72 protein-coding genes, 2 pseudogenes and 1 CRISPR repeat array are annotated in these 85,468 nt (G+C 63.8%); of the genes and pseudogenes, 39 read left to right on the top strand and 35 right to left on the bottom strand.

The genetic code is table 11. From position 1 onward, the window contains the following. Window positions 1–138: 138 nt before the first annotated feature. On the bottom strand, window positions 139–525 hold the full coding sequence (gene cpdR / locus ASE85_RS07305; RefSeq protein ID WP_056686097.1) for a cell cycle two-component system response regulator CpdR: 387 nt from the start codon (window positions 523–525) through the stop codon (window positions 139–141). 142 nt (window positions 526–667) lie between these two features. Between cpdR and ASE85_RS07310 the strand changes: the two genes are divergently transcribed. Continuing rightward, window positions 668–1,561, top strand: a complete 894-nt coding sequence (locus ASE85_RS07310; protein ID WP_056685937.1) for an N-formylglutamate amidohydrolase — start codon at window positions 668–670, stop codon at window positions 1,559–1,561. Window positions 1,562–1,564: 3 nt separating this feature from the next. On the opposite strand, the gene ASE85_RS07315 is transcribed toward ASE85_RS07310, so the two are convergent. From ASE85_RS07315 to ASE85_RS07325, 3 genes are all read right to left on the bottom strand, one after another. Further along, window positions 1,565–3,439 carry an acyltransferase family protein gene (locus tag ASE85_RS07315; protein ID WP_235523369.1) on the bottom strand — a complete coding sequence of 625 codons (1,875 nt, stop codon included), beginning with the start codon at window positions 3,437–3,439 and terminating at the stop codon, window positions 1,565–1,567. Window positions 3,440–3,807: 368 nt separating this feature from the next. After that, a complete protein-coding gene (locus ASE85_RS07320) occupies window positions 3,808–4,827 on the bottom strand; it encodes a class 1 fructose-bisphosphatase (RefSeq protein ID WP_056685943.1) in 1,020 nt (339 codons plus the stop codon). Between the two features lie 104 nt (window positions 4,828–4,931). Beyond that, window positions 4,932–5,828 carry a hypothetical protein gene (locus ASE85_RS07325; RefSeq protein ID WP_156358250.1) on the bottom strand — a complete coding sequence of 299 codons (897 nt, stop codon included), beginning with the start codon at window positions 5,826–5,828 and terminating at the stop codon, window positions 4,932–4,934. A 141-nt stretch (window positions 5,829–5,969) separates the two neighbouring features. Between ASE85_RS07325 and ASE85_RS07330 the strand changes: the two genes are divergently transcribed. Beyond that, entirely contained in the window at window positions 5,970–6,755 is a 786-nt protein-coding gene (locus ASE85_RS07330; protein WP_056685949.1) for a TerC family protein, read from the top strand. Between the two features lie 7 nt (window positions 6,756–6,762). On the opposite strand, the gene ASE85_RS07335 is transcribed toward ASE85_RS07330, so the two are convergent. The 7 genes from ASE85_RS07335 to ASE85_RS07365 all read right to left on the bottom strand — a co-directional run bounded on the left by ASE85_RS07335 (window position 6,763) and on the right by ASE85_RS07365 (window position 13,250). Then, on the bottom strand, window positions 6,763–7,464 hold the full coding sequence (locus ASE85_RS07335; protein ID WP_056685952.1) for a YoaK family protein: 702 nt from the start codon (window positions 7,462–7,464) through the stop codon (window positions 6,763–6,765). Between the two features lie 99 nt (window positions 7,465–7,563). Beyond that, window positions 7,564–8,922, bottom strand: coding sequence for an alginate export family protein (locus ASE85_RS07340; protein WP_056686100.1), 1,359 nt, complete (start codon window positions 8,920–8,922; stop codon window positions 7,564–7,566). Then, the gene (locus ASE85_RS07345; protein WP_056685955.1) at window positions 8,915–9,337 is read right to left on the bottom strand and encodes a DoxX family protein; all 423 of its coding nucleotides are present in this window, start codon (window positions 9,335–9,337) and stop codon (window positions 8,915–8,917) included. Before ASE85_RS07345 ends, ASE85_RS07340 begins: the two co-directional genes overlap by 8 nt. A gap of 5 nt (window positions 9,338–9,342) precedes the next feature. Then, the gene (locus ASE85_RS07350; RefSeq protein ID WP_056685958.1) at window positions 9,343–10,242 is read right to left on the bottom strand and encodes a hypothetical protein; all 900 of its coding nucleotides are present in this window, start codon (window positions 10,240–10,242) and stop codon (window positions 9,343–9,345) included. A 165-nt stretch (window positions 10,243–10,407) separates the two neighbouring features. Continuing rightward, window positions 10,408–12,333, bottom strand: a complete 1,926-nt coding sequence (locus ASE85_RS07355; RefSeq protein ID WP_056685961.1) for an amidohydrolase — start codon at window positions 12,331–12,333, stop codon at window positions 10,408–10,410. Next, window positions 12,330–12,530, bottom strand: a complete 201-nt coding sequence (locus ASE85_RS07360) for a DUF1427 family protein (protein WP_056685964.1) — start codon at window positions 12,528–12,530, stop codon at window positions 12,330–12,332. The genes ASE85_RS07355 and ASE85_RS07360 overlap by 4 nt, the downstream gene beginning before the upstream one ends. 60 nt (window positions 12,531–12,590) lie before the next feature. Further along, window positions 12,591–13,250 carry a hydrolase gene (locus tag ASE85_RS07365; protein WP_056685967.1) on the bottom strand — a complete coding sequence of 220 codons (660 nt, stop codon included), beginning with the start codon at window positions 13,248–13,250 and terminating at the stop codon, window positions 12,591–12,593. Between the two features lie 330 nt (window positions 13,251–13,580). Here ASE85_RS07365 and ASE85_RS07370 point away from each other — a divergent pair, with 330 nt between their 5' ends. Further along, window positions 13,581–13,946 (top strand): bleomycin resistance protein, encoded by a 366-nt coding sequence (locus ASE85_RS07370; protein ID WP_056686103.1) that lies wholly within the window; start codon window positions 13,581–13,583, stop codon window positions 13,944–13,946. 61 nt (window positions 13,947–14,007) lie between these two features. Next, window positions 14,008–15,336 carry an MFS transporter gene (locus ASE85_RS07375; protein ID WP_056685970.1) on the top strand — a complete coding sequence of 443 codons (1,329 nt, stop codon included), beginning with the start codon at window positions 14,008–14,010 and terminating at the stop codon, window positions 15,334–15,336. Here ASE85_RS07375 and ASE85_RS07380 read toward each other — a convergent pair. Next, the gene (locus tag ASE85_RS07380) at window positions 15,297–17,594 is read right to left on the bottom strand and encodes a glycoside hydrolase family 3 N-terminal domain-containing protein (protein ID WP_056685972.1); all 2,298 of its coding nucleotides are present in this window, start codon (window positions 17,592–17,594) and stop codon (window positions 15,297–15,299) included. The two genes, ASE85_RS07375 and ASE85_RS07380, sit on opposite strands and share 40 nt — an antisense overlap. A 145-nt stretch (window positions 17,595–17,739) precedes the next feature. On the opposite strand from ASE85_RS07380, the gene ASE85_RS07385 reads away from it, so the two are divergent. The 3 genes from ASE85_RS07385 (at window position 17,740) to ASE85_RS07395 (ending at window position 23,321) form a co-directional block, all read left to right on the top strand. Further along, window positions 17,740–18,750, top strand: coding sequence for a LacI family DNA-binding transcriptional regulator (locus ASE85_RS07385; RefSeq protein WP_200928321.1), 1,011 nt, complete (start codon window positions 17,740–17,742; stop codon window positions 18,748–18,750). 44 nt (window positions 18,751–18,794) lie between these two features. After that, entirely contained in the window at window positions 18,795–21,770 is a 2,976-nt protein-coding gene (locus ASE85_RS07390; RefSeq protein WP_056685975.1) for a TonB-dependent receptor, read from the top strand. Window positions 21,771–21,842: 72 nt separating this feature from the next. Then, entirely contained in the window at window positions 21,843–23,321 is a 1,479-nt protein-coding gene (locus tag ASE85_RS07395) for a glucoamylase family protein (RefSeq protein ID WP_056685978.1), read from the top strand. A gap of 37 nt (window positions 23,322–23,358) precedes the next feature. Here the strand turns inward: ASE85_RS07395 and ASE85_RS07400 are convergent, their stop codons facing one another. Then, window positions 23,359–24,714 (bottom strand): carboxylesterase/lipase family protein, encoded by a 1,356-nt coding sequence (locus ASE85_RS07400; protein ID WP_082462718.1) that lies wholly within the window; start codon window positions 24,712–24,714, stop codon window positions 23,359–23,361. Between the two features lie 186 nt (window positions 24,715–24,900). Here ASE85_RS07400 and ASE85_RS22915 point away from each other — a divergent pair, with 186 nt between their 5' ends. The 5 genes from ASE85_RS22915 (at window position 24,901) to ASE85_RS07420 (ending at window position 29,446) form a co-directional block, all read left to right on the top strand. Continuing rightward, a complete protein-coding gene (locus ASE85_RS22915; protein ID WP_156358251.1) occupies window positions 24,901–25,230 on the top strand; it encodes a hypothetical protein in 330 nt (109 codons plus the stop codon). A 154-nt stretch (window positions 25,231–25,384) separates the two neighbouring features. Beyond that, entirely contained in the window at window positions 25,385–25,882 is a 498-nt protein-coding gene (locus tag ASE85_RS07405) for a Csu type fimbrial protein (RefSeq protein WP_056685984.1), read from the top strand. 27 nt (window positions 25,883–25,909) lie between these two features. Beyond that, complete coding sequence (locus ASE85_RS07410) at window positions 25,910–26,653, top strand: fimbrial biogenesis chaperone (protein ID WP_235523370.1); 744 nt, start codon at window positions 25,910–25,912, stop codon at window positions 26,651–26,653. A 13-nt stretch (window positions 26,654–26,666) separates the two neighbouring features. After that, window positions 26,667–28,940, top strand: a complete 2,274-nt coding sequence (locus tag ASE85_RS07415; RefSeq protein WP_235523383.1) for a fimbria/pilus outer membrane usher protein — start codon at window positions 26,667–26,669, stop codon at window positions 28,938–28,940. Window positions 28,941–28,951: 11 nt separating this feature from the next. Further along, window positions 28,952–29,446, top strand: coding sequence for a Csu type fimbrial protein (locus tag ASE85_RS07420; RefSeq protein WP_056685986.1), 495 nt, complete (start codon window positions 28,952–28,954; stop codon window positions 29,444–29,446). A 73-nt stretch (window positions 29,447–29,519) separates the two neighbouring features. Here the strand turns inward: ASE85_RS07420 and ASE85_RS07425 are convergent, their stop codons facing one another. Beyond that, complete coding sequence (locus tag ASE85_RS07425; protein WP_235523384.1) at window positions 29,520–31,727, bottom strand: TonB-dependent siderophore receptor; 2,208 nt, start codon at window positions 31,725–31,727, stop codon at window positions 29,520–29,522. Between the two features lie 223 nt (window positions 31,728–31,950). On the opposite strand from ASE85_RS07425, the gene ASE85_RS07430 reads away from it, so the two are divergent. Beyond that, on the top strand, window positions 31,951–32,280 hold the full coding sequence (locus tag ASE85_RS07430) for a hypothetical protein (RefSeq protein ID WP_235523386.1): 330 nt from the start codon (window positions 31,951–31,953) through the stop codon (window positions 32,278–32,280). A 69-nt stretch (window positions 32,281–32,349) separates the two neighbouring features. Here the strand turns inward: ASE85_RS07430 and ASE85_RS07435 are convergent, their stop codons facing one another. Beyond that, on the bottom strand, window positions 32,350–34,431 hold the full coding sequence (locus ASE85_RS07435; protein ID WP_235523388.1) for a TonB-dependent siderophore receptor: 2,082 nt from the start codon (window positions 34,429–34,431) through the stop codon (window positions 32,350–32,352). Between the two features lie 127 nt (window positions 34,432–34,558). On the opposite strand from ASE85_RS07435, the gene ASE85_RS07440 reads away from it, so the two are divergent. Further along, window positions 34,559–37,093: a PepSY domain-containing protein gene (locus ASE85_RS07440; protein ID WP_056685998.1), complete on the top strand. Its 2,535-nt coding sequence runs from the start codon at window positions 34,559–34,561 to the stop codon at window positions 37,091–37,093. A gap of 677 nt (window positions 37,094–37,770) precedes the next feature. On the opposite strand, the gene ASE85_RS07445 is transcribed toward ASE85_RS07440, so the two are convergent. Further along, a complete protein-coding gene (locus ASE85_RS07445; RefSeq protein WP_082462720.1) occupies window positions 37,771–38,943 on the bottom strand; it encodes an IS701 family transposase in 1,173 nt (390 codons plus the stop codon). 52 nt (window positions 38,944–38,995) lie between these two features. On the opposite strand from ASE85_RS07445, the gene ASE85_RS07450 reads away from it, so the two are divergent. After that, window positions 38,996–39,274 carry a hypothetical protein gene (locus ASE85_RS07450; protein ID WP_056686001.1) on the top strand — a complete coding sequence of 93 codons (279 nt, stop codon included), beginning with the start codon at window positions 38,996–38,998 and terminating at the stop codon, window positions 39,272–39,274. 72 nt (window positions 39,275–39,346) lie between these two features. Next, a CRISPR array of direct repeats spans window positions 39,347–39,844; the repeat unit is 36 nt; unit sequence GTTGCCGCTGGACCGCGATCTCTGAGCGGCTATGAT. A gap of 72 nt (window positions 39,845–39,916) precedes the next feature. Here ASE85_RS07450 and cas2 read toward each other — a convergent pair. From cas2 to cas9, 3 genes and pseudogenes are all read right to left on the bottom strand, one after another. Beyond that, window positions 39,917–40,255, bottom strand: a complete 339-nt coding sequence (cas2, locus tag ASE85_RS07455) for a CRISPR-associated endonuclease Cas2 (RefSeq protein WP_082462721.1) — start codon at window positions 40,253–40,255, stop codon at window positions 39,917–39,919. After that, window positions 40,252–41,175: a type II CRISPR-associated endonuclease Cas1 gene (gene cas1 / locus ASE85_RS07460; RefSeq protein ID WP_056686007.1), complete on the bottom strand. Its 924-nt coding sequence runs from the start codon at window positions 41,173–41,175 to the stop codon at window positions 40,252–40,254. Before cas1 ends, cas2 begins: the two co-directional genes overlap by 4 nt. Before the next feature lie 20 nt (window positions 41,176–41,195). Continuing rightward, window positions 41,196–44,516 (bottom strand): annotated as a pseudogene (gene cas9, locus ASE85_RS07465) (type II CRISPR RNA-guided endonuclease Cas9). Between the two features lie 357 nt (window positions 44,517–44,873). On the opposite strand from cas9, the gene ASE85_RS07470 reads away from it, so the two are divergent. Next, window positions 44,874–45,437, top strand: coding sequence for a DUF1993 domain-containing protein (locus ASE85_RS07470; protein WP_056686010.1), 564 nt, complete (start codon window positions 44,874–44,876; stop codon window positions 45,435–45,437). A gap of 243 nt (window positions 45,438–45,680) precedes the next feature. Further along, on the top strand, window positions 45,681–48,221 hold the full coding sequence (locus ASE85_RS07475; RefSeq protein ID WP_056686114.1) for a TonB-dependent receptor: 2,541 nt from the start codon (window positions 45,681–45,683) through the stop codon (window positions 48,219–48,221). A gap of 66 nt (window positions 48,222–48,287) precedes the next feature. Here the strand turns inward: ASE85_RS07475 and ASE85_RS07480 are convergent, their stop codons facing one another. Together ASE85_RS07480 and ASE85_RS07485 are read right to left on the bottom strand one after the other, a co-directional pair. After that, complete coding sequence (locus ASE85_RS07480; protein ID WP_056686013.1) at window positions 48,288–49,628, bottom strand: HAMP domain-containing sensor histidine kinase; 1,341 nt, start codon at window positions 49,626–49,628, stop codon at window positions 48,288–48,290. Further along, window positions 49,625–50,302 (bottom strand): response regulator transcription factor, encoded by a 678-nt coding sequence (locus ASE85_RS07485; RefSeq protein WP_200928322.1) that lies wholly within the window; start codon window positions 50,300–50,302, stop codon window positions 49,625–49,627. The genes ASE85_RS07480 and ASE85_RS07485 overlap by 4 nt, the downstream gene beginning before the upstream one ends. Before the next feature lie 264 nt (window positions 50,303–50,566). On the opposite strand from ASE85_RS07485, the gene ASE85_RS23475 reads away from it, so the two are divergent. The 7 genes from ASE85_RS23475 (at window position 50,567) to ASE85_RS07515 (ending at window position 57,180) form a co-directional block, all read left to right on the top strand. Further along, complete coding sequence (locus tag ASE85_RS23475) at window positions 50,567–52,858, top strand: TonB-dependent receptor (protein WP_056686016.1); 2,292 nt, start codon at window positions 50,567–50,569, stop codon at window positions 52,856–52,858. A gap of 190 nt (window positions 52,859–53,048) precedes the next feature. Continuing rightward, complete coding sequence (locus ASE85_RS23480) at window positions 53,049–53,225, top strand: hypothetical protein (RefSeq protein WP_200928323.1); 177 nt, start codon at window positions 53,049–53,051, stop codon at window positions 53,223–53,225. Between the two features lie 68 nt (window positions 53,226–53,293). Further along, a complete protein-coding gene (locus tag ASE85_RS07495; RefSeq protein WP_056686019.1) occupies window positions 53,294–53,887 on the top strand; it encodes a nitroreductase family protein in 594 nt (197 codons plus the stop codon). A gap of 108 nt (window positions 53,888–53,995) precedes the next feature. Then, the gene (locus ASE85_RS07500; RefSeq protein WP_056686022.1) at window positions 53,996–54,574 is read left to right on the top strand and encodes a LuxR C-terminal-related transcriptional regulator; all 579 of its coding nucleotides are present in this window, start codon (window positions 53,996–53,998) and stop codon (window positions 54,572–54,574) included. A 19-nt stretch (window positions 54,575–54,593) separates the two neighbouring features. Then, window positions 54,594–55,265, top strand: coding sequence for a DUF969 domain-containing protein (locus ASE85_RS07505; protein WP_056686025.1), 672 nt, complete (start codon window positions 54,594–54,596; stop codon window positions 55,263–55,265). Beyond that, window positions 55,262–56,197, top strand: coding sequence for a DUF979 domain-containing protein (locus ASE85_RS07510; protein WP_056686028.1), 936 nt, complete (start codon window positions 55,262–55,264; stop codon window positions 56,195–56,197). The genes ASE85_RS07505 and ASE85_RS07510 overlap by 4 nt, the downstream gene beginning before the upstream one ends. Next, the gene (locus tag ASE85_RS07515; protein WP_056686031.1) at window positions 56,194–57,180 is read left to right on the top strand and encodes a DUF2891 domain-containing protein; all 987 of its coding nucleotides are present in this window, start codon (window positions 56,194–56,196) and stop codon (window positions 57,178–57,180) included. Before ASE85_RS07510 ends, ASE85_RS07515 begins: the two co-directional genes overlap by 4 nt. Before the next feature lie 3 nt (window positions 57,181–57,183). On the opposite strand, the gene ASE85_RS07520 is transcribed toward ASE85_RS07515, so the two are convergent. The 8 genes from ASE85_RS07520 to ASE85_RS07555 all read right to left on the bottom strand — a co-directional run bounded on the left by ASE85_RS07520 (window position 57,184) and on the right by ASE85_RS07555 (window position 64,744). Continuing rightward, window positions 57,184–57,897 (bottom strand): winged helix-turn-helix domain-containing protein, encoded by a 714-nt coding sequence (locus ASE85_RS07520; protein ID WP_056686120.1) that lies wholly within the window; start codon window positions 57,895–57,897, stop codon window positions 57,184–57,186. Continuing rightward, the gene (locus ASE85_RS07525; RefSeq protein ID WP_235523397.1) at window positions 57,872–58,861 is read right to left on the bottom strand and encodes a sulfotransferase; all 990 of its coding nucleotides are present in this window, start codon (window positions 58,859–58,861) and stop codon (window positions 57,872–57,874) included. The genes ASE85_RS07520 and ASE85_RS07525 overlap by 26 nt, the downstream gene beginning before the upstream one ends. After that, window positions 58,861–60,039 carry a glycosyltransferase family 4 protein gene (locus tag ASE85_RS07530; RefSeq protein ID WP_056686034.1) on the bottom strand — a complete coding sequence of 393 codons (1,179 nt, stop codon included), beginning with the start codon at window positions 60,037–60,039 and terminating at the stop codon, window positions 58,861–58,863. The genes ASE85_RS07525 and ASE85_RS07530 overlap by 1 nt, the downstream gene beginning before the upstream one ends. Beyond that, on the bottom strand, window positions 60,032–61,264 hold the full coding sequence (locus tag ASE85_RS07535; RefSeq protein WP_056686123.1) for a hypothetical protein: 1,233 nt from the start codon (window positions 61,262–61,264) through the stop codon (window positions 60,032–60,034). Before ASE85_RS07535 ends, ASE85_RS07530 begins: the two co-directional genes overlap by 8 nt. Before the next feature lie 151 nt (window positions 61,265–61,415). Beyond that, window positions 61,416–62,255, bottom strand: coding sequence for a 2,3,4,5-tetrahydropyridine-2,6-dicarboxylate N-succinyltransferase (dapD, locus tag ASE85_RS07540; RefSeq protein ID WP_056686037.1), 840 nt, complete (start codon window positions 62,253–62,255; stop codon window positions 61,416–61,418). Further along, window positions 62,252–62,923, bottom strand: coding sequence for a pyrimidine 5'-nucleotidase (locus ASE85_RS07545; RefSeq protein WP_056686041.1), 672 nt, complete (start codon window positions 62,921–62,923; stop codon window positions 62,252–62,254). The genes dapD and ASE85_RS07545 overlap by 4 nt, the downstream gene beginning before the upstream one ends. A 42-nt stretch (window positions 62,924–62,965) precedes the next feature. After that, window positions 62,966–63,841 (bottom strand): TIGR00730 family Rossman fold protein, encoded by an 876-nt coding sequence (locus ASE85_RS07550; RefSeq protein WP_056686043.1) that lies wholly within the window; start codon window positions 63,839–63,841, stop codon window positions 62,966–62,968. A gap of 216 nt (window positions 63,842–64,057) precedes the next feature. Further along, window positions 64,058–64,744 (bottom strand): extensin-like domain-containing protein, encoded by a 687-nt coding sequence (locus tag ASE85_RS07555; protein WP_056686046.1) that lies wholly within the window; start codon window positions 64,742–64,744, stop codon window positions 64,058–64,060. A 158-nt stretch (window positions 64,745–64,902) separates the two neighbouring features. On the opposite strand from ASE85_RS07555, the gene ASE85_RS07560 reads away from it, so the two are divergent. From ASE85_RS07560 to ASE85_RS07590, 7 genes are all read left to right on the top strand, one after another. Further along, window positions 64,903–66,066 (top strand): phosphoserine transaminase, encoded by a 1,164-nt coding sequence (locus tag ASE85_RS07560; protein ID WP_056686049.1) that lies wholly within the window; start codon window positions 64,903–64,905, stop codon window positions 66,064–66,066. Window positions 66,067–66,194: 128 nt separating this feature from the next. Further along, window positions 66,195–67,775 (top strand): phosphoglycerate dehydrogenase, encoded by a 1,581-nt coding sequence (gene serA, locus ASE85_RS07565; protein ID WP_056686052.1) that lies wholly within the window; start codon window positions 66,195–66,197, stop codon window positions 67,773–67,775. Window positions 67,776–67,831: 56 nt separating this feature from the next. Continuing rightward, window positions 67,832–68,218, top strand: a complete 387-nt coding sequence (locus ASE85_RS07570; protein ID WP_268795122.1) for an endonuclease domain-containing protein — start codon at window positions 67,832–67,834, stop codon at window positions 68,216–68,218. 10 nt (window positions 68,219–68,228) lie between these two features. Further along, a complete protein-coding gene (locus tag ASE85_RS07575; protein WP_056686058.1) occupies window positions 68,229–69,353 on the top strand; it encodes an ATP phosphoribosyltransferase regulatory subunit in 1,125 nt (374 codons plus the stop codon). Between the two features lie 135 nt (window positions 69,354–69,488). Beyond that, the gene (locus tag ASE85_RS07580; RefSeq protein WP_056686061.1) at window positions 69,489–70,778 is read left to right on the top strand and encodes an adenylosuccinate synthase; all 1,290 of its coding nucleotides are present in this window, start codon (window positions 69,489–69,491) and stop codon (window positions 70,776–70,778) included. A 5-nt stretch (window positions 70,779–70,783) separates the two neighbouring features. Next, entirely contained in the window at window positions 70,784–70,966 is a 183-nt protein-coding gene (locus ASE85_RS07585; protein ID WP_056686064.1) for a hypothetical protein, read from the top strand. 61 nt (window positions 70,967–71,027) lie between these two features. After that, the gene (locus ASE85_RS07590; RefSeq protein ID WP_056686067.1) at window positions 71,028–71,597 is read left to right on the top strand and encodes an NADPH-dependent FMN reductase; all 570 of its coding nucleotides are present in this window, start codon (window positions 71,028–71,030) and stop codon (window positions 71,595–71,597) included. Here the strand turns inward: ASE85_RS07590 and ASE85_RS07595 are convergent. Beyond that, window positions 71,560–72,186 carry a Pr6Pr family membrane protein gene (locus ASE85_RS07595; RefSeq protein ID WP_056686070.1) on the bottom strand — a complete coding sequence of 209 codons (627 nt, stop codon included), beginning with the start codon at window positions 72,184–72,186 and terminating at the stop codon, window positions 71,560–71,562. The genes ASE85_RS07590 and ASE85_RS07595 overlap by 38 nt on opposite strands. A gap of 232 nt (window positions 72,187–72,418) precedes the next feature. On the opposite strand from ASE85_RS07595, the gene ASE85_RS07600 reads away from it, so the two are divergent. Further along, window positions 72,419–73,303 carry a bestrophin family protein gene (locus ASE85_RS07600; protein ID WP_056686073.1) on the top strand — a complete coding sequence of 295 codons (885 nt, stop codon included), beginning with the start codon at window positions 72,419–72,421 and terminating at the stop codon, window positions 73,301–73,303. Between the two features lie 96 nt (window positions 73,304–73,399). On the opposite strand, the gene ASE85_RS07605 is transcribed toward ASE85_RS07600, so the two are convergent. The 4 genes from ASE85_RS07605 to ASE85_RS07620 all read right to left on the bottom strand — a co-directional run bounded on the left by ASE85_RS07605 (window position 73,400) and on the right by ASE85_RS07620 (window position 78,857). Beyond that, the gene (locus ASE85_RS07605) at window positions 73,400–74,293 is read right to left on the bottom strand and encodes a CorA family divalent cation transporter (protein WP_082462724.1); all 894 of its coding nucleotides are present in this window, start codon (window positions 74,291–74,293) and stop codon (window positions 73,400–73,402) included. A 63-nt stretch (window positions 74,294–74,356) separates the two neighbouring features. Continuing rightward, entirely contained in the window at window positions 74,357–75,973 is a 1,617-nt protein-coding gene (locus ASE85_RS07610) for an inorganic phosphate transporter (protein WP_056686076.1), read from the bottom strand. 145 nt (window positions 75,974–76,118) lie between these two features. Then, window positions 76,119–77,489, bottom strand: coding sequence for a class II 3-deoxy-7-phosphoheptulonate synthase (locus tag ASE85_RS07615; RefSeq protein ID WP_056686079.1), 1,371 nt, complete (start codon window positions 77,487–77,489; stop codon window positions 76,119–76,121). A 129-nt stretch (window positions 77,490–77,618) separates the two neighbouring features. Further along, window positions 77,619–78,857, bottom strand: a complete 1,239-nt coding sequence (locus tag ASE85_RS07620) for a YceI family protein (protein ID WP_056686127.1) — start codon at window positions 78,855–78,857, stop codon at window positions 77,619–77,621. Window positions 78,858–79,185: 328 nt separating this feature from the next. Here ASE85_RS07620 and ASE85_RS07625 point away from each other — a divergent pair, with 328 nt between their 5' ends. Continuing rightward, window positions 79,186–79,623 carry an acyl-CoA thioesterase gene (locus ASE85_RS07625; protein WP_056686130.1) on the top strand — a complete coding sequence of 146 codons (438 nt, stop codon included), beginning with the start codon at window positions 79,186–79,188 and terminating at the stop codon, window positions 79,621–79,623. 14 nt (window positions 79,624–79,637) lie between these two features. Here the strand turns inward: ASE85_RS07625 and ASE85_RS07630 are convergent, their stop codons facing one another. Next, window positions 79,638–80,027 carry a DUF983 domain-containing protein gene (locus ASE85_RS07630; protein WP_056686082.1) on the bottom strand — a complete coding sequence of 130 codons (390 nt, stop codon included), beginning with the start codon at window positions 80,025–80,027 and terminating at the stop codon, window positions 79,638–79,640. Between the two features lie 92 nt (window positions 80,028–80,119). On the opposite strand from ASE85_RS07630, the gene pabB reads away from it, so the two are divergent. The 6 genes and pseudogenes from pabB to ASE85_RS07655 form a co-directional block, all read left to right on the top strand. Continuing rightward, window positions 80,120–81,286 (top strand): aminodeoxychorismate synthase component I, encoded by a 1,167-nt coding sequence (gene pabB, locus ASE85_RS07635; protein WP_056686085.1) that lies wholly within the window; start codon window positions 80,120–80,122, stop codon window positions 81,284–81,286. Window positions 81,287–81,333: 47 nt separating this feature from the next. Next, window positions 81,334–81,957 carry an aminotransferase class IV gene (locus ASE85_RS07640; RefSeq protein ID WP_056686088.1) on the top strand — a complete coding sequence of 208 codons (624 nt, stop codon included), beginning with the start codon at window positions 81,334–81,336 and terminating at the stop codon, window positions 81,955–81,957. A gap of 189 nt (window positions 81,958–82,146) precedes the next feature. After that, window positions 82,147–83,349 (top strand): pyridoxal phosphate-dependent aminotransferase, encoded by a 1,203-nt coding sequence (locus tag ASE85_RS07645; protein WP_056686091.1) that lies wholly within the window; start codon window positions 82,147–82,149, stop codon window positions 83,347–83,349. Window positions 83,350–83,650: 301 nt separating this feature from the next. Further along, complete coding sequence (locus tag ASE85_RS23485) at window positions 83,651–83,815, top strand: hypothetical protein (RefSeq protein WP_200928324.1); 165 nt, start codon at window positions 83,651–83,653, stop codon at window positions 83,813–83,815. Further along, window positions 83,802–84,473, top strand: a complete 672-nt coding sequence (gene msrA / locus ASE85_RS07650; protein WP_056686094.1) for a peptide-methionine (S)-S-oxide reductase MsrA — start codon at window positions 83,802–83,804, stop codon at window positions 84,471–84,473. Before ASE85_RS23485 ends, msrA begins: the two co-directional genes overlap by 14 nt. Before the next feature lie 58 nt (window positions 84,474–84,531). Beyond that, window positions 84,532–85,353 (top strand): annotated as a pseudogene (locus tag ASE85_RS07655) (alcohol dehydrogenase catalytic domain-containing protein); the annotation flags it as partial. Window positions 85,354–85,468 lie beyond the last annotated feature (115 nt).

The following is an 85,468-nucleotide window of genomic DNA, read 5'->3' on the forward strand; positions in this document are numbered from 1 at the left end:
GCTGCACCCGCTGCACCCATGGCCATGCCCTCCAATCGGCACCCATAGAGTCAGAAATTTGCCGCTTTGGGAATCCCCACGTGAGTCAGTATCATGGGAGGTTGGTATAAGGCCGGGCACCGCTAAATCGCACCATGATCAGGGATTGTCGGTCGAGGCCGGCACGCTTTCGCTGCCGAACATCCGTTCGACCTCCAGCACCAGGTCGCGCAGGTGGAAGGGCTTGGACAGCACCTTGGCCTGCGGTACTGCCTTGCCTGCCTTCAATGTAACGGCGGCAAAGCCGGTGATGAACATGATCCGCATGTCCGGCGCGACCGAGGCCGCATGTTGTGCCAGTTCGATGCCGTCCATCTCAGGCATCACGATATCGGTCAGCAGCAGGTCGAACCGGTCCGATTCGATGTGCGGCACGGCCTCCCGCCCTGTCGATACCGACACGACGTCATAACCCGACCGTTCCAGCGCACGGGCGAGATAGACCCGCATGCTCTCGTCATCTTCGGCCAATAAAATACGAACCATTGCCCCCGACATTCCCACTCGGCCGTCCCACGGCGCTTGGCGCCGATCCGACAGGGTGGCGCGAAGCCCGCTTATATGCGACAAGGTTTAAATATTTGCCAGCCGGGTAACCTTTTTTGGCGCGCCGGTGAAAGGAGCCGCATTGGATCATCCCGCGCCGTGTTGCCCGACGCTTGGCGAGACCGCTTTCGACCTTTATGGCCCGGCTTTGCCCGACCGGCCGATCATCCTGTCGGTCCCTCATGCCGGGCGGGTCTATGGTGAGGATCTGCTTGCCGCCGCCCGCGTTCAGCCGACCATATTGCGCCGGCTGGAGGATCGCTGGGTCGACCTGCTCGCCCATCCGCTGATCGCGCGTGGCTTTTCTGTCCTCATTGCCCGTACGCCGCGCGCCATGATCGACCTCAACCGGCATGAGCGCGAGATCGACCCCGGCATGATCGCCGACCTGCCGCGCGACGCCACATTGCAGAGCAGTGCCAAACTGCGCGGTGGCCTTGGCCTCTTTCCGCGCCGTTTGCCGGGCGCACATGAATTGTGGCGCGGTCCGATGCGCTGGGCTGAGGCGCGGCGCCGGATCGAGACGCTGCACCGCCCCTATCATGCCAGGCTTGCCGACATGCTGGCCGCCGCGCGGCAGGCGCACGGACATGCGATCCTGATCGACCTCCATTCCATGCCGCCTTTGGCACCACCCGCCGCAGGCCAGCCGGCCCCGGACATTGTGCTGGGCGACCGGTTCGGGCGCAGCGCCTCGACCCGGCTGATGACGTTGGCGGCCGATGTCGCGACGGGCCATGGACTGATCGTCGCGCAAAATCATCCTTATGCCGGCGACCATATGGTGGATCGCCACGGGCGACCGGAACAGGGTATCCATGCGCTTCAGGTGGAGATCGACCGTGCGCTTTATCTGGACATCACGCTGGATAGACCGGGGCCGGGCGTCGCGCGGATGCAGGCGGTGGTCACGCGCATGGTCGAGGCGCTTGCTACGGAACTGCCGCGCGCTGGCTATGCGCTGGCCGCCGAATAGAGGTCAGCGCACCCCTGTCACCAATTGCGCACCCGCTACGCTCAGATGGTGGGAATCGAAATAGAGCGGATGGCCATTCTGTTCGAGCAGGCATTGTCCGCTGGAACAGAGCGCTTTGATCGGATTGATCAGCCGGACGCCCCGTGCCTGCCAGCGGGCGAACAAAATACCCAGATTCACCGTCCGCGCCTCTACCCAGGCGCGTTCCACGCCCCGCGCTTCCGACAGATGTCCGGCTTGCGCCAGATGGGCGAGGTGGCGCGGCACATCGAAGGGTTGCGGCGGCACCGGACCGATCAGTACGACCTCCCGCCCTTGGGCACGGATGTCGGCAATGGTGCGGTCAAGCCTGGCCACGAAGCCGGGATCATCGAAATCGCCATTGGCCCAGAAGGCAGAAAGATAGATGCGCCTGATGGCTGGATCGGTGCGGATCGCATCGAAGGCGGCACGGTTTGCGGTGGCGCAGCGCGGATCTTTCGCGTCATAGCCCAGCACTGGCGGGCAGCTTGATGTCGTCCGCTCGACCAGAGAGCGATTTTCTGCGCGTGCCTCCAGCGACAGCGCATAGGCCAGTTCCACGCCATGACTGTCCCCCCATAGCATCGCGTCGGGCGGTACGTCCGCGCCCAGTGTGCAGGGCTGGGCGCCGCGCATATAAGTGTCATGGCATCGTTTGCGCGTAGGCGCGAAATCCGCCTGCCCAGCCATCTGCGCCAGCACCTGCGGCGCGAAGCGGGAGGGCCAGCCGCCCATCGCCATCAGCGCCAGCGACAGCAGGCAGAGGATGGCCATAGCTGCGCCGGTGAAACGGAAAATGACCTTTGCCGGCATGTGTTGCGTATCCCGGAAGGGGCGTTCGACAAAGCGCCAGGAGGCCATTCCAGCCAGCAGCGCCGCGCAGATCACCATGAGCCGCGTTCCGCCGGATAGCGGCAGGTCGGTTGCATATTCGGTCAAGACGATCAGCGGCCAGTGCCACAGATAAAGCGAGTAGGAGATGAGACCGACACCCACCATCGGTCCCCAGCCAAGGAGTCGGCCGACGGATGTTCCCGGTGCGGCATGGATCAGCGCGGCGGCACCCAGCACCGGCGCGAGGGCTGTGACGCCGGGAAAGACGGTGTTGCGATCATAAAGTGCGACAGCGAGTAAGACGGTTGTTACGCCCGTCCACGCCGTCCATTCGCGCAGCCAGCGTGGCCGGATGGCTGGCACCGCGCCCAGTGCCAGCAGCGCGCCGGCAAATAATTCCCAGGCGCGGGTCGGTAGCAGGTAGAAGGTAAAGCCGCTGGTGTCGCGCTGCATCGCGATGGCGATCGCGAGCGAAAGCGCCGCGATCCCTGCGACCACCGCCGTGCGCCGGCGCGGGGCGAGGCGGGCAAGCAGCATCAGCAGCATCGGGAAGCCGATATAATATTGCTCCTCGACCGCCAGCGACCATGTGTGGAGCAACGGCTTCACATCCGCGCCGCCGGAGAAATAGCCGGTGTCGGTGAAGAACCAGAGGTTGGAAGCGAACAGCGTCGCGGCCAGTGCGGATCGCGGCACGCCCTCCAGGTCACCGGGCAGATAGAGCCAGGCCGCTACAGCCAATACCGTCAGGATCATCAGCGCCAGCGCGGGCATGATGCGGCGGAAGCGGCGTTCGTAGAAGCGGACGAGCGAAAAGCGCCCTTCATCCACTTCGCGGGCGATGATGCCGGTGATGAGGAATCCGGAAATGACGAAGAAGATGTCGACCCCGACATAGCCGCCTGAAAAACCCGGCACATGCGCATGGAACAGCAGCACGGGCAGGATGGCGAGCGCGCGCAGACCGTCGATGTCGCGGCGATAGCGAATCATGTTGGTCGTTTGCGGAACTGGGCCGTGCATCAGTGCGGCCTAGCAGCCAAGCCCTGACATTTGCTTAGCGCCGCGAATCGGGCATGAACGCAAGCTGACGGGCGGATCGGCAATGGATTGCGTTTGATGCAACCATGGTTTCGTCCTTCGCATTTGCGAAAATCCGACCGGCAGGACAAAAGGACTGTGCCTTTCAGGCATCCTCTCCTAAAAACTTTCAGGCTGGTCTCACGATCAGCCTTTTTTTTGTCATCGCGCTGGGCTAGAGCGACATCGCTGTTCGGCGCGCTACATAAAAAGTTTCTGGAGAGGAGCCGCCGGTTAAAACCGGCACGGCGAGCCGAAGCAAGGGGGATCGAGCGGTAACGCTCTCCCCCTTTTTTCTTGCCCCGACCCGTTCAGGCGGCGACCACTGTTTCGGCACCATAAGCGACAACTGCGGCCACTTCCGCCGTATCGCCCAATACCACGCCGATGCGCTGGTGCAGGGCGGTGGCGGGCACGTCCATGATTGGCATGAAGCCGTCGCTCGCAGCGCCGCCGGCCTGTTCGATCAGGTAGCTCATCGGATTGGCTTCATACATCAGGCGCAGCTTCGCCTTGCCGGGCGCGCGGTGGTCATAGGGATACATGAAGATGCCACCACGCTTCAGAATGCGATGCACGTCCGCCACCATCGAGGCAGTCCAGCGCATATTATAGTCCTTGCCGCACGGACCCGCTTCGCCAGCGACGCGCTCGTCCACATAGCGGGTGATGGCCGGGGACCATTGGCGGCGGTTCGACATGTTGATCGCGAATTCGCACTTGCCCTGCGGCATCTTCATGTCCGGGTCGGTCATGACCCAGCTACCGACTTCGCGGTCGAGGGTGAATTCATAGACGCCGGTGCCGACGCTGAGCACCAGGATCGTCTGCGGCCCGTAGATGGCGTAGCCTGCGGCAACCTGGCTGCGGCCGTTTTGCAGGAAATCCTCTTCGGTCACGGCGCGACCGGCGCAGCCTTCCGGCGCCTTCAGCACTGAAAAGATGGTGCCGACCGACAGGTCGACGTCGATATTGCTGGACCCGTCGATCGGATCGAACAGCATCAGATATTCGCCCTTGGGATAGCGATTGGGGATGGGATAGAGCGTCTCCATCTCCTCAGAGGCCATCGCGGCCAGATGCCCGCCCCATTCATTGGCGTCGAGCAACAGTTCGTTGGCGATGACGTCCAACTTCTTCTGCACTTCGCCCTGCACATTCTCGCTGGTCAGGCTGCCCAGCACTTCGCCCAGCGCACCCTTGCCGACTGCATGGCTGATCGTCTTGCAGGCGCGTGCGACCGTTTCGATCAACAGGCGCAGTTCGGCCGGCAGCGCGTTCGCCTCCCGTTGCTGTTCGATCAGGAAACGGGTCAGGGTGGTCCGGGACATATGCCGCCTTTCGCAAGTGATGGGATTTGCGGCTGCACGCCGCGGCAATGGTGGAAGAACGGCCCGTCGCTACGGCACCCGCCCGGTCAAGTCCAGTCGAAGCGTCAACCGCCTGCCGCGCGCCGTTTCGCATCGTCGCGACCGATGGCGAGGCCGCGCACCCGTGCGACATCATCCTGCGTGGCGCCGGCACGGCCATAGGCGCGTTCGGCGGCGACATAATCGCCGGCCTGTTCCGCACAGAGGCCGAGGTTGAACAGCAGGGATGGATGACCCGACAGGGTCCGGTCCATGTCCGCCCATGTCGTACAGGCCGCGATCGGGTCGCGCTGCGAAAGGCGGATACTGTCCTTGAACGCCTGTCCCATCGCCTTGTCCATGCCTTCGCGCCCCTCGCGCAGACGGATGCGATATTCCTCATGTCGCGGCATGATATCGTCGACGAAGCGGTCGGCGGCGGTTCGCACCATTTTTGCTATCCGGTCCTTCGGGCTGGGCTCGCCCTTGTCGTCGGGGCAGGTAGTGATGCTGTCCGTCTGCGGCCGGGTCTGGGTATAGAGGATGCGTCCATCGTCGCTGCCCGCGACCCGCAGGGTGGAGGAAAAGCTGATCATTTCCTGAAGGCAGGTTGCTTCCACCTTCTCCTTGCGCACGCATTTGTCGCCTTGCTTTTCGGCGCATCGCTCGACCTTGCGCTTGACGTCGCTTTCCCGGACCGATGCGTCGGCCATGCCCGACACCAGTATGTCGGCCTCCGGCCCGCGCCGCGACACGGCGATCAGGTCATAATAGGGCCGTCCGTCCGGTCCGCGCTGGCTGAGTTCCGCCTCGATCGCCAGCCCCAGCGCCATGCCGTCGCGCCCGGCGATCCGGTCGATGCCGATGCTGCGGGCCAGGCTCACCTCCCGATTAGGAGCGGGGAAATGGCCGTTCATTACGAAGACTTCAGCATGAACGGGCGTGGCGAGAGCCAACGCCATAAGGCAAAGGATGATGCGCATTGATGATCCCCAATATTCAACATGGCAGCATTAGAAACTGCGCCGTTGGGCATCAAGCAGCAACAAAGGAACGCTAGTCCTTTTACGCCGTTTCGGTACGCTGTCGGACAGTGCTGGCGACCGGATGCAACAGAGGATGATATGGACAGTCTGATTACCGCCTTCACCGACCCCACAGCCTTGGCCGCGCTGATCGCGCTGGTGGTGATGGAGGTGGTGCTGGGCATAGACAATCTGGTCTTCATTTCCATCCTGACCAACAAACTGCCCGAAGCGCAGCGGCCCAAGGCGCGCAAGATCGGTATCGGACTGGCGCTTGTCATGCGGCTGGTCCTGCTGTCGATGATCGCCTGGATCGTCGGCCTGACGCAGCCGGTGTTCAATCTGGGTTTCAATGGCCCGCTGGATCAGCATGGCGTGCCGACATTTGAAACCGACTTTTCCTGGCGCGACCTGATCCTGATTGCGGGCGGACTGTTCCTGATCTGGAAGGCGACCAAGGAAATCCATCACAGCGTCGATCCCGATCCGGCCGATGGCGTGCTGGACAAGAAGGGCGTGGCGACCATGACATTCGGCGCGGCGATCGCGCAGATCATCGTGCTGGACATGATCTTCTCGCTCGATTCCATCCTGACGGCGGTGGGCATGACGGACAATCTGGCGGTCATGTATATCGCCGTGATCGTCGCGGTGACGGTGATGTTGATCGCGGCCGATCCGCTCGCCAACTTCATCGCGCGCAACCCGACGGTGGTGATGCTGGCGCTGGGCTTCCTGCTGATGATCGGTGCGGTGCTGATAGCCGATGGCTTCGGTGTGCATGTGCCCAAGGGTTATATCTATGCGGCCATGGCCTTTTCGACGCTGGTAGAGGTGCTCAATATCTTCGCCCGCCGCGCCAAGACGCGGTCGGACGACGCATGACGCTGCGTTAGCCAGCGACGGTTTGGGCGGCGGCCGGATGGGCCATGCAGGCGAGCGTGCCGCCCAGGATCAGCGCGCCGGCCAGCACCAGCGGCACGACCAGGCCACTCTGGGTGACGAGCAGCGCCCCGATCGCGGCACCCAGGAGGATGGCGAGGACGCTGCCGATCCGGCGCACCCAATTGGGATTGCCACCGCCCGCGAGCGATGAGTCCGCGGCCAGCCCCGTCATGGTCAGCGTCAGCACCGTAGTCGTCAGGTCGGGCACCTTGAGTTGCCGGATGGTGGCGTTGCGGAAGCCCATGGCAAGGCCGGTAAGGGCGATGATCGCGTAGAGGGCGGAACCGGCCGACTGGCTGGCCATGTCGAACCCGGTCGCGACCCCGGCGGCAATCCAGAGCAGGCTCGCCTCCACCAGAGCCGCGATCAGCAGCCAGCGACGCAGTGGCAGACCGGCATGCCCCTTGCCTACGCGGCCCGCAACCAGCGCGCCGATCAGGAAGCTGGCGATCGCGACCAGATAGGATGCCGCATGAAAGCCCGGTGTGCCCACGGCGGCAAAGCCCAGAAAGACGATATTGCCGGTCATGTTGGCGGTGAACACCTTGCCCAGTCCCAGCACGCTGATCGCGTCCACCAGACCGGTCGTGACAGACAGGAGCAGCAGGAGCCAGGGCAGGGGCGAGGGGCTTTTGGCGGGCGCGGTCATGGTTGGTCTCCGGATGGAATGTGCGGCTGATCCTATGGAGGGGCAGGATTCGCAGGTAGTCGAATAATATGGGCCGGTTCGTTCTATAATATCGAATGATCAGAAGCGGAAATTGCTCTCCAGCCCCAACATGGTGATCGTCTTCGCCGGGCCGGTATCGCGGATGAAGGCACCCGGCGCGAAGGCAGAGAAGGAGGTCGACAGCTCCCATTCGGGCGTGGCTTGCCAGGCGATCGCCACCTCCGCCTCCTTGCCGATGAAGCGGGGCGCGCCGTTACCGGGCGCGCGGATCAGATTACCCGGAATGTCATACACGCCATCGCCTTTGCTGGCGCGCCAATAGGCCATGGCGGTGAGGCTGGCGGACAGGCCGCCGCCCAGCGTAGCGCTGACGCGCGGGTTGACGCTGATGATGTTGGTCGGGCCGACGGGCGATAATTCACCGAAATATTTGCCCTTGGGAAAGAGGGCGTTGAAGGTGCCAAGCCGACCGTCGCCGGCTTTCTTGTCGCCGCTGACGACGTTTAAGCGCAGCATTGCGTCGGGCGCCAGCGGCAGGGTGGGGAAAGTGTGGCCGACTTCGGTGCCCAGCGTCCAGGCGGCGATGCGCTGGCCCCCGAAATGGCCGAACTGATAGACGCCCTCGACATTCCAGTGCCAGTTGTCGCGCACTCCGTGTGACCGGAAGCCGAGGCTGTGGCGTATCTCTCGCCCGTCGACGCCGCCGAAACGGGCGGCGCGGTTGCGATAGCCCAGATAATAGATGTCGAGCTCGGGCAGTGCGGCATAGGCACCCCAGAGCGCTTTCGTATCGGACGTGGCATCGTCGAAGCTGCCGGAGCCGGGCTGGACCGGCTTCATCGCGAGCAGGCTGACCACCGCTTTGCCGACCCTCATGTCCGCGCGCGCGCCATCGAAGGCGAGCGGCACATTGCGACCATAGCGGGTGCCGATCAGCCTTTCGGTGCCGAGCGACAGCATCTGTCGTCCGGCGCGCAGGGTGACGGGGCCAAGATCGACCTCGCCAAAGGCCTGAAGCAGGTCGACGCGCGTCTGGTCGATCGGACTGGCGGAGGGGGCCACGCCCACGGCATAGGCGGCGATCGGCTGAACGAAGGCGCGGGCCTTGCCGACATGCAGGTCGACATAGGGCATGGCTCGCAACCAGAGATAGGCGTCGTCCGGCGCATCCGCCCCACCCCAGAGATTGTCGCCGTAACGTTCGCTGCGCGCCCGTACTTCAATGCCGGTGGACAGCCAGGCGTCGTCGCCGATCGGGATATATTTGAGCGGGCCGGTCCAGTGATGGGCACGCTTGTCGGCATCGGAGAGGTCGGACCAGTCCTCGTCATAGCGGGTGATGCTGAGCGTCGGCGCCTGCCATGCCTCGCGCTGCTGGGCAGCGGCCGGGACCGGCAGCGCCAGCAGCGCGAGGCATGGCAGGAGGCACTTACGCATCGACATGCTTCCGGTCCGCGATCATCGCCACGAGGATGAAGCCGCCGATCAGGCCGATATGCTCGAAAAAGGCATTGGTCGCCATGAAACGCTCCTGGCCCGCCGGCATCGCCCAGAAAGCGTTGGCGGTGAAGGCGGCGAGCAGGGTGAAGACGCCCAGCATGCCCGCGCCCAGCCAGACCAGCCGGCCGGTCAGGATCAACAGCGGGCCGACCAGTTCCAGCGCGATCGTCAGCACCGCCCACAAGGCGGGCGGACTCATGCCGAAATGCGCCTGCTCGGCGACGGCGCCCTGCCAGTCGGTCAGCTTGACGATCCCGCCAAGAACATAGGCACCGGTCAGCATCAGTCGGGCGAGGAACCATGTGGGTCGCCATGCGAGCAAGGCGGAGACGAAGCTGGGGGTGGCGATCATGACGCTTACGCCCCGACGTCGCTGTGCATTTCGGCGATATAGCCGCCGGGGAAACGGACGATCGCCGACTGGCGGCCGCCTTCTTCATGGGCTGGGACCAGCGTTTCGACACCGGCGGCGCCGGCCTTGTCCAAAGTGGCGCCAAGGTCCGCGACGGAATAGCCGGTCATGTCGCGGCCATAGGGCCAGGGTAGTTGTCCGTCCGAGACGATGACGCTCATCTTGCCATAGCCCGACGTCAGGCGAATGCGGCGGTAGGTCTTGCCCGGCTGGCCGATCTCCGCGCCGGGCGCTGCCTTCTCGTCGAACGTTACCTTCGCATGGGCAAAGCCGGTCCATTGCTTGACGAACAGGTCGGCGGCGTCCGCGGTCAGGTAGATGCGGTTTTCCGGCACGGTCGTCAGCGCCGGATAGTCGGGCTTGGCCGTGTGCCAGTATAGCTGCATGTTCACGCCGCCCGCCCATTGCACCACCACATCGCGCCCGATCGGATCGGGGAAGCTGGTGATGAGGCGGGTCGCGCCATGCTTGACGGCCGAAGCCGCTGCCCCGTCGATGTCGCGCACCAGATAGCCGGTCCGCTCCGCGCCGAAGGGATAGGGTATGGGCGTCAGGAAACCGAAGACGGAAATGGTGCCGGCGGGCGTCAGGGCAAGTTGCGATTTGGTCCGGCTGGTGGTCGGCGTGACCTGAAACTCGCCTTGCTTGCTGGTGGTGCCGCCGAAGGTCGCGGTGAAGCTGGCGACGAAGCGGTCGAAATCCTCCGTCGTGACATAGACATGCGTGGTGTCATATTGCGGGCCGACGGCATAGTCGGGGCTGGCGGCAGGCGCAGCCTTTGCAGGCGCGGGGGCGGGGCTGATGGCGACCAGTGCGGTCGCCACCATCAGGGTGATGCGGTTCATGTAATTGTCTCCGGCTGGAGAGGACGAGTGCCTCTCGGTCGATGTAGCAAGACCTGTCTAGGCGGCGATTGGGCCACTAACGATCCGAATAATATCGACCGTAATGTTCTACATTATAGAATGAAAGATGGCTGACCCCTCCTTACCTGGAGGGGCCAGCCGGGATCAGACGGCCCAGCAGCCGCAGCCCAACGCACCCCAGAAGCTCTGGACATCGGCGGCTGGCACATGGGCGCCCAGCGCGGCAGCATGGTCATGGCCATGGACGCCGCAGGATGAGGCGCAGCCACAGGCTGATGCCAGCTTGTTCGCGGTTTCATCCTTACGATAATGGCCGCCGAAGGTCGCGACCGGCGACCAGTCGGGCATCGCCTTGGGCGCGACCGGTGCGAGCGAGCCATAGTCGCCTTCGCCATAGACGATCTTGCCGCCCAGCACGGTCAGGACCGATCGGAGAAGGGCGATCTCATCCTCCGGCACGGAGAAATAATCGTCCGACAGCAAGGCCAGGTCGGCGAGTTGCCCCTTTTTGATCTGGCCTTTCTTGCCCACCTCGTTCGAGAACCATGTGTTCCTTTCGGTCCAAAGCCGCAGCGCCGTTTCGCGATCCAGGCGGTTGCGCACCGGATAGAGGGCCAGGCCGCCGACCGTTTTCGACGTGACCAGCCAGCTCAGGGACACCCAGGGGTTATAGCTGGCGACGCGGGTGGCGTCCGTGCCGGCGCCTACGGGCACGCCGGCCGCCATCATCCGCCTGATCGGCGGCGTGGCCTCGGCCGCTTTGGCGCCATAGCGTTCGACGAAATATTCGCCTTGGAACGCCATGCGATGCTGCACGGCGATGCCACCGCCTAGCGCGGCGATCCGGTCGATATTGCGCTCGCTGATGGTTTCGGCATGGTCGAAGAACCAGTTCAGCCCCTGCAACGGAATGTCGCGATTGACCTTTTCGAACACATCCAGTGCACGGCCGATCGTCTGGTCATAGGTGGCGTGCATTCGCCAGGGCCAGCGGCGTTCGGCGAGCAGGCGGATGACCGGCTCCAGATCGCCTTCCATCTCCGGCATCATGTCGGGGCGCGCGACGCGAAAATCCTCGAAGTCGGCGGCGGAATAGACCAGCATCTCGCCCGCGCCGTTGTGGCGATATGTGTCGTCGCCATCGCCGGGCTTCACCTTGGTCGACCAGTTGGCGAAATCCTTCAGCTCTTCCTTGGGCTTCTGCGTGAAGAGGTTGTAGGCGACGCGCAACGTCAGTTCGCCATCCTTGTGCAGCGTGTCGATGACCTCATAGTCGTCGGGATAATTTTGCGATCCGCCACCCGCGTCGATCACGCTGGTGACGCCGAGCGAATTGAGTTCGCGCATGAAATGCTTCGTCGAATTGACCTGATAGTCCTGCGGCAGCTTCGGTCCCTTCGCCAGCGTCGCATAGAGGATCGTCGCATTGGGCTGGGCCAGCAGCAGGCCGGTCGGGTTGCCCTGCGCATCGCGGACGATTTCACCACCGGGCGGGTTGGGCGTGTTCTTGTCATAGCCCACCGCCCGAAGCGCGGCGGCATTCAGCAGTGCGCGGTCATAGAGGTGCAGGATGAAGACCGGGGTATCGGGTGCCGCAGCGTTGATCTCGGCGATCGTGGGGAGGCGCTTTTCGGCGAACTGATGTTCGGTAAAGCCGCCGACCACGCGCACCCATTGCGGCGGCGGGGTGTTTTCCGCTTGGCGTTTGAGCATCGCCATGGCTTCCGACAGGCTCGGCACACCTTCCCAGCGCAATTCCATATTATAGTTGAGGCCGCCGCGAATGACATGGATGTGGCTGTCGATCAGGCCGGGGATCAGGCGGCGACCCTTGGCGTCGATCGTCTGCGCGTCGGGGCTGGCGGCGGCGCGAACGTCCTGCTCGCTGCCCACGGCCAGAAACTTGCCGTTCCGGATCGCCACCGCCTGTGCCGCCGGATTTTCCCGGTCCAGCGTCGTGACCCTGGCATTGGTGATGATGAGGTCTTTCCGGCTCATGGCGAAACTTTCCGAAGCGGTGAGAAGGGCGGTGGTGGCGGCGCTGGCCAGCGCCTGACGGCGGGTCATCATGCGTCATGCTCCGTAGATGCGATAGGGGGCGAAGGGGCAGTCAGCCAGTGGGCGATCGGCAGCAGTTGCTCGCCCAGCAAAATGCCTGCCAGCCCGATCAGGGCGATGACGGGCGGGGCAGGCGATCGCACACCGATCAGGCTGTAGACGATACCGACCAGCAGTCCCGCGCCAAGCGAAAGGAGATAGGCTTTCATGGGCTTGTCCTTCGGCAGCGATAGAGGGGAGCCATGCTCAGACAGCTCCCCCGTTGAGACTTAGTGGGCGCCTTCGGACGCATTGAACATCGCCTTGGCATAGGTGATGCCCAGGCCATAGGCGCCACCCCATTTGCGGGCGATGCCGGTGGTCATGTCGTAAGTTTCGGTGCGTGCCCAGTCGCGTTGCAGTTCGAGCAGATATTGCAGGGAAGTGATGGGCTTGGCGCCGGCGGCGATCATGCGTTCCACGGCGCGCTCATGAGCTTCCTCGCTGATGTCGCCGCTGGCGTCGGTGATGACATAGGCCTCAAAACCCTGTTCGATCGCCGAAAGGACCGGGCCGACGATGCAGACGCTGGTCCACAGGCCAGCAAAGACGATGCGATCCTTGCCGATGCGGTTCACGTCATCGATGACGGCGGCGTCTTCCCAGCTATTCATCGACGTGCGGTCAAGCATCGGCTGATTGTCGAAGGCTTCGGTGATCTCGCTGAACATCGGGCCGGAGAAGCTCTTTTCGGCGACGGTGGTCAGGATGGTGGGGACATTGAAGCCGGCGGCGGCGTTGGACACCAGCGCGGCATTGTTGCGCAGCAGTTCGGGCGCGATCGACTTGGTAGCGAAGGCCATTTGCGACTGAAAGTCGATGAGGACCAGCGCATGATTGGTGGGCGACAGCAGGGCCTTGGCGGGGGTCGGGGTGGCGGTGATCGACATGGGTGAAGTCCTTCCTGAGAATGTTCTGCGCCCGTCCGTTCGGGCTGATGTCGGTCTACCGCCCGGCTTAATTATGAAACAGGCTGATAAATTACGCTCTATCGTTCGATATTCTAGAAATGATGATGTTGGGTCTGGGAAGGGTCGGATCGGGTCGATCTCGCCTTCCGCAAGATGATCGCCTGGTCCGATGCTCATTTGACGCTGCTTGAGGCACTGGTGGTATAGGGCCGCAGCAAGCTCCGGGTGGCGATAAGATAGCTGACCTGTGAGTTGTGGCACCATATGGCCGCATGCGGTATGAGGAGGCCGATCCATGGAGGTATGGCCATGACTGACCTTGCGACGCCCAACCTGCCGTCTCGCGATTTCGGCGCGACATCGGCCTTCTATGCCCGGTTCGGCTTTGTCGAGAGCTGGCGCGATCCCCATTGGATGATCCTGCGCCGTGGCAGCATCATCCTGGAATTCTTTCCCTATCCCGATATGGACCCTGCCACTAGTTCCTTCGGTTGCTGTTTCAGGATGGACGACGTGAACGGTTTCTTTGCCCAGGTCATCGCGGCTGGCATAGTCGAAACCACCATCGGCTGGCCGCGCGCGCATCGCCCGAAGAAGGAGCCATGGGGCGGTACCGTGGGGGCGCTGATCGATCCCGACGGCACGTTGATCCGGTTGGTGCAGGCGCCCGATTGATCCGCAGATCAGGGATAGGGCGGACCTGACAAACTCCGGCCGATCCTCTATCCGCTGCGCTATGCCCGGCTCCTCCCTCCTGCCGCATGGCGGCCCGGATGGGCCGCACCGCATCCGCGCCATCGGCTTTGGCGCGGGCGACTATGCGTTCAATCTCTACTGGCAGACGGTCAGTTTATACCTGCTGTTCTTCTACACCGACAGTCTGGGCCTGACTCCCGACAGGGCAGGTATCATCATGGTGGTCGGCGCCTTTGCCGATGGGCTGGCCGATCTGGCCATCGGCTTCGCGGCGGACCGCTGGCGACTGCGCTACCGCCGCATCGTGGCGTGGGGAACCGTGCCGCTGGCTATCCTGTTCATGCTCCTGTTCATCCAGCCGGCCATGTCCGGCGAATATACGTTCGCGCTTGTCCTGACCGTGCATCTGTCCTTCCGCATCCTTTATGCGCTGGTCAATCTTCCCTATGCCGCCTGGTCCACGCGGGTCAGCGATCACGCGACCGACCGGACGCTGATGTCGGGATCGCGCATGACCTTCGGTGCCTTGGGTGCCGTCACCGTCGCCTTCGCGATGCCGGCACGGGGCGAAGGTTATGGCGGGATGGCGCTCTTGCTTGCGCTGGTCGCAACCTGCGTTCTGGCGGCCGTCGTCTGGCGCGTGCCGGAACAGGTGTCGGATGATGGGCCACAGGCCGTTGCGCGCAGCATCCGGCGGGATCTGGGGGCCTTGTCGCACAATCGCCCTTTCCTGATGCTGGGGGCGGCGACGCTGTGCGTGACCGTGGCCGGAGCGATCATCGGCCATTCGGTCCTCTATTACTTCACCTATATCCTGTCCGCCCCGGTGGGCGGGAAACAGGCGCTGGCTATCATGGGCGTGGCCGGGGCCGTGGCGGTACCATTATGGACGGCGGTGGCGATGGTCATCGGCGCACGCGCGAGCTGGCTGATCGCGGCCGGTGTCGGGATGCTTGCGCTTGCCGGCCTTGTCCTGTGGCCAGCCGTGCCGGGCGTCATCCTCTCCATCATCGTCCTCGCCATGGTGCAGGCGGCGATGAGCGGATTTCACCTCGCCGCCTGGGCTATGTTGCCGAGCGCCGTCGATCATGGCGAAAGCATCGCCGGCTTTCGCGTGGAAGCGACCGCCTTCAGCCTGTTCATGCTGGTGCAGAAGGTCGGACTGGGTCTGGCCGCGCTGCTGCTGGGCCTCTCCTATGCGCATTGGGGCTATGAAGGCGGCACGCCCGACGCCGCCGGTCGTGCCGCCATCTATTGGCTCATGGTTGCCGGACCTTTTGCGACCATCGCGGTCGGCGCGGCCATCATGGGGCTGTCACCGCGCCCCGATCAGGCCAGCACGAACATATCCGACACCCCCTCCGCCTGAGCCGAGGGCGCGACCCAGAGCCGGAATTTGCCCGGCTCGACGGTCGGCTGCATATCCTGCCCCAGGAAGGTCAGGTCGTCGCGCTTCAGCGTGAAGCGGACCTCCTGCGTTTCGCCGGGCTTGAGGGGGATCCGCTGAAAGCCTTTCAATTCGCGCACCGGCCGGGTGATGCTGGCGGTGATATCCTGCACGTAAAGCTGCGCGACCTCGATCGCCGCATGCCGGCCGCTGTTGCGGATGCTGGCCACGACCGTCAACTCGCCCCCCGCCGTCAACCGGCCGCCGCCCATGTCGAGCGTCGTATAGACGATCTCTCCATAGGTCAGGCCGTGGCCGAAGGGGTAGAGCGCCGCATTGGGTGCCTCGCGATAATGGGCCTTATAGTCCTGACGCGGACCGGGCGGGTTGGGGCGACCGGTATTCTTGTGCGCATAATAAAGCGGCTCCTGCCCGCTTTCATAAGGGAAGGAGCATGGTAGGCGCGCCGACGGGCTGGCCAGGCCGAACAGAATGTCGGCGATCGCCATGCCGGACATGGACCCCAGGAACCATGTCGCCAGAATGGCCGGCGCGTCTTTCACCGCGCCATGCAGCGCCAGCGCGCGGCCGTGGCGCAGCAGTATGACGATCGGCTTGCCGGTCTGCGCGACCGCTTCTGCCAGCGCCATCTGGGCGGCGGGAATGGTGATGTCGGTGCGGGATTGCGCCTCGCCCGACATTTTCTGGCTTTCGCCGATAGCCAGTATGACGATGTCGGCGGCCTGGGCGGCGGCGACCGCAGCCTCGATCCCGCCCGCAATCGGCTTTTCGATGCCGGACCCGTCGACCGCCACAATGGATTGCGGGTCGGCGGCCACCGCGCGCATGCCGCTCAGCAGGTCGATGGCATCGGCGTCCGTGCCATAGACATTCCATGGGCCGATCAGTTCGCGTTGCCCCTGCACGAAGGGACCGATCAGCGCGATCCGCTTGCCGGAGCGGGGCAGGGGCAGAAGATCCTTCTCATTCTTGAGCAGGACGATCGACCGACGGGCCGCATCGCGCGCGACGTCCAGATGCTCGGGTGTCCGTACCCGCGCCTTCTCCCGCTTCGGGTCGATCCGGCGGAAGGGATCGTCGAACAGGCCAAGTTTGGTTTTCAGTGCCAGGACGCGGCGAACGGCCTCATCCAGCCGTGCTATCGGCACTTCACCCGCCTTCACCAGGCCGGGCAGATGCCGGATGTAGAAACCCGACTGCATCGACATGTCCACGCCGGCAAGGAAGGCGAGTTTCGCCGCCTCCCGCTCGTCGGCGGCGAAGCCATGGTCGATCAGTTCGAAGTCGCCCGTATAGTCGGAAACGACCAGGCCATCGAATTGCCATTGCCGGCGCAGCACGTCGGTCAAAAGCCAGTGGTTGGCGGTCGCCGGCACACCGGACAGTTCGTTGAAGGACGCCATCACTGTCGCCGCCTGCGCCTCCAGTGCGGCCTGGAACGGCGGGAAATAGATTTCCCGCAGCGTGCGTTCCGACACGTCCACGCTATTATAGTCAAGCCCGCCTTCGGCCGCGCCATAGGCGGCGAAATGCTTGGCGCAGGCGGCCATGGCGTCGTCCGCCGTCAGGCCCGATCGCCCCTGAAAGCCGCGCACGCGCGCGTCCGCCATGATCCGGCCGAGCAGCACATCCTCGCCCGCGCCCTCGATTCCCCGGCCCCAGCGCTGATCGCGGGCGATGTCCACCATCGGCGCGAAATTCCAGTCTATGCCGGCCGCCGTCGCCTCGATCGCGGCGATCCGTGCTGTCTGCTCGGCCAGCGCCGGGTCGAAGCTGCCCGCTTCGGCGAGCGGCATGGGGAAGACGGTGCGGAAGCCATGGATGACGTCGGCGGCGAAGATGAGCGGGATTTTGAGGCGGGATTGCTTCGTCGCCATGACCTGCATCTGGCGTGCCATTTCCGCGCCATTGCCATTGAAGACGCCGCCGATTCGTCCGCGCCGCACCTCTTCCATCTGCTGCCGGAAACTGGATTTGGAAGGGGACGTCGGGTTGAGTGCATTGGCGGCGCCACCGGCCCAGGCTGCCGCCATCAGCGTGATCTGTCCTGCTTTCTCCTCGACCGTCATCTTTGCGATCAAGGCGTCGAGGTCAGCCGAAGCCGCGCCATTGGAGCCTGCCTGCGCCAATAGCGCGCGTGCCGGGGAAGCAGCCCAGGCCACCACCGCACCAACGCCCAGGAGAGTCGCGCGACGCGAGATGGAGGAGCCGGGCTGCATGTCTTTCTCCTAAATTTCGAGGCGTTTGCGGTGCCATCCTGCACCGTTTCGCCATCCTATTGCACTGCTGTCCGGTTTCTTGTAACCGGTTACAAGACGGATCGGCAAGGCATGCCGACAAAAAAGCGAATGACAAGGGCAGAGGATGAACGGCAAGGCCATCGGACAGGCGACGATCAGGGATGTGGCGCGGGAAGCCGGCGCGTCCGTCGCTTCGGTGTCGCGCGTGTTCAATCGCCTGCCCAATGTTCGCCCGGAGCTCAAGGAGCGGGTCGAGGCCGCCGCCTGCAAGCTCAACTATGTCCCCCACGCCGGCGCGCGCAATCTGAGCCTGGCGCGCACCGGCGTCATCGGCGTCGTGCTGCCCGACCTGCATGGTGAATTCTTCTCCGAAATATTGCGCGGCATGGAGCGGGAAGCGGCCATGCGCGGACGCCACCTGCTGCTGTCGAACATGCACATGGGGCTGGGCGATGGGGTCGAGGCGCTGCGCAACATGCGCGGGCGGGTGGACGGCCTGATCGTCATGGCGCCGCATATCGACCCGGATCTGCTGTTCGCGCATCTGCCAGCCAGCATCCCGGCCATTTTGCTGAACGGTCCCGAAAATCGGCAGGGCCGGCCGGAACTGCGGATCGACAATGCGGCGGGTGCCCGCACCATGGTCGAGCATCTGGTCGCGGCCGGCCGCCGGGCCATCATCCACATTGCCGGGTCGCAGGGCAATATCGAGGCTGCGGAACGCGCGCGTGGCTATCGCGAAGCGATGGCTGCGGCCGGGCTTGTCCCCGTCATCCTGCCCGGCAATTTCGACGAGGAATCCGGCCATCTCGCCGTCCAGCGGTTGCAGATGCAGCAGATGGAGGTCGATGCGATCTTTGCCGCCAACGACATGATGGCCATCGGTGCGCTGGTCGCGCTGCGCGACATGGGCGTCGATGTGCCCGGCCAGGTCGCCGTCGCGGGCTTCGACAATATCCCGCTTGCGCGCCTCATCAGCCCCGGCCTGACCACGATGGCGGTCGACATCGCCGATCTTGGTGCGCGGGCGATTAACCGGCTTTCCGCCGTCATCGACGGAGAAAACGTTCCGCAGACGGAACTTAGATATCCCAGCCTCATTGTGCGCAACAGCACGACGCAGACAATCGCGTAACGATCACCCCGAAGGAAACGGGGATATACAGGGGAATAGATGCCATGAACAAGACGAACGCCCTTCGCCTCCTCCTTGCCAGTGCGACCGCGCTGAGCGGGATCGTCGTCATGACGGCGCCGGCCAGCGCGCAGACGACGGTCTCCTCCATTCGTGGGCGGGTGACCGATTCCGCCGGAGCGCCCGTGCCCGGTGCGACCGTGACGCTGAGCAGCGCCGGCACCGGCCGCACCCAGACGGCGACGAGCGGCGCCAACGGCACCTATATCCTGAACGGCGTGCGCGCGGGCACTTATCACATCTCTGTAACCGGTTCCGACAAGGGGGTGTTCGAGCAGGATATCGCGGTCGGCGTGGGGCAGGCTGCTACGGTCGATGCCCGGTTGGGCACCCCGGCCACCGACGCGGCAGCTGCAACGCCGGATGACGGCGCCGGCAGCCAGATCGTCGTCACCGGCAGCCGCCTGCGCGAAACCCGGACCAGCGAAATCGCAACCAACATCAGCCAGGAACAGATTCGCGTCCTGCCGCAGACCGATCGCAATTTCCTCAGTTTCGCCGCGCTGGCGCCGGGCGTCCGCTACAATGACTCCGAAACCGACAAGAGCTTCTCGTCCGGCGCATCGCCGGCCAGTCAGGTCAACGTGTTCATCGACGGCGTCAGCCTGAAGAACAAGCTGCGCGAGGGCGGTGTCGCTGGGCAGCAGAACAGCCGCGGCAATCCCTTCGGCCAGCTTGCCGTGCAGGAATTCCGCGTCATCACGCAGAATTACAAGGCCGAATATGAGCAGGCGGGTGCCGCCGTCATCACCGCCGTTACCAAATCCGGCACGAACGAGTTTCATGGCGAGGTATTCGGCCAATATACCGACCGGTCGCTGACCGAGAAAAGCTTTATCGACAAGCGCGACGGCAACGCCAAGCCTGCGTTCGAGCGCAAGCAATATGGCGCATCGCTGGGCGGTCCGATCATCAAGGACAAGCTGTTCTTCTTCATGGCCTATGAAGGCAATGACCAGGATCGCGCCTTCAACGTCCGTTCCAACGGCGCCGACGATGCGATCGCCGAGTTCGAACAATTTTCAGGCCGCCGGATCAGCGATTTCGAAGGGGCCTTCGTCAGTCCGTTCCGCAGCGACTTCTACTTCGGCAAGCTGACATTGACCCCGAACGAGAACCAGACGTTCGACGTGTCGTTCAGCCGGCGTGAGGAAACCGACATTCAGGGCTTCGGCGATAACGTCGCCTATGACTATGCCGAAAACAAGGTCAATGTCGTCGATACATACCAGTTCAAATGGACCTATGACGACGATACAGTCGTCAATGAATTCAGCGCCAATTATCTGAGCTACAAGTTCAATCCGACCTCGCTGAACCCGGATCTGCCTGCCTATGACTATCAGGGCGTGATCCTGTTCGGTGGCAAGGATTCGACCCGGCGCGAGGTTCAGGAAAATTATAATTTCCGCAACGATCTGACCTATACCGGCTTTTCCGGTCACGCGATCAAGTTCGGTGCGCGGATCGAGTTCACCGACATATTGTTCGACAATCAGGCCTATATCCAGCCGCGCTACTATTTCCGGCGTGAACCCAACAACAACCTCAACTTCGCTTTCCCGGCAGAGGCGCGGCTGGGCCTTGGATCGGGCCTGATCAATGCGTCCAACACCCAGCTTGGCCTTTATATTCAGGACGACTGGGACGTCACCGACAAGTTGCAGCTCAACGTTGGTCTGCGCTGGGACTATGAAAGCAACGGCTTCAACAACCGCTACAAGACGCCGGCCGCCGCCGCCGCCGCCCTGCGCGCGCTGCCGACGACGGACTATTTCAACCCGGAAAACTATATCAGCGACGGCAATGATCGCAGCCCGTTCAAGGGCGCCTTCGCGCCGCGCATCGGCTTTTCCTGGGATGTGAAGGGCGATCGCAGCACGGTCGTCTTCGGTGGCGCCGGTCGCTATTATGACCGCAACAATTTCAACAATACGGTCGATGAACTGTCGCGAACGATCAACCCGATCGGCCTGTTCCGCTTTTCGGCCGACGGCCTGCCGCGCGATGGCCAGCCGACCGTCGCCTGGGACCCGGCCTATCTGACGCGCGAAGGGTTGCTTGCGCTGGTCAATGCCAATCCCGAAGTCGGCCTGCCGGAACTGTTCGCGGTCAAGAATAACGCCAAACCGCCGGTGAACGACCAGTTCTCGCTCGGTGTGCGCCAGCGCATCGGCATCTTCGAAACATCGGTAACCGCCTCCTACCAGCGCGGTCGCAACGGCTACACCAACCTGTTCGCCACCCGGAACAATGCCGGCTTCGGCACTTGCTGCGACGGCGCTTTGTTGGACGCGGTCCGGGCTGCCGGCTATTCCAACGTGTTGATCGGCTATGACGGGCTGGATACCCGGTACAAGGCGCTCTATTTCACGCTCGACAAAAATTACACAAAACAGTCCGGCTGGGGCCTTAACGTCGCCTATACGCTTAGCAAGTCGGAGAAGAATGGCGGCGACCTGTTCAGTCTGGATGCACCGACCCCCGATTCCTATGGCTGGCGCAATTCGCCGGGTGACGAACGCCATCGCCTTGTGATTTCGGGCATCGTGGATCTGCCGCTGGGCTTCCAGTTCTCGACCCTGACGACGCTCGGTTCCGGTCAGGCCTATCAGGTGACGGACGGCACCAACGGTGCTTCGTCGGGCTTCAACGACTTCACTGCCCGTTATCCCAAGAAGAATTGCATCAAGGGCGTGTTCGCCTTCTGCGAAATCAACGTGACGCTTGCCAAGAATTTCGCGCTCTTCGGCAAGGACGATCAGGTCAATTTCGCGGTCGATGTGCTGAACATCTTCAACAGCAAGAATTTCAGCGGTTTCGACGGCTTCTTCAACAACACCATCAACCCCGCGACCGGTCAGGTCACCGATCCGTTGCTGCCGGCGAACGGCGCCAATGCGTCGAATATGTTGACCCTGCCGCGGCGCGTTCAATTCCGCGTGGGCTATCGCTTCTGATGACCCCGCATCCCGCAGCGGACCGGTGCTGCACGATCCGGCCCGTTGCGGTATTGCAACTGGAGTAGACTATTGCTGGACAGACGGACGTTCGTTGGCACGGCGGGAATGGGCCTTGCCGGGCTGCTGTCAGGTTGCGCCACGCGCAAACCGGAAGTGCCGCTATCCACCGGACCGATCGCGGTGGATGGCTGGACCAAGCTGGATCATCGGCCCGCGCTGGATGTGGAAGTCAGCCCGCTGATCGACGACATCCAGAAACTGGCCTTTCGCTATTTCTGGGAAGTCACCGACGCAAAGACCGGCATGGCGCCCGATCGCTGGCCCACGCCGTCCTTCGTGTCGATCGCCGCCGTCGGCTTTGCGCTGACCGCTTATCCGATCGGCGTGACCCATGGTTGGATCACGCGGGATGAGGCGCGGCAGCGGACGTTGACGACGCTGCAATTCCTGGTCGCTGCGCCGATGGGCGACAAGCGCACCCAGGTCAGCGGCAATCACGGCTTCTTCTATCATTTCCTCGGCTCGACCAAGGGCTATCGTTTCGCCCTCTCGGAACTGTCCACGATCGACACGGCGCTGCTGATGGCGGGCGTGCTGTTCGCGCAGAGCTGGTTCGACGATCCGCTCCATCCTGATGAAGTGAAGATCCGCGAGCTGGCGGAGAGGCTGTATCGCGCGGTCGAGTGGACCTGGATCACCCCGCGTGCGCCGTTCGTGTCGATGGGCTGGCATCCCGAAAGCGGCTTCATCCGCTCCGACTGGGAAATCTATAATGAAGGCATGATCCTCTATATATTGGGGATGGGTTCACCCACTTTCCCGCTGCGCGACGACACATGGAACGTCTGGAGTACGCAGTTCGAAACCAGTTGGTCGTCGCGTTGGGGCGATCCGCATCTGCATTTTGCGCCGATGTTCGGCCATCAATATAGCCATGTCTGGGTCGATTTCCGCGACATCCGCGATCGCTACATGGCCGGCAAGGGCATCGACTATTTCGAGAATAGCCGCCGGGCCACCTATGCCCAGCGCAACTATGCGATGGAAAATCCGGGCGGTTGGGCCGGCTATGGCGCGGACTGCTGGGGGCTGACCGCTTGCGACGGGCCGGGCGATTTCAAGATGACGCTGGCTGGCAGGGAAAGGGAATTCTACAGCTATTCCGCGCGGGGACCGGGCGAACGCGATGACGGCACGTTGGCGCCGACGGCGCTGCTTGGCTCGCTGCCCTTCGCGCCGGAAATCGTCGAGCCGACCATCCAGGCCATGTATTTCCGCTATGGCGAGCAGCTTTACGACAAATATGGTTTCCTCGACAGTTTCAACCCGACGATCATCCGTCGCCCGTCCCAACCTTTCCGCCATGGCGAGTTTCGCTTGGGCGTCGGCTGGGTCGACAAGGATTATCTGGGCATCGACCAGGGACCGATCGTGGCGATGATCGAAAATTATCGGTCGGGCCTGGTGTGGAACACGATGAAGAAGAATCCGCACGTCAGGCGCGGCCTGCAACGGGCCGGCTTCACCGGGGGATGGCTAGGGCAATAGAGCTTGCTGGCGGACATGGAGCAATGACGACGCCCGCTCAGTCGACCGCTGCTGTTCCATCCAGCGTGAAATCCATCAGTCGCTGCCCCTTGTCGTGGCGCGGCCAGTCGGTCAGCCCCCGGCCATTGGGGTCGCCCGTCTTGACGAAATTGACCAGATAGGCGCTGATCGTCCGGCCCATCTGATTGTCGCGCGGGCTGGTCTGCGGCCCATATTTGATCGCCTGCGTATCGAAGAAGAAGGGGATGTCCGTGGCATGATAGGCCTGCGTCCCGCCGATCGCGGTCGCCACGTAGGAGAAGCGATAGGCATAGACCGGCTGGCCCTTCGCCGCGAACAGGGACGCCAGATTGCGCGCGCCCGCGATCATCCGCCCGTCCGGGCCGCCGATATCCGCACTGGTTGCGCCGATCATGACCGGCATCGGCCTGAACCGGCCCGCGCGATAGGCGTCGGCCGCTTCGACCGCGCTCCTGCCGTCGATGACAGGGCTGAAGAAGGCGGGCTTTTCCGGCGTGCCCATATGGGCAAGGTTGAGATCGCCCGTCACCTGCGCCGCCGTCAGGGCACGCAACTGCTCCGCCGCATCGGGCGCCTCCGGCTTGATCCCCCGGCTCCGCCCGAAAGCGACGGCCAGTTCCTGGGCATCGGCAGGCGTCGATAGGGGGCCGGACAGCCCGTCGCTGCCGGACATGATGACGGCGCGCTGGAACAGGCCCTGCGACAGCGGCGACGTCAGCAGCGCATGCACCGACCGTCCGCCTGCGCTTTCACCGACCAGCGTGACCTGCGCCGGGTCGCCACCGAAGGCAGCGACATTGCGGCGCACCCATTGCAAGGCGGCAATCTGGTCCATCAGGCCATAATTGACCACCTGATCCGTGCCTAACGCCGGATGACGGAAGGTGCCGAAGCGGCCCAGCCGATAGTTGAAGCTCACCACCAGCACGCCCTGCCTCGCCAGCTTTGCGCCGCTATAGGTGGGCGGGGACGATCCGCCATTGACGAAGCCGCCGCCGTAAACCCAAACCATCACGGGCAGCTTGCCGTGCGCCTTGGCCGGCTTCCAGATATTGAGATAGAGGCAATCCTCCGCCGGTGCGGTCCCCAATGGGGCAGCGTCGCTGGGGAAAGGCGCCTGCATGCAATCGTTGCGATAGGCCGTGGTGTCGCGGATGCCGGTCCAGCGTGGCGCAGGCTGTGGCGGGTGCCAGCGGAGCGAGCCTGTGGGCGAGGCGGCGAAGGCGATGCCTTTCCAATGCACCCCGTCCGCGTCGATCGCGCCACGCACCCGGCCAGCCTCGGTCCGCACGACCGGTGCAGATGTTTGCGCCGGGGCATGGGAAGGCGCCACCATCGCCAGTGCCGAAATGACGCACCAAACCTGTCTCATGACGCACCCAACTCCTGATGTCTGCCTTCGGAAATGGCATATTTTCATCCATGTAACAGCTTCGGCAGGGTCATGCACGCCAGGCTGCGGCAAGTGGGCCGGCGCACAGGATGGTCGCACCGCTTAACGATTAATCGACTTTTCAACGGCAGGGCGCTGCGATAATATTTGCCAAGGAGTGGTTGGATGGCCAGCGGGGCGTTGTCATCCGATCATGCGTTTCGCCACTGCGGGGATATGATCGTGTCGTTTCGCTTTATGCAGGCAATGTGCTGCCTGTCACTCACCCTGCCGGCGGCTGCCGCATGGGCGCAGGCTCCTGCAAAATCGGACATGATTGTGGGCGCTATAGTCGTGAAACCATGTCTGGTTTCGAGTTCTGGCAGTAAAAATCTCTGTAATATGAATATTCGTAAGACGAAATCGGATGTCATGGCTCAGATTATTGTAGCGGATTCAGCTAGTACCGGCGCTATGTCCAAATTTCATGCTTCATTCGTAGAGTATGAATTCTGAAATTGCATGTAAATTTCGGGTAGATGTATCATAATATTTCGCGTTTGAATCCGTAATGGACGATTCGACTAAAGTCTAAAACGAAAAGTAAGACTCCGTTAACGATCTGGGGCGATACTTTCCGCAGCAAAACATGCTCAGCTCGGAGAGTAAGATGTTCGGTTCCCGACTAGTTGCAGCGCTCATGGCCGCTCCGCTGATGATCGCGACCGGTAGCAATGCCCAGGCCGCTACCGCCACTACGACCTTCCCGGTGACCGCCACCGTCATCAAGGCGTGCATCGTATCGGCCACGCCACTCGCGTTCGGCAATTATGATCCGACAGCCTCCGCGCCCAACGATGCGACTTCAACCCTGTCGGTGCTTTGCACGGTGGGTACATCCTATACGGTGGGTCTGACCCAGGGCACGGCATCCGGTGCGACCGTCACCACGCGCAAGATGGCGAACGGGGCCAATCTGCTCAACTATGCACTGTATCAGGAAACCGGTCGTACCACCAACTGGGGCAATAGTGCCGGCACCGACACCGTCGCCGCGACGGCACCGGTGGGGGCGACCACATTGACCGTCTATGGCCGCATCACCGCCGGCCAGAATGTGCCGATCGGCGCCTATAGCGACACGATCACCGTCAACGTCGTCTATTGACGCGACGGCTATTCGGGGAGTTTTGGCGTGCGACGTTTTTTCCTGAACGGCGCGATCGCGGCGCTGATGGCCCTGGCGGTGCCGGTTACGGCGCATGCCACGACGCTGAAAATCTATCCGGTGCTGATTCAACTGGACGGCAAGACGCCGGTCCAGACGATGACGATCGAAAATAGCAGCGATGCGCTGGCCCGCATGCAGGTGCGTGTCGTGGCCTGGCGGCAGGATGATGGCCGCGACCTGTTCGAAGATACGCGCGATATCCTGGCCAATCCGCCCCTGTTCGAGGTCGCGGCCGGCGCACAGCAGATCGCCCGGTTCGGTTTGCGCACCACGGCCGGCACGACCGAGAAAAGCTATCGCATCTTCCTGGAGGAAATTCCGACCGAGCGTCCACTGGCGCCCGGAGAGGTGCGTACCCTGCTGCGTGTCAGCATCCCCATTTTCGTGCCAGCGCCCGGTGCCCAGCCCTTGCTCGACTGGCAACTGTCTGGCGCAGGTGACAGGCAGGTCGCCGTCACCGTGCGCAATAGCGGCGGCGCGCATATCCATCTCAACCGGATCGACATCCGGCGGGCGGATGGATCGGCCCTGACGACGCGGCAGGAATCCATCTATATCCTGCCGGGCGCGACCCGAAACCTCCTGCTCGACACCTCCGCCATGGTCCGGGCGGGGGAGAAACTGACGCTCGACGCCACCAGCGATACGCAGCGGCTTTCCGTCAATCTCGTCAGTCAGACGGGATCCCATGGCGTCGGGGATCATTAGGGCAGCCCTGCTGTTGACTGGCATCCTTGGCGCGGGCGGCATTGCCCGGTCCAAGGAGCCTGCACCCGCTGGCATGCCCGCCGTTTTGGACCCGGCGCCGGCGATGCTGCTGGTATCGGTCAGCATCAATGGCCAGCCCCAGCCCGACACCTATCTTGTCGCCCGGCGCGGCGATGGATTTTTCGTGCGGGTCGACGATCTGACGGCCTGGCGCCTCCGATTGCCCCCGATCGACCCAACCCTGCTGGATGACGAATGGTTCGTGCCGCTGTCGGCGATCGGCGGCGTGACGGCGGTGTTCAACGAACTGCAACAGGCGCTCAAACTCACCGTGCCGTCCGCCGCTTTCCTCGCCAACCGGGTGTCTGCGGCGCCGACCTTGCCGCAGCCGACGGACAGCGCCTTCGCGGCCTTTTTCAACTATAATCTGTCGTTCGAATATGCTGACAAGGCGCAGGTCGGCGCCTTTGTCGAAACAGGCATGTCGGATGACTGGGGTGTCGTGTCGAACAGCATGTTGCTGGGCAATGGCACCGTCTATGGTCGGGCGACGCGGCTGGACAGCTATTATATGCGCGACGACCCGGTGAGCCTGACGCGGCTGGTGGTCGGCGACAGCGTGACCGATGCTCGCGACTGGTCGCGACAGGTCCGTTTCGGCGGCATACGCATCGGCACGGAGTTCGCCCTACAGCCCAGCCTGCTGACCTTTCCCACGCCCTCGCTGGCGGGCAGCGCGGCCGTGCCATCCAATGTCGAACTGCTGGTCAACGGCACGCAACGGTTCCAGACCGATGTCGATCAGGGGCCGTTTTCGATCAATCAGGTGCCGCTCGTCACCGGCGCGGGGGAGGTGACGCTGGTGGTCCGCGATCCTCTGGGCGTCGAGCGGCGGATCAAATCCTCTTATTATGTCAGCAGCCGCTTGCTGCGCGCGGGTCTTTCCGCCTGGTCGGCCGAAGCGGGAGCGGAGCGCCGCGACTATGGCCTGCGCAGCTTTCGCTATGCGGCCCCCTTCGTCGCCGGCACCTATCGCCGGGGTCTGACCGACTGGATCACGGTCGAAAGTCGCGCGGAAGCGAGCAGCGACACCCAAATGGCGGGCGGGGGCATCACCATGGTGATGGTGCCGCTGGGCGAATTCGGCCTGGCGGCTGCCGGCTCCAACGGGAAGGAAGGGCAGGGGTTGCTTTATCGGGCCGCTTTCAACCGCAATGCCCCGACCTGGAATGTCGCGCTCAGCTATCAGCGGGCCAGCCGTGCCTATCGGGAAATCGGCGTGGAGCGCGACTCCGAACGCATCATCGAACAGATACAGGCGGCCGGTGGCCTGACCTTCGGCCGGATGGGTACGGCCGGCGTCTCCTATACCAGCCTGACCTATGCGGACGGACAGAAAGCGCAGGTGCTGTCCGGCAATTACAGCCTGTCGGTGCGCGACCGGGCCTTCGTCAGCCTCTATGCGATCCACAGCCGTTTTTCGGAAACGGGTCGAGACACCAGCCTGGGCTTCAATCTGACCGTCCCCTTCGGTCCGCGCAGCAGCGTATATCTTCAGGCGGGAACGGATGGCACTCGTGCAGAGGTGCGCAGCACGCCGCCGGTCAGCGGCGGTTGGGGCTATCGCCTCGCCAATTCCACCGGCAATAACGGGCGGCAGCAGGCGGAAGCGCAATGGCGCGGCGATGTGGGGGAGATGACCGCCCAGATCGACCATGCCGGCGGACAGACCGGCATGCGCGTCACCGGTCGGGGCGGATTGTTGATGGCGGACGGCGCGCTCTTCCCGACACGGCAGATGGAAAGCGGCTTCGCGGTCGTGCGCGTACCCGATCAGGCGGATGTGCGCGTCTATCAGGAAAACCGCCTCGTCGGCCGCACCAATGCGCGGGGGACCGCGATCATCCCGGACCTGCGCCCCTATGAGGTCAATCGCCTCAGCATTTCTGCGGCGGACATACCGATCGACGTGCGCATGCCGCAGGATCAGTTGCTGGTCGTACCGCGCTATCGCGGCGCTGTCAGCGCCCATTTCGTGGCGATCAGGGAACGGCCCGGCACGATCATCGTCGTCATGCCGGACGGCAAGCCGGTGGAAGCTGGAAGCGGCGTGTCGGCCGGCGAAGAACTATCCTTCGTCGGTAATGGGGGGGAGGTCTTCCTGCAAAATATCCATGCCGGCATGGTCCTGACCGTGGATGCGGCTGGCGGTGCCTGTGATGTCAGGCTCGACGTCCTGCCCGATCAGGTGTTACCCACAATCGGGCCGTTGCGGTGCGTGCGGTGAGGAGGGACAGGATGGGCTTGCGCTTCTATCTCGGCATGATCGTGCTGCCGCTCTCGGCGGTCGCCATGCCTGCCCCGGCGCAGGCGGCCTGCGACATATTGGCGCTCTGCACCTGCACCGTATCGGCCACCGGTGTCGATTTCGGCACTTACAATCCGATCAGTGTCGCGGACAACGACAGTTCGGGCACGGTCCGCGTGCGTTGCAGCCTGGTGCTGGCCCTGGCCGGAAGCTACACGATTCAGTTGAGCCGGGGATCGTCCGCCACCTATGCCCAGCGGAGCATGACCAGCGGCGCGTCGACGCTGCATTATAATCTCTACACCAGCAATGCGCGCAACCAGATCTGGGGCGACGGGACCGGCGGATCGCTGTCCGTGACCAAAAATTTCACAGCCTTGCTGGGGGTCGACCAGACCACGACCGTCTATGGCCGGGTACCGGCAGGCCAGAATGTGGCGCCCGGTGGTTATAGCGATACGATCCTGGTCACGATCATATTCTGACAGACTGTAAGATGGAATTGGACGCTTGCCGCCCCGCCGCCGTCAGCGTAGCGGGGCGGCAAGTCGCTGCCGATCAGGGATAGGCGAAGCGCAGCGTCGCGAACATGGTGCGCGGGCTGCCATAGAAATTGCCGCGCCCGGTCGAGGATATGCGCGCATAGTAGCTGCGATCGAACAGGTTGTTGACATTGACCGACAGCGACAGCCGCTCGTTCACCTTATAACCGGCGCGCAGGTCCGCGATCACATAGGCGCCCTGCCGCACGATGGTCGATCGCGTCCGCAATGTCCCGTCCGCATTCCAGACTGCCGCATTGCCGCCGAAGGTGGAACTCAGCCAGGTCAGGCCACCGCCGATGCTGAACCCGTCCAGCAGGCCGCCGGTCGGCGCATAATTGGTGAAGACCTTCGCCGAATGTCTGGGGATCACCGGCACGACCGAAATCCCTTCGTACAAGGCGTTGCTGTCACGCAGATATTTGTTCTTGTTGTAGCTGTAGCCACCATTGATCCGCCAGCCCGGCGTGATTTCCCCGCCCGCGTCGAACTCGATCCCGCGCGATCGCACCTTGCCGATCTGAAGCACCACATCGGGCAGGTCCGGGTCGCTGAACAGCCGGTTCGACTGGGTGATCTGGTACGCGGCCAGGGACAGCAGCAACTTGTCCTGGAACAGGGACAGTTTGGTGCCGGCTTCATATTGATCGCCGATCAACGGCTCGATCTGCCCGCCATCGACCCGCGGCAGCGTCGATGTCTGCGGCGTGAAGCTGTCGGCATAGCTGCCATAGATATTCAGGCTGGACGTCACGTCCCATACGATGCCGCCATAGGGCGTGAACTGGGCATCCATGCTGTATCCGGTCGGCGCCAGCCTGTTGGGCAGCAATGTCTGCGAATCCGTCGACCACCAGGTCATGCGACCGCCGCCGACCAGCGACAGCCCCTCGACCGGGCTGATCCGCATCTGGCCGTACATGCCATATTGCTCGACTTGTGTATCGCTCGCGCCATAGACTTGGGTGACGTCGCCATAGGGGCCGCTATAGGCCGGCAACGGACCATAGGGGTCGAGCGGCGGCTCAGCCGGCGACACCGGATTATAGACGTCGATCTGCGCATAGCGGCTGAGGCGGGTAAAATAGGTGCGGGCGGAACTGGCTTGATAGTCCATGCCCAGGATCAGGGTCTGGTCGCGCCCGAACAGCGGGAAGTTGCCCACGCCATTGAAATCGAAGGACCGCGTACTGTACGTGTTATCGCCGCGATAGGCGATGTGCGACGTTACCCCGTTCGTCTCCGTCACCGGCGCGCTGCCGATATAGCTATAGACGTCGATGCGATCGACTTCGGTGTAGAGGCCGGTTGCGCGCAGCGTCCAGCGATCGCTGATGCGATGGGTCAACTCCGCAAAGGCCGACCAGCTTTCCGACCGGAAACGGTTCCAGTCGGCGCCGACATAGGTGGAGCGCGGCACGTCCAGCAACTGGCCGTCGCTGCCGTCCGCGCCGCCGATCACGCCGGGCAGGCCGGTCTGGATCGAAGGCTTGAACCGCTCCCATGTGCCGCCCACGGTGAAGGTGGTGCGGTCGCCAATGTCGATCTTGCCCACGCCGAACGCGCCGACGCGGTTGCGATGGGCGATGTCGTAAAACTGGTCCTGATCTTGTACCATCGCGCCGAAGCGGACGGCGACGCCCTGCGTCAGCGGCGCGGACAGATCGATCTCGCCGCGCTTGTTCTGGTAACTGCCGTAGCCGGCAGAGCCTTGGAGATTGAACTCGTCCAGCGGCCGCTTGCGTACCAGATTGATGCTGCCCGCCGGATTGCCCGATCCGCTGAACAGGCCCGCCGGGCCACGCAGCACCTCCAGCCGTTCGTAGAAGAACAGGTCGGGGATGACGGCGGGGGAATCATAGGCGCGCGTCGGTGTCCCATCGACCAGATAATTGTTGATGGCGAAACCGCGCGAATAGAAGGTCGCGCCTTCGCTGCCCACGCCGTTGACGGTGATGCCGTTGGTTGCGGTCAGCGCGTCTTCCAGCGTGAAGAGATTCTGCGCATCGATCTGCACGCGGTCGATGACGGTGACCGTATTGGGCACGTCTTTCAGCGGCGTGATCGTCTTGCCGACTTCCTGACCGTAGCTTTTGCCGAGGACGATGATGTCGGCGCGGTCGGCGCTATCGCCCTCTTCGGCGGCCATGGCGACGGGACCGATGGCCAGGCTGGCAAGGGCCAGCCCGGTCATGCCGACGGCGGATCTGAATATATGGTTCAATGGAGACCTCCCTGTAGACGGGGTGCCTCTAGACATTTAGCTATTGCAAGTCACTATCAAAATAGATTTTTCCTCGTCTATCCATGGGATTGTGCGAACCGGCGGCTTGCATCTCTTTTGCGAAAGCGGAAGGCTGGCATGGCATCGGTCCTGGCTTGCCGGAATAAATGTCGCTTCGAGTGCTGGCGGGCCTGTCCAGCGGCGGGCCAGATAGGCTATGTGCGTGGCAGACGTCGCAGGCGGAACCCGGCGCATCGAGAAGGTTTTAATGTACATGCCCAAACCGACATCGCTTTCCCTGACCTTTGATTGCTGGAGCCTGGGGCTGGAGGCCTGCTCGGTCATCGGCATGCGGCTGCCCCGTTTGATGACCGGCAATGCGGCGGCGCTGGCCGAAGCGCAACTGATGGTTAGCGAGAAAATGGAAGCGGTCGCTACGCTGCAATGGAAGATGATGACGGGCGGGCTGGGTACCTCGGGACCGGCCATGCTGGATGCGTCGCTGGCCCATTACCGCAAGGCGGTTCGTAAGAACAAACATCGCCTGGCCTGAGTGGTGCGCCGCCGGCAAGGCGGTCAGGGCGCGACCTTCTTCTGAAAAAGCCCGCGCCCGCCGGTTGCGTTAAAAGTCCATGCTGGCGGAAAAACGCACCTGCCGCGCCAGTCCGACATAGAAGATCGTACCGCCGGTCGACCAATAGCGCTTATTGGTGATGTTGTCCCCATTGACCCTGAGCGTCAACGCCCGGTCGCCGGCCATCTTCACCCTGTAATTCGCGCCCAGGCTGTAGGTGGTATAGGCCGGCATCCGATAGCTGTTCAGCGCGTCGGCATAGCGCAATCCGGTATAATAGGCGCCCGCATTGACCCCCAAATCAGGCAGGGTGGCGGGCCGATATTCCGCAAACAGCGACGCCGACCAGCGCGGCGTATTATCGACCCGCTTACCATTCTGTGCCGCTACGCCGGTTTCGCGCTGCGTCGCTTTCAGATATTGGCCCCCCAGTGCGACCGACAGTTGCGGGGTCAGATTGCCCTGCAACGATCCCTCCACACCCTCATGGATAGCCCGTCCGTCGACGACATAGCTATTGGTCGTGTCGATATAGCCCAGCCCCCGGTCGATATGGAAATAGGCGATGCTCGCCAGCGCACCCGCTACCTGGATTCGCCCGCCAGCCTCGATCTGCTTGCTCAGCACCGGACGCAATATATCGCCTTCATTGGTCGTGCCCGTGGGCGCGGTACCCGCGCTTTCCAGCCCTTCGATATAGGTGAAGTAAAGGCTCGACCGGGGCGTCGGCTTGAACACGATCCCGCCGGTCGGGGTCCACGCCTTCATGCGGAAATCGTCGCCGCTTTCCCTGGTGTCGTAGAGCACCCGCCGCACACCGCAGATCAGCAATATCTTGTCGCCGACATGGGCGATGTCGAGCATGTAGAATCCGGTATCGATATTGACGCTGCCCGGCAGCAGCCGCGTCGTGGTGAAGGCCAGGTCGTCAAAGACGATGCGGCGGGGATCGTAGAAATTCTGCGCGACCGCCGTGTAACTGCGCTGATGCTGGTCTTCCTGCACCTGCCTGTTGCGGGCGACGCCGAACAGCAGTTCATGGTCGATGCCGAAGGTCGGCAGCTTGCCGGCAATTTCGGTACGGACATATTCGTTCCGATATTCCTGGTCGGGCGTGTAATTGCCCGCGATCCGGCCTGCGCCGCTTTCAACCGTCGCCGCGCTGATGAAGCTGAAATCCGCCCGGCTGCGTTGCCTCCGCGATTGCGCCAGCCCCGCTTCCGCCCGGATCGACCAGGCATCACTCAACATATAATCGGCCCGCCCCAGTATATTGGTCGACCAGGTGCGATAGGGCGCATTGTTGGGGGCGTAGCGGCTGTGTGGGTCCGGCACATGGTCGATCAACTGGAACGCCGCGAGCGAGATGCCGCCCGGTTCGTCGGTCGCGCGGCGATAATGTTCGACATCCAGCTTCAGCGACAATTTTTCCGACATCTGCCAGTCGAACGCGCCACTGGCAAGGTAGCGATAGCCATTCACCCCGTCGATCGGCGTTTCCACATGCGACGAATAGCCGTTGATGCGCAGGCCGAACTGGTCGTCGCCACCGAACCTGCGCCCGATGTCGAAGCCCGCGCCGACGCTGCCTTCGACATCGCCGTTCATATAGACATTGTCGACCGGCCTGTCGCCGGCCCGCTTCGTCACCACATTGACGATGCCGGACGGCGTGGCGAGGCCATAATAAAGCGCCGACACGCCCTTGAGCAGTTCGACGCGCTGCTTGTTCTCGATCGGCACGGGGCTGAGGTTGATGATCTGCAACGCACCATTCAGGCGATAGTTGGTCCGCGCATTCATCAGTACGCCGCGCGACACGAAATTATTGCTGGTCGTCGGGCTGGTGGCCTGCTGCGTCACGCCGGGCGCGTTGCGCAGCGCGTCCTCCAGCCCGGTCGCGCCCTGCGCATCCAGCAGGGCTTTGGGAATGACGGCGATGCTGGCCGGTGTGTCCAGGATCGACTGGTTGCGGAAGGCGCCGACCTGCACCACGTCGGTCCTGAAGGTCGGGCGCTGGCCGGTGACGACGATATCCTCGTCCAGCCTGCGCTCGACCTGCGGTTGCTGATCCGGCAGCGGCGCCTGCGTATTGCCGGCCGCCAGCGCGGCGATCATCCAGATAGTCATATGCCCCCACGAATAAGCCCTATGCAGTCGGCGCATAGCGATACTGCGAATTTGTCGCAATTGCATTCGCGCTGCATATGCGCGATAGCGACGAAATCAGCCTATCGGATCAGCCATCGGAGTCCGGGTGACCAAACGCGTCTTCTTCCAAATTCACTGGTTCCTGGGCATCACCGCCGGGGTCGTGCTGGCGCTCATGGGTGTCACCGGCGCGACGATGAGCTTCGAAGACGAGATTAGCGAAGCGCTCTCCCCACGCCTGTTCGTGCCGGGAGTGCCGGTCGCGGCGGACCTGTCACCCGACCGGCTGATCGCCCGGATCGAGGCCGACCATCCCGGCTATTATGTCGCCCGCCTCGATTGGGAGGCCGCGCGCGACCGCACCCATGCGGTCCGACTGCTCGCCAGCGAAGGGCGCGGCCGGATGCAGGGGCAGGTCGATCGCGCCACCGGGCATTGGCTCGGCGAGCCGACGGGAGCCGGCTTCTTCCACCTGATGGACGAACTGCATCGCTGGCTTGCTTTGCCCGGCGGCGGCAACGGCATCGGTCGTCAGATTACGGCGTTCAGCGCGATTGCCCTGATCTTCTTCGCCTTGTCCGGCCTGTATCTGCGCTGGCCGCGTCAGGCACTGGACTGGCGCGCCTGGATAGTGCTGGACCTGCGCAAGACCGGTCGCAACCTGTGGCGCGCGCTGCATGTCGTGATCGGCACATGGGTTCTGCTCTTCTATCTGCTGAGCGCCTTGACCGGCCTGTGGTGGAGCTATGACTGGTATCGCCAGGGCGTGCTCTATGCCCTGGCCGGAAAGGCCGGCGGCGAGGAAGGGCGGCGTGAGGGCAAGAAAGACGGGATAGCGCCGCGCCCGGCGATCGATCCGGCCTGGACCGCCTTCCGCCGCGCCACGGGCGAAAGTTATGTCTGGGTCCGCATCGCGCGGCCAACCCCGGCCCAGCCGATGAAGGCGATCAATTTCGACGCCCGCCCGGCCGGCGCGCGCCACCTGCGCCAGACCGACCGCTACAGCTACGATCCAGAGACGATCGCGCTCAGGAAGCGCGACCTCTATGATCGCCGACCGCTGGGAACCATCATCACCCAGAGCATGTATGAACTGCATCGCGGCGCGTTTTTTGGCCTGCCGGGCCGGATCGCGATGCTGCTGACCAGCCTCACCATGCCCTTGTTCACCATCACCGGCTATCTCCTCTATCTATCGCGGCGTCGGCGCAAGCGGGAAGCCAAGGCGCTGGACGCTGACATCGCACTACCCGCAGGGTCGGGGACGGGCGACCTGCTGATCGCCTATGCCAGCCAGACCGGCACGGCCGAGATCCGCGCGCGCAATGCGGCGCTTGCACTGGCCCAAGGGGGCGTGCGGGCGCAGATAGTGCCGGTCGGCAAACTGACGCCGGCGCTGCTGGCGGAGAGCCAGCGCCTGCTGCTCGTGGTCAGCACCTATGGTGAGGGCGAACCGCCGGATATGGCGCGCGGCTTCGCGTCGCGGCTGTTGCGCGGGGAAGGGCCGGATCTCCGCCATCTCCACTATGGCATATTGGCGCTGGGCGATCGCGAATATTCCGATTTCTGCGCCTTCGGCCACCGGGTGGATGATTGGCTGCGTACGGCCGGCGCGACGGCGCTCTTCCCGTTGATCGCGATGGATCATGGCGATCAGGCGGCGGAACGGCAGTGGGACGCGGCCCTGCACGATCTGGGCGCGGCAGAGGCGCGGCGCGGCCAGACCGTCATTCCGTTTAAGGCCTGGACATTGGTGTCCCGCCATATGCTCAACCCGCAGAGCGATGCGCTCAAGGCCTTCCATCTGCAATTCGAGCCGACCACCGATATGGAGAGCGCATGGGAAGCCGGCGACATTGTCGAGGCCCAGCCTTGTAACGCGCCCGAAGCGGTGGACGCCTTGCTGTTTACGCAAGCGGCAGATGCCGACCTGATCGATCTGCCGGCATCGCTGCGCGATCATCTGACAACGGCGATGTTGCCCGATTCCGACCAGCCCATCACGGCGGAGGCGGGGCGGGCGCTGCGGCCCCTGCCGGTGCGCGAATATTCTGCGGCGTCGATCGCCGCTGATGGCACGCTGGACCTGGTGGTCCGGCAGGTCAGGGGTCAGGATGGCCGGCTGGGCGTAGGGTCGGGCTGGCTGACCGCGTATCTGCCGGTCGGTGCGACCACATTGCTCCGCGTGCGCCCCAATCCCGGTTTCCGCACCAATCCGGGGCAGGGCGGACGTCCGCTGATCCTGATCGGCAATGGCACTGGCATAGCGGGCCTGCGCGCGCATTTGCGCGCGCAGGCGCATGGCGGGCACAAGGGGCACTGGCTGCTGTTCGGGGAACGGACCCGGAGCCATGAAAGCTTCTTTGACGATGAACTGTCGGCCTGGATCGCGGATGGGACGCTCTCCCGCCTCCACCGCTGCTTTTCCCGCGACGAGGATTGCGGGCGCTATGTGCAGGACATGCTGCCCGATGCTGCTTCGATCCTGAGCGACTGGGTCGATCGCGGCGCGACGATCCTGGTCTGCGGCAGCCTGGAGGGCATGGCGCAGGGCGTGCATGAGGGGCTGGCCCGGATATTGGGCGAAACCACGCTGGAAAATCTGTCGGAGGATGGTCGTTATCGCCGGGACGTCTACTGACCGTCGTCGTCAGAAGATTTTTCGGACCGACAGCATCAGCGTGCGTCTTTCAGGGTCGAGATAGGCGGGCTGACAGGCGATCGGCGTCGCATCCGTCGCGTCCATGACCTTCTGCCGCCGGTTCAGCAGACTGCCGACACGCAGGCTGTGCGCCCAGTCCTGTCCCCGGAAATGATTGGCCGGTGCTGTCAGTCTAACGCGAACTCTTCTCCATCGGATGCAGTTCGGGCGGAGAGGGTAAGGGCCTGGCTAGCTCGCCACGGTCTGCTACTCCGCCAGCGCAGCGGAGCGTCGGTGCCCAGGCTCGGGACCTGTTAAATTGGTTGCGTGAAGCGTCGATGGTTGATTGCAATCACGTCCTTATCTCGACTTTGTACAATTAGGTAGCGAAGCATAGTGCTTGAGCCATACGTATGAGTCATGTTGTGGGAGTATATTGCGATTTCCGGTGCGGCGGGGAGTGTTGATTAATGTCGCCGACCCACAGTTGAAGCCGGACGGCTCAGATGGCGTCGCTGAATGTCAGGCTGGTTTTGCGATACCAGGTGGCGGCATAAGAGGTGCTGCTGGTGGTGAGCAGATCGCAGGCCCCCTTCGACTGCCTGCCAAGGCGGGCGCTCAGCACAGGCGACGCGATATGAGGGTGTAGAGACCCAGCAGCGCCGGCGTGGTTCGGGCTATGGCATCTCGTCGGTCCACTGGCGCTGTGTTTCGACACCCAGGTGAGCGCGCGTTTCGGTGAAGGTGACCTCGATCTGCCATCGGCGGACGTATAAAGCGATGATGTCGGCGGGCCCGAGGGTGATGTCGGTACTGAAGAAGGCCTGCGGGCCGCGCTTTCCGTCAGGATCGCGAACCAGGACCCAGCGGACCGGCAAGACCGGGGTGTCGGGCCTGTACCACGAGGCGATGTCGGATGTGGTCTCGAGCGCCTTGCCGCTGACATGGCCATAGCAGGCAGAGACGAGAATGCTGGTCCAGCGTGTCGCCGGGTTGGCGAGCAGGGGCTTGAGTTTTGGTAGTGCTCGCCCTTTCTGCGCCGGTCGCCCCATCGCGCGTGCCGTTCGCCCCGCAGGCTGTGCAAACAAGTTGGCGTCGAGCCGCAACCGGCTGATGCGTGCGGCCCAGCGGACGATCGCATGTGCCAGTTCGTGGACAGCAAAGCTGCTGTCGCCAATGAAGATGATCCGCCGACCCGGCAGCCAGCGAGACAGTTGCAGCGCGCCCTGCCGGGCCCAGTCCGTCAGCAATTTATGACGACAGCCGCGTTGACGGTTCGATCGTTCCGAAGGAGCAAGCAGCGTCAGGACTGGCAGTGCCTTGATCAGGCCAAGTCCATGACGCCGGGGTGAGCACCATGAAGCTGAGCCAGCGCAGTCCGCTGGCTTTGACGAAATGGCCGTGACTGGAGCGGGCCGGGTCGCGGTATATACCCCGTGCGGCGATCCGACGCCCCATCGCCGCTCAATGGTGTCGTCCATACCGATGGCTACAGGACCATCGGGCACGAGCCGTTCGACCACAATGCCCAGTAAACGCCTGGCAACGGCACGCGAACTCCAGCGGGCGCGGTTGAGGATCTGGTGATAGGTTGCAAAGTTGGCGTCGTCGGCTCGGCCGGTCACACGCAGGCAAGACGTAACGGTCCGCTTGCCCGTGGCCAGCAGGCCGCCCATTACCAGAACAAGCACATGCTCCCAACTGGAAGCCGTAAAGCAGGGACGCCATGCCTGCAGCCATTGGCGCAGGATCTGGGGAACGGGATCGCCGATAACGGCCTTGTTCTGGTCCAGCATTCCATGCTTGAAAATCCTGACTGAAGCACGTTGCAACGCTTGGGCTGTTGCCATGCGGCGAGGTGACTCGAATATGCTGTGACCCGATGGCAGCTATGGATGCACCATGAAAGACGACGAAATCATTCTGCGCATCGAAACGTTCGACGCCGCTAACGGTGGAGGCGTGGGGTGGTACGAGGACAAAGGCGCCTACCATCTCTATCTGCTGGAAACCGAGGCACCGATCGCCGGCCTCAAGCCTGTCGGCACGCGCGACGAAGTCAGGCTTGGCTACTGGTCGCACCGGCGAAAATGGGAAGATATTGACGATATGGGCGGATGCGTCTTGCCCCTCGATCACGCCCTCGACCACATCGCTGAAAACAGCATCTTCTGGACCTGAACCTGACCAAAAACGTACAAAGTCGAGATGGGGGGCTATGATACGACCCGCACTTGTGCGGACCTCTCGACGGTTGCCGCTGGACCGCGATCTCTGAGCGGCTATGATCAGCTTCAAGGTCGATGATGTCTCGCACAGGTTGCCGCTGGACCGCGATCTCTGAGCGGCTATGATAATTCAGCAAAGCCAAGGGCGCCCCGGTCAGTTGCCGCTGGACCGCGATCTCTGAGCGGCTATGATGGCGGGCAGCAACGGTGCCAGTGCGCCGGCGTTGCCGCTGGACCGCGATCTCTGAGCGGCTATGATGCGATTGACGGTCTGGTGGACGGCGCGCTGGTTGCCGCTGGACCGCGATCTCTGAGCGGCTATGATTATCCTTGCGCTCGACCAACTGCGCAGGCGGTTGCCGCTGGACCGCGATCTCTGAGCGGCTATGATAGAGCGGCCGATCGACGCCGCCCGCCAGGAGTTGCCGCTGGACCGCGATCTCTGAGCGGCTATGATGGCGGTCGGGCCATTCCACTCGCGGCGGCCGTTGCCGCTGGACCGCGATCTCTGAGCGGCTATGATGCATCAATGGATAGTGCATTGAAAAACAAAGTAATATCCATTGATCCATCAGCGTAAAAATCACGAGAATCATCAGAATAGCGCGAGTTGATCGGGGTTTTTCCGTTGCCGCCGTCGGCGCTGTCCTGAAAATCGCACGATATTTTCATATTGTCGGTCCGTGAAACTGAGGATGTGGACGTCGCCGCGATCAGGCAGGCTCGATTCGACCCGCCTCATATAGGTTTCAAACTGTTCCTTGCCGTTGCAGAAGCCAGCATAGACCGAAAACTGGCTCTTCTCAAAGCCTTCATCCAGAAGGAATTCGCGGAATTTCGTTGCCGCGCGCGCCTGTTCCCTGGTGGTCACGGGCAGGTCGAACATCACGAAAATCCACATCAGCCGGTATCCACTCAGCTGGGTTGCGCTCATGGTAGCAGCAAGTCGAGCCCGGCCAGTTCCAGCCGTGACGGGGGTGTAGGAAGCATGATATCCGCTGCCTGTCCGGTCTGGAATGCGCGCGCCAGACTTTGCGCGGCACGGTTCGCGGCGCCCGCTACGGTGGTCGTGCCGTCTGCGCCGGGCAGGTCGAGCGCGATCAGCCCGGCAAATGCGCGCTTGGCTTCAGGCGTCACCGCATCAATTCCGTGTGCGACCAGATGGAGGGCAAGCGCATCGACCAGTGGTCGGAACGGTTCGATCAGGTCGTCGGCCAGAGCAAAGGCATTGGTTCTGTTGGCATGATGCACGCCGATCGACGGATGCAGGCCGGACGCGACCACGGCACGGGCGCACAACGATCGCAGCACCGTATATCCATAATTGAGGAGGGCGTTGATGTCGTTCGCATCCCGATCGCGCCGGAACCCATCCCCCATCAGCAGGGGCCAGTAACGCCGCGCCGCCTGTGCTTCGACATTGTCGGGGTCGCCCGAACCCACGCGCCGGGCGAGCAGGTCGAAGGCGGAGGAGGAGATGCCATTGGCATCCAGCACCGCTGCCTGCCAGCGAATCTTGGCGATGACGATCCGGCGCCACAATTGCTTGGACAGTGGCTTGCCTGCCTCCCACTGCGCACGCATGCGGCTGTTCTGGGCATGATGCCCGTCCAGCGGGAGGCAAACGGCAACGGGGGCGTGATTGCTGCCGCACAGCAGCATCACCGCACCGCGCTTGGCCAAAGCGACGATCAGGCTGGTCGACCATGTCACACCATGGGCATGAACGATGACGGCCGCGACATCGTCCAGTGGCACACGACCCATTTCCTCGCGATCCCGCGACACGATCAGGAAACCGCGATAGGCGGACAGATGTCGGTGATCGGTGGCGATATCGACAATTCTGTCCATTCGTCTCGCCCCCACCCTGGTCAGATTGTCTTGCGTGTCTTGCGACGGGCGGTGCGGGCAGGAAAACCGGGGTCGAGGACGCGGCCTATTTCGTCGATACGGACTTTGCGAAACGACCATGCCTTCTGTTTGGCAGGGAAGAAGGAGAAATAGGAAAAGGGATCGCCCTTGTCCGCATCCCTGGATTTCAATGGGCCGCCTTCCTGCGGTTCGGCGAGGTACAGCCTGCCATCCTGGCCGAATTTGACGACGCGCAGCAGCAACCGCTCCTGTTCGGGGCTGGTCGCTGCCACGACATCATTCTGTTGCAGGCTCAGGACCTTGCGCGCGGTCGGGCTAAGGTTGCGAACGTTCGATATCCAGCCCGGCTGATGCGCATCGAACGTCGAAACCACTTCCGCCTCCCACTTGCCGCCCGGCAATTCCCATACATCGTACCGATAATTGGAATCGCCTTTATATCCCTTATAGATATGTCCATTCCGGTCGCTTATCGGAATGACGGACAGGGCTTCGGTCACGCGCACGCGACGGATGCCGCCAAAAGGATGCCATTCCCGATCGGGGAAATCCGCCACCGCTTTTTCGAACGCCTTGCCTTCCAGCCCGTCCAGATGCTGGTGGAGCGCGGCCTTCAGATCGGTGTCTCGTATGCGATCCAGATCAGCCAGCTTCTTGAGGCTGGACAGCGGCACGCGGCGCACGACGATGCTGTTGCCCTTGGCGTCGGTCTCTCCGGTAAAACCATAGGCGGTGTCATTATGCAGGCGGCCGGCGGTCGCGTCCTGGCCCTTGGGCAAGCCAGCCTTGGACGCGGTGCCATGGTCGGTGCGATGGCTGACGGTGATGGCGTTGACTGCGGTGCGCAGGTCATCGCGGAAGCCGTCCCAGGGTTCAGGAATGATGATCCGTTCGCGCCCTTCCGCGCCTTCTTCACCAGAGGCTTTGGCGATCGCATTCAGCATGGATCGATCGATGATCGCCACGACTACGGCGTCGATGGCATGGTGGCGATGGTCCAGCCGGTTCTTGGCCTGATCCGCGCCGCCGCCAAAATTATGATCGGGCAGCAGGTCGTTGAGGCCCAGTTTGCGCCGGACCATCTCCGTCAGCCGGCCGGGGGAAACCCAGATATGGCCCGTCCCTTCGCCCTTGTCGGGATAGAGCGTCGCCAGATATTCGCGCGACAGCCGGGCGAGATATTGGGTGTCCACCAGATGGCGCGCCTGAAAGCCGCTTTCATCCTTGAACTTCTCCATCGCGTCCGGTTCGAAGCGCCAGCGCTTGTTCTTGGGCAGTTGCGCGGCGCGCGCGGAGATGCCTTCCCAGCGCGGCGTGTGGCCCCAGGCTTCAAACGGCGATTGGCGGCGCTTCGCCTGATTGCAGCGGGTGTGACAGACGATCTTGTTGCCGTTGCTGTCGTCCAACGTCAATGCGAAGGGCAGGATATGGTCGACATTGACGCTGTTGGAAAACAGAGTTTCGATGCCGATGTTTTCACCGCAATAGACGCAGGGACGCGAGAGGACGTTTTCGGAATTAATCTCCTCCCATAATTTCAACAACGCCCGATTGGCGCCGCTGTTGCGCTGGCCAAGTTGTTCGAGCTTCAGCCCGCGCCGTTCCGCCGCTAGCCGGTTGTCATTATTTTCCTTATTGATCCGTTTCTTGTCGTCGTCGGTCAGCTTCAGTTCGCGCGCCAGTTCGATCGCGATTTCGGCGGGCGGACCATAGGCGCGGATCAGGGTGTTCACGATGCGGCGTAGCTGGTTCAGCCCGATATGGACGGTCGGATTGGTCAGGCGGCCGACCCGCATCTCATCCGAATGGGATGGATCTCCCGTCCCCGGCATGATGTGCCGCTCCAATGCGACGCCATAATAGGGAAGTTGCGGGCGGCCTTGCGCATCCTCGAAAATCTCGCCGGTGCGCAGATCGCTATGATGGTCGAAGCCTGCTGCGATGACCGCCTCGCTATACACAAGCACGCGCCCGTCCTTTTCGCCATCACGCAGCGCGTCGACCAGCCGCCGGGTCGCCACCTCGCCGAACCGGCCATAGCCGGGCGGCAAGGGCGCATTGGCGACAGCGCGCGCCTGTTCCGGTGTCAACGCATAGGCTTCGGTCAGCCATGCGCGGAATGTCGCATCATCGGCATCGCTCTCGACCTCCTCCAGCCGAGCGATGACCTCCCATTGCTCTTCTGCCGACAGATGGGCCCAGCGATTGCCGAACCGGGTCTTGGCGCCCATCGCCGCCGCTACTTCATCCCCTTTCAGGTCGGTCCGATTCTCGCTTTCCTTGTTGAATCGCGCGTCGGGATCAAGCTTGAGCGTCTTGCGCAGGGTCGCGAAACTCACCTTGCCCTTGTCCTTGAGCTTCAGGAACAGAATGTCCCGTTCTTCCCGCGTCAACCGCTGCGCGACTTCGCCGGTTCGCACGATCATCAGCGCGTTGAGTTCCTCCAGCAGGCGGCGGCGCTGAAACAGGGGATGTGCCTTGGGCAAACGCGGATCGCCCGCGATCAGCGTGCACATGCCGATCTGCGGCGCTTTCAAGGGGCGCTGGTAGAAAATGATCTCATGCAGCCGGTCATGGACGTCGTTGGTCAGCACATCAGGATGGTGCGGCGCCTACGCGGCCCAGATGGCGCCGAACTCTTCCTCCATCAGCGCGCGGCCGGGATAGAAATCATAGCCACGCTCCTTTCCCGCTTCATCTTTCTCGGTGTCCAGCCGGGTGCGAACGCGCGGAATATTATTGGCGTCGGTCGCTCCGATGCGGCGCATGTGCAGCCATTTGCCGAAGGTCCAACTGCCCGGCTCTGCACCCGCCTGCTCTTCGGCTGCCCGAATTTTCCTTCCCAGCTCTTCCACACCGGCTGCGATCTTCCCCGCGTCGTCATCCGCCTTGCGATCGGCCTTGCGGTTGGATTTGAAACCGCGCCGCTGGTTGAGGTGGAACAGCGCCCGGCCCAGTTCCGGCAGGGTCAGCGCTTCGTCCAGCGCCCGTGCCCGCACCGCATAGGGATCGATCGCGGCCATCGCCTTGCGGGCCGCTTCGTCGGCGGGGAAGAGGCCGTCGGCGATCAGATATTTGATCAACGCCTTTTGCCGTTGCTGGAAGCGGTCCCGCCGCCGCCGCATCGCCCGCGCATCGCGCCGGTCCACGGCCAGCGACGCGCCGGACTTGGGATCTCGGCCATCACTGAAAATGCGCGAACCCGCAGCGAGGATGGCTATCGGCTTGCCGTTTACAGGGGCGTCGAGTTCTATCGCGGCCCAGCCCAGTGAGTTCGCGCCCAGATCAGCACCCAGACGCCAGATTTTATGTTCGCCCATCAGTCGATCATCCCCCCGATAGTCAGGGAACAATGAAATCTATGGTCAGATGATCAAGTCGTATTCGGGCGTAACATATTTTGTCATGGTTCGGGGGGCTTGACCGCTGGCCCCGTCACGCTTTAAGTCAAGCATCAGAGATCGCGGTCTGGCAGTTAACAAGTGTCAGTACGCACCAGATAAGGGCGACGCTCCGGCGTCGCCTTTTTTGTGCTTGCTCGATCGGACAAGCCTCCCGGTGATCTTTTCGTTCGGCCCTCTGACGATAGGCTGACCATGCCGATCGTTGGCGGCGCTTGCTCCACGGCGCCGGGCCGTGCATGTCCGCCACACCATGGCCGAAACGGAAAGACCATCATGACGCTGACAGACATTCTCGCACCGACCTATGTCCAGATGTTGGGGGCGCTTTCGGCCTGGCTCGGCAAGGTCGATGAGGCGGCGCTGGGCGACAAGGCGCAGGCGATTATGACGGCCCGGCTGGCGCCCGACATGTTTCCGCTCTCGACCCAGATCCGCTTTGCCTGCGTACAGGCGCAGGAAGGGCTGTTCCGGTTGCGCCAAGAGGCGTTTCCCCCATCGATAGCCCTGTTGCTGGAGGAGGGGCGTCATGCCGCCGCGCAGCCCGGCACCGTCGCCGACGCGCGTGCGCGGATTGCGGAAACCATCGCAATCGTGGAGGCCGCTGCAACGGACGCGCCCGTCCTCGATCCGGCCACGCCGATCGCGCACAGCCTGCCGCAGGGCATGATATTCGACCTGACCGCCGAACAATATGTTCGCGACTGGGCGCTGCCGCAATTTTATTTTCATGTCATGACAGCCTATGCGATCCTGCGCGCCCAGGGTGTCGATCTGGGCAAGGCCGATTATGTCGCGCACATGTTCCCCTATCTGCGCCCCGGTACCCTGCCGGCGTAGTGAGCCGCTGGTCCGGGCGCCCGTCCTGTGCCATCGAGCAGCATCCGATTGCCGACAGGCAAAATTTCCCGCGCCTTGGCTGCATGCAATAAGTTACGCGATTCCATGCGTTTGGAAACAATATGACATGAAAATGAAGATCATCCGCCCGGACTGTCTTCAATCTTAAATCTTACTGTCTTGATTACGCCATATCAGCGCCCCGGTGAACAGAATCAAATCACAAAGGGGTTGAATTTCATGATGTTAAATCGATTCGTGCGGGCGACTTTGCTTGCCGGCTCCGCTTTGACGAGCCTGGTCGCGCCGGCCGCCTTCGCCCAGACCGCCACGCCCGACGCCACCGCCGCCGCCGAAACGCCCGGCGATGCCGGCCTTGGCGAAATCGTCGTCACCGCGACCAAGCGCGAAACCAATCTTCAGGAAACGCCGATCTCCATGGCGGTGATGAGCACGGAGGCGCTCAAGGACCGCCACGTCACCAGTCTCTATGACCTAGCCGACGGCGCCGTGCCCTCGCTGCGCATCGCGACCTTCGAAGCGCGCCAGTCCGCGCTGACCATCGGCATTCGCGGCATCGTGCCGCTCGACGCCAACCAGCCCGCCCGCGAACAGGGCGTCGGCATCTATGTCGACGGCGTTTACATGGGTCGCCAGCACGGCCTGAACGCGGCGCTGTTCGACATCGAGCGCGTCGAAGTGCTGAAAGGTCCGCAGGGCACCCTGTTCGGCCGCAATACCGAAGGTGGCGCACTCAGCATCGTCAGCAAGGCGCCAACCGGCGAATGGGGCGGCAGCGTCGAAGCTGGCGCCGGCAATTATGGCAGCCGCACCGCCAATGCCCATATCAACCTGCCCTCGATCGCCGGCTTCTCGATCAAGCTGGACGGCGTGATCCAGCATCAGGACGCCACAACAAAGAACCCGATGGAGGGTCAGGCCGGCTGGAACTATTATAATCGCAAGGGCCTGCGCGCGGCTGTCCGCTGGCAGCCGACCAGCAGCATCACCAACGACTTCTCCTATGATGTCGCGAAGGACGAAAATACGCCCTTCTACAGCCAGTTGCTGAACTACAACCCCAATGGTTGCGGCACCGGCACGCAGGCGTCGCAGCCCGCCTGCACCCTGCCTGGCACCGCCTATACCAACTTGACCGGTGGCCCGGTCAAGCCGCTCCTGCCCGGTGTCACCGTGAACGGCAGCAGCCGCATGAGCGAAGCCGATATCGGCGTGCCGCAGCAGGTCAGCGTCGACAAGACCCATGGCTTCACCAACTCGCTGAAGTGGGAAGTCTCGCCGCAGATCGAACTGCGCTCCATCACCGCATGGCGCGGCGTCGATGCGACCCAGTGGGACAATAGCGGCGGCGCCCACCGTCCGCCGCTGGTGAATCTCGGCCTTGGCACCGCTACCAGCGCCTGTACCGCGGCCGCACCCTGCGCCTTCAGCCGTTACAGCCTGGCCGATCTGCGCCAGCGCCAGTTCAGTCAGGAATTCCAGGCTGTCGGCACCTTCGGCAATATCGATTATGTCGCCGGGCTGTTCTATTTCAACGAACATGTGAGCGATGACGCCGCGACACCCAGTTCGATGGGGGCGGTGGCCACCTACACCAATGGCATCGTGACCGGCGCGGACTATGTGACCATTCCCTTCTGCACCGCCTCAACCCCGGCCTTCGCCGGATCGGCGGTCAATGGCTGCGCGATCGACCGTGCGTCGGAAGTCTGGTCGAAAAGCTATGCCGGTTATGGTCAGTTGACCTGGAACGCGACCGACGCGCTGCACATCACCGTGGGCGGCCGCTACACGCATGACCAGAAGAAGGGCGTGCTGCATTATTCGCGCAACGTGAATTACGACACCAACCCGCCCGCCGTCAGCGTCGGCTACAAGCCGCTGGACGCCAGTTGGAACCGCTTCAACCCGATGGCAACGCTCGCCTATGACGTCAGCGACGACCTGCACGTCTACGCGAAATATGCGACCGGCTATCGAGCAGGCGGCGCCAGCTCGCGCACGTCCAACTATCAGGCGTTCGATCCTGAAGATGTGAAGTCCTACGAAATCGGCCTGAAGTCAGACTTCTGGAACAACCGCGCCCGCTTCAACCTGGCCGGCTACATCATGGACCGCAAGGACAGCCAGGTGGACATCAGCTCCATCCAGTTCGTCGGTTCCAGCAGCTTCAACAACCTCGTCACGATCAATGCACCCGGCACCACCAAGATCCGCGGGATCGAGGCGGACCTGACGCTGAACCCGGTCGAAGGGCTGACGCTGAACGCTTCCTATGCCTATACCTACACGAAGATCCCGCCGGTGCTCATCACCGCCACGGATACGTCGGGCGCATCCACCAGCGTCTATCAGAATTTCTACATCGTGTTCACGCCGCGCAACGCCGCGAGCGGGTCGATCGACTATGCCGTGCCGGTCGGCGGTGGCGACACGAAGCTGAAATTCCACTTCGACGGCAACTATTCGCAGGCCACCCAGGCCTTCGATCAGTTCGCCACCAAGAATGACAGTTCGCTGATCTTCAACGGTCGCATCTCGCTGGCGGACATCGGCACCGGCAACGGCCGCAACCTGACGCTCAGCCTGTGGGGCCGCAACCTGTTCAACGAGCAATATGTGTTCCGCCGCGATCCGTCGAACAGCCTGCCATCCGCCCCGACCAGCAGCGTGTCCACGGGCAGCATCGCCAACGTGCTGGGCGACTATGGCAACTTCAACGCGCCACGTACCTATGGCGTGGAAGCCAGCTTCAAATTCTGATCCTGCGCTGACGCATTGATCGACCGGCGTGTCGCTTTTGGCGTCACGCCGGTTTTTTCATGTCCGTCAAAATGGCAGGGTCAGGACGATCCGCAGGCCCGGTGCGGCATCCTCCAGCATCAGGCTGCCATGGTGCAGCCGCGCGATGGCGTCGGCCAGCGGCAGGCCCAGGCCATGGCCGCCGCGAGACCGGCTCTTGTCCAGCCGGCCGAAACGCCGCATCACCAGCGGACGCTGCGCCGGTGCGATACCGGGGCCGTTATCCGTGACGGTCAAGGTGATGGCATCGACCCGCCGCATAACGGCGATAGTGATGCGTGTGCCTTCCGGCGTATGACGGATGGCGTTTTCGATCAGGTTGAGCAGCATTTGCGACAGCAACTGGCGGTCGCCGGTCATCTGCCCCCGGCCGCTTGGTTGCAGGATGATCGGCTGCTGCCGCTCGTCGGCCAGCGGCCGGGCCATCTCAACCATGTCCTGCGCGATCAGATCGACATCGAGTGGCTGGAACCCGGCCCGCCGCGACCCGCTCTCTAAGTCCGCGATCCGCAGCATCGCGCTGAACATGGCCAGCAGTTCGTCGGCCTGTGCGGTCGTGCGTTGCAGGCTTTCACGGACCGGTGCGGCCTCGTCCTTATATTCGATCAGGGCCAGTTCGTTGCGCAGTTTCGCCAGCGGCGTCCGCAATTCATGCGATATGTCGTTCGAGACATTGCGGATTTCCGCCATCAGCATGTTCATCCGGTCGAGCATATGGTTGAAGGCAGCGGCCTGCCGATCAAACTCGCCGCCATCGCCCAGCAGCGGCACGCGCCGCGACAGGTCGCCTTCGACGATCGACTCCGCCGTCCGTCGCGTCTGTTCGATCCGCTCCCCGATCAGCCGGCGGAACATCAGTAGGCCAGCCAGCACGACGCAGATGATGGCGCCGAAGCCAGCAATATAGATGCGCTGGCGGACCGCGAAATAATCGTCGATCGGCTCGGTTTCGGCAAAGACCGCCAGACGCACGCCCCGGCCCAGATCGCGGACCAGCACCCGCCCGGCGCTCAACCCCTCGATCCGGTCGCGCCGGTCGAGCGAAGAAAAGCCCAGCGGCAGCGGCCGGGAAAAGCGCACATTGCCGGCGATCGGGTGTCCCCGCGCGTCGGTCAGCAACATGCCAAGGTCTGCCGTTTCGCGCTCCTGCGCCATCTGGCTGATCCGCTCCTGCCATTCCGTCTGGTCGAAATCCGCGCCGGTCGGGGCGATGGCATGGCTTTCCGCCTCCACCCGCTCGTCCACCAGCGCATTGATCATCGAGAGCGTGGCGAAGAAGGTTCCCAGACCCGCAGCCGTGGTGACCAGCAGGAACAGGGCCAGAAACGCGATGGTCAGTCCGCGCAGCGATTGGAGGTGGCGGGTCATGTGCGCAGGGAATAGCCCATGCCGCGCTGCGTATTGATCGGATCGTCCCCATGTTCCAGCAGCTTCACGCGTAGATGCCGGATATGCGCTTCGACGATATTGGTCGTGGGCGCGAAGTCATGGCCCCATATGCGCTCGATCAGCATCGGCCGGGTGACGACCGTGCCGGCATGGCGCGCCAGTTCCAGCAGCAGCTTGAATTCCGTTTGCGACAGGTTGAGCGGCCGCCCGTCGCGCCAGGCGCGCAGGCGCGACGGACTGATGACGATATCGCCCGCGCTGATCGTGTCGGCCGGACTGTCTTTCACTTGGCGCGCACGCACCAGCGCTTTGATACGGGCATTCAGTTCCAGCGGATCGACGGGCTTTACGACATAATCGTCGGCGCCGGCCTCGAACCCTTCCACCTTGTCGAATGTCTGGCCCAGCGCGGTCAGCATCAGCACCGGGACGTTCATTCCGGCCTCGCGCAATTGGCGCAACAGGGTGATGCCGTCGACTGATGGCATCATCCAGTCCAGAATGATGACGTCGAACGACCTCTGGCCCACGATCGCCAGCGCGGCCAGGCCGTCGTCGGCCGTTTCCACGTCATGGCCGAACCGGGACAATTGTTCGACCAGTTGCCGTTGCAGATGCTTGTCGTCCTCGACCAGCAGGAGTTGCATGCTCATGGGGGTGGGGCGTCCGGTTGCGGATGTCAGGGGCGGCACGCATAACCCGATGCGGCGTCCATGGCCATCCGGCGCGGTGCATGCTCGGTATTTCCAACGGGCGGCACAAGCGCCCATTTGTGGCGCGATTGTCACAGCGCCGCACTTTGCGATCAGCCGCCGCGACCCAGCAACATTATGTCACAATAAGGACATGATCGAACCCTAGCCGCGGCGGCCATGGAGGCCACGAGCCTTTGCAAAACAATATTACGGGGAACGACCTTGTCCAAGACCTTCTTCACCCGGTCGGCACTGATGCTGACCGCCGCGCTCGGCGCCCTGACCACCATGCAGGCCGCACGGGCGCAGGAAGCCGCCGGCGCCGACCAACTGGACGAAATCGTCGTCACCGCCGAACGCCGCTCGGAAAATCTTCAGAAAGTGCCCGTCTCGGTCGGCGTCGTGCAGGGCGACGCGCTGCGCAACCTGACCGCCGGCGGCGGCGATATCCTCGAACTCGCCGCCCGCGTGCCCGGCCTCTATGCCGAAACCACCACCGGCCGCATCTTCCCGCGCTTCTACATTCGCGGCCTTGGCAATATCGACTTCTATCTCGGTGCCTCGCAGCCGGTGTCGATCATCCAGGACGATGTCGTGCTGGAGCATGTCGTGCTGAAGTCGAACCCGGTGTTCGACGTCAATCAGGTGGAAGTGCTGCGCGGCCCGCAGGGTTCGCTGTTCGGCCGCAACACCACGGCGGGCATCATCAAGTTCGACACCATCCGCCCCTCGATGGACTGGCAGGGGCGCGCCCAGGCCAGCTATGGCAGCTATAACACCGTCACCTTCGATGGCGGCATCGGCGGCCCGATCGTCGCGGACAAGCTCGCCTTCCGCGTATCGGCCCTCTACCAGCATCGCGACGACTGGGTCGACAACACGTATGAAGGCCCCAGCGCCGACGGCACCGTGTCCCCCAAGAAGGACGCGATGGGCGGCTATAATGAGAAGGACCTGCGCCTTCAGCTGCTCATGACGCCGACCGAAAATGTCTCGATGCTGACCAGCGTCCATGCGCGCGACTATGACGGCACATCCACCATCTTCCACCGCGCCGGTCTCACCAAGGGCAGCAACAGCGTAACGGGCGAACCCCGGTCGAAGATCGCCCTCGACGAAGCGATGAGCAATCCGCAGGCTTACAAGACCTACGGCGCGTCGGAAAATATCGCGATCGACATGGGGCCGGTCACGCTGACCTCGATCACCGCCTATGAAACCACCAGCGGCTACAGCCGTGGTGATACCGATGGCGGCGCTGGCGCCGACTATCCGGTCGGTGGCGTGGCGAACGGCTTCGGCCAGAGCCAGGGCAATGTCCGCGACCTCGACCAGCTCAGCCAGGAAGTCCGCCTTGCCAGCAATGGCGACAGCGCCTTCAAGTGGCAGGTCGGCGGCATGTATTTCGACAGCCGCGACACCACCGACTTCTACCAGCGCGCCTATTTCCTGACCGGTGCCGCCAACAATCCCAACAACTGGGTGCGTTTGCGCAACAAGAATGAAAGCTGGGGCCTGTTCGGCCAGGCGAGCTACGAAGTCGTGCCGGGCCTGACCATCACCGCCGGCGGCCGCTACACCAAGGACACGAAGGAAACCCGTCTGGTCCGCGCGACCGCCAATGCAGCCGGCGTCTCCACCTATGCCGGCCGTCGCTATGTCAAGCTGACCGGCAAGGAACCGAGCTGGGACGTCAGCGCCTTGTATGAAGTCAGCCCCGAAGTCAGCCTCTATGCCCGCGTCGCGCGTGGCTTCCGTGGCCCGACCATTCAGGGCCGTTCGGCTGTCTTCAACAGCGATTTCACCACGGCGGATTCGGAAACGATCATGTCGTACGAAGGCGGCATCAAGACCAGCCTGCTGGGTAACCGCCTGCGCTTCAACATGTCGGGCTTCGCCTGGAAGGTGAAGGACATCCAGTTGAACGGCAACGACGTCAACGGCAACGGCGTCCTGTTCAACGCCGACGCGGCCAAGGCCTATGGTCTGGAAGCCGACCTCGAAGCCCGTCCTTTCGAGAATTTGACGCTGTCGGCCGGTCTCAGCCTGCTGCACAGCGAAATCAACGACAGGAATGTCTATGCGCAGGTCTGCACGCTGAACGGCGTGGTGGTCTGCACGGTGGAAGATCCGACCGTGATCGTCGCCGGCCGCGGCACCTTCGCCCAGATCGACGGCAACCCGCTGCCCAACGCGCCGAAATATACCGCGAACATCGCGGCCCGCTACGACGTGCCGCTGGGCAATGGCGGCAAGCTGTTCGCGGCAACCGACTGGAACATTCAGGGCTATACCAACTTCGTTCTCTACAAGACGAAGGAGTTCTATTCGAAGGGCGACTTCGAGGGTGGCCTGAAGATCGGCTATACCGCGCCGGACGGCAAGTACGAGATCGCCGCCTTCGCCCGCAACATCACGGGCGAGAAGAATGTGAAGGGCGTGATCGAAAATTACATGGCGCCGGTGTTCAACGAACCCCGCATCATCGGCGTGTCGCTCAGCGGCAAGCTGTAACGATCGGGAAAGGGCGCGGCCGGCCACGGTCCGCGCCCTTTTCATGTCCTTGTGCGCAGCGGCGTCGCCGCTTTCATGGCGTCGCGCCCGCCCGTCCCGCAAATTTTTCTGTCCTGTCTGCCAGCATTGCTTGCAAGGCGCTTCTCTATAAGATCGCTAGATAAGCTGGATGAGTCGGCGCGGAGAATCTATGCAGGACAGGCAGGAGCAGGGCGAGGCCGATGGCCTGTTCGGGCGCTGGCGCGTACGGCTGGCGCAGGCCCTGTTGCGCGAACCGTCGGTTGTGCTGATCGACCGGGATGCCGATTCCCTGTTTGCCCTGACCGTTCCCGCCGACCAGATGCCGGCAGGCGAAACGGTCAACTGACCCCTTCGCAAGCGCCGGCGATCGCCTACATAGGCGGTTCAATCTTCTTCCCTTTTCCCGGAGATAGCATGGCCACCAATCCACGCACCACCACGCGCGCCGTCGACAGCCTGTTCCTCGATCGCTGGTCGCCCCGCGCCTTCGACAGTTCGGCTATCCCGCAGGCCGACCTCGACACCATTTTCGACGCGGCGCGCTGGGCGCCGTCGGCCTTCAACTACCAGCCCTGGCGCTTTCTTTACGCCCATCGCGACGATGCCGACTGGCAGCGTTTTCTGGATCTGCTGCTGCCTTTCAATCAGGGCTGGGTGAAGAATGCCGGCGCGCTGGTCTTCGTCCTGTCCGACACGTTGATGGCGGCGCCCGGATCGGACGATTTCAAACCGTCGCACAGCCACAGCTTCGATGCCGGTGCCGCCTGGGCATTGCTGGCATTGCAGGCGACGCGGCTCGGCTATCATACCCATGGCATGACCGGGGTGGATTTCGACAAGGCGCGCGCCGAACTGGCCGTGCCGGAGCGTTTCCGGATCGAGGCGGCGGTCGCCATCGGGCGGCAGGGCGACAAGTCCGTCCTGCCCGAAGCGCTTCAGGCGCGCGAGGAACCGAGCGATCGCAAGCCGATCGACAGCTTCGCCCATCAGGGCAATTTCGCGAGCTGACCTTTTGAAATCATTCCCTCGCCTTGCGGTATGGGCATGAATTGGGCACGATGACGGGGGGCTTCGCTCTGGCGACGCTCCCTTTTGTCATTCGAGTGCCCATTTTCCATGTCCCTTTCCGAAATGATCGCTGGAAGCGCCGTCGCGGCCGTCCTCACCAATCCGCGCCTGCCCGACAATCCGATCGTCGCCTGCAACGATGCCTTCGTCGCCCTGACGGGTTATGCGCAGGACGAGGTGATCGGGCGCAATTGTCGCTTCCTGTCCGGCGCGGACACGGAGCATGCCGCGATCGAGACGATCCGTGGCGCGCTGAAGGCGCATCGGCCGGTGCTGGTCGAATTGCTCAACTATCGCAAGGACGGGACGGGTTTTCGCAATGCGGTGATGATCGCGCCGATCTTCGGCCCCGACGGTACGCTCGACTGGTATCTGGGATCGCAGATGGCGGTCGAGGACAGGGGCCAGTCACGCCGTGAAGAGGCTGCCGCGCTCATCGCGACGCTGACCGATCGCCAGCGCGCGGTGCTGACCGGCATGGCCGATGGCCAACTCAACAAACAGATCGCCTTCGACCTCGGCCTCACCGAACGAACGGTGAAGATGCACCGCGCGGCGATGCTGCGGGCGCTGGGCGCGCGCACGGCGGCCGACGCCATTCGCCTGGCCATCGAAGCGGGGCTTTGAGCATGAAGCAGGCGCGCGACTGATGGTTTTGCTGGGGATCGCTATCATCGTGGCGGGCTTCCTGCTGCGCTTTCACCCGCTGCTGGTGATCCTCGCTTCTGCGATCGTCACGGGTCTGGCGGCGGGGCTGGACCCGCTGGCGATCCTGGCGGCCTTCGGCAAGGCGTTCAACGATGCCCGCTATGTCAGCATCATCTGGATCGTGTTGCCGGTGGTCGGCCTGCTGGAAGCGAACGGGTTGCAGGAGCGGGCGCGCGGCCTGATCGCGAAGATGCGCGGGGCGACCGTCGGGCGCTTCCTCACCTTCTACCTGATCCTGCGGCAGGCGCTCGCCGCCGTGGGCCTCACGTCCGTCGCAGGTCATCCCCAGACCGTCCGTCCGCTGGTCGCGCCGATCGCCGAGGCGGCGGCCGAACGTCAAGCCGGCGATCTGGAGGAAGCAGAGCGCGATGAGATCAGGGCCTGGGCCGCTGCGACCGACAATATCGGTCTGTTCTTCGGCGAGGATATCTTCCTCGCCATCGGTTCCATCCTGCTGATCAAGGGGTTGCTGGAGCAATATGGCATCAATCTGGAGCCGTTGCAGCTATCGGTCTGGGCGATCCCGACCGCGATCGCGGCATTGCTGATCCATGGTTTCCGCCTGTGGCGCCTCGACCGCCGGTTGGCGCGGAGGCGGAGGCAGCCATGATCACGCTGCACTGGGTCTATGCGCTGGCCGGCGCGGTATTTGCCGCCTTTGCCCTGCTGGGCGTGCGCGACCGGGACAATCCCCGCCGCTGGACGACCGCCGCCTTCTGGGCCTTGCTGGCGACCTCCATGTGGGCGGGCGACCGGCTGGGCGACCTGGGCAATGGTGTGCTGGTGCTGGGCCTGATCGCGCTGGGGGCGCTGGGGCTTGGCCGGGGCGACGGCGTGGTGCCGCCAGAACAGCGGAAGGCGCGCGCCGACCGCTTCGGCAATCGCCTGTTCGCCGTCGCGCTCATCATTCCTGTAACCGCGCTGGGCGGCACTTTCCTGTTCAAGGCTGCGCCGGACTGGTTCGACGCCAAACAAGCGACGCTGATCGCGCTGGCGCTGGGTGTGCTTATCGCGATGACGGCGGGCTGTATCTGGCTGCGCGCCGGAGCGCTGGTGCCGTTGCAGCAGGGGCGACGGCTGATGGATTGCATCGGCTGGGCCGCGATCCTGCCGCAGATGCTGGCCAGCCTGGGCGCGGTCTTCGCGCTCGCCGGTGTGGGCGACGTGGTGGGCGGCATCGTGCAACAGGCGATCCCGCAGGGCAGCCTGCTGGGCGCCGTGATCGCCTATGCTCTCGGCATGGCGCTGTTCACCATGATCATGGGCAATGCCTTTGCCGCCTTCCCGGTGATGACGGCGGCGATCGGGGTGCCCTTGCTCATCCGCACCTATCATGGCGATCCGGCGGTGGTGTGCGCCATCGGCATGCTGGCGGGTTTCTGCGGGACGCTGATGACCCCCATGGCCGCCAATTTCAACCTCGTCCCCGCCGCCCTGCTCGAACTCAAGGACAAGCATGGCGTGATCAAGCGGCAGGTCGGCACGGCGCTGCCGCTGCTGATCGTCAACATCGCTCTTATCTACTGGCTGGCATTTCGATGACGCTTCTGACCCACGACATCGGCGAAAACTTCGCCGATCTGACCCTGTCCCATCTGGGGCGGCAATATCCCTACAAGATGGATCTGGTCATGGGCGGGCCGGAGGATGCCCGGCCGCCGCAGGACCATCACCCGATCTTCCACGGCAGTTTCGACTGGCATAGCTGCGTTCATGGCTGGTGGCAGGTCATGCGCTTGAAGCGCCTCTTCCCGACGCTGCCGCAGGCCGATGCGATCCGCGCACGCGGCGATGCGATGCTGGTGCCGGACAAGGTGGCGGGTGAACTGGCCTATCTGCACCGGCCGCTGAGCGCCGGGTTCGAGCGGCCCTATGGCTGGGCCTGGGCGCTGGCGCTGCATCACGAACTGGCGCTGCATGACGCGCCCTGGGCGGATGCCTTCGCGCCGCTCGCCAATGCCTTCGCGGCGCGCTTCCATGGCTTCCTGCCGAAGATGACCTACCCGCTGCGGGTCGGCACCCATTTCAACATCGCCTTCGCGCTTGTCCTGACGCTGGATTGGGCGGAGACGCGCGATCCGGCGCTGGTGGCGCTGATCCGCGACAAGGCGACCGGCTGGTTCGGGCAGGATCGTGCCTGTCAGGCGTGGGAGCCGGGTGGCGACGAATTTCTCTCGCCAGCCTTGTGCGAGGCGCTGTTGATGAGCCGGCTGCTGGATCGCGGAGACTTTACCGACTGGTTCCACGCCTTCCTGCCGCATCTTGAGCGCGGCGAACCGGCGACGCTGTTCACGCCCGCCACGGTGTCCGACCGCAGCGATGGCAAGATCGCGCATCTCGACGGCCTGAACCTCAGCCGGGCCTGGTGCTGGCGCGGGATCGCTGCTGCGCTGGGGCCGGGCGCTGTCGCCGATCTGGCGGAGCAGGCCGCGCGCGTCCATCTCGACGCCAGCCTGCCCCATGTCGCGGGCGACTATATGGGCGAACACTGGCTCGCCACCTTCGCCCTGCTGGCGCTGGAATAGGCTTCAGTGGCTGACCATGTGCACGAACATATAGCCTTCGTTGCGGATGGTGCGGATGACCGGGCCTTTGAGGCCGCAGGCCGACAATTTCCGCCGCAACCGGCATAGCTGCACGTCGATCGACCGGTCATAATGGTCGCTGGCCGCGCCATAGACGCGGTCGAGCAACCGGCTGCGATCCAGCACTTGGCGCGGATGTTCGATGAAGACGCGCAGCAACTGGAACTCGCCGTCCGACAGGGCGATGGGCATGCCGACCGGGTTAAACAACTGGCCGGTGGTCATGTCCACGCGCCACCCTTCGAACGAGGCGAAGCTGCGGGCGACAGGGGCCTGCGCCTGCCGGGTCGATCCCGCCCGGCCGCGCAGGGCGGCCCGGATGCGGGCCAGCAGTTCGCGCGGGTTGGCGGGCTTGCTCAGGCAATCTTCCGCCCCCATTTCCAGCGCCGCGATCCGATCCGCATCGCTACAGGCGGCGCTGTGGACGATGACCGGCAGCCGGCGCTCGATCGCCAGTTCGCGCAACAGCGCCGCGCCCTGGTCCGGTGCGACGGCAGGATCGAACACGACCAGCGCATAGGTCTCCAGCTCCAGCCGCTCGCGCATCTGGAGAGCGGAGGCGGCGCCGGTGACATCCAGGCCATAGGGCGCGAAACTGTCGGCCAACTGGCCGATATGGGTGGCGTCATCGTCAACGATGAGCAGGCGACTGAGCATGACCGTCATATGGCAAAGGACGCTGCCGCCAGCGCAAAACCGTCCCTTCCGCGTCCTCATTGCGCGCCTGCCACTGCAATCGCGCCGCCAGCAGCCGTTCGCCGGGAGCGAAATGGCTGCGCAGCCGGGCGGCCAGCGCATCGTCGAGCAGATCGCGCATGCCCAGCGGACGGCCGAACCGGCCCGATCCGTTGGCCCGGCGCAGCATACGGCGGCTAAGGCCATACCAGCCGGGAATATGCACCAGCCAGCTTTTGTCGGCGACGGCGCGGCGCGTGAACAGGTTCATCGCCCGCGCCAACCAAAGCAGCGGCAGGCTGAGCGAGGGATTGCGCGTGCCCCAGTCGATATGGGCGAGGTCGATATCCAGCCCGAAACGCGCGGCGTAGGCGGCGGCGAACCCGCGCGGATCGGCGCGGAAATCCTCATAACGAAACACATGGACCCGCTCCGGCCCGAACAGCCCGTCATAATGGGTGATCAGCCGGACATAGTCGAAATGATCGAGGTTGAAGCCCGGCGCCTCGTCCCGTTCCGGGGCCAGCGGGCTGAGTCGGTCGCGACCGAACAGGTAGCGGCGCAGGCCGAACGTCCCCCCGCCCTTCACATATTGCAGCCAGGCGGAGACGATCGCGGACAGTGGATCGCGCACGAAGATGACGATCTGCGCTTGAGGCAGGGTGCGCAGGATGCGATCGGCGACATCCTTGGACAGGTTGCCGGCGAGGCCGCCATTATGCAGGCCGCCGGTCAGATTTTCCTCGCACAGGATCGCCTGTTCGGGTGCCTCGCCCAGATGCGTCCGCGCCTCGGCCGGATCGAAATGCAGCGCGCCGCGCGCCAGAAAGGCGGCCCGGACCGTTGCGCGGGGGATATAGTGGCGGTTGCGCACGGCCGGGTAGAAGCGGTCCTGAAACCAGGTCGTGCCGGTCTTGTGATAGCCGATATGGACGATCGGACCCATCAGGCGGCCTCCGCCAGCAGCGCGGTCGGGTCGGGCAGGGTGGCGGCTGTTCCGCCCAGGCACAGGCGACAATGCCGGTCCCAGGACAGGTTGTCGCTGGCCCAGACGCGCGCCCGTTCGCCGATGCGGCGGCACAGGGCCGGGTCGGACACGAGCAGGTCGATGGCCGCGCGGATCGCATCGACCGACTGGCCGTCGACGACGAAGCCGGTCACGCCATCCTGCACGAATTCCGCCGGCCCTCCGTCGCGACCGACGATGCAGACCAGCCCCTGCGCCATGGCGTCGGCGATGGACAGGCCGAAGCCTTCGACCTCCGCGCCGTCCTCAAGCGCGATCTGGGGGTGGAGGAAGATGTCGGCCCCGGCATAGGCGGCGGCCAGTTCCCCGGCCGGAACATAGCCGGCCATGGTCACGCTGTTGTCGAGGCCGCAATGGCGGATCGTCTCGCGCACCCGCACAGAGTCCACGCCCCGGCCGATGATGACATGGCGCAGATGCGCGCCCGCCTGCATGCAGCCGGCGACGGCGCGCACGGCCGCAGCGACATTCTTGCGCGCGACCAGCCGGCAGACGGTCAGCAACTGGGCCGGGCCATCGCCTTGTGCGAAGCGGGTCGGGTGGCGTTCGAATGGCATGACCACTCCGTTCCAGGCGGTGACGGTGCTGGCGGCCAGATGCGGTAGGCGCACGAGCAGCAGGCTGCGGGTAACGTCACTGACCGCGACGATGCGCCGCGCCCGCTTCAGCGTCAGGCGCAGCAGCATCAGCGCCGGCCCACGCGGGCGGCCCACTTCACGGCCATGAATGGTGACGACCAGTGGCCGGGGAAAGAGCAGGGCGGGCAGCGCCGCGCGCCAGGTGCAGGCGTGGATCAGCGCGGGGCGGTTGCCTTTGCCCCAGGCGGTCAGCATCGCGCGGAACAGCCGCCAGTAGACCGCCATCATCGACGCCGCGCCGACGTCGATCAGGTCGATGCCATCCAGTTGCTCCCGGCGTGGCCCGGCCGAGCTTTTGGCGAAGATGGTGACGCGGCGGCCCTGCGCGGCATAGGCCCGCGCCACTTCGCGGGCATAGGTCTGCACGCCGCCTTCATCGGGGGCAAAGACGCGGGCAACGAGCCAGATGGAAGAGGGCCAGATGGAAGAGGGCGAGATGGAGGATGTCGTGTCAGGCATGGGCGGCCAATTCCAGTCGGGAGAGGCCGTCCAAGGCCGGGCGTGCGGCCGTCTGGCTGCGTTGGAGAAAGTGGGACAGGGCACGGGCGGCACGGGCGCCCGCACCATGATCCAGATTGCCGAAGGTGCGGGCGACGCCTTGCCGCTGGGTATCGACATAGGCGGCATGGTCGGCGATCGCCGCCGCTGCGGCATCGGCTATGCCCTGTGCCGTTTCCAGCACCGGCCCATAATGCCAGTGGCCATAGCTGCGATCCTCCTGCCAGTCGGCACGATGACCGTTCAGGAACAGACAGGGCCGGGGGCGGGCGAGATATTCGTATATCTGGCTCGACACGTCGCCCAGATAGAGCGACGCCATATGGACATAGCGCATGTCCACGCTGGCCCGGCTGCCCAGGTCAACATGGATATGCGGCAGGCAGGCGAGATCGGCCAGCCGCCGTTCCATCGCCGCGCGCTTGCGACGATTGTCGAACAGCCGGACATGCGGCGCGACGATCAGGTTGAACCGGTCGTCCTGCGCGAACTGGCGGATCACCTCTTCCCCCATGGTCGGCCAGGAGGAGAGTTTGGGCGAAAAATGCGGATTGTAGAGGATGACCGGGCGATCCTGCGCGAAGAGCCGGTGTCGGTCGTCCTGCGGCCGGGTCAGGTCGAACTTGTTGTAGCCGCTGATCGCATAATGGCCTTCGCGGATCAGCCCTGCATCCAGCATCCGCCGGCGCTGCTTCTCGCCTGCCAGCAGCACGAAGTCGAACTGGGCTATGCGCCGGTCGTAACCGACCGCCCGGTCGCCCGCGCCATGGCAGCTATGAATGAAGCGGGTTTGCGACAGGCCGAGCCGCTTGAGCAGCAAGGATGTGCGTTCCGGCACGACGATCGCGTCATACTCGGCGAGTTGGCGCCGGGCGGCGATCAGGCTGGCGATCTTGGGCGGGATGGTGGCGCCGGTCAGGCCCGCCAGCGCATCGAGCCAGCGCCCGCCGCAGCGCAGGAAGCGGATCGGCCCAGCGCCCTGCGCCGTGGCGATATCGCGCGCCAGTACCAGATGATCGTCGGTCGCGGCCATGACGTCCACGGCAAAACCGGGATCGCGCGACAGGGCGATGGCGATCGGCAGAGCGTGGAAAAGCTGATGGATCTGGGCGTTGAAGAAGAAGCACAGCCGCTGCGGCTGGGCTAGCGTCGCGGCGTTGCTCCGGTCGAACCAGTCGCGTCCCATGATAATCTCCATTCGAGCAGACCCGAAAGGAGCAATGCCGCATGATTATCGCGAGGGAATTTCAGAGTGCGTCAGCGCGAAAAGCGCCTGCAACAAAGCGGTCACGAACCGCTACGGCGGGGTGGGGTCGAGCCACCCCGCCGAGAGGAGATCAGTCGCGCAGCAGTTCGTTGATGCCGGTCTTGGAGCGCGTCTGCGCGTCGACGCGCTTGACGATCACGGCGCAATAGAGGCTGGGGCCGGGCGTGCCGTCGGGCAGGGGCTTGCCGGGCAGCGAGCCGGGAACGACGACCGAATAGGGCGGCACTTCGCCGATGAACACTTCACCGGTGGCGCGGTCGACGATCTTGGTCGACATGCCGATGAACACGCCCATCGACAGGACAGACCCCTTGCCGATGCGCACGCCTTCGACGACTTCGGAGCGCGCGCCGATGAAGCAGTCATCCTCGATGATGACGGGATCGGCCTGCAACGGCTCCAGCACGCCGCCGATGCCCACGCCGCCCGACAAATGGACATTCTTGCCGATCTGGGCGCAACTGCCGACCGTCACCCAGGTGTCGACCATCGTGCCTTCATCCACGAACGCGCCGATGTTGACGAAGCTGGGCATCAGGATGACGTTCCTGGCGATATGCGCGCCGGCGCGGGCGAAGCTGCCCGGCACGGCGCGGAAACCGGCGGCGCGGAACGCCGCCTCGTCCCAGCCGGCGAACTTGCTCGGCACCTTGTCCCACCAATGGCCGGCGCCTGGACCATTGTCTATCATGGCATTGTCGTTCAGGCGGAAGGACAGCAGCACCGCCTTCTTCGCCCACTGGTTGACCTGCCAGCCTTCCGCAGTCGGCTCAGCCACGCGCAGTTCGCCCTTGTCGAGCAAGGCCAGCGCCTGGTTGACGGCGGAACGCACGTCGCCCTGCGTCTGGAGGTTGACGTTGGCGCGATCTTCCCACGCGGCGTCGATGATGGTGATCAGCTCTTGGCTCATGCTTTTGTCCCCAGAATGTCGGCCAGAAATGGCGTCAGATGGTCGGTTTCATAATCTATGAAATCGGGATGATGGTCGTGATTGCCCGCTTCCGACCCATTATTGATCCAGATGGTGGTCATGCCGATCGCCTTGGCCGGGCGGAGGTTGCGGGCCATATCCTCGAAAAAGGCGGCGCGGGTCGGATCGACGCCATGCACCCGGCACAATTCCGCATAGCCCGACGGATCGGGCTTGGGCACATATTGGCAGGCGTGGATATCGTGGATCAGCTCGAACGCGCCGCTCAGGCCCAGTCGGTCCAGTACGCGGCTCGCATAGGCGGCATCGCCATTGGTGAAGATCAGCCGACGGCCCGGCAGCGCCGCGATGGCGGCGTTCAGTGCCGCGTCCATCTCAAGCCGGTCCATCGATATGTCATGGACATAATCGAGGAAGGCGCGCGGCTCGATGCCATGATGGTGCATCAATCCCGACAGCGTCGTGCCATGCTCCATGAAATAGCGTTTCTGCGTCTGCCGCGCGATCACCGGGTCACATCCCAGCAAGCCCTGGATGAACTCGCCCATCTTCACGTCGATCAGCGCGAACAGGTCCGCCTTCGCCGGATAGAGCGTATTGTCCAGATCGAAGATCCAGGTGTCGACATGGTCGAGGTCCGCGCGCATGGCCGCGCCCTAATCCCGGCTTGGGATTAGGGCAAGGGCGGATCAGCAGCCGGGCGCTTCGCTGTCCTGATAGAAGGCCTGCACTGCGTTCCACGCATCCTCGGCGCTTTCGACCCAGGTCAGCAGATTGAGGTCGCTGTGCGAGATCACGCCTTCGTCGGCCAGCGCCTCGAAATCGACCACGCGGGTCCAGAAATCCTTGCCGAACAGCAGGATCGGGATCGGCTTCATCTTGCCGGTCTGGATGAGCGTCAGCAGTTCGAACATCTCGTCGAATGTGCCGAAGCCTCCGGGGAAGACGGCGAGCGCACGGGCGCGCAGCAGGAAGTGCATCTTGCGCAGCGCGAAATAGTGGAACTGGAAACTGAGTTCCGGCGTGACATAGACGTTGGGCGCCTGTTCATGCGGCAGGACGATGTTCATGCCGATGGTGGTCTGTCCGACATCCTGCGCGCCGCGATTGGCCGCTTCCATGATGGACGGGCCGCCGCCCGAACAGACGACGAAGTGGCGACATCCCGCATCATTCACCGGATATTGCGCCGCGATCCGCGCCAGCTTGCGCGCTTCCTCGTAATAGACTGCTTTCTTGCCCAGATTTTCGGCGATGCGCTTCTGTTCGGGCGTGGTCGCGGCGTCGATCCGCACTTGCACCTGATCCGGCTCGGGAATGCGGGCGGAGCCATAGAAGACGAAGGTCGATTCGATCTTCGCCTCGTCCATCAGCAACTGGGGCTTCAGCAACTCCAGCTGGAACCGCACCGGGCGCAGATCCTCGCGCAGCAGGAAGTCGGTATCCTGGAAGGCCAGCTTGTACGCGGCGCTTTGCGTCTGGGGCGTACCAAGATTTTTCTTGGCGTCATGGGCCTCTTCGCGGGCCGGGCGGAATTTGCGTTCTTCGATTTCTTTTTTCGTCATTTGCGCCAACTTAGTGTCGGGCGGTGACAAAACCAAGTCCGCATCCGCACTCATGCGGTAATAGGATCGTAGCGGCTTAACTTCACATATTTCCCGCAGATTCGGACATTTTGTTACGCGCCGATGATCCTATCGGAAAGTCTCAAGCTCTGTGCGCCGTCCACCGATGTTCATCCCATCATCGCAAAATAGGGCGATGTAGGACAGCGATTCCGCTTAGCGGCAAAAGCCGCCGCGACCGCCCATGTCGAAATGGAAATGGTCGTGGTGCGCGGCATTATAATCCGGGCTGAGCACGGTGTTGAACCGCTTGCAGGCGCTGGCATGCACGATCTTCAGGAACTGGCGCGTCTGCCGGTCGCCGTCCCAATCCTTCTGGATGCTGATTCGCCGGCCGTCCGCCAGGACGAAGGCGCTGACGTCGATCGCGTTGCTGTGCGCATGTTCGGACAACTTGCCGCTGCCCGCGATCGGCCGGCAATTATAGGTGCCGAACGTTTCGATCTTTTCGATTTCCGTGCCGAAGATGACCCGCGCGGCCGGTTGTACGCCATATTTGGCCCAGGCCGCAAAATTGGCGGCCAGGTTGCAGGTGATCGCGCCGATGCCCGTCGTCGGCACGCCGATGTCGATCAGCTTGACGCTGCCCAGCGCGCTGCATCCGCCACCGAAATTCCGGTCGGGCAGGGGGGTGAAGGCTACCGCCTGCGACTGGAGTTTCGCGAAGCATTGGCGCGTTTCCAGCGCTGGTTGCGCCGGCGCGCGGACAGGCGGCGGCTTGGGCGCGCTCGCCACGCGGCCGCGCGGCACCAGATCGCCGCTACAGGCGCTCAGCATGATCGCGCAGGCGGCGGCCAGGGCCGCGCCGCGCAGAAAACCCGTTTCTGTCACCCGCTCTTCCATAATTGGATGTTTACCATCACGAATCTTTACGAAAGTTAACGCGCGGCAGCGGCTCGTCGCATTTTGACAATCGCCTTGACTCTTTTTCGGACGGCTTTAGTGCGGCCGACGGGCCACGCGGTCCCAACGCCGCGCTGCTCTCTGTAAGGAGACGCTACATGACTGATTTGACTGCCGTCGACGCCACCATTGCGCCTGCGCAAAAGCCTGCTTCGCTTCCGGCCCGTCCCTTTTTCTCTTCCGGTCCCTGTGCCAAGCCGCCGGGCTGGAGCGCCGACAAGCTGGCGACCGACTCGCTCGGCCGCTCGCACCGCGCCAAGATCGGCAAGACCCGCCTTCAATATAGCATCGACCTGATGCGTGAGCTGCTGAACCTGCCCGACACGCACCGCATCGGCATCGTGCCCGGTTCCGACACCGGCGCCTTCGAAATGGCGATGTGGACGATGCTGGGCGCCCGCCCGGTCACGACGCTCGCCTGGGAAAGCTTTGGTGAAGGCTGGGTGACGGACGCCGCCAAGCAGTTGAAGCTCGACCCCACCGTCATTCGCGCCGATTATGGCCAGTTGCCGGACCTTTCCACCGTCGATTTCAGCACCGACGTGCTGTTCACCTGGAACGGCACGACATCAGGCGTGCGCGTGCCGAACGCAGACTGGATTCCGGCCGACCGTGAAGGCCTGACCTTCGCCGACGCCACCAGCGCGGTGTTCGCCTATGACATCGACTGGGCGAAGATCGACGTCGCCACCTTCTCGTGGCAGAAGGTGCTGGGCGGCGAGGGCGGCCATGGCGTCCTGATCCTTGGTCCCCGCGCGGTCGAACGCCTAGAAACCTACACCCCCGCATGGCCGCTGCCCAAGGTGTTCCGCCTGATGGCGAAGGGCAAGCTGGCCGAAGGCGTGTTCAAGGGCGAAACCATCAACACGCCCTCCATGCTGGCGGTCGAAGACGCGATCTTCGCGCTGGAATGGGGCAAGTCGCTGGGCGGTTCGGCCGGCCTGATCGCGCGCAGCGACGCCAATGCGGCTGCGCTGAGCAAGATCGTTGCGGAGCGCGACTGGCTCGGCCATCTCGCGCTCGATGAGGCTTCACGGTCGAAGACCAGCGTTTGCCTGACCGTCGAAGGCGCCGACGAAGCCTTTATCAAGGCCTTTGCCGCGCTGCTGGAAAAGGAAGGCGCCGCCTATGACGTCGCGGGCTATCGCGATGCCCCGGCAGGCTTGCGCATCTGGTGCGGCGCGACCGTGGAAACGGCGGACATCGAAGCGCTTGGGGGCTGGCTCGACTGGGCCTATGCGACCGTGAAGGCTGCCGCTTAACTCTCATCATTGTCGTCATTCCCGCGAATGCGGGAATCCATCTCCGGCCCTATCGGTAGGTGCAACGTCAGGAGATGGATCCCCGCCTTCGCGGGGATGACGGGACTATTTTCCCAAAGGAAACCCAGATGCCCAAGGTACTTATTTCCGACAAGATGGACCCCCGCGCCGCCGCGATCTTCAAGGAGCGCGGTGTCGAAGTCGACGTCATCACCGGCAAGACCCCGGAAGAACTGATCGCGATCATCGGCGACTATGATGGCCTGGCCATCCGCAGCTCGACCAAGGTGACGAAGGAAATCCTCGACGCCGCGACCAATTTGAAGGTCATCGGCCGTGCCGGCATCGGTGTCGACAATGTCGATATCCCTTACGCCTCGTCCAAGGGCGTGATCGTGATGAACACGCCGTTCGGCAACTCGATCACCACCGCCGAACATGCCATCGCGCTGATGTTCGCGCTCGCCCGCCAATTGCCCGAGGCGAATGCGCAGACTCAGCAGGGCCTGTGGCCCAAGAACGGCTTCATGGGCGTGGAAGTCACCGGCAAGACGCTGGGCCTGATCGGCGCGGGCAACATCGGGTCGATCGTCGCCACCCGCGCGCTGGGCCTGAAGATGAAGGTCGTCGCCTTCGATCCTTTCCTGACGCCGGAACGCGCGATCGAAATGGGCGTGGAAAAGGCCGATCTCGACACGTTGCTGGCGAAGGCCGACTTCATCACGCTGCACACGCCGCTGACCGACCAGACCCGCAACATCCTGAGCCGCGAAAATCTGGCCAAGACCAAGAAGGGCGTGCGCATCGTCAACTGCGCGCGCGGCGGGCTGATCGACGAAGCCGCGCTCAAGGACGCGCTGGATTCGGGGCAGGTGGCTGGCGCGGCGCTCGACGTGTTCCAGACCGAACCGGCCAAGGAATCGCCGCTGTTCGGTACGCCGAATTTCATCTGCACCCCGCATCTGGGCGCGTCGACCGACGAAGCGCAGGTGAACGTGGCGCTTCAGGTCGCCGACCAGCTCAGCGATTATCTGCTCGATGGCGGCATCACCAACGCGCTGAACGTGCCGTCGCTGTCGGCCGAGGAAGCGCCGAAGTTGAAGCCCTATATGGCGCTGGCTGAAAAGCTGGGCAGCCTTGTAGGCCAGTTGGAAGGTGGCCAGATCACCGGAGTCGCGGTGGAGGTCGAGGGCCACGCCGCCGAACTGAACCAGAAGCCGATCACCGCGGCGGTCCTTGCCGGCCTGATGCGCGTCTATTCGGACACGGTGAACATGGTCAACGCGCCCTTCCTGGCGAAGGAACGCGGTCTCGACGTGCGCGAAGTGCGCCATGACCGCGAAGGCGATTACCAGACGCTGGTGCGCGTGACGGTAACGACCGAAAGTGGCGAGCGCTCGGTCGCCGGCACGCTGTTCGGCCACGCCCAACCGCGTCTGGTCGAACTGTTCGGCATCAAGGTGGAAGCCGATCTGGACGGCACGATGCTCTACATCGTCAACCAGGACGCGCCCGGTTTCATCGGTCGCCTGGGGTCGAAGCTGGGTGAATCCGAAGTCAATATCGGCACCTTCCATCTGGGCCGTCGCAATCAGGGCGGCGAAGCCGTGCTGCTGCTGTCGGTGGACGGCACAGTCACCGAACCGCTGCGCTGGGAAATCTGCAACCTGACCGGCGTGAAGCAGGTCAAGCTGCTGCGTTTCGCTTAAGCTGCTCTAAAAGCCCTCTCCCCTCCGGGGAGAGGGTTGGGAGAGGGGGAGCAACGGTGCGTCTCGACCCAACGCTCAAGGCGAGCGCGAAATCCATGCGCGCCAACCCCACCCCCGCCGAACAGAAACTATGGCTCGCGCTTCGCGCCAACCGCTTCGAAAATCGGCAATTCACGCGCCAGACGATCATTGCCCCATATATCGTCGATTTTGCGTCCAAGGCCGCACGCCTCATCATCGAAATAGATGGGGATACACATTCCGCCCAGGATCGCTATGACACGCGGCGAACAGAGTTTCTGGAATCGCTGGGCTATCATGTGATCCGCTTTGCCAATCCCGATGTGATGGGGAATATCGAAGGGGTGCTGAGCATGATTGCGCAGGCGTTGCGCGAAACCCCCTCTCACCAACCCTCCCCCCAAGGGGGGAGGGAGCCATAAGGTGCCTGCCATGATCCCGCCCGGCCTTCTCCCTGAAGGACTCTCCGACCGGCTACCGCCGCAGGCCGAAGCCTCCGCGCGTCTGGCGCGCCGCGTGCTCGATACGGTCGCGACCCATGGCTATGAACGGGTCATGCCGCCGCTCGCGGAGTTCGAGGATACGCTGACCCAGCGCCTCAAGTCGATGCGCGCGCAGGATCTGGTGCGCGCCGTCGATCCCGTGTCGCAGCGCAGCCTGGCCTTCCGCCCGGACATGACGGCGCAGGTCGGCCGCATCGCCGCCACCCGCATGGCAAGCGCGCCGCGACCGCTGCGCCTGTCCTATGCCGGCCCGGTGATCCGCCAGAAGGCGAGCCAGCTTCGCCCCGAGCGTGAGAAGATGCAATTGGGCGCCGAACTGATCGGCAGCGACAGCAATGCCGCCGCAGTCGAGATCGTCAATATCGCGATCGAGGCGTTGCAGGCCGCCGGCGTCACCGGCATCACCATCGACTTCACGCTGCCCGACCTGATCGACGCGCTGGCCGCTGGCCCGTTGCCGCTTGCCCCCAATGAGGTGGAAGCGGTGCGTGCCGGACTGGATGCCAAGGATGCCGGCGCGCTGACCGCGATCAGCCCTCAGGCCGCTGCCTATCTGCCGCTGATCGAGGCGACCGGTCCCTTCCACGCCGCGATGGAACGGCTGGAAGCGTTCAGCGCCAGCGTCGGCGGCGCGATCGACAGCCGAATCGCGGGCCTGCGCGCCATCGCCAGGCCGATCGGCTGGGACATCACCCTGACGCTCGACCCGACCGAGCGGCACGGTTTCGAATTCCAGAACTGGTTCGGCTTCTCCATCTTTGCCGAGGGCTTCATCGGCGAAATCGGGCGCGGCGGCAGCTATGCCATCGCCCGTGCCGATGGCGCGGACGAACCGGCCATGGGCTTTTCGCTTTATCCCGATCCGCTGATCGACGCGGGATTTGGCGGTGACAGTCCCAAACGCCTGTTCCTGCCGCTGGGCCATGATGCCGCGCAGGCAGCCCTTTTGCGGGCAGAGGGCTGGCACACGGTCGCGGCGCTGTCGGAAAGCGAGGATGGCGCGGCCCAGCGCTGCTCGCACTGGCTGGATGGTGCAAACCCACGCGCCTATTGACTTGACTTCATCGGGCCAGCGCGGCTAACCCGCGCCCCGCATCGAGGGCGCACCATGCGCCCGATTATCCCACCGGCATGCCGAGTCCCGTCGAAGGGCATGGCCGGTCCGCGCGGCGGGCGGAGGACTGTATCTGTGGCAAATGTGACCGTGATCGGCGCTCAATGGGGCGACGAAGGCAAGGGCAAGATCGTCGACTGGCTGTCGGAACGCGCCGACGTCGTCGCCCGTTTTCAGGGCGGCCATAATGCCGGCCACACGCTGGTCGTGGGCGAAAAAGTCTACAAGCTGTCGCTGCTGCCGTCGGGCATCGTGCGCGGTACATTGTCGGTCATCGGCAACGGCGTGGTGCTCGACCCCTGGCACTTCCGCGATGAAGTCGCCAAGCTGGCTGGCCAGGGCGTCGAAATCACCCCTGAAAACCTCCAGATTGCCGAAACCTGCCCGCTGATCCTGCCCTTCCACCGCGACCTTGATGGCCTGCGCGAGGATGCTTCAGGCGCGGGCAAGATCGGCACCACCCGTCGCGGCATCGGCCCGGCTTATGAAGACAAGGTCGGCCGCCGCGCTATCCGCGTCTGCGACCTGGCCCATCTGGACGATCTCGACCTTCAGATCGATCGCCTGACCGCGCATCATGACGCTCTTCGTGCCGGCTTCAATGAAAAGCCGATCGACCGCGCCAAGCTGGTCGCGGACCTGACCGAGATCGCTGCCTTCATCCTGCCTTTCGTCAAGCCCGTCTGGCTGACGCTGAACAAGGCGAAGGCGGCCGGCCAGCGCATCCTGTTCGAAGGCGCGCAGGGTACTCTGCTCGACATCGACCATGGCACCTATCCCTTCGTCACCTCCTCCAACACGGTGGCGGGCACGGCGGCGAGCGGCACCGGCCTTGGCCCCAATGCGGCGGGGTTCGTGCTGGGCATCGTGAAGGCCTACACCACGCGCGTCGGCTCCGGCCCGTTCCCGACCGAACTGGATGACGCCACTGGCCAGCGTCTGGGCGAACGCGGCCATGAATTCGGCACCGTTACCGGTCGCAAGCGCCGCTGTGGCTGGTTCGACGCGGTGCTGGTGCGCCAGTCGATCGCCGTGTCGGGCGTGACCGGCATCGCGCTCACCAAGCTGGACGTGCTGGACGGGTTCGAGACGCTGAAGATCTGCGTCGGCTACAAGATCGGCGACCAGACCTTCGACTATCTGCCCGCCCACGCGCAGGACCAGGCGAAGGCGCAGCCGATCTACGAGGATATCGAAGGCTGGCAGGATACCACGGCTGGTGCGCGTAGCTGGGCCGAACTCCCCGCACAGGCGATCAAATATATCCGCCGGATCGAGGAGCTGATCGGCTGCCCGGTCACGCTGGTTTCCACATCGCCGGAACGAGACGACACCATCCTCGTCCGCGATCCCTTCGCGGACTGAAGGGCATGGCGGAACAACGCTTCGAGCGCCACAAGCAGGCCTGGACGCAGGATGAGATCCAGAAGCTGCATACGCTGGCCAAGAAGGGCATGGGCCTGAAAGCCATCGCCAAGGCGCTGACCCGCACCGAGGAATCGGTGAAGGCCCGCGCCAAGGAAGACGGACTGAACATCGCCAAGCTGCGGTAAGAGTGGACCTTGCCGGGCGCTGGTGCGACAAGCCTGTCCACCACAACAGAGAAGGCTTCGCATGGCGCTCGACATCCTTGTCCTCTACGGCTCCTATCGGCGCGGCCGGCTCGGCATCCGGCTAGCCGACTATCTGATCCGCGCCTTTGAAGGGCTGGGCCACAGGGCGGAACTGGTCGACGCCAAAGCGGTAGACCTGCCCATGCTCGACCAGCGTTACAGCGACTATCCGGCCGGCGACGCGCCGGCCGCCATGGCGGCGCTGGCTGAACGTCTTACCGCTGCCGACGCCTTCGTCTTCGTGGCGGGCGAATATAACCGCGGAATGCAGCCGGGCCTCAAGAATCTGGTCGATCATTATCTCAAGGAATTCGACCGTCGTCCCGCCGCCATCGCCAGCTATTCGGCGGGCCGCTTCGCGGGCGTGAACAGCCATGCCGACTGGACGGTGACGCTGTCGGCCATGGGCATGGCGATCGTGCCGGAGCGCCTCAGCGTCGGTCAGATCGGCCAGACGCTGGACGATCAGGCCCAGCCACAGGGCGAGGGTGGTGCGGCATTGGAGCGGGGTTTCGCTGGCTTTGCCAAAAGCCTTATCTGGTGGGCCGAAGCCGCGAAGGCCGCCCGCTGAGCCGTCCGTCGATCCAGACCATCATATAGCCCGCCAGCACGAAGCCGGTCGCGATCAGCAGCGCATTGATCGCGACCTGCCCGATGCCCAGCTTTGTCACGTTGATGAAGGGATAGGCATAATGCCCCTCAGCCATCCCGCGCAGCAGGGCGTAGGGCAGATAGGCCGCCGGGAATATCGCCCAGATCCACGGATCGCGTCGACCCAGCCGCCCCTTGCGGGCGAAGGCGATCCACCAGAGCGGCGCCACTATCGGTGTCACCTTGTGCAGCAGCGTGTCGGCCACAAGCGCCCCGCCGCTCAGCGACAGCAGCCCGCGCAGCAGCAGGCCGTAGTCGATCCCGACCAGCAGGATCGCCAGCACCGCACCACCCACGCGACGGGGCGACACATGCCGCCCCAGTGCGATCGGCCCGAAGGTGATGACGACTATTATGTTGGCCCAGATGGTGAAGAAGCGCAGCAGCGTCCACAGCGTTTGGCCGACCGACCCCGTTTGCGCCAGCGTGGCGTCGAACTGGATGGCGACGCCCGTCAGCGCCGTCGACGCGACGATGGCGGCTCCGATCCGCGCGATCCCTGTCGTCATACCCGCGCACCCTCCCGCCCGTCATCCTCGCCTGTGGGGATCATCGTAGCAGCGACCATATCGTCCGTCACGTCGGCGGTGTCGCGCGCCACGCCTGCCTCCCGCTGGATTGTTGTTTAACGACGCGCGGCTGCGCAGGTCGCAATCGCAGCAATATTTCGTTTCGATATGGCATCAACGGAGCATTTGCGGGCCATTAGGCGTTGCGCCGGTTCATGATCAGGAGTTTTGCATGATAGTCGATGCCGTTCCCAGCATGCGCCGGATCGCGTCCGAAGTGTGGAAGCCGCTGACCGCGCTGTTCGTCTGGGACTGCGCCGTGACGATCACCTATTATGTGCTGCCGTTCAGGGCGCCTTCGTTGCCGCTCACCATCTTCGGCTCGGCGCTGGCGCTGTTCCTGGGTTTCCGCTCTAACAGCAGCTATCAGCGCTGGTGGGAAGGCCGCGTGCTATGGGGCGCGATGATCAACGCCTCGCGCAGCCTGGCGCGCGCCGCCCGCAATTTCCTGCCCGATCCGCAAGCCAAGGATCTGAAGCGCGAGATCGTCAAGCGCCAGATCGCCTATGTGAACGCGCTGCGCTGCCAGTTGCGGCGCCAGCCGATCGGGGAGGATGTGACCGCTTTCCTGCGCGAGGAGGATAGGGGCAAGGCGCTGGCCCGCAGCAATCCCGCCAACGGCCTGCTCGACAGCACTGGTCGCCGTATCGACACGGCCCGGCGCGAAGGCTGGATCGACACAATCCAGCAGAGCCAGATGGAAGCCGTGCTGGTCGATATCTCCAACGCGCAGGGCGGCATGGAGCGGCTGAAGAACACGCCGCTGCCCTATCAATATCGCTTCATCCCGACCGCCTTCACCCATTTGTTCTGCATATTGCTGCCGATCGGGCTGGTCGAATCGCTGGGCTTTGCCACCCCGCTCGGGTCGACGGTGGCGGGCTTCATGTTCATGTCGGTGTTGCGGATCGGCGACGATCTGACCGATCCCTTTGCCGACAGCGTGCATGACGTGCCGCTGACCGCCATGTGCCGCACGATCGAGATCGACCTGCTGCAATCCATCGGCGATCCGGCCCCCGAACCGGTCGCGCCGGTGCGCGGGGTGCTGTGGTGAGTAGAGCATTTTCGAAGCAGATGGCATCATCTGCTGGCTCGGAAAATGCGGAAAACAAAAGATAATCAGAGCATAATCTGATCCTGTATGATCGGATTACAATGTGCCGTGCGGTCCATCCGCCAGCGGCATGCCGCCGGTGTTCATGCCGAACAGCCCCGTCACCAGCGTCGCGGGCAGCATCAGCGCGGTGACGATGGACAGCATATAGAGATTCTGGTTGGTGCGTTGCGCCGCCTGGATGTCCACCTCGTCACGCAACAGGCGCAACTGGCCCTGCACGCCCAAAATGTCGGCGTCGATCGCCTGCAATCGCTGCGCCAGCTTCTCCACCGTGGGCAGCAGTGCCTCGGGCAGTTCCTCATCCGCCTCCAGCCGCTGGAACACGCCGCGCATGCCGGTCAGCAGCCGGTGAATCTGGGCGAGGCGGCGACGGACGCGCAGGAGGTCGCGCGGATCGGGCGGATGATGGCCGTCGAGAAAAGCGTCCTCGGCGCTCTGCACATCATGGCTAAGCGCGCGGGCGATCTCCGCGATATTGGCGGTGATCGCCCCGACCAGCAGGTCCAGCGCCTGCGCCGGGCCATCGACGGTCGCGCCGCCGCCGCGCTCCAGCCGGCTGCGCGCGATATCGGCCGACCGCAGCGGATGCAGCCGCGTCGTCAGCATCAATGTCGGCGTCAGCGCGATGCGCAGCGCACCGATCCGTTCGGTATCGGCGACATCGAAGTCGCGCTCGAAATCATGCAGGACGCAGCCGACGCTGTCCCCGTCCACCAGCGCGCGCTGATGCGTGTCCGGCGCCAGTAGCAACTCGCATATCTGCGGCGACAATTGATCGGACGTGGCGATCCATTGCCGGGTGCCATGATCGGCCAGGTTCAGGTGCAGCCAGCGGAACCGGCCGCCCATATCCGAATCGCAACGGGCGACGGGGCTGATGCCGCCGTCGCCCGCAAAATCCAGTCCCCAGATAAGACCAGGCCCCATGCCCTGTCCGGGCATGGGAAGCTGAAAAAGGGGTGTCTGTTCGCGTGTCGTATGCCGCTCCCGTCAGAAAATCCGGGCGAAGAGCATGTAGAGGCCGCCCGCCAGCGCGATCGACACCGGCAGCGTCAGCACCCAGGCCATCAACAGGTTGCGGATGGTGCTCATTTGCAGGCCCGACCGGTTGGCTGCCATGGTCCCCGCGACGCCGGACGACAGGACATGGGTAGTCGATACCGGCAGGCCCAGATGGTCCGCGCCGAAGATGGTGCCCATGGCGACCAGTTCGGCCGATGCACCCTGCGCATAGGTCAAATGCGACTTGCCGATCTTCTCGCCCACCGTGACGACGATCCGCTTCCAGCCGACCATGGTGCCCAGGCCCAGCGCGAAGGCGACGGCGACCTTCACCCAGGTCGGGATGAAGCGGGTGCCGGCGTCGAGCGACTTTTTGTAGGTGGCCAGCGTTTCGTTGCCGGCGGCGGACAAATGCGCGTCCTTGTCCTTGCCGAGCCGCTTGATCGCTTCGGACGCCATATACATGTCGTTGCGGATGTTGCTGACGGCGGCGGCGGGCACGCGCGCCAGCGAGCCATATTCGCCGACCTGGCGATCGACGTCGCGGATCACCGTGGCAAGGCTGGGAATGGTGGCATCCGACAGTTTTCGATCGGCGATGTAGCTGGTGACCGCCTTGCGCGCGGCGACGACATCGCTGCCACCGGCCGGCGCGGCGCCCAGCACGTTGGCGGCGGCGACGCTGTTCTGGTGGAATTCGATCGTATAGCGTTCCGGCACGGCGCGGTTGAGCGCATAGGCGGTGGGCACGGTGCCGATCAGGATCAGCATGATGAGACCCATGCCTTTCTGGCCGTCATTGGAGCCATGGGCGAAACTGACGCCGGTGCAGGTGAAGATCAGCAGCGCGCGGATCCACAGCGGCGGCGGCACGCCATCTTTCGGCTCCTGGTAAAGCTCTTCCTTGCGGATCAAGACCTTCATGGCGATGAACAGCAGGGCGGCGACGCCGAAACCGATCAGCGGCGACACCAGCAGCGCCTGGCCGATTTCCGTGGCCTTGCTCCAGTCGACACCGGCCGTGCCGCTCTTGCCGTGCATCATCGCATTGGCGACACCGACGCCGATGATCGACCCGATGAGCGTGTGCGACGAGGAGGAGGGGATGCCCAGCCACCATGTGGCGAGGTTCCACAGGATCGCCGCGATCAGCAGCGCGAACACCATGGCGAAGCCGGCGTTCGACCCGACTTGCAGGATCAGTTCGACGGGCAGCAGCGACACGATGCCGAACGCGACCGCGCCGGTCGATAGCAGCACGCCCAGAAAGTTGAAGAAGCCCGACCAGACCACCGCGACATTGGCGGGCATGGCGTTGGTGTAGATCACCGTCGCGACAGCATTGGCGGTGTCGTGGAATCCGTTCACGAATTCGAAGCCCAGCGCGATCAGCAGGGCGATGAACAGCAGGATGAAGGGCAGGTAGGTGGTCGCCTGCACCCCGGCCGAACTGGCGTCGGCATAGATGCTGTAGGCGACATAGATCAGCGCGGTCGCGATGGCGGCGCCGAAGCCGATGGTGCCGACCAGCCCCAGTCCCTTGTCAAGATCGGGGCGGACGGGGCTGCCCTCCATCGCGCCAGTTATGGCTATCGTCGCGTTCATCCGAATCGTCTCCCGCTCGGGCAAGAATGTGGCTGAATTCTTGCTAGGCCGGGACAGTGACAGCTTGGTTGCAGCGGCAGGCGCGCGCGTTTTTTCTGAACGACCGGGGCGCCATGATCGTCATGGCGCCCCGGTCGATCGAACGTCACGCCGCGGCGCGACGTTCCTTCAGTTCCTCGTTGAGCATTTCGGCCAGCAGGAAAGCCAGTTCCAGGCTCTGCGCCGCGTTCAGACGCGGGTCGCAATGGGTGTGGTACCGGTCCGCCAGCCCCTCGTCGGTGATGGCGATGGCGCCGCCGGTGCATTCCGTCACATTCTGCCCGGTCATTTCGGCATGGATGCCGCCGCCGAAGCTGCCCTCGGCGCGGTGCACGGCGAAGAAGCCGCGCACTTCGGCCAGGATGCGGTCGAACGGCCGCGTCTTGTAGCCATTGGCCGCCTTGACGACGTTGCCGTGCATCGGGTCGCAGGACCAGATGACCGGATGGCCTTCGCGCAGCACCGCCCGCACCAGCTTGGGCAGACCAGCCTCGATCTTGTCATGGCCATAGCGGGTGATGAGCGTGATGCGCCCGGCTTCCCGCTTGGGGTTCAGCGTGTCGAGCAGGCGCAACAACCCGTCCGGCTCCAGCGAAGGGCCGCATTTCAGGCCGATCGGATTGCCGATGCCGCGCAGATATTCGACATGGGCCGACCCCTCGAACCGGGTACGGTCGCCGATCCACAGCATGTGCGCCGACGTGTCGTACCAGTCGCCGGTCAGGCTGTCCTGACGGGTCAGCGCCTGTTCGAATGGTAGCAGGAGCGCCTCATGGCTGGTGTAGAAGCTCGTCGCGCCAAGCTGGGGCACGGTTTCCGCATCCAGGCCGCAGGCGCGCATGAAGTCGAGCGCCTGACCGATCTGGTCCGCCATCTGTTCGAACTTCGCGGCCCATGGGCTGCGACCCATGAAATCGAGCATCCAGCCATGGACGCGATCGAGCGACGCATAGCCGCCGGTCGAGAAGGCGCGCACCAGGTTGAGCGTCGCCGCCGACTGGTTATAGGCCTGCACCATGCGCTGCGGGTTCGGTTCGCGGGCTTCAGGCGTGAAGGCGATGTCGTTGACATTGTCGCCGCGATAGCTGGGCAGTTCCACGCCACCGATCGTCTCGGTATCGGCCGAACGGGGCTTGGCGAACTGGCCGGCCATGCGGCCGACCTTCACCACCGGCAGCTTCGACGCAAAGGTAAGGACCACCGCCATCTGGAGCAGCACGCGGAACGTGTCGCGGATGTTGTTCGGATGGAACTCGGCAAAGCTTTCCGCACAGTCGCCGCCCTGCAACAGGAAAGCGTCGCCGGTCACGACCTTGGCCAGGTCCGCCTTCAGATTTCGTGCCTCGCCCGCAAAGACGAGGGGCGGAAACTGGCCAAGCTGGGCCTCTACCGACGCCAGGGCGTCCGCATCCCGATAAAAGGGCATCTGAATGCCCTTTTGGCTCCGCCAGCTATCCGGCGTCCACTTCGCCGCCACGTCGAGTCTCCTTCACACGAGATAAAATAGGGGCCGCCCCTACGCTTGTACGGGGGGCAAGGCAAGAATGTACCAGTTAGGTCATGGCCACGCGCAATGAATTGTCGCGATCAGGCTGATCGACCGGCTCTATTTTCGCTTCGCGGTGAAGGCGAACGTCACCGCCACCTGCGGAGCCAGTCCGTTGCTGCTGTCGCCATTGCCCACGCCAAAGGGTGCGCGGGCGATGGTGGCGCTGCCGGAGACTTTCCGGTTGGCGTCCTTGCCCGACAGGGTGAAGCGGATGCTCTGCGGCTTCGACACGCCCTTGAGCGTCAGCGTACCGCGCGCGCGATAGCTGTTCGGGCCGGTGGCTTCCGCGCCCTTGGCGGTGAAGGTCGCGGTCGGATGAGCGGCGACTCCGAAAAACTCGTCGCCCGGCAGCATGCCGTCCTTGTACGCATCGCCGACGCTGGCCGAGGCCATGTCGATCGTCACCTTGATATCGGCGCTGTCGGGATGGTCCGGGTCCATGACGATGGCGGCGGTCCATTTGGCGAAGTTGCCGCTGATCATGTCGCCATCATTGCCGACCGAAAAGCCGATGCGGCCGCCGGGTTGCACCGTCCAGGCGGGCGGCGGACCGGCGGGTTCTTCCGTAACGCCCTCGCTGGCGTTGGCGGCGGCATTGCCGGCCGGCGCGGCGACGTTGGCGGCTTGCGCGACATTGCTTTCCGCTTCGACTGCATTGTCCGCTTCCAATGCGACAGGTGCAGGTGCAGGGGCAGCGGCCTGTGGCGCGGGCAGGATCGCACGGCCGGCGAGGAAGCCGACGGCGATCAGCGCGGGCAGGCCGACCAGCAGGACCGGCGAGCGCCCCGGTATCATGCGCCAGATCAGGCCATCGCGCATCAGCACATGATGGCGCAGCGCACCCGCGACATGGAGCAGGAACAGCGCGATGCCGATCCAGGCGAGCAGGCCGTGCCCGTTTTCGGCCAGCGCGTGGCTCGCCGCCGGCAGCGGCAGATGGGGCAGGGGCAGGACGCCGAACAGCAGGGTCGGCACCTTGACCTTTGCCGTGGACACCAGCGCCCAGCCGCTCAGCGGCGCGCCGAGCATGAAGGCATAGAGGCCGACATGCACGCCCGACGCCAGCGCGCCCTGCCAGCCGCCCTCCAGCTTGGCCGGGCGCGGTTTCCAGTAACGCACCGCGATACGGGCGAGGGTCAGCGCCAGGATCAGCATCCCGACCGACTTGTGCCACTGATAGAGGACGAAGCCATGCGACCCCAGATCCTCCAGCGCCCACCCCACGGCGATCTGAAAGGCGAGCAGGGCTGCGATGGCCCAATGGAGGAAGATGGCGGCCCGGCTATAGCGTTGCATGGTCATTTCCCTTGCGCATCGACACCGCCGGTCCGATCGACCGTTTCAGGTGATGCGCATCCCTGTTATCATATCGGTCGCGAAACTAGTGGTCCGATTCTGACATTTGCAGACCCATCCCCGCCGCCAAGGGATGCAAATGTCAAAATCAATCCACTAGGATGGTGACCGGACTAAGTCCATCGGTCGTGCCGGAAACGCTTCGTTGCCACATGGCCGCCCTATGTGTCCAAAAGGCCGCACCGGCGTCACTTTTTGCGGGTATGATTGCATCACCCGCCATCCGGGCTAAGAGGCTAAGGCACGATCATATAAGGAATTGCAGGACATGGCCAAACCCGAATCCTGGCGTCTGAACCCGCAAGCCTATCGCTTCGTGACCAGCATCGACACGCGGTTCCAGGATCTGGATACCATGGGCCATATCAACAATGTGGCGATTTCCGGCATTTTCGAAACCGCGCGCATCCGCTTCCATCACCATATGGGCCGCCATCCGCAGGAACAGGGCGTGCGCTGGCTGGTGGCGAACGTGAACCTGAACTTCGTCGAGGAATCGCATTTCCCCTACCCGTTCGAGGTGCATTGCGCGATCGGCCATATCGGCCGCACGAGCTGGACGATCAGCTCGGCCGGTTTCCAGAAGGGCGTATGCGTCGCCACCTGCGACACCACGGTCGTCACCCATGGCGCCGAAGGTCGCCGGTCGATCGACGAGACGCTGCGCGAGGCGATGGAACTGAATTTTTTGCGCCAGCCGGACTAACAGGCTGGTCTGATTCAGCGGAATCCGGCCATGCGCCGGCTCCACTGCACCGCGATGACCGCGCCCTTGACCGGCTGGATCATCGCCACGGCCAACAGGATCGCAAGGGCAGGCCAGATCAGCGCCTGCCAACCGAGCGGAATGGCGAGCGCCGCATTCACCTCGATCATCAGCGGCACCAATATATGCCCCAGGAGCAGAATCACGATATAGGCGGGGAAATCGTCCGCCTGATGCCCGTCCAGCGTCAGCCCGCAAGTCGGGCAGGCCGGCGCAGGTTTCAGGAAGCGTGCAAACATCCGCCCTTCGCCGCAGGCCGGGCACCGGCCGCGCAGCCCATGGCCGATGGCGGGACCGACCGGGCGGTCACCGGAACTGTCATCGCGGGGCGTGGGATCGGTCATGGCCCGTCCGCTACGGGCTTTGATGGTGCGGCGCAACGTCCCATCGCCGCCATATCGCCTTCCGCTGATCGTAAAGTCTGTTAGGAAGCGCCATGCGCCTGCCCGGACCCCAAGAAGAATTTTGCCTGTTCGACGATGCGCGCGCGCGCGGCGCGCCAGCGCGCCTCTATCGCGATCCGGTGGCGGTCATCGTTGCGCACAGCATGGCGCAGGTTCAACCGGCGCTGGACCGGCTGGCGGAGGCGCGCGAGCAGGGGCTGCATGTCGCCGGCTACATGACCTATGAAGCCGGCCTGGCGCTGGAGGATCGGCTCGCGCCGCTTGCCCGGCGCCATGACGAAAAGGGCGCCCCGCTGCTCTGGTTCGGCCTGTTCGAAGGGGTGCGGCTGATCCCGCCCGCAGACCTGCCCGGCCTGTTGCCCGATCCGTCGGGCGCGACGGTCGGCCCGTTGCAGCCGCTGGTCGATGAAGCCGCCTATGCGACCGCCTTCGCCCAGGTGCAGGACTATATCCGCGCCGGCGACATTTATCAGGTGAACCTGACCTTCCCCTGCGATGTGCCGCTGTCGGGTGATCCGCTGGCCCTTTACGCGGCGATTCGGCCGCGCGCGGCGGCGGGCTATGGCGGCGTCATCCGCACGGGCGGACGATCCATCCTGTCCTTTTCGCCCGAACTCTTCTTCACCCAGGTGCGCGGCCAATTGACCGCCCGCCCGATGAAGGGCACCGCGACCCGCGCCGCCGATCCGACCGAGGATGAAGCGCAGATGCGCTGGCTGGAAAGCGATGCCAAGCAGCGCGCCGAAAATCTGATGATCGTGGACCTGTTGCGCAACGACCTGTCGCGCGTGTCGCAGGCCGGCAGCGTGACCGTGCCCGACCTGTTCAAGGTCGAAACCTATCCGACCGTGCATCAACTGGTGTCGACCGTGCGCGCGCGCATCCTGCCCGGCCTGTCGCCGGTGGACGTGCTGCGCATCCTCTTCCCCTGCGGGTCCATCACCGGCGCGCCCAAGGTGCGGGCGATGGAGATCATCGACGCGGTTGAGCCGCACCCGCGCGGCTTCTATACTGGCACGATGGGCTGGATCGACCCGGAGGGCGACGCGGCCTTCAATGTTGCCATCCGCACCCTTTCGATCGAAGAGGGAGCGGGCATGGGGCGGCTTGGCCTTGGGTCCGGCGTCGTCGCGGATTCGGACTGCGCCGCCGAATGGGCGGAATGTCTGGCCAAGGGGCGCTTTCTTTCACGCCTATGACCCTGGGGGCGCTTGACTTTTGGCGCTGCGGGCATTGAGACGTTTCCATGGCATTGGCTGACGGACGGTTCGACCTTTTGGAAACCATGGCTTTCGACCCGCTCGAAGGCATCAGGTTGCTGGAACTGCATCTTGAACGGATCAAGGCGAGCGCGGATGCGCTCGGCTTCCAGTTCGATCGCCATGATGTGCGCAACGAATTGCAGGCCGCGACCTTCCGCCTGCGCGAACGCAGCCGGGTTCGGCTGATGGCGTCGCGCAGCGGGTCGCTGGCGATCGAGGTGCGCGCACATCGGTCCTGGCCCGACGCGATCATGCGGGTCGCCGCCGTGCCCCGTCACGCGCCGCCAGATGATCTGCGCCTGCTGCACAAAAGCACGGACCGCAGCCTCTACAAGGATGCGCTGAAGCGCGGCGGCACCTATGAGGTCGTATTGATCGACGCGGCCGGCTATCTGACCGAAGGCTGCTTCTCCTCCATCTTCGTGGAGCGTGGCGACAAGCTGGTCACGCCGCCACTCTCGCGCGGCCTGTTGCCCGGCATATTGCGTCGCAGCCTGATCGAGATGGGCGAAGCGGTGGAGGGCGACCTGCGCGTCCATGATCTGGAGCGCGGCTTCTTCATCGGCAATGCCGCGCGCGGCATGGTCGCGGCGACTTTGGCGCGATAGACACGCTATCCTGCCGTAAAGCCAATTAGCGCCATCTGGCCGGTTGCCCGATCGTCCGTTGCGCACTAAGGGACGCCGCGTCCGCTTTTGTTGCGGGCCTTGGGGATTCTATATTTTTTTGGTGCGCGATTTGCGAGTCAGCGGGCAGTTCCGCCCGCTTCGAAATCGTTCTGGAGAGAGTTTATTACCATGAGCCAGACTTCCGCCGCCTTGGGTCGCATCCAGCCGTCCGCCACGCTCGCCATGAGCGCCCGCGTGAACGCGCTCAAAGCCGAAGGCGTGGACGTTATTGGCCTGTCCGCCGGCGAACCCGATTTCGACACGCCCGACTTCGTCAAGGAAGCGGGCATCGCCGCGATCCGCAACAACCTGACCCGCTACACCGATGTGGACGGCACCGCCGACGTCAAGGAAGCGGTCGCCTTCAAGTTCAAGCGCGACAATGGCCTGCTCTACAAGCGCAGCCAGATCAGCGTGAACTCCGGCGGCAAGCACACCCTGTTCAACGCGCTGGTCGCGACCGTCGATGCGGGCGATGAGGTCATCATCCCGGCGCCTTACTGGGTCAGCTATCCCGACATCGTGAATTTCGCCGGCGGCAAGCCGGTCTTCATCGAAGGCCCGGCAAGCCAGGGCTACAAGATCACGCCCGCCCAGTTGGAAGCCGCGATAACCCCGCGCACCAAATGGGTGATGCTCAATTCGCCGTCCAATCCTTCGGGCGCGGCCTATTCGGCCGATGAGTTGAAGGCGCTGGCCGACGTGCTGCTGCGCCATCCCCATGTGCTGGTGATGACCGACGACATGTATGAGCATGTCTGGTACGCCTCGTCCCCCTTCGCCACCATCGCGCAGGTCTGCCCGGAACTCTATGACCGCACGCTGACGGTCAATGGCTGTTCCAAGGCTTTCTCGATGACAGGCTGGCGCATCGGCTTTGCCGGCGGCCCGGAATGGATCATCAAGGCGATGAGCAAGCTTCAGTCGCAATCGACCAGCAACCCCTGCTCGATCAGCCAGGCGGCCGCCGTCGCCGCGCTGACCGGCCCGCAGGATTTTCTGGAAGAGCGCAACAGCGTGTTCCGTAAGCGCCGCGACATGGTCGTGGCCATGCTGAACGATGCGCCGGGCCTCGACTGCCCCACGCCCGAAGGCGCCTTCTACGTCTATCCCGACGCCAGTGGCGTGATCGGCAAGACCACGCCCAAGGGCGTGCTGATCGACAGCGACGAAAGGCTGATCGGCTATTTCCTGGACGAAGCCAAGGTCGCCGCCGTACATGGTGCCGCCTTCGGCCTGTCGCCGGCCTTCCGCATCAGCTATGCGACCTCGGACGAGGTGTTGAAGAAGGCGTGCACGCGCATCCAGGAAGCCTGCGCCGCGCTGAAATAAGCCCTCGCCCCTTCGCTTTTGCGGCACAGGAAGGACCGGCGTGAAAGCGCCGGTTTTTTCCGATCTGTCATAAAATGGAAACGGTCTTTTTCGCGTTGCGGCGTCTTGCGATTGACGCGGCATGGTCTATATGCCCGTTGCATAGAGAAACCTATTAAACGACAGCATCCATTCGTCGTTCTATGGCTGGCATTGGTCGAAACCCCTTCCGGGGCAGCCGACCGTTCAGTCAGGGGCAAGGCGCATGGAGATAGTCGGCAGACCCAGACGGTCTGAACAATATTTGAGAAAGGCGTCTGCCATGTTGGCATTCCTGAAGTCCGACCTGTTTCTGCGCTTCCTGGGCGGGTTCGCGATCGGCGTAGTGGGCATGTTCATGCTCCAGCCGGAGGATTCTCCGGTACTCGGTTCGACCGCGATTGCGGCGACCACGACCACGACTGCCGGTAGCGGTGCGTCGCTCTGACCGCCTTTTCCTGATTGCTCTGGCGGCGCTGGCCGTCGCCACCCCCGTGCGCGCCGAACGCGCCGTCCTCGCGCCCGTCCCGACCATTGATGCCGCGCCGACGCGCGCGCTGGAAACGGCTGTCTTCGCCGGCGGCTGCTATTGGGGCGTGGAGGGCGTGTTTTCCCACGTCAAAGGTGTCCAACTCGCTGTCTCCGGCTTTGCTGGCGGCCCGCGCGATCGTCGCGTCGATTATGCGGCGGTCAGCGAAGGCGACACCGGCTATGCCGAATCGGTGCGCGTCACCTATGACCCGCAACAGGTCAGCTATGGCACGCTGCTGCGTATCTTCTTCTCGGTCGTGGCCGATCCCACGACGCTGAATTACCAGACGCCCGACCATGGCACCCAATATCGCAGCGCGCTGTTTCCACTGAACGACGATCAGGCGAAAGCGGCCAGCGCCTATCTGGCGCAACTGGGCAAGAGTGGCCTTTGGCAGGGAGCGATCGTGACGAAGGTGGAGCGGTTCACCGGCTTTCAGGACGCAGCCCGCGACCATCAGGATTTCATGCGGAAAAATCCCCGCCATCCCTACATCATGCGCTGGGACGCGCCCAAGCTGGCGGCGTTCAAGGCGATGTTCCCGACCTATTATCGCGACTCACCGTCGGCCTGATCGCCTTGTCATCACGCCGCCAGCGCCTACCTGCCATCCATCATCATGGGAGCATCAGATGCGCGACACGCACAGCCGTACAATCCTCTCCACCCTGACCGATGACGGGCGGCTGATCGTAGAATTGGCGGAGGAAAGCCTGCCACCGCCGCAGGGGCATGAGATCATGATCCGGGTCGAGGCTGCGCCGATCAATCCCTCGGACCTGGGGCTGCTGTTCGGTCCGGCCGATGTCGCCGATGCAGACTATGGCGACGGGCGAATCGTCGCCCGCATGCCTGACGCAGCCTGCCGCGCGATGGCTGCGCGCTTGGGGCAGGCGATGCCGGTCGGCAATGAAGGGGCGGGTACGGTCATCGCCGCTGGCGCCGCCGTCGAAGCGCAGGCGCTGCTGGGCAAGCGCGTGGCCTGCGTGCCCGGTGGCATGTTCGCTCAATATCGCACCGTCGACGCCCGATCGGTCATGCTGCTGCCGGACGATGCCACGGCCGAGCAGGGCGCGTCTGCTTTCGTCAACCCGCTGACCGCGCTGGGCTTTGTCGAGACGATGCGCCGCGACGGGCATAGCGCGATCGTCCACACCGCCGCCGCCTCCAATCTCGGCCAGATGCTGGTCCGCATCACGCAGGAGGATGGCGTCCCGCTGGTCAACGTGGTGCGCAACCCGGCGCAGGTCGCGCTGTTGAAGGGCGTCGGTGCCGAACATGTGGTCGATAGCAGCAGCGACACGTTCGGCGAGGATCTGCGCGCGGCGTTGCGGGCTACCGGGGCGACGCTGGCCTTCGATGCGATCGGCGGCGGCACGCTGGTCGGGCAGATATTGCACGCGATGGAGCAAGTGGCGTCGGAGGGGAAGGACTATAGCCGCTATGGCTCCAATGTTGTCTAATTGATATTCGCATCGCGGTTCCTTTTTACCCGTGCCCGATTGCCAAAGGTTGTCTTCGAGGTCGTCGGACAGCTGGGAGAGCTTAACGTCCGGGCCTCATAGATCG

The sequence above is a fragment of the Sphingobium sp. Leaf26 genome (assembly GCF_001421665.1).
In the GTDB taxonomy this organism is placed as follows: domain Bacteria; phylum Pseudomonadota; class Alphaproteobacteria; order Sphingomonadales; family Sphingomonadaceae; genus Sphingobium.

What these genes read in the sequence shown, in the direction of transcription:
- cpdR (WP_056686097.1), bottom strand. Translation starts at nt 525, where the DNA reads ATGGTTCGTATTTTATTGGCCGAAGATGACGAGAGCATGCGGGTCTAT.
- ASE85_RS07315 (WP_235523369.1), bottom strand. Translation starts at nt 3,439, where the DNA reads ATGCACGGCCCAGTTCCGCAAACGACCAACATGATTCGCTATCGCCGC.
- ASE85_RS07320 (WP_056685943.1), bottom strand. Translation starts at nt 4,827, where the DNA reads ATGTCCCGGACCACCCTGACCCGTTTCCTGATCGAACAGCAACGGGAG.
- ASE85_RS07325 (WP_156358250.1), bottom strand. Translation starts at nt 5,828, where the DNA reads ATGCGCATCATCCTTTGCCTTATGGCGTTGGCTCTCGCCACGCCCGTT.
- ASE85_RS07330 (WP_056685949.1), top strand. Translation starts at nt 5,970, where the DNA reads ATGGACAGTCTGATTACCGCCTTCACCGACCCCACAGCCTTGGCCGCG.
- ASE85_RS07335 (WP_056685952.1), bottom strand. Translation starts at nt 7,464, where the DNA reads ATGACCGCGCCCGCCAAAAGCCCCTCGCCCCTGCCCTGGCTCCTGCTG.
- ASE85_RS07340 (WP_056686100.1), bottom strand. Translation starts at nt 8,922, where the DNA reads ATGCGTAAGTGCCTCCTGCCATGCCTCGCGCTGCTGGCGCTGCCGGTC.
- ASE85_RS07345 (WP_056685955.1), bottom strand. Translation starts at nt 9,337, where the DNA reads ATGATCGCCACCCCCAGCTTCGTCTCCGCCTTGCTCGCATGGCGACCC.
- ASE85_RS07350 (WP_056685958.1), bottom strand. Translation starts at nt 10,242, where the DNA reads ATGAACCGCATCACCCTGATGGTGGCGACCGCACTGGTCGCCATCAGC.
- ASE85_RS07355 (WP_056685961.1), bottom strand. Translation starts at nt 12,333, where the DNA reads ATGATGACCCGCCGTCAGGCGCTGGCCAGCGCCGCCACCACCGCCCTT.
- ASE85_RS07360 (WP_056685964.1), bottom strand. Translation starts at nt 12,530, where the DNA reads ATGAAAGCCTATCTCCTTTCGCTTGGCGCGGGACTGCTGGTCGGTATC.
- ASE85_RS07365 (WP_056685967.1), bottom strand. Translation starts at nt 13,250, where the DNA reads ATGTCGATCACCGCCACCCCGACCCCCGCCAAGGCCCTGCTGTCGCCC.
- ASE85_RS07370 (WP_056686103.1), top strand. Translation starts at nt 13,581, where the DNA reads ATGACTGACCTTGCGACGCCCAACCTGCCGTCTCGCGATTTCGGCGCG.
- ASE85_RS07375 (WP_056685970.1), top strand. Translation starts at nt 14,008, where the DNA reads ATGCCCGGCTCCTCCCTCCTGCCGCATGGCGGCCCGGATGGGCCGCAC.
- ASE85_RS07380 (WP_056685972.1), bottom strand. Translation starts at nt 17,594, where the DNA reads ATGCAGCCCGGCTCCTCCATCTCGCGTCGCGCGACTCTCCTGGGCGTT.
- ASE85_RS07385 (WP_200928321.1), top strand. Translation starts at nt 17,740, where the DNA reads ATGAACGGCAAGGCCATCGGACAGGCGACGATCAGGGATGTGGCGCGG.
- ASE85_RS07390 (WP_056685975.1), top strand. Translation starts at nt 18,795, where the DNA reads ATGAACAAGACGAACGCCCTTCGCCTCCTCCTTGCCAGTGCGACCGCG.
- ASE85_RS07400 (WP_082462718.1), bottom strand. Translation starts at nt 24,714, where the DNA reads ATGAGACAGGTTTGGTGCGTCATTTCGGCACTGGCGATGGTGGCGCCT.
- ASE85_RS22915 (WP_156358251.1), top strand. Translation starts at nt 24,901, where the DNA reads ATGGCCAGCGGGGCGTTGTCATCCGATCATGCGTTTCGCCACTGCGGG.
- ASE85_RS07405 (WP_056685984.1), top strand. Translation starts at nt 25,385, where the DNA reads ATGTTCGGTTCCCGACTAGTTGCAGCGCTCATGGCCGCTCCGCTGATG.
- ASE85_RS07420 (WP_056685986.1), top strand. Translation starts at nt 28,952, where the DNA reads ATGGGCTTGCGCTTCTATCTCGGCATGATCGTGCTGCCGCTCTCGGCG.
- ASE85_RS07435 (WP_235523388.1), bottom strand. Translation starts at nt 34,431, where the DNA reads ATGACTATCTGGATGATCGCCGCGCTGGCGGCCGGCAATACGCAGGCG.
- ASE85_RS07445 (WP_082462720.1), bottom strand. Translation starts at nt 38,943, where the DNA reads ATGGCAACAGCCCAAGCGTTGCAACGTGCTTCAGTCAGGATTTTCAAG.
- ASE85_RS07450 (WP_056686001.1), top strand. Translation starts at nt 38,996, where the DNA reads ATGAAAGACGACGAAATCATTCTGCGCATCGAAACGTTCGACGCCGCT.
- cas2 (WP_082462721.1), bottom strand. Translation starts at nt 40,255, where the DNA reads ATGAGCGCAACCCAGCTGAGTGGATACCGGCTGATGTGGATTTTCGTG.
- cas1 (WP_056686007.1), bottom strand. Translation starts at nt 41,175, where the DNA reads ATGGACAGAATTGTCGATATCGCCACCGATCACCGACATCTGTCCGCC.
- ASE85_RS07470 (WP_056686010.1), top strand. Translation starts at nt 44,874, where the DNA reads ATGACGCTGACAGACATTCTCGCACCGACCTATGTCCAGATGTTGGGG.
- ASE85_RS07475 (WP_056686114.1), top strand. Translation starts at nt 45,681, where the DNA reads ATGTTAAATCGATTCGTGCGGGCGACTTTGCTTGCCGGCTCCGCTTTG.
- ASE85_RS07480 (WP_056686013.1), bottom strand. Translation starts at nt 49,628, where the DNA reads ATGACCCGCCACCTCCAATCGCTGCGCGGACTGACCATCGCGTTTCTG.
- ASE85_RS07485 (WP_200928322.1), bottom strand. Translation starts at nt 50,302, where the DNA reads ATGAGCATGCAACTCCTGCTGGTCGAGGACGACAAGCATCTGCAACGG.
- ASE85_RS23480 (WP_200928323.1), top strand. Translation starts at nt 53,049, where the DNA reads ATGCAGGACAGGCAGGAGCAGGGCGAGGCCGATGGCCTGTTCGGGCGC.
- ASE85_RS07495 (WP_056686019.1), top strand. Translation starts at nt 53,294, where the DNA reads ATGGCCACCAATCCACGCACCACCACGCGCGCCGTCGACAGCCTGTTC.
- ASE85_RS07500 (WP_056686022.1), top strand. Translation starts at nt 53,996, where the DNA reads ATGTCCCTTTCCGAAATGATCGCTGGAAGCGCCGTCGCGGCCGTCCTC.
- ASE85_RS07510 (WP_056686028.1), top strand. Translation starts at nt 55,262, where the DNA reads ATGATCACGCTGCACTGGGTCTATGCGCTGGCCGGCGCGGTATTTGCC.
- ASE85_RS07515 (WP_056686031.1), top strand. Translation starts at nt 56,194, where the DNA reads ATGACGCTTCTGACCCACGACATCGGCGAAAACTTCGCCGATCTGACC.
- ASE85_RS07520 (WP_056686120.1), bottom strand. Translation starts at nt 57,897, where the DNA reads ATGCTCAGTCGCCTGCTCATCGTTGACGATGACGCCACCCATATCGGC.
- ASE85_RS07525 (WP_235523397.1), bottom strand. Translation starts at nt 58,861, where the DNA reads ATGGGTCCGATCGTCCATATCGGCTATCACAAGACCGGCACGACCTGG.
- ASE85_RS07530 (WP_056686034.1), bottom strand. Translation starts at nt 60,039, where the DNA reads ATGCCTGACACGACATCCTCCATCTCGCCCTCTTCCATCTGGCCCTCT.
- ASE85_RS07535 (WP_056686123.1), bottom strand. Translation starts at nt 61,264, where the DNA reads ATGGGACGCGACTGGTTCGACCGGAGCAACGCCGCGACGCTAGCCCAG.
- dapD (WP_056686037.1), bottom strand. Translation starts at nt 62,255, where the DNA reads ATGAGCCAAGAGCTGATCACCATCATCGACGCCGCGTGGGAAGATCGC.
- ASE85_RS07545 (WP_056686041.1), bottom strand. Translation starts at nt 62,923, where the DNA reads ATGCGCGCGGACCTCGACCATGTCGACACCTGGATCTTCGATCTGGAC.
- ASE85_RS07550 (WP_056686043.1), bottom strand. Translation starts at nt 63,841, where the DNA reads ATGACGAAAAAAGAAATCGAAGAACGCAAATTCCGCCCGGCCCGCGAA.
- ASE85_RS07555 (WP_056686046.1), bottom strand. Translation starts at nt 64,744, where the DNA reads ATGGAAGAGCGGGTGACAGAAACGGGTTTTCTGCGCGGCGCGGCCCTG.
- ASE85_RS07560 (WP_056686049.1), top strand. Translation starts at nt 64,903, where the DNA reads ATGACTGATTTGACTGCCGTCGACGCCACCATTGCGCCTGCGCAAAAG.
- serA (WP_056686052.1), top strand. Translation starts at nt 66,195, where the DNA reads ATGCCCAAGGTACTTATTTCCGACAAGATGGACCCCCGCGCCGCCGCG.
- ASE85_RS07575 (WP_056686058.1), top strand. Translation starts at nt 68,229, where the DNA reads ATGATCCCGCCCGGCCTTCTCCCTGAAGGACTCTCCGACCGGCTACCG.
- ASE85_RS07585 (WP_056686064.1), top strand. Translation starts at nt 70,784, where the DNA reads ATGGCGGAACAACGCTTCGAGCGCCACAAGCAGGCCTGGACGCAGGAT.
- ASE85_RS07590 (WP_056686067.1), top strand. Translation starts at nt 71,028, where the DNA reads ATGGCGCTCGACATCCTTGTCCTCTACGGCTCCTATCGGCGCGGCCGG.
- ASE85_RS07595 (WP_056686070.1), bottom strand. Translation starts at nt 72,186, where the DNA reads ATGACGACAGGGATCGCGCGGATCGGAGCCGCCATCGTCGCGTCGACG.
- ASE85_RS07600 (WP_056686073.1), top strand. Translation starts at nt 72,419, where the DNA reads ATGATAGTCGATGCCGTTCCCAGCATGCGCCGGATCGCGTCCGAAGTG.
- ASE85_RS07605 (WP_082462724.1), bottom strand. Translation starts at nt 74,293, where the DNA reads ATGGGGCCTGGTCTTATCTGGGGACTGGATTTTGCGGGCGACGGCGGC.
- ASE85_RS07610 (WP_056686076.1), bottom strand. Translation starts at nt 75,973, where the DNA reads ATGAACGCGACGATAGCCATAACTGGCGCGATGGAGGGCAGCCCCGTC.
- ASE85_RS07620 (WP_056686127.1), bottom strand. Translation starts at nt 78,857, where the DNA reads ATGCAACGCTATAGCCGGGCCGCCATCTTCCTCCATTGGGCCATCGCA.
- ASE85_RS07625 (WP_056686130.1), top strand. Translation starts at nt 79,186, where the DNA reads ATGGCCAAACCCGAATCCTGGCGTCTGAACCCGCAAGCCTATCGCTTC.
- ASE85_RS07630 (WP_056686082.1), bottom strand. Translation starts at nt 80,027, where the DNA reads ATGACCGATCCCACGCCCCGCGATGACAGTTCCGGTGACCGCCCGGTC.
- pabB (WP_056686085.1), top strand. Translation starts at nt 80,120, where the DNA reads ATGCGCCTGCCCGGACCCCAAGAAGAATTTTGCCTGTTCGACGATGCG.
- ASE85_RS07640 (WP_056686088.1), top strand. Translation starts at nt 81,334, where the DNA reads ATGGCATTGGCTGACGGACGGTTCGACCTTTTGGAAACCATGGCTTTC.
- ASE85_RS07645 (WP_056686091.1), top strand. Translation starts at nt 82,147, where the DNA reads ATGAGCCAGACTTCCGCCGCCTTGGGTCGCATCCAGCCGTCCGCCACG.
- ASE85_RS23485 (WP_200928324.1), top strand. Translation starts at nt 83,651, where the DNA reads ATGTTGGCATTCCTGAAGTCCGACCTGTTTCTGCGCTTCCTGGGCGGG.